Annotated in this window: 111 protein-coding genes (1 of these 111 cut by a window edge); 38 read left to right on the top strand and 73 right to left on the bottom strand. The window is 53.0% G+C overall.

Going from position 1 to position 115,343, the window contains the following annotated elements; all coding sequences use genetic code 11:
- Together MED297_RS15750 and MED297_RS15745 are read right to left on the bottom strand one after the other, a co-directional pair.
- A protein-coding gene (locus tag MED297_RS15750) for a TRAP transporter small permease subunit (RefSeq protein WP_154650973.1) crosses the window boundary here: on the bottom strand, positions 1-933 show its 5' portion. It extends 87 nt beyond the left edge of the window; 933 of the gene's 1,020 nt are visible here — the first part of the coding sequence; it begins with the start codon at positions 931-933; its stop codon lies beyond the left edge, outside the window.
- 114 nt (positions 934-1,047) lie between these two features.
- Positions 1,048-2,142 carry a TRAP transporter substrate-binding protein gene (locus MED297_RS15745; RefSeq protein ID WP_008046628.1) on the bottom strand — a complete coding sequence of 365 codons (1,095 nt, stop codon included), beginning with the start codon at positions 2,140-2,142 and terminating at the stop codon, positions 1,048-1,050.
- Between the two features lie 960 nt (positions 2,143-3,102).
- On the opposite strand from MED297_RS15745, the gene MED297_RS15740 reads away from it, so the two are divergent.
- The 6 genes from MED297_RS15740 (at position 3,103) to MED297_RS15715 (ending at position 8,133) form a co-directional block, all read left to right on the top strand.
- On the top strand, positions 3,103-4,668 hold the full coding sequence (locus tag MED297_RS15740) for a Re/Si-specific NAD(P)(+) transhydrogenase subunit alpha (RefSeq protein WP_040557531.1): 1,566 nt from the start codon (positions 3,103-3,105) through the stop codon (positions 4,666-4,668).
- A 3-nt stretch (positions 4,669-4,671) separates the two neighbouring features.
- Positions 4,672-6,060 carry a Re/Si-specific NAD(P)(+) transhydrogenase subunit beta gene (pntB, locus tag MED297_RS15735; protein ID WP_008046625.1) on the top strand — a complete coding sequence of 463 codons (1,389 nt, stop codon included), beginning with the start codon at positions 4,672-4,674 and terminating at the stop codon, positions 6,058-6,060.
- A gap of 189 nt (positions 6,061-6,249) precedes the next feature.
- Positions 6,250-6,591 (top strand): MazG nucleotide pyrophosphohydrolase domain-containing protein, encoded by a 342-nt coding sequence (locus tag MED297_RS15730; RefSeq protein WP_008046623.1) that lies wholly within the window; start codon positions 6,250-6,252, stop codon positions 6,589-6,591.
- The gene (locus MED297_RS15725) at positions 6,588-6,995 is read left to right on the top strand and encodes a GFA family protein (RefSeq protein WP_008046621.1); all 408 of its coding nucleotides are present in this window, start codon (positions 6,588-6,590) and stop codon (positions 6,993-6,995) included. Before MED297_RS15730 ends, MED297_RS15725 begins: the two co-directional genes overlap by 4 nt.
- 32 nt (positions 6,996-7,027) lie before the next feature.
- Positions 7,028-7,693 (top strand): HAD family hydrolase, encoded by a 666-nt coding sequence (locus MED297_RS21495; protein ID WP_008046618.1) that lies wholly within the window; start codon positions 7,028-7,030, stop codon positions 7,691-7,693.
- 14 nt (positions 7,694-7,707) lie between these two features.
- Positions 7,708-8,133, top strand: coding sequence for a hypothetical protein (locus tag MED297_RS15715; RefSeq protein WP_008046615.1), 426 nt, complete (start codon positions 7,708-7,710; stop codon positions 8,131-8,133).
- A gap of 78 nt (positions 8,134-8,211) precedes the next feature.
- On the opposite strand, the gene MED297_RS15710 is transcribed toward MED297_RS15715, so the two are convergent.
- On the bottom strand, positions 8,212-9,849 hold the full coding sequence (locus tag MED297_RS15710; protein ID WP_008046614.1) for a M28 family metallopeptidase: 1,638 nt from the start codon (positions 9,847-9,849) through the stop codon (positions 8,212-8,214).
- Positions 9,850-10,499: 650 nt separating this feature from the next.
- Here MED297_RS15710 and MED297_RS15705 point away from each other — a divergent pair.
- Positions 10,500-10,901, top strand: a complete 402-nt coding sequence (locus MED297_RS15705; RefSeq protein ID WP_008046612.1) for a hypothetical protein — start codon at positions 10,500-10,502, stop codon at positions 10,899-10,901.
- Positions 10,902-10,967: 66 nt separating this feature from the next.
- Here MED297_RS15705 and MED297_RS15700 read toward each other — a convergent pair whose 3' ends face one another.
- The 13 genes from MED297_RS15700 to urtA form a co-directional block, all read right to left on the bottom strand.
- Positions 10,968-11,549, bottom strand: a complete 582-nt coding sequence (locus MED297_RS15700; RefSeq protein ID WP_008046610.1) for a HupE/UreJ family protein — start codon at positions 11,547-11,549, stop codon at positions 10,968-10,970.
- 22 nt (positions 11,550-11,571) lie between these two features.
- Complete coding sequence (ureG, locus tag MED297_RS15695) at positions 11,572-12,213, bottom strand: urease accessory protein UreG (protein ID WP_008046607.1); 642 nt, start codon at positions 12,211-12,213, stop codon at positions 11,572-11,574.
- Positions 12,214-12,222: 9 nt separating this feature from the next.
- Positions 12,223-12,897, bottom strand: coding sequence for an urease accessory protein UreF (locus MED297_RS15690; protein WP_008046605.1), 675 nt, complete (start codon positions 12,895-12,897; stop codon positions 12,223-12,225).
- Positions 12,878-13,321 carry an urease accessory protein UreE gene (gene ureE, locus MED297_RS15685; protein WP_008046604.1) on the bottom strand — a complete coding sequence of 148 codons (444 nt, stop codon included), beginning with the start codon at positions 13,319-13,321 and terminating at the stop codon, positions 12,878-12,880. Before ureE ends, MED297_RS15690 begins: the two co-directional genes overlap by 20 nt.
- 18 nt (positions 13,322-13,339) lie before the next feature.
- Positions 13,340-15,049, bottom strand: a complete 1,710-nt coding sequence (ureC, locus tag MED297_RS15680; protein WP_008046603.1) for an urease subunit alpha — start codon at positions 15,047-15,049, stop codon at positions 13,340-13,342.
- Positions 15,046-15,366, bottom strand: coding sequence for an urease subunit beta (locus MED297_RS15675; RefSeq protein WP_008046602.1), 321 nt, complete (start codon positions 15,364-15,366; stop codon positions 15,046-15,048). The genes ureC and MED297_RS15675 overlap by 4 nt, the downstream gene beginning before the upstream one ends.
- Positions 15,367-15,471: 105 nt before the next feature.
- Positions 15,472-15,774: an urease subunit gamma gene (locus tag MED297_RS15670; RefSeq protein ID WP_008046601.1), complete on the bottom strand. Its 303-nt coding sequence runs from the start codon at positions 15,772-15,774 to the stop codon at positions 15,472-15,474.
- 29 nt (positions 15,775-15,803) lie between these two features.
- Positions 15,804-16,694: an urease accessory protein UreD gene (locus MED297_RS15665; protein WP_008046600.1), complete on the bottom strand. Its 891-nt coding sequence runs from the start codon at positions 16,692-16,694 to the stop codon at positions 15,804-15,806.
- A gap of 2 nt (positions 16,695-16,696) precedes the next feature.
- Complete coding sequence (gene urtE, locus MED297_RS15660) at positions 16,697-17,392, bottom strand: urea ABC transporter ATP-binding subunit UrtE (RefSeq protein ID WP_008046599.1); 696 nt, start codon at positions 17,390-17,392, stop codon at positions 16,697-16,699.
- The gene (gene urtD, locus MED297_RS15655) at positions 17,389-18,228 is read right to left on the bottom strand and encodes an urea ABC transporter ATP-binding protein UrtD (protein WP_040557528.1); all 840 of its coding nucleotides are present in this window, start codon (positions 18,226-18,228) and stop codon (positions 17,389-17,391) included. The genes urtE and urtD overlap by 4 nt, the downstream gene beginning before the upstream one ends.
- 5 nt (positions 18,229-18,233) lie before the next feature.
- Entirely contained in the window at positions 18,234-19,382 is a 1,149-nt protein-coding gene (gene urtC / locus MED297_RS15650) for an urea ABC transporter permease subunit UrtC (RefSeq protein ID WP_008046597.1), read from the bottom strand.
- The gene (urtB, locus tag MED297_RS15645; protein WP_008046596.1) at positions 19,379-20,992 is read right to left on the bottom strand and encodes an urea ABC transporter permease subunit UrtB; all 1,614 of its coding nucleotides are present in this window, start codon (positions 20,990-20,992) and stop codon (positions 19,379-19,381) included. The genes urtC and urtB overlap by 4 nt, the downstream gene beginning before the upstream one ends.
- 96 nt (positions 20,993-21,088) lie before the next feature.
- Positions 21,089-22,312 carry an urea ABC transporter substrate-binding protein gene (urtA, locus tag MED297_RS15640; RefSeq protein WP_419760891.1) on the bottom strand — a complete coding sequence of 408 codons (1,224 nt, stop codon included), beginning with the start codon at positions 22,310-22,312 and terminating at the stop codon, positions 21,089-21,091.
- A 336-nt stretch (positions 22,313-22,648) separates the two neighbouring features.
- Here urtA and MED297_RS15635 point away from each other — a divergent pair, with 336 nt between their 5' ends.
- On the top strand, positions 22,649-23,917 hold the full coding sequence (locus tag MED297_RS15635) for an MHYT domain-containing protein (RefSeq protein WP_008046594.1): 1,269 nt from the start codon (positions 22,649-22,651) through the stop codon (positions 23,915-23,917).
- A 52-nt stretch (positions 23,918-23,969) separates the two neighbouring features.
- Here MED297_RS15635 and MED297_RS15630 read toward each other — a convergent pair whose 3' ends face one another.
- Positions 23,970-24,740, bottom strand: a complete 771-nt coding sequence (locus MED297_RS15630; protein WP_008046593.1) for an MBL fold metallo-hydrolase — start codon at positions 24,738-24,740, stop codon at positions 23,970-23,972.
- Positions 24,741-24,968: 228 nt separating this feature from the next.
- Between MED297_RS15630 and MED297_RS15625 the strand changes: the two genes are divergently transcribed.
- Positions 24,969-26,006, top strand: coding sequence for a S66 family peptidase (locus tag MED297_RS15625; protein WP_008046592.1), 1,038 nt, complete (start codon positions 24,969-24,971; stop codon positions 26,004-26,006).
- A 159-nt stretch (positions 26,007-26,165) separates the two neighbouring features.
- The gene (locus tag MED297_RS15620) at positions 26,166-27,437 is read left to right on the top strand and encodes an O-acetylhomoserine aminocarboxypropyltransferase/cysteine synthase family protein (protein ID WP_008046591.1); all 1,272 of its coding nucleotides are present in this window, start codon (positions 26,166-26,168) and stop codon (positions 27,435-27,437) included.
- Between the two features lie 37 nt (positions 27,438-27,474).
- Here the strand turns inward: MED297_RS15620 and MED297_RS15615 are convergent, their stop codons facing one another.
- Together MED297_RS15615 and MED297_RS15610 are read right to left on the bottom strand one after the other, a co-directional pair.
- A complete protein-coding gene (locus MED297_RS15615; RefSeq protein ID WP_008046590.1) occupies positions 27,475-28,386 on the bottom strand; it encodes a response regulator transcription factor in 912 nt (303 codons plus the stop codon).
- A gap of 7 nt (positions 28,387-28,393) precedes the next feature.
- Positions 28,394-31,756: a hybrid sensor histidine kinase/response regulator gene (locus tag MED297_RS15610; RefSeq protein ID WP_008046589.1), complete on the bottom strand. Its 3,363-nt coding sequence runs from the start codon at positions 31,754-31,756 to the stop codon at positions 28,394-28,396.
- Positions 31,757-31,972: 216 nt separating this feature from the next.
- Here MED297_RS15610 and MED297_RS15605 point away from each other — a divergent pair, with 216 nt between their 5' ends.
- Positions 31,973-33,016: a DUF3080 family protein gene (locus MED297_RS15605; RefSeq protein ID WP_008046588.1), complete on the top strand. Its 1,044-nt coding sequence runs from the start codon at positions 31,973-31,975 to the stop codon at positions 33,014-33,016.
- A gap of 4 nt (positions 33,017-33,020) precedes the next feature.
- Here MED297_RS15605 and pyrC read toward each other — a convergent pair whose 3' ends face one another.
- From pyrC to tcdA, 8 genes are all read right to left on the bottom strand, one after another.
- The gene (gene pyrC / locus MED297_RS15600) at positions 33,021-34,058 is read right to left on the bottom strand and encodes a dihydroorotase (RefSeq protein WP_008046587.1); all 1,038 of its coding nucleotides are present in this window, start codon (positions 34,056-34,058) and stop codon (positions 33,021-33,023) included.
- Positions 34,059-34,091: 33 nt separating this feature from the next.
- Positions 34,092-36,116 carry an excinuclease ABC subunit UvrB gene (gene uvrB, locus MED297_RS15595; protein WP_008046585.1) on the bottom strand — a complete coding sequence of 675 codons (2,025 nt, stop codon included), beginning with the start codon at positions 36,114-36,116 and terminating at the stop codon, positions 34,092-34,094.
- A 134-nt stretch (positions 36,117-36,250) separates the two neighbouring features.
- Positions 36,251-37,180, bottom strand: coding sequence for an SRPBCC family protein (locus MED297_RS15590; protein ID WP_008046583.1), 930 nt, complete (start codon positions 37,178-37,180; stop codon positions 36,251-36,253).
- A 192-nt stretch (positions 37,181-37,372) separates the two neighbouring features.
- Entirely contained in the window at positions 37,373-38,563 is a 1,191-nt protein-coding gene (locus MED297_RS15585; protein WP_008046581.1) for an amino acid aminotransferase, read from the bottom strand.
- A gap of 114 nt (positions 38,564-38,677) precedes the next feature.
- On the bottom strand, positions 38,678-39,490 hold the full coding sequence (locus MED297_RS15580) for an RNA pseudouridine synthase (RefSeq protein ID WP_008046579.1): 813 nt from the start codon (positions 39,488-39,490) through the stop codon (positions 38,678-38,680).
- Positions 39,491-39,507: 17 nt separating this feature from the next.
- Positions 39,508-41,385, bottom strand: coding sequence for a TIGR03545 family protein (locus MED297_RS15575; RefSeq protein ID WP_008046578.1), 1,878 nt, complete (start codon positions 41,383-41,385; stop codon positions 39,508-39,510).
- A 12-nt stretch (positions 41,386-41,397) separates the two neighbouring features.
- Positions 41,398-41,901, bottom strand: a complete 504-nt coding sequence (locus tag MED297_RS15570) for a TIGR03546 family protein (protein WP_008046576.1) — start codon at positions 41,899-41,901, stop codon at positions 41,398-41,400.
- Positions 41,898-42,746, bottom strand: a complete 849-nt coding sequence (gene tcdA / locus MED297_RS15565) for a tRNA cyclic N6-threonylcarbamoyladenosine(37) synthase TcdA (RefSeq protein ID WP_008046575.1) — start codon at positions 42,744-42,746, stop codon at positions 41,898-41,900. The genes MED297_RS15570 and tcdA overlap by 4 nt, the downstream gene beginning before the upstream one ends.
- Positions 42,747-42,916: 170 nt before the next feature.
- Between tcdA and MED297_RS15560 the strand changes: the two genes are divergently transcribed.
- Complete coding sequence (locus MED297_RS15560) at positions 42,917-44,041, top strand: MalY/PatB family protein (protein WP_008046574.1); 1,125 nt, start codon at positions 42,917-42,919, stop codon at positions 44,039-44,041.
- On the opposite strand, the gene MED297_RS15555 is transcribed toward MED297_RS15560, so the two are convergent.
- A complete protein-coding gene (locus MED297_RS15555; RefSeq protein ID WP_008046573.1) occupies positions 44,020-44,361 on the bottom strand; it encodes a DUF3024 domain-containing protein in 342 nt (113 codons plus the stop codon). The genes MED297_RS15560 and MED297_RS15555 overlap by 22 nt on opposite strands.
- On the opposite strand from MED297_RS15555, the gene MED297_RS15550 reads away from it, so the two are divergent.
- Genes MED297_RS15550 through MED297_RS15540 form a run of 3 tightly spaced genes read left to right on the top strand, consistent with a single transcriptional unit; the run spans position 44,360 to position 45,721 of the window.
- Complete coding sequence (locus MED297_RS15550) at positions 44,360-44,608, top strand: DUF3820 family protein (RefSeq protein ID WP_008046572.1); 249 nt, start codon at positions 44,360-44,362, stop codon at positions 44,606-44,608. The two genes, MED297_RS15555 and MED297_RS15550, sit on opposite strands and share 2 nt — an antisense overlap.
- Positions 44,605-45,324, top strand: coding sequence for a M48 family metallopeptidase (locus MED297_RS21490; RefSeq protein WP_008046571.1), 720 nt, complete (start codon positions 44,605-44,607; stop codon positions 45,322-45,324). The genes MED297_RS15550 and MED297_RS21490 overlap by 4 nt, the downstream gene beginning before the upstream one ends.
- A gap of 31 nt (positions 45,325-45,355) precedes the next feature.
- Positions 45,356-45,721, top strand: coding sequence for a hypothetical protein (locus tag MED297_RS15540; protein WP_008046570.1), 366 nt, complete (start codon positions 45,356-45,358; stop codon positions 45,719-45,721).
- Here MED297_RS15540 and MED297_RS15535 read toward each other — a convergent pair whose 3' ends face one another.
- From MED297_RS15535 to prfB, 6 genes are all read right to left on the bottom strand, one after another.
- Positions 45,722-47,068: an ATP-binding protein gene (locus MED297_RS15535; RefSeq protein ID WP_008046569.1), complete on the bottom strand. Its 1,347-nt coding sequence runs from the start codon at positions 47,066-47,068 to the stop codon at positions 45,722-45,724.
- A gap of 9 nt (positions 47,069-47,077) precedes the next feature.
- On the bottom strand, positions 47,078-47,755 hold the full coding sequence (locus MED297_RS15530) for a response regulator transcription factor (RefSeq protein ID WP_008046568.1): 678 nt from the start codon (positions 47,753-47,755) through the stop codon (positions 47,078-47,080).
- Positions 47,736-48,065 (bottom strand): hypothetical protein, encoded by a 330-nt coding sequence (locus MED297_RS15525; RefSeq protein WP_154650972.1) that lies wholly within the window; start codon positions 48,063-48,065, stop codon positions 47,736-47,738. The genes MED297_RS15530 and MED297_RS15525 overlap by 20 nt, the downstream gene beginning before the upstream one ends.
- A 12-nt stretch (positions 48,066-48,077) precedes the next feature.
- On the bottom strand, positions 48,078-48,668 hold the full coding sequence (locus MED297_RS21485; protein ID WP_008046566.1) for a glycine zipper domain-containing protein: 591 nt from the start codon (positions 48,666-48,668) through the stop codon (positions 48,078-48,080).
- A 573-nt stretch (positions 48,669-49,241) separates the two neighbouring features.
- On the bottom strand, positions 49,242-50,762 hold the full coding sequence (gene lysS / locus MED297_RS15515) for a lysine--tRNA ligase (RefSeq protein ID WP_040557522.1): 1,521 nt from the start codon (positions 50,760-50,762) through the stop codon (positions 49,242-49,244).
- An 89-nt stretch (positions 50,763-50,851) separates the two neighbouring features.
- A protein-coding gene (gene prfB, locus MED297_RS15510) for a peptide chain release factor 2 (protein ID WP_154650971.1) occupies positions 50,852-51,947 on the bottom strand; the annotation gives its coding sequence in 2 pieces (ribosomal slippage) (positions 50,852-51,874 and positions 51,876-51,947; 1,095 coding nt in all).
- 216 nt (positions 51,948-52,163) lie between these two features.
- Between prfB and MED297_RS15505 the strand changes: the two genes are divergently transcribed.
- Positions 52,164-52,430: a hypothetical protein gene (locus MED297_RS15505; protein WP_008046563.1), complete on the top strand. Its 267-nt coding sequence runs from the start codon at positions 52,164-52,166 to the stop codon at positions 52,428-52,430.
- Positions 52,431-52,432: 2 nt separating this feature from the next.
- On the opposite strand, the gene recJ is transcribed toward MED297_RS15505, so the two are convergent.
- The 8 genes from recJ to ffh form a co-directional block, all read right to left on the bottom strand.
- A complete protein-coding gene (gene recJ, locus MED297_RS15500; protein WP_008046562.1) occupies positions 52,433-54,154 on the bottom strand; it encodes a single-stranded-DNA-specific exonuclease RecJ in 1,722 nt (573 codons plus the stop codon).
- A complete protein-coding gene (gene thrC / locus MED297_RS15495; protein WP_008046561.1) occupies positions 54,147-55,541 on the bottom strand; it encodes a threonine synthase in 1,395 nt (464 codons plus the stop codon). Before thrC ends, recJ begins: the two co-directional genes overlap by 8 nt.
- A gap of 36 nt (positions 55,542-55,577) precedes the next feature.
- The gene (locus MED297_RS15490) at positions 55,578-56,876 is read right to left on the bottom strand and encodes a homoserine dehydrogenase (RefSeq protein ID WP_008046560.1); all 1,299 of its coding nucleotides are present in this window, start codon (positions 56,874-56,876) and stop codon (positions 55,578-55,580) included.
- A gap of 204 nt (positions 56,877-57,080) precedes the next feature.
- Positions 57,081-57,446: a 50S ribosomal protein L19 gene (gene rplS / locus MED297_RS15485; protein ID WP_008046559.1), complete on the bottom strand. Its 366-nt coding sequence runs from the start codon at positions 57,444-57,446 to the stop codon at positions 57,081-57,083.
- A 14-nt stretch (positions 57,447-57,460) separates the two neighbouring features.
- Positions 57,461-58,207, bottom strand: coding sequence for a tRNA (guanosine(37)-N1)-methyltransferase TrmD (gene trmD, locus MED297_RS15480; RefSeq protein ID WP_086004891.1), 747 nt, complete (start codon positions 58,205-58,207; stop codon positions 57,461-57,463).
- 26 nt (positions 58,208-58,233) lie between these two features.
- Positions 58,234-58,767, bottom strand: a complete 534-nt coding sequence (gene rimM, locus MED297_RS15475; RefSeq protein ID WP_008046557.1) for a ribosome maturation factor RimM — start codon at positions 58,765-58,767, stop codon at positions 58,234-58,236.
- Positions 58,768-58,792: 25 nt separating this feature from the next.
- Positions 58,793-59,044, bottom strand: coding sequence for a 30S ribosomal protein S16 (gene rpsP / locus MED297_RS15470; protein ID WP_008046556.1), 252 nt, complete (start codon positions 59,042-59,044; stop codon positions 58,793-58,795).
- A 292-nt stretch (positions 59,045-59,336) separates the two neighbouring features.
- A complete protein-coding gene (gene ffh / locus MED297_RS15465) occupies positions 59,337-60,758 on the bottom strand; it encodes a signal recognition particle protein (protein ID WP_008046555.1) in 1,422 nt (473 codons plus the stop codon).
- Positions 60,759-60,926: 168 nt separating this feature from the next.
- On the opposite strand from ffh, the gene MED297_RS15460 reads away from it, so the two are divergent.
- The 4 genes from MED297_RS15460 to trmJ all read left to right on the top strand — a co-directional run bounded on the left by MED297_RS15460 (position 60,927) and on the right by trmJ (position 64,791).
- Entirely contained in the window at positions 60,927-61,718 is a 792-nt protein-coding gene (locus MED297_RS15460) for a cytochrome C assembly family protein (RefSeq protein WP_008046554.1), read from the top strand.
- 128 nt (positions 61,719-61,846) lie between these two features.
- Positions 61,847-63,142, top strand: a complete 1,296-nt coding sequence (locus MED297_RS15455) for an HlyC/CorC family transporter (RefSeq protein ID WP_008046553.1) — start codon at positions 61,847-61,849, stop codon at positions 63,140-63,142.
- A gap of 149 nt (positions 63,143-63,291) precedes the next feature.
- Positions 63,292-63,900 carry a Yip1 family protein gene (locus tag MED297_RS15450; protein ID WP_008046552.1) on the top strand — a complete coding sequence of 203 codons (609 nt, stop codon included), beginning with the start codon at positions 63,292-63,294 and terminating at the stop codon, positions 63,898-63,900.
- Positions 63,901-64,071: 171 nt separating this feature from the next.
- Positions 64,072-64,791 carry a tRNA (cytosine(32)/uridine(32)-2'-O)-methyltransferase TrmJ gene (gene trmJ, locus MED297_RS15445; protein WP_008046551.1) on the top strand — a complete coding sequence of 240 codons (720 nt, stop codon included), beginning with the start codon at positions 64,072-64,074 and terminating at the stop codon, positions 64,789-64,791.
- On the opposite strand, the gene MED297_RS15440 is transcribed toward trmJ, so the two are convergent.
- The 3 genes from MED297_RS15440 to MED297_RS15430 are packed head-to-tail and all read right to left on the bottom strand — an operon-like array spanning position 64,780 to position 66,997.
- Positions 64,780-65,238, bottom strand: coding sequence for an Mpo1 family 2-hydroxy fatty acid dioxygenase (locus MED297_RS15440; RefSeq protein ID WP_008046549.1), 459 nt, complete (start codon positions 65,236-65,238; stop codon positions 64,780-64,782). The two genes, trmJ and MED297_RS15440, sit on opposite strands and share 12 nt — an antisense overlap.
- A 46-nt stretch (positions 65,239-65,284) precedes the next feature.
- The gene (locus MED297_RS15435) at positions 65,285-66,508 is read right to left on the bottom strand and encodes a sterol desaturase family protein (protein ID WP_008046547.1); all 1,224 of its coding nucleotides are present in this window, start codon (positions 66,506-66,508) and stop codon (positions 65,285-65,287) included.
- A gap of 39 nt (positions 66,509-66,547) precedes the next feature.
- Positions 66,548-66,997: an MbcA/ParS/Xre antitoxin family protein gene (locus tag MED297_RS15430; RefSeq protein WP_008046546.1), complete on the bottom strand. Its 450-nt coding sequence runs from the start codon at positions 66,995-66,997 to the stop codon at positions 66,548-66,550.
- 148 nt (positions 66,998-67,145) lie between these two features.
- Between MED297_RS15430 and MED297_RS15425 the strand changes: the two genes are divergently transcribed.
- Positions 67,146-68,282, top strand: coding sequence for a beta-ketoacyl-ACP synthase III (locus tag MED297_RS15425; RefSeq protein ID WP_008046541.1), 1,137 nt, complete (start codon positions 67,146-67,148; stop codon positions 68,280-68,282).
- Positions 68,283-68,286: 4 nt separating this feature from the next.
- Here the strand turns inward: MED297_RS15425 and MED297_RS15420 are convergent, their stop codons facing one another.
- From MED297_RS15420 to cysM, 5 genes are read right to left on the bottom strand one after another with little or no spacing between them, the layout of a single operon-like run.
- Entirely contained in the window at positions 68,287-68,688 is a 402-nt protein-coding gene (locus MED297_RS15420) for a GNAT family N-acetyltransferase (protein ID WP_237613451.1), read from the bottom strand.
- A gap of 53 nt (positions 68,689-68,741) precedes the next feature.
- A complete protein-coding gene (gene mazG / locus MED297_RS15415) occupies positions 68,742-69,548 on the bottom strand; it encodes a nucleoside triphosphate pyrophosphohydrolase (protein WP_008046537.1) in 807 nt (268 codons plus the stop codon).
- Between the two features lie 8 nt (positions 69,549-69,556).
- Entirely contained in the window at positions 69,557-71,791 is a 2,235-nt protein-coding gene (relA, locus tag MED297_RS15410; protein ID WP_008046535.1) for a GTP diphosphokinase, read from the bottom strand.
- Positions 71,792-71,805: 14 nt separating this feature from the next.
- Entirely contained in the window at positions 71,806-73,050 is a 1,245-nt protein-coding gene (locus MED297_RS15405; protein WP_008046533.1) for a class I SAM-dependent RNA methyltransferase, read from the bottom strand.
- Positions 73,050-73,943, bottom strand: coding sequence for a cysteine synthase CysM (cysM, locus tag MED297_RS15400; protein ID WP_008046527.1), 894 nt, complete (start codon positions 73,941-73,943; stop codon positions 73,050-73,052). Before cysM ends, MED297_RS15405 begins: the two co-directional genes overlap by 1 nt.
- A 319-nt stretch (positions 73,944-74,262) precedes the next feature.
- Here cysM and MED297_RS15395 point away from each other — a divergent pair, with 319 nt between their 5' ends.
- Positions 74,263-77,118, top strand: coding sequence for a response regulator (locus tag MED297_RS15395; RefSeq protein ID WP_008046526.1), 2,856 nt, complete (start codon positions 74,263-74,265; stop codon positions 77,116-77,118).
- A 58-nt stretch (positions 77,119-77,176) separates the two neighbouring features.
- On the opposite strand, the gene acpS is transcribed toward MED297_RS15395, so the two are convergent.
- The 12 genes from acpS to rpoE all read right to left on the bottom strand — a co-directional run bounded on the left by acpS (position 77,177) and on the right by rpoE (position 87,464).
- Positions 77,177-77,548, bottom strand: a complete 372-nt coding sequence (acpS, locus tag MED297_RS15390; RefSeq protein WP_008046517.1) for a holo-ACP synthase — start codon at positions 77,546-77,548, stop codon at positions 77,177-77,179.
- Positions 77,545-78,228, bottom strand: coding sequence for a DNA repair protein RecO C-terminal domain-containing protein (locus tag MED297_RS15385; protein WP_008046516.1), 684 nt, complete (start codon positions 78,226-78,228; stop codon positions 77,545-77,547). The genes acpS and MED297_RS15385 overlap by 4 nt, the downstream gene beginning before the upstream one ends.
- A gap of 3 nt (positions 78,229-78,231) precedes the next feature.
- Positions 78,232-79,140 (bottom strand): GTPase Era, encoded by a 909-nt coding sequence (era, locus tag MED297_RS15380; RefSeq protein ID WP_008046515.1) that lies wholly within the window; start codon positions 79,138-79,140, stop codon positions 78,232-78,234.
- Positions 79,137-79,817 (bottom strand): ribonuclease III, encoded by a 681-nt coding sequence (rnc, locus tag MED297_RS15375; RefSeq protein WP_040557460.1) that lies wholly within the window; start codon positions 79,815-79,817, stop codon positions 79,137-79,139. The genes era and rnc overlap by 4 nt, the downstream gene beginning before the upstream one ends.
- Positions 79,818-79,819: 2 nt before the next feature.
- On the bottom strand, positions 79,820-80,185 hold the full coding sequence (locus MED297_RS15370) for a DUF4845 domain-containing protein (protein WP_008046513.1): 366 nt from the start codon (positions 80,183-80,185) through the stop codon (positions 79,820-79,822).
- An 18-nt stretch (positions 80,186-80,203) separates the two neighbouring features.
- A complete protein-coding gene (gene lepB, locus MED297_RS15365) occupies positions 80,204-81,307 on the bottom strand; it encodes a signal peptidase I (RefSeq protein ID WP_008046511.1) in 1,104 nt (367 codons plus the stop codon).
- Positions 81,308-81,455: 148 nt separating this feature from the next.
- Positions 81,456-83,258 (bottom strand): translation elongation factor 4, encoded by a 1,803-nt coding sequence (lepA, locus tag MED297_RS15360; protein WP_008046509.1) that lies wholly within the window; start codon positions 83,256-83,258, stop codon positions 81,456-81,458.
- 144 nt (positions 83,259-83,402) lie between these two features.
- Positions 83,403-84,779, bottom strand: a complete 1,377-nt coding sequence (locus MED297_RS15355; RefSeq protein WP_040557459.1) for a DegQ family serine endoprotease — start codon at positions 84,777-84,779, stop codon at positions 83,403-83,405.
- A 96-nt stretch (positions 84,780-84,875) separates the two neighbouring features.
- Complete coding sequence (locus tag MED297_RS15350; protein WP_008046503.1) at positions 84,876-85,364, bottom strand: SoxR reducing system RseC family protein; 489 nt, start codon at positions 85,362-85,364, stop codon at positions 84,876-84,878.
- 22 nt (positions 85,365-85,386) lie between these two features.
- Positions 85,387-86,340, bottom strand: coding sequence for a MucB/RseB C-terminal domain-containing protein (locus tag MED297_RS15345; RefSeq protein WP_008046501.1), 954 nt, complete (start codon positions 86,338-86,340; stop codon positions 85,387-85,389).
- Positions 86,340-86,840 carry a sigma-E factor negative regulatory protein gene (locus tag MED297_RS15340; RefSeq protein WP_008046500.1) on the bottom strand — a complete coding sequence of 167 codons (501 nt, stop codon included), beginning with the start codon at positions 86,838-86,840 and terminating at the stop codon, positions 86,340-86,342. Before MED297_RS15340 ends, MED297_RS15345 begins: the two co-directional genes overlap by 1 nt.
- A 12-nt stretch (positions 86,841-86,852) precedes the next feature.
- Positions 86,853-87,464, bottom strand: a complete 612-nt coding sequence (gene rpoE / locus MED297_RS15335; protein WP_008046499.1) for an RNA polymerase sigma factor RpoE — start codon at positions 87,462-87,464, stop codon at positions 86,853-86,855.
- A 368-nt stretch (positions 87,465-87,832) separates the two neighbouring features.
- Here rpoE and nadB point away from each other — a divergent pair, with 368 nt between their 5' ends.
- Positions 87,833-89,437 (top strand): L-aspartate oxidase, encoded by a 1,605-nt coding sequence (gene nadB / locus MED297_RS15325; protein ID WP_008046498.1) that lies wholly within the window; start codon positions 87,833-87,835, stop codon positions 89,435-89,437.
- An 8-nt stretch (positions 89,438-89,445) separates the two neighbouring features.
- Here the strand turns inward: nadB and MED297_RS15320 are convergent, their stop codons facing one another.
- Positions 89,446-89,871 (bottom strand): protein YgfX, encoded by a 426-nt coding sequence (locus MED297_RS15320; RefSeq protein ID WP_008046497.1) that lies wholly within the window; start codon positions 89,869-89,871, stop codon positions 89,446-89,448.
- Entirely contained in the window at positions 89,855-90,121 is a 267-nt protein-coding gene (locus tag MED297_RS15315) for an FAD assembly factor SdhE (RefSeq protein ID WP_040557457.1), read from the bottom strand. Before MED297_RS15315 ends, MED297_RS15320 begins: the two co-directional genes overlap by 17 nt.
- Positions 90,122-90,191: 70 nt before the next feature.
- On the opposite strand from MED297_RS15315, the gene ygfZ reads away from it, so the two are divergent.
- Positions 90,192-91,034, top strand: coding sequence for a CAF17-like 4Fe-4S cluster assembly/insertion protein YgfZ (gene ygfZ, locus MED297_RS21480; protein WP_008046495.1), 843 nt, complete (start codon positions 90,192-90,194; stop codon positions 91,032-91,034).
- A gap of 32 nt (positions 91,035-91,066) precedes the next feature.
- Positions 91,067-91,903 (top strand): HDOD domain-containing protein, encoded by an 837-nt coding sequence (locus MED297_RS15305; protein WP_008046494.1) that lies wholly within the window; start codon positions 91,067-91,069, stop codon positions 91,901-91,903.
- Here the strand turns inward: MED297_RS15305 and MED297_RS15300 are convergent.
- Positions 91,885-92,160: a YkgJ family cysteine cluster protein gene (locus MED297_RS15300; protein WP_008046492.1), complete on the bottom strand. Its 276-nt coding sequence runs from the start codon at positions 92,158-92,160 to the stop codon at positions 91,885-91,887. The two genes, MED297_RS15305 and MED297_RS15300, sit on opposite strands and share 19 nt — an antisense overlap.
- A gap of 105 nt (positions 92,161-92,265) precedes the next feature.
- Here MED297_RS15300 and MED297_RS15295 point away from each other — a divergent pair, with 105 nt between their 5' ends.
- Complete coding sequence (locus MED297_RS15295; RefSeq protein WP_008046491.1) at positions 92,266-93,030, top strand: alpha/beta fold hydrolase; 765 nt, start codon at positions 92,266-92,268, stop codon at positions 93,028-93,030.
- Between the two features lie 150 nt (positions 93,031-93,180).
- Here MED297_RS15295 and MED297_RS21475 read toward each other — a convergent pair whose 3' ends face one another.
- On the bottom strand, positions 93,181-95,262 hold the full coding sequence (locus tag MED297_RS21475) for a substrate-binding domain-containing protein (RefSeq protein ID WP_008046490.1): 2,082 nt from the start codon (positions 95,260-95,262) through the stop codon (positions 93,181-93,183).
- 306 nt (positions 95,263-95,568) lie between these two features.
- Positions 95,569-96,501 carry a tRNA modification radical SAM protein MnmL/YtqA gene (gene mnmL, locus MED297_RS15285; protein ID WP_008046489.1) on the bottom strand — a complete coding sequence of 311 codons (933 nt, stop codon included), beginning with the start codon at positions 96,499-96,501 and terminating at the stop codon, positions 95,569-95,571.
- A 416-nt stretch (positions 96,502-96,917) separates the two neighbouring features.
- Between mnmL and MED297_RS15280 the strand changes: the two genes are divergently transcribed.
- Positions 96,918-98,570 (top strand): glycosyl hydrolase family 18 protein, encoded by a 1,653-nt coding sequence (locus MED297_RS15280; RefSeq protein ID WP_154650970.1) that lies wholly within the window; start codon positions 96,918-96,920, stop codon positions 98,568-98,570.
- A gap of 104 nt (positions 98,571-98,674) precedes the next feature.
- On the opposite strand, the gene MED297_RS21470 is transcribed toward MED297_RS15280, so the two are convergent.
- The 4 genes from MED297_RS21470 to MED297_RS15265 all read right to left on the bottom strand — a co-directional run bounded on the left by MED297_RS21470 (position 98,675) and on the right by MED297_RS15265 (position 100,996).
- Positions 98,675-99,061, bottom strand: a complete 387-nt coding sequence (locus MED297_RS21470) for a phospholipase D-like domain-containing protein (protein ID WP_161599309.1) — start codon at positions 99,059-99,061, stop codon at positions 98,675-98,677.
- Between the two features lie 93 nt (positions 99,062-99,154).
- Positions 99,155-99,355, bottom strand: coding sequence for a hypothetical protein (locus MED297_RS21465; protein WP_008046486.1), 201 nt, complete (start codon positions 99,353-99,355; stop codon positions 99,155-99,157).
- 84 nt (positions 99,356-99,439) lie between these two features.
- Positions 99,440-99,874 (bottom strand): hypothetical protein, encoded by a 435-nt coding sequence (locus tag MED297_RS15270; protein WP_008046484.1) that lies wholly within the window; start codon positions 99,872-99,874, stop codon positions 99,440-99,442.
- 72 nt (positions 99,875-99,946) lie between these two features.
- Positions 99,947-100,996, bottom strand: a complete 1,050-nt coding sequence (locus MED297_RS15265) for a nucleotidyltransferase domain-containing protein (RefSeq protein WP_008046482.1) — start codon at positions 100,994-100,996, stop codon at positions 99,947-99,949.
- 235 nt (positions 100,997-101,231) lie between these two features.
- On the opposite strand from MED297_RS15265, the gene MED297_RS15260 reads away from it, so the two are divergent.
- Positions 101,232-102,578, top strand: a complete 1,347-nt coding sequence (locus tag MED297_RS15260) for a DEAD/DEAH box helicase (protein ID WP_008046480.1) — start codon at positions 101,232-101,234, stop codon at positions 102,576-102,578.
- 42 nt (positions 102,579-102,620) lie between these two features.
- Here MED297_RS15260 and folE read toward each other — a convergent pair whose 3' ends face one another.
- Entirely contained in the window at positions 102,621-103,256 is a 636-nt protein-coding gene (folE, locus tag MED297_RS15255; RefSeq protein WP_008046478.1) for a GTP cyclohydrolase I FolE, read from the bottom strand.
- Between the two features lie 134 nt (positions 103,257-103,390).
- Between folE and MED297_RS15250 the strand changes: the two genes are divergently transcribed.
- From MED297_RS15250 to MED297_RS15230, 5 genes are all read left to right on the top strand, one after another.
- Positions 103,391-105,064: a DUF342 domain-containing protein gene (locus MED297_RS15250; RefSeq protein WP_008046476.1), complete on the top strand. Its 1,674-nt coding sequence runs from the start codon at positions 103,391-103,393 to the stop codon at positions 105,062-105,064.
- A gap of 12 nt (positions 105,065-105,076) precedes the next feature.
- Positions 105,077-105,484 carry a CBS domain-containing protein gene (locus tag MED297_RS15245; protein ID WP_008046474.1) on the top strand — a complete coding sequence of 136 codons (408 nt, stop codon included), beginning with the start codon at positions 105,077-105,079 and terminating at the stop codon, positions 105,482-105,484.
- A gap of 22 nt (positions 105,485-105,506) precedes the next feature.
- Entirely contained in the window at positions 105,507-106,958 is a 1,452-nt protein-coding gene (locus tag MED297_RS15240; RefSeq protein WP_008046473.1) for an amidase family protein, read from the top strand.
- A complete protein-coding gene (locus MED297_RS15235; RefSeq protein ID WP_008046472.1) occupies positions 106,955-107,449 on the top strand; it encodes a cysteine hydrolase family protein in 495 nt (164 codons plus the stop codon). The genes MED297_RS15240 and MED297_RS15235 overlap by 4 nt, the downstream gene beginning before the upstream one ends.
- A gap of 217 nt (positions 107,450-107,666) precedes the next feature.
- A complete protein-coding gene (locus tag MED297_RS15230; protein WP_008046471.1) occupies positions 107,667-108,878 on the top strand; it encodes an amidohydrolase family protein in 1,212 nt (403 codons plus the stop codon).
- Here the strand turns inward: MED297_RS15230 and MED297_RS15225 are convergent.
- Positions 108,875-109,822 carry a LysR family transcriptional regulator gene (locus MED297_RS15225; RefSeq protein WP_202594560.1) on the bottom strand — a complete coding sequence of 316 codons (948 nt, stop codon included), beginning with the start codon at positions 109,820-109,822 and terminating at the stop codon, positions 108,875-108,877. The genes MED297_RS15230 and MED297_RS15225 overlap by 4 nt on opposite strands.
- A gap of 148 nt (positions 109,823-109,970) precedes the next feature.
- On the opposite strand from MED297_RS15225, the gene MED297_RS15220 reads away from it, so the two are divergent.
- Genes MED297_RS15220 through MED297_RS15200 form a run of 5 tightly spaced genes read left to right on the top strand, consistent with a single transcriptional unit; the run spans position 109,971 to position 115,085 of the window.
- Positions 109,971-111,311: an aminotransferase family protein gene (locus MED297_RS15220; RefSeq protein ID WP_008046469.1), complete on the top strand. Its 1,341-nt coding sequence runs from the start codon at positions 109,971-109,973 to the stop codon at positions 111,309-111,311.
- On the top strand, positions 111,308-112,003 hold the full coding sequence (locus tag MED297_RS15215; protein ID WP_008046468.1) for a CoA transferase subunit A: 696 nt from the start codon (positions 111,308-111,310) through the stop codon (positions 112,001-112,003). Before MED297_RS15220 ends, MED297_RS15215 begins: the two co-directional genes overlap by 4 nt.
- Positions 111,990-112,628 (top strand): 3-oxoacid CoA-transferase subunit B, encoded by a 639-nt coding sequence (locus tag MED297_RS15210; RefSeq protein ID WP_008046467.1) that lies wholly within the window; start codon positions 111,990-111,992, stop codon positions 112,626-112,628. Before MED297_RS15215 ends, MED297_RS15210 begins: the two co-directional genes overlap by 14 nt.
- 4 nt (positions 112,629-112,632) lie before the next feature.
- Entirely contained in the window at positions 112,633-113,907 is a 1,275-nt protein-coding gene (locus MED297_RS15205; protein ID WP_008046465.1) for an ArgE/DapE family deacylase, read from the top strand.
- A complete protein-coding gene (locus tag MED297_RS15200) occupies positions 113,904-115,085 on the top strand; it encodes an acetyl-CoA C-acyltransferase (RefSeq protein WP_008046463.1) in 1,182 nt (393 codons plus the stop codon). Before MED297_RS15205 ends, MED297_RS15200 begins: the two co-directional genes overlap by 4 nt.
- Positions 115,086-115,343 lie beyond the last annotated feature (258 nt).

The following is a 115,343-nucleotide window of genomic DNA, read 5'->3' as shown; positions in this document are numbered from 1 at the left end:
CTGAATCAGCATCGACACCGCAAATACGACAAGAAATGCCGCCATGATGTACTTAATAAACAGTCCATAAGCCGCCTGAGAAATTTCAAAGTTCAGTAACGGCGCATTCAGAATCGATGTGCGATCCCACATCCCAAACACCAAAACAACCCAGCACAGGGGCAAACCCAATAACAAAACACCTACGGTGTTCGCCCAGGCTTTGTAGCGCACCGTTCGACCGGAATACAGCACGTCAACACGCACATGCCCTTCCTCGCGAAGTGTGTAAGCACTGGCAAACAGGAAAAGCCCGGCGTACCAAAAACGGACCAGGTCCCCCATCAGGGTTTGTTCGTAGGAAAAAATAAAACGTGCAACCACAATCCACGCTTCAGCAAAGACCACCAACAGGGCAAGCCAGGCAACGGAGACGGTTTTAAAGCGATACGCCATAACGGCGCTTATAAGAATTAATGGATAGTGCACATGGGTTCCACGGTAATCGGAACGTCCAAGGTTATTGGCCATGTCCTCACTGAAAATGAGCGGCAGCAGGTTTTCAACACGCAACCAGGAAATTAATCCATCGATAAGCCCGATCAGAACAATGGACCAGAACGCGACCCGAATGAGATAACCAGACATCGCCGATAACCGATCGGAATCTTCGATCATCCGATGCGTTGCCGTTTTGGCACAATAAACACCCACTACCGGGATCACCAGCAGATAACTGAACAGTTGAATCCAGGCAAGAACGCTGACGCTGTCCGGTTCAGTGACAAAGAAGTAAGCCGCCACACCAGGCCAGTCATGCCAGACGTTAAGATAGTTGTTCAACAGATAGACCAGCATAAAAACAAACATGGCGTATGCGAAAGTGCGCATGAGCCAACTGGTACGCTGATAGCCTTTGGTCATGGGCTGAGCAAGTACTGAAGAAATTTCCACGAGATCACCAAAACCTGAGAAGTGAAATTCGGTTATAAAAAAGCGCCACAAGGCAAAGCCCGATAGCGCTTTCGTTACAGTTCGTCAAAAACGAGCCCGAAGGCTCATCTTCGATTACAGCCCCAGTACGCGGTTACGCTGAGTCACGTAAGCGATGTCGGAAATCTTATTCCAGCTACCGATTTCCTGACGAGCCGCGGCAAAACTTTGGTGAATACGTCGCGCCAGGTCAGAATGCTCCTGAACGTCCGCAAACACTTCATCAGACGCTTCACCGAAAGAATCGTAGGTGTCTTCAGAGAACTGACGCAGCTGCACGCCCTGCTCGTTGATCAGACGATTCAGCGCCGCACCATTTTTCGCGTTGTACTCAGAGAACATAACCTGGTTCTCGGTGGTTGCGGCCGCTTCAATGATGGTCTGATCCGACTTGGACAGGCTGTCCCACCATTTTTTGTTTGTCTGTACGCTCAGAGATGCGCCTGGCTCGTGGAAGCCTGGGTAGTAATAGAACTTAGCCGCTTCGTACAGTTTCATGATTTCGTCGTTCCATGGGCCAACCCACTCAGTCGCGTCAATCGCGCCGGAAATCAGGTTTTCATAAATCTGGCCGCCTGGCAGAGAGACCGGAGAAGCCCCCATCTTCGCCAATACAGAACCACCCAGACCTGGCATCCGCATTTTCAGACCACGGAAGTCGGCTGCGGAACGCATTTCTTTGCGGAAGAAGCCACCCATCTGAACCCCGGTGTTACCGCAGATCAGACCTTTCAGGCCGAAATCAGCGGACAGTTCATCGTACAGTTCCTGACCGCCGGCAAAGCGCATCCAGGCATTGAACTCAGAGGCTGTCAGGCCAAACGGTACCGTGGTGAAGTAGCCAAAGCCCGGGTGCTTACCGGTAAAGTAGTAGTCAGCCCCGTGAAACATCTGGGCATTGCCCGATGCCACTTCGTCGAAGACGTCGAATGCGCCGACACGCTCGCCCGCAGCAAAGTATTTAACGGTGATACGGCCATCGGTCATATCGGACAGGCGCTGTGCAAAACGCTGAGCACCGGTACCCAGACCCGGGAAATCACGAGGCCAGGTTGACACCATGGTAATTTCGATTCGTTCTGCGGCGATAGCTGGGGCCGAAATGGTCGTTGCTGCGGCGACGGAACCGGCTCCGATCAGACCTTTCTTAATGACGTCACGTCTTTTCATTGTGTTCTCCTGGTTGGTTTTCGACCTGTTGAGCCACTACAGCCGGAAGGTCTTTTCTGTCTTTCTTATTGTTGTAGCTACCAGAGGCAGCCAACCACTCGAGGAATAGATTCACTCTCTTGCGCAATAATTAGTTTTATTTGCTGCGCAGATTGCAATGTAAACAAGGAATGCATCGTTGTGTAGCAAAAAATGCAGAGTTACTACTATTGTACGACCAGTATTTTCGATGTCGTGAATGGTCAGCATTTACAGCTGATCGAGTAACGGGTTGGAAAACAACCAATTGATCAGAAAGCGATCAAAAATACTGTAATTTTCCTACATGGAATAACTGATTTTCTTATTTGCAACGCTCATGAAAGCCCATAAACCGGGGCGTTCAGCGGAGTGTTGCGAAATGTGATGCCGTCTTTCCAATCTGATATTGATCTGCAGCAACAAGCCGGTCAAACTGAGCTGGCTTACTGTGTCACTTTCCGCGGCAGAGGCCGTTGAACAGACCGGTTTCAGACGGATTGATATCAATGATATTGACTATGGTCGGCACGACAGTGTCAGTTGAACACCGACCCAATACCATTAGGGCCTGTTAACACTATTTCCGTCCATTCTGTTGGCGTTGTGCGCTTTCAGAGCAAGGCGTGAGGCGTGACCTGTGGTTGCTCCACACGAACAACGAACAACGATGCCTCTGGAAGGTCACATCCCAACCCTTTGGGCCGGATTAAAACCATTCATGCCATCGTTATCACTTGCTCAGGTGGAACAACCACGATTCGCGCGTTCTGCCTTGTCGTCAATGGTTTTAATCTCGGCAGAAAGGACGGAAACAGTGATAACAGGCCCTAGTCTCAATTCAAGAATGTTGTAAAAGTACAGACCGACCCAAGTAATGGTCAGTCTACCGGATAAAGACAGAACTAACTTCTCACACAAGGTTGGGAGATCACCATGCCACTGAATATCGCAGTGCCTATCGATACGACGCCGGGGGAAACACGGGTTCCCGTGAGTCCGGCAACCACAGAAAAACTGACCGCCCTTGGTTTTCAGGTCACCATTGAGACCGGTGCCGGAGACGCGTCACAGTTTTCTGATGATGACTATAAAGCAGCCGGTGCAAGCATCGAGACCGATATCGCCAAGCTGTACGCCGATGCCGACATCCTGATGAAAATCAACGGTCCGGAAGTGAAGCACCCGAAAACGGACCAGTCAGAGCTCGACATGCTGGGCGATGGTAAAACCTGGATCTCCTTTCTGGCCCCGGCACAGAATGATGAACTGCTGAAGACCTTTGAGTCCAAAGGCAGCAGCGCCATTGCACTGGAAGCCATTCCGCGGATTTCCCGCGCACAGAAGATGGACATTCTCAGCTCCATGGCCAACATTGCCGGTTACCGGGCCGTGATTGAAGCCGCGCATAATTTTGGTCGTTTCTTTACCGGTCAGGTCACTGCCGCCGGTAAGATTCCGCCCGCTAAAGTCATGGTGATTGGTGCCGGTGTTGCCGGTCTGGCGGCCATTGGCGCAGCCAAAAGCCTGGGCGCCATTGTCCGGGCGTTCGATACCCGCCTGGAAGTAAAAGAACAGGTGGAATCGATGGGGGGCGAGTTCCTCACCGTCGATCTGGAAGAAGACGGTGCCGGTGCCGGCGGTTACGCCAAAGAGATGTCCAAAGAGTTCATCGAAGCGGAAATGGCCCTGTTTATGGAACAGGCCAAAGACGTCGACATCATCATCACTACAGCGTTGATTCCAGGTAAACCGGCTCCGAAACTGATTACCGAAGATATGGTGAAAGCCATGAAACCGGGCTCGGTTATTGTCGACCTGGCTTCCCCGAATGGCGGCAACTGCGAATGCACGGTGAAAGATGAGGTTGTCAAAGCCCACGATGTCAGTGTGGTCGGATACACCAACCTGGCCGCTCGTGCGGCCAATCAGGCCTCCACGCTGTTGTCCAATAACATCCTGCGTTTAATTGAACACCTGTGCCCGGAAAAGAACGGTGAACTGACGTTCGATCTGGAAGATGAAATTACCCGGGGTTGCACGGTCGTCCACCAGAAAGAAATTCTCTGGCCGCCACCGCCACCAAAACTGTCAGCAGCGCCGAAGAAACCAGCGCCTAAGGCTGAGCCTCAGCCGGAAACCGAGCCTAAGGTTAAAAAAGCGCAACCGATTGCGCTGTACTGGCTGGTTGCCGGTGCTCTGCTGCTTGGTTTGGGTCAGGTGGCTCCGGCGGACTTCATGGGTCACTTTACTGTCTTTGTTCTGTCCGTCTTTGTCGGTTGGCAGGTGATCTGGAACGTCAGTCACTCATTGCACACGCCATTAATGGCCGTTACCAACGCGATTTCCGGCATTGTGATTGTGGGTAGCCTGTTGCAGATTTCCGGCACTGGCTCAACCTTGGTCACGGTACTCGCGGGTATCGGGGTTCTGGTCGCGACCATTAATATTGCCGGCGGGTTCTTTGTCACCCGTCGTATGCTCAACATGTTCCGTAAGGAGGGTTAAGACATGACAGGTTTACTCGCCATGGCGTATCTGATCGCCGGTGTGTTTTTCATTCTCGCCCTCAGCGGACTGAGCTCTCAGGAAACCGCACGTCGCGGCAACATGTACGGCATTGCCGGTATGTTGATCGCGATTATCGCGACCATTGCTTCACCGGATGTGGAGTCCTACACGATTCTGGCACCGGCGATGGCCATTGGTGCGGCCATCGGTCTGTGGTTGGCGGTTCGGGTTGAAATGACCGGCATGCCACAGTTGGTTGCTCTGCTGCACAGCTTTGTCGGCCTGGCCGCCGTACTGATTGGCTGGGGCGGTTATCTGGACCCAACCGTTCACCATACCGGTGCTGAAGCGGCCATTCATAACGTCGAAATCTATCTGGGCATTCTGATCGGTGCTATTACGCTGACCGGATCCTGGGTTGCCTGGGGCAAGCTTCAAGGCTCGATTTCCGGTAAGCCACTCATGCTGCCCTTCCGTCACGGCCTGAACCTGATCGCTCTGACTGCCTCTGTAATCATGCTGGTACTGTTTGTGATGAACCCACACAGCGGGGCTGCGGTACCGATGCTGATCGCCATGACTATCATTGCCGGTCTGCTGGGGATTCATCTGGTTGCCGCCATCGGTGGCGCGGATATGCCGGTTGTGGTCTCCATGCTGAACTCCTACTCCGGTTGGGCAGCCGCGGCCACAGGCTTCATGCTTGGCAACGATCTGCTGATCATCACCGGTGCACTGGTTGGCTCGTCGGGTGCGATTCTGTCCTACATCATGTGTAAAGCCATGAACCGTTCGTTCATCAGCGTCATTCTGGGCGGCTTCGGTGGCGGAGACGGTGCTGGCGCGGATGACGATGAAGAGTACGGCGAAGCGGTCAGTGTTCAGCACGAAGAAGCAGCTGAGTGGCTCAAAGATGCCGATAACATCATCATCACACCCGGATTCGGTATGGCTGTGGCGACCGCTCAGGGAGCTGTTGCTGAGCTGACCGAGAAGCTGCGCAAGCAAGGTAAGAATGTGCGCTTTGCGATTCACCCAGTGGCGGGTCGACTGCCGGGTCACATGAACGTACTGCTCGCAGAAGCCAATGTGCCATATGACATCGTACTGGAAATGGATGAGATCAATGATGACTTTCCAAGCACGGATGTTGTCATGGTCATCGGTGCCAATGACATTGTGAACCCGGATGCCGTTGAAAAACCCAACTCCCCAATTGCCGGCATGCCGGTTCTGGAAGTTTGGAAAGCCAAGAAGTGCATCGTGATGAAGCGGTCCATGGCAACCGGTTATGCTGGTGTTCAGAACCCACTGTTCTTCAAAGAAAACACGGCCATGCTGTTTGGCGATGCCAAAGAAAGCGTACAAAAACTGGTGGCCAACGTTTAAGTCACCGTCACGCGTTTGATTAAAGCCGGCTTCTGCCGGCTTTTTTGTGCCCGGTATCGCCTGCAGGCAGGCTCCTACAACATCCTCGCCACCCTGTAAGAGCGAGCCTACTCGCGACCCTTTTTTGTCTATAGCCGCCGATTCGAAAAACCGATACCCTCTTTTAAAACACAACCACGGAAGTTTGCAATGGCCGACCTGTCCAAATTGATCGATGTCGCGAAACGCAAACGCGAGTTCGACAAATCCAACCCCTGGTATGTAGGTCCGGAAAGCTACCTCAATGAGATCAGCAAAGAAGTTGACGAAGTTCTGGAAACATTACCGAAAGGCGACCTGCCCCATCTGGAAGAAGAACTCGGCGACGTCATCTGGGATACGCTCAACGCCATCCTTGCGCTTGAGCACAGTCATAACGTTGACATTCATTCGATTCTTCAGCGGACTACGGATAAATATACTTTCAGAATCGATGGTCTGGAACAGGGCCTGAGTTGGCAGGAAGTCAAACAACAAGAGAAATCCACATGACTATTAACCTCATGTCCGTCGATGGTGTCGCGATTCAAAAACAACACCCACTCACCTGCCATTGCGGCAGTGTAAAGCTGATATTGGATTTGCCCGACGGTCTGCAAGATTTGCGACGCTGTGACTGTTCATTGTGCCGTCGGCGAGGGGCAATTGCCGCCTCAGTTCCGCTCAGCGGCATTCATATTATTGAAGGTGAAGACAAACTCAGTCTGTATCAGTTCAATACCAAAACAGCGAAACATTTTTTCTGCTCCGTGTGTGGCATTTACACCCATCACCAACGACGCTCCAATCCTACGCAATACGGTTTCAATGTGGCGTGTTTGGAAGGTATCAATCCGTTAAAGATAGACGAACCAATCCCAACGCGCGATGGCGTCAACCATCCAGCTGATCGTTAACTTACTATAATCGCATAGAGATTCAGGCGGGCATGACTCGATTCAACACAATACTGTTCGATTATGGCAATACGCTGGTACATACGGTGTCTTTGGTCGACGCTGCCATGACTGTTTTTGGTTCAGTAAAAGGAAAAATGCTTGGGCAGTCTGTGGAAGCTCAAATCCAACAGCTCTATCACAAAGACCAGTGCCATCAACCGGACTGGAAAACGGTTTGGCAGCAGGCATGTAAGGATGCCGAACTGGTCTACAGCGACGATGTGGTCTTTCGTCATTTAACAGAGTTTGTGGAGCAATCCTCATTAGTTCCCAAAACCCATGACATGTTACGTCAGCTGAAGGGCGCTGGAGTCAAGATGGGTCTGCTTTCAAACGTCACCGGGCCGGCGGACGTTTTTCAGAACGATTTGATTAACAAAGGGATCGCTGGTTACTTCGACACCGTACTCTGGTCCAGTGCCGTTGGAACGCGCAAACCTGCGCCATCATTTTTCACCAAAGCTCTGCAAATGCTAAGTGCGGACACCCACCAGACTCTGATGGTCGGCGATTCGGAACTGGCTGATGTTTACGGAGCCAAACAAGTAGGGGTGACAACACTAAAAGTAAGCCATTCACGATCAGGCAACTCTCAAGCTGACCATCATTGTACCTACTCAAATCTTGCTGATTATGTTTTTGAACTGACTCGTTAAAAAGGACATAAACCATGTTTCAACAGAAGGACACAAAAACCTTTACCGGCTCTGGAATCAACCATGACCAGGAAGCCTTTACTGGCTATTTCAGGGTTCAACCTCTGCCCGGAAAATCGAGTTTCACTACCCATTATCGAGCCGTTCGAAACCTCGACGATCAGCCCGTTCATGAAGAGATCGGGTTGCTGACTTTGGAACCCAACGGTGATTGGGTTTTCCATCTGCATATGGAAGAACTGCCATGCACTACAACACACCGTCTGAAATCTTCGACAGATAACCGATGGATTTTTGAGTTTACCGGCACCGAGGCATTGGCGGGTTTTAGCAGTGAACTGGTCTTTGAGTTTTCAAATGACAATCAGTTTCGTTACACCCATCGATGGGCCATGAATGAAGCCCTGTCCGATAAGTCCTGGTGCGATTTGTCCGCTTAAAAAACTAAACAGAATGGGCACTCCCCAGTATAAAAAACGGCGACTCAAGGTCGCCGTTGTTGTTCGACAAATTATCCGTTACTTAATCCAGTATTTACCCCAATGAGTAATGTCATACTGGCTCGCCGCTGCCGAAGCTGAGAAAGCGCGTAAAGCTGGCTCCGTCTCTTCTTCCTCGGCGGCTGCGATTTCATCATCGATCACCTTCGTCGACCGCGCCAACAGGCTGGTTACAAAGGCAATGGCGTCCGAGTTGACTTCAACAGCGCGCTCAGAGACGTTAAAGACGTCATCACATTCGGCATGATAGCAAGGATCAAACGCATCGCCGGCGACGCCACCATAGATGGCAGCCTGCTCTTCCGTTTTGATCACTTCTGCACCCGTAAAGAGTCCACCAAAGGCAACATCCTGCAGGAAGAATTCCGCATAGTCGGAGCGGAACGAAATTTCAGAACCTTCCGACGGTTGACCACGTAAGGCAAAGTAATCTTCAAACAGGCTTTCGGTGGCTGCCGAACCGGCAGGACCGGCTAAATCAAAGTCCGAGCCGTCGCCATCGTAGATGCCGTAGTAGAAGTTCGGCGAACCGATCATATCGAAGTTCAGATAGACTTTTATTTTATCCAGTTCTTCGGGGGGTAAGTTTTGCACATAAAGAGTCGACCCTACCAGACCGGCCTCTTCAGCACCCCACCAGGCAAACCGGACTTTGTTATGAATCCGGGCTCGTTTCATGAGATCGGCCATTTCCAACAGAGCCGCACTGCCTGTACCGTTGTCGTTGATGCCGGCTCCTTCAAACACCGAATCCAAATGAGCACCCAGCATGACGACATTATCCGGATTCCCCCACCGGCTTTCGGCAATCACGTTGTCGACAGTCCGCACTTCACGAATAACATCGGCATCCATCGATAACATCAGTCCTTCGGTCTGTGACCACTCCACGCCACGATCGTAGGTTGCAAAAAATACCGGAATGCCACCGCTGTATTCAGATCCTAAGGTCGCATTGATCAGGCCGGTCCGATCCGGGCTGTTACCCTGGTTGAAGACGATAGCGCCAACTGCGCCAGCGGCCGCAGCATTCTCTGCCTTGGTTTGAAACGCACAGGCTCCACGTTGTACCAATGCGATGTTACCCGGGGTGAACCCTGCAAAATCGTCAGCTTCACAACCACTGGTGGAGGCATTCCCCTCGCCTAAGTCCAGATCAACGGCCTCAACCAACGCGGAGACTGTCCCCGGCTCTGTCTGCGAGAGATAGTTGAAATCGACGTTCCACTCATAGGCGGTTGGCACCGGCGCCAAGGCGCTCAACAGACCGTCGGCATTTTCATAGAATGCATTAAAATCAAACGGATCACGGGTAACCCGATAACCCATACGACGCAACTCGTCTTCAACATAATCAACGGACGCATCGTAACCTTCCAGTCCGGCCGCCCGATTGCCTTGGTTATCATCCGCAATCGCCTGAAAGTCATCCAGACGCGCCATGACATTTTCAGCGGTCATGCATCGTGGCATCAGGAATGGCGCTGCCGTAAACCCGAAGCCACATTCCCAACGATGGGAAGGCGCATCAGACCAGTATTGGTCAATTAAATAGGACAGCTCAGGTGGGATCTCTCTCGCTTGGGTCGCTCCGGATAACAGGCTCGCCCCCAGTATGACGGTCGCGCACAGCGACACTTTATTATTAATACGCATAACTTTTCCTACAGTGAGTTAAGGGCACCTCTAATAAGTCTGATGAGGCACTGCGGTGCCTGAACAGTTCAGTGGCGAGGTTCAATTGCCGGATCATAGTTGTTCTATCTCCGGCTGTTGATAACGATGTCCACTGGGCTGTTCAGACCCGCCCTTCGGGGCCTTCAGAAAAAGCGGCTGTCGCTGTTCCGGTTTTTGCAAAGGTCTCGACATTCGCTGCAAACCGCGCCTAGACAGCCACTCTTTCTGAAGGCCAGAGTCCTATCAGACTTATTAGAGGTGCCCTTTAAAGGTTATGCCTATAACAGCGCACTGAACTACAGAAGCGCGGCGCTTCTTCAGCGTACAGGCCTGTCGATACAGAATGCAAAGACAGGCGCTAACAATTAATCGGTATCGAACTGAGAATCAATTGCCATTTGATAACTGCGTCTAAAAACCATGTACAGAATACCGTACACTAGCAAACGCTCATAGATCGGCTACATTTAAACGTCAGCACATCGGCGATTCGATACATCAGTATCGAAAAAAGATCACTCAAACTCGTTACGTTGGAGGTTATTATCCGAGTCTCAATTCTACTTGCCCTGCTCGTCACCACCTTATCCGCATGCACGACTTTACCTAAACAACCCGATGGTACCGGCATGTTACTGGTAGCGGTCAACGATGAAAAAGAGACCGCTGGTGACTATTTTGTTAAATACCGTGTCGTCACCAATAAAGACAAGGTCTTTTACCTGTATGCCGACAAACCTTATCTGCTGGTTCAAGGGCTTGAGCCAGGTGTGCATTACGTGGATTACTTTGAGTCCAAGTACATTCGCAGTGGGCGACAAATGACCGACCGTGATGAGTACATTCAGTTTGAAATTGAAGCCGATAAAATCACGATACTGGAAGATTGGTTGCGTGTTCGACTGTACAAAAAAGACGGGACTCGCTATCAGCAAAGTAAGTTTGAATACATTCCCGCCGTTGAGAAACAAAAACTGAAAGAACAGTTCGAGAACGACAATGACATGGGGTATTGGCAGTTCGCAGATTGAACCGAGAGCAAGCTTAAAAAAGCGACTCAATCGAGTCGCTTTTTATTATGCGATAGAACCTTAGGCTTAGCCCAAACCGAGCATCGCACCACCCAGTAAAGTGACGATCAACCCAAGCCACAGATGAATATGTTTGGCTTTCAACAACACCGCCCCACGTGCAACGAGCATCCCGCTCATCATGATGAGGAATGCCGCGACAGCAAACCCGGCAAAAAAGCCAACCGTACTGGCTCCGGCAGGCACCTCCATACCGTGAGCAAGACCATGACAAAGCGCAAAGCCGATCATGGGCAATAAGGCAGCCAAATGCGTCACTGGCAAACGTAACGTTACCGCCAGCCCTGAAAGTATAACGGAAGCGGCGATGCCCCATTCAACACCGGCAAAACTAAACCCGAGAACCCCTAACGAAGCGCCGACGAGCATGGCGATAACCACCAACATTGGTGCTGCCAGCCGGACAGCGCGCTGTGACAGCGCGACCCAAAACCCCAATGCCAACAGGGCCAGCAAGTGGTCCAATCCAAACATCGGATGAACGAATCCAGAGACAAACCCATTGGTATCGCCATGTCCGGCATGAGCGTTTGCCAACACCGGAACCATCAGGACCAGAGCGGCTATCAATTTTTTATGAAATTTCATTGTCAGTATCTCCCTGTATCGCTTAAACAACCGCCTGAGCCGGCGGCATGGATCGTTCCGGCAACATGCCTTCGCGGATAATGGTATTGATGATGTCGTCCAGCCCTTCGGCTTTTTTCAGGTTGGAGAACACGTACGGTTTGTCTTTGCGCATCATTTTTGTATCCCGATCCATGACCTCCAGCGATGCGCCGACCAACGGGGCAAGATCGGTTTTATTTATGATGAACAGATCGGAACGGGTAATGCCCGGACCGCCTTTTCGCGGAATTTTGTCGCCTGCCGAGACATCGATGACATAGATGGTAAAGTCGGACAGTTCCGGGCTGAACGTCGCGCTCAGGTTGTCACCACCGGACTCAACAAACACCACATCGAGTTCACCATGACGTGCCATCAGTGTATCGATGGCCGCCAGGTTCATACTGGCGTCTTCGCGAATGGCCGTATGCGGACAACCGCCGGTTTCGACGCCCAAGATCCGATCAGCTTCGAGCGCTTCATGACGCGTCAGAAACTGCGCATCTTCCTTGGTATAAATGTCGTTCGTGACCACGGCAATGTTGTAGTGGTCTTTCATCGCGGCGCACAATGACCGCAGTAATGCCGTTTTGCCGGATCCGACCGGGCCACCGACACCGACACGTAATGTCTGTTTTTTCATCACTCTCTCCTAGGATCGGAATAACCGACTGTATTGGGTTTCATGCCAGCAACTGGCCAGCGAAAGGGCCGGTAATGCACCGCCCATGGAAAACTCATCGAGCGTTTCCGCCTGAGTAATGGCGATCGCCACATCCGGTTGCAGTTCACCGAGCAGTAACTGAGCCTGGCTTTGGCCCAGCGGTACCAGTTTGGTCGCCGCGGCTACCTGATTTTCCAACCACGACCAGACAAAACCCTGTGCCGTCAATGCCGGCGATAACGACCAGTGCTGCGCCGCCACCGCAAACAATGCGACAAAACTAACCTCGCCTTGCGGATCAGGATGTGGAATGTCCAGTGTTTTCAATAACCGCTGTAAGGCTTCACCCATGGCCGTCTCAGTCAATCGCAACTCGGCTGTTTCCCGGTTGGCTAAGGAACGATCGTTCCAGTTGCGCCATCCGTCTTCATGGCCTTCGGACATCGCCGACATCGCGCCAAACAACACCGGTAGGTCGATACGGGCGACTGACTCGGTTAACTGCCAGCGCAACCATTCCGCGGTTTGTTTTGAGTTCCGAATCCACCCTTGTTCGATGGCACTCTCAAGCCCCTGCGAAAACGAAAAGCCGCCAACCGGCAGACTCACACTCGACAACTGCAGTAGACGTAACAGCGCCGAACTAGTGGTGGTGATGGCCATGTGCGTAGGCTCCGCTTTCCGGGTTAAAGACCGCGTTTTCGTGAGTGACGACCAGGCCCAGCAAATGCAGCATGTCCTCCAGCACATGGTCAGGTTTAATCCGCAACCAGCGCTCTCCAACTTCGATTTTGGTATGGCGATTGCCAAGGTGATAACAGGCCCGCGCAAAGGTGTGCCAGTCTTCACAACTGGCATGAGCAACCGATTCAACGGCGCCGGCAACCTTAACGATTTGTCCACTGTCGGCTTTCAGAAACTCACCGACCTGCAGTGGTTTACCGCGCTCCAGAAACAGACGTACTTCCTGACCATCGGTACTGATCAACTTCAGTCGACCGCGTTCACGTTGTTCGTGCGTCAGCTCAACCGTTGCACTGACGGAGTCATGGCAATGGGTGCCGAGTCGTTCAAATACTTCCAACATAGTTCGCCTCCTGCGGCATTAAAACAAACAATAGCGTTGTGCCAACGGCAGCTCCGTGGCCGGCTCACAAGAGAGCAACTCGCCATCAGCCCGCACTTCATAAGTTTGCGGATCCACCTGCACATCGGGCATCCAATTGTTATGAATCATGTCGGCTTTGGAGATGTTCCGTGTGTTGCGGCACGGTACCAACGTTCGGGACAAGCCCAGCGCATCGCCAACCTGATTGGTCAGTGCAGCTTCACTGACAAAGGTGACCGAGGTTTTTGAGACGGCTTTTCCCATGGCGCCAAACATTTCACGATAATGCACAGGCTGCGGCGTAGGGATGGAGGCGTTCGGATCACCCATGGGCGCGGCAGCGATCATGCCGCCTTTCAAAATCAGCGAAGGTTTAATGCCAAAAAAAGCGGGTTTCCAGAGCACCAGATCAGCCAGTTTACCGGCTTCAATCGAACCGACTTCATGCGATACACCATGCGTAATGGCCGGGTTAATGGTGTATTTGGCGACATAGCGTTTGGCCCGAAAATTGTCGCTGCCCAACTCAAGGTCTTCTTTCAACAAACCCATTTGAACTTTCATCTTATGAGCCGTTTGCCAGGTTCGGGTGACGACTTCGCCGACCCGACCCATCGCTTGTGAGTCCGACGCAATCATGCTGAACGCACCGAGGTCGTGAAACAGATCTTCCGCGGCAATGGTTTCTTTGCGGATGCGCGAATCAGCAAACGCCACGTCTTCGGGTATATTGGCATCCAGATGGTGACACACCATCAGCATGTCCAGATGTTCATCAATGGTGTTTTGGGTATAAGGCCGTGTTGGGTTCGTCGACGATGGCAACACATTCGGCTGCGCACAGGCACGGATGATGTCCGGTGCATGACCACCGCCGGCGCCTTCAGTGTGATAGGTATGGATGACTCGGTCTTTAAAGGCACCGATGGTGTCATCGACAAATCCCGATTCATTCAGGGTATCGGTGTGAATGGCCACCTGCACATCGTATTGTTCGGCCACACTCAGGCAGGTATCAATCGCGGCAGGCGTGGTGCCCCAATCTTCATGGAGTTTCAGGCCACAAGCCCCAGCTTCCAGTTGTTCGGCAAGCGCTTCCGGTTGACTGCCATTCCCCTTGCCGAGAAAACCAAAGTTCATCGGCAGGTCATCGGTGGCCTGCAGCATTTTACCGATGTACCAAGGGCCTGGCGTACAGGTTGTTGCGTTGGTACCGGTTGCGGGTCCGGTGCCGCCGCCGATCATCGTCGTCACGCCGGACATCAATGCTTCTTCAACCTGTTGCGGACAGATAAAGTGGATGTGTGCATCAATACCGCCCGCCGTCAGAATCGAACCTTCGCCGGCAATCACTTCGGTACCCGGGCCGATGATCAGATCAACATTGTCCTGCACATCGGGGTTACCGGCTTTACCGATACCAACAATACGGCCGGCTTTGACACCGACATCGCCTTTAACAATGCCCCAGTGATCGAGAATCAACGCATTGGTGATCACCAGGTCAACGGTCTCTTGACTGGCACGTTGCGACTGCCCCATGCCATCCCGAATCACTTTACCACCGCCGAACTTCACTTCATCGCCGTAGGTCGTATAGTCCTGCTCCACCTGAATGAACAATTCCGTGTCACCCAGCCGAACCCGATCTCCGACAGTAGGGCCGAACATCTGTGCATAGCTTTGCCGATCTATGGTTTTGCTCATTGGTTGTCACCTTCCAACGCACCCATGACGTCACCGCGAAACCCATACACATGTCGATCGCCGGCGTAGGCGACCAGTTCGACGGTTCGTGCCTGCCCTGGCTCAAAACGAACGGCCGTGCCAGAGGCAATGTTCAAACGGAAACCGCGTGTTTGTTCGCGTGCAAAACTCAACGCTGGGTTGGTCTCATAAAAGTGATAATGAGAACCGACCTGTACCGGTCGGTCTCCTGTGTTTTCAACGCGAACGGTTACAGTCTCTCGTCCACTGTTGATTTCAATATCGCCGTCAGCGACCTGCACCTCTCCCGGTATCATAGGGACCCCTCTTCGGTTCCGATGACTGACAAGGGTTTATAAAATTGTCAGCCGTTTTGTTCTGTCTTCAGTTTGGTGGCAATTGATTAGCCAAACCGTGTAGGTTCAGCAAATCGGTTCATGCACGGTGACCAGTTTGGTCCCGTCCGGAAAGGTGGCTTCCACCTGAACTTCATGGATCAGTTCAGGAACACCCTCCATCACCTGATCGGCATTCAACAGCGTCTTTCCAAACGCCATCAACTCCGCCACGGTTTTCCCATCTCGTGCACCTTCAATGATTTCCATGGTGATGTAGGCCATAGCTTCGGGGTAATTCAATGTCAGGCCCCGATTCAGGCGTCGCTCTGCCAGTAACGCAGCGGTAAACACCAGTAACTTATCTTTCTCTCTTGGCAGCAATTCCATACGATGCGCTCTCCAATGCGGTTAAGAATTCACGTATTCCAAATGCGGGGTACACAAGCCTCTCGACCGAGCAACGCCGGTCGCAGCAGAGCCCAGCATTGTTCAAAAAGCTGTCGGGCTCGTTCGCTGCAGTCGTTCAACAAACGAATCACAACGAACCCGGCAATGAGGGTCACGCCCACGGCAAAACCGGCGGCTTTAGTACGCTCCTGCAATGCTTCCAATGTCGCTTCGGGTATCTCGGTAAACGGCCCGGCCACCATCACGCCCTGAATCGGCAAAGCGCGCAGCCCGATCTCAGCGTCGAGTAACGCCCGGTTAGAATCATTCAGAACCAATCGCTCTTGCAGCACCAAACGACCGTCCCGGACAATCTGCAGGTTCTGGTTTAAACGGCCCTGTTCAAAGGTCTGATGCATGGCGGGTAAGCCGAGGCTGAGCACATCCCAGTAAATCACTTTCGCGGAACCGGTCAGATCGATTCGGTTTGACATCTCAACCTGTGCATCGGGAAACACAATGGCTTCCATCGGCAACCATTCGAGGCTGGCATCATTGGCAACGGTCATCTCATTGATTTGTCGCTGCCGTGCCTGCTGCTCACGCGCGCGATACATTCGCCCGGCCCCCGGCGTGGTGATCAGTACCTGTGCCTTTTCTCTAACGTTAACCGAAACACTTAACGTATCGCCGGACACCAAGCCGCCGGGCGGATGCAACAGATACGCATGCGGGCAGGACAGTCCCTCTGGGTAAAAAGGCTTCTGAATGTACAGCGGTCCCCGATGTGCTTTTTCAACCAGACGAGTTCCGCGTGCGGTGGGTGCAAAGGTCAACGATAAAAAAGCTTGCCATTGCCCCTGCTTGACACTGTCAAGATGCTCAGTCGTGGTGCCGGGTAAGTGCTCAACGTGACCCATGACTAAACCGCCAGGTACTGACGAATCAGTTCATCATTGAGGTTATCCATCTTATCCGCGGCAACAATCCGTCCCTTTTCCATGAGCCGAAACTCTTTACCGACGCGTCGTGCAAAACCGAGTTTCTGTTCAATGAGGATAACCGTCAGGCCGTCTTCTTCGTTCAGTTTAAGAATGACATCTCCGATTTGACGGACAATGTTGGGTTGAATGCCTTCATTGGGTTCATCAAGAATGAGTACCTTAGGGTTAATCACCAATGCCCGCCCAATGGCCAGTTGCTGTTGCTGACCACCGGATAAGTCGCCACCGCGTCGATGCAGCATATCGGCCAGCACCGGGAACAGTTCAAAGATGCGCTCCGGTATTTTTTTGGACTTATCGCCGCGAGCCGGCAGCCCGAGCTTCAGGTTTTCTTCAACCGTCAACAACGGAAAAATATCGCGGCCTTGCGGTACGTACCCGATACCCGCTGGTGCTCGATATTCGGCCGTGCGTTTATGCAGAGCCTCACCGTTAAACTGAATCTCACCGCTGGAGATTGGTAACAAACCCATGAGCGTTTTCAATAAGGTGGTTTTACCGACACCGTTGCGACCCATAATGCAGGTACAGGAACCGGCGTCGATGTCGAGATTCAGATCCCAAAGAATCTGTGTGCCGCCGTAATGTTGATTCAAGTCGTTCAGATGGATCATGCCGCTTCTCCTTCCGGGTCTTCCCCGAGGTACACTTCGATCACATCCGGGTTAGCCTGAATTTCATCCATCGTGCCTTCAGCGAGCACTGACCCCTGATGCAGAACGGTCACAGTGCGGGCAATAGAACGCACAAACGCCATGTCGTGCTCCACCACCACGACGGTGTGTTTGCCCGCCAACGACGTCAGCAGCTCTGCCGTCCGTTCGGTTTCTTCAGCGGTCATGCCGGCGACCGGTTCGTCGACCAGCAACAATCGTGAATCAGACGCCAGCAACATGCCGATTTCCAACCATTGTTTCTGCCCGTGCGACAGCGAACCGGCCATCTGATCCTGCTGTTCACTCAAGCCAATGGTGTCCAGTACTTCCTGTATGCGTGCCTTCTGCTGGGTGCTGAGTCGCGCAAACAAAGTCGGTAAAACGGCTTTGTTGGTTTTCAACGACAGTTCCAGGTTGGTAAACACCGTATGCTCTTCAAACACAGTCGGTTTCTGAAACTTACGACCGATCCCAAGGTGCGCAATGGCCGCTTCGTCCTGTTCCAACAGGTTATGCGTCTGCCCAAACCAGACCGACCCTGAATCGGGTTCGGTTTTACCGGTGATGATGTCCATCAGCGTGGTCTTACCGGCACCATTGGCACCGATCAAACAACGCAGTTCACCATCGTTGATGTACAGGTTCAGGTTATTGATGGCTTTAAAGCCATCGAAACTGACGTTCAGGTCTTCGACATACAACAGGATATCTTTCGACACATCCACACTGGCCTGAGCCGGTTGCAGAAACGACCAGACCTGATCACGGCGGAACGTTTCTCGTATCTGAGTCATCGCGCTCATGACTGCCCCTCCACAGATTGGTTTTGATGTTGGCCCGATTGACGCCGCGCTCGCCATTGCCCGGCCATGCCGATTAACCCTTTCGGTAAAAATAAGGTGACCAGAACAAAGAGCGCGCCTAAAGCAAAGAGCCAGGCGTCCGGGAAAATGGCCGTCAACCGCGTTTTGGCATAATTGACCAACAACGCGCCGAGCACGGCACCCACCAAGGTTCCGCGTCCACCGATGGCGACCCAGATGACTACTTCAATGGAGTTCAGCGGTGCAAATTCGCCCGGGTTAATGATGCCGATCTGCGGCACATAGAGCGCGCCGGCTAACGCTGCAACCACGGCCGAATAGACAAACAGCCAGACTTTATAGCGTTCGGTGCGGTAGCCTAAAAAGCGCGACCGGCTTTCGGTGTCGCGCAGTGCAATAATCACCTTTCCAAAACGCGAGGTCATGATGGCGTGCGACGCCAGTAACGTCAGCGACAGACAGAATGCGGTGATCGCAAACAGGGCAACTCGTGTGGTATCGCTTTGCAGATCGAAACCGAGTATGTCTTTAAAGTCGGTCAGGCCGTTGTTGCCGCCAAAGCCCATCTCGTTACGGAAGAATGCCAACATCAACGCATAGGTCAGAGCCTGCGTCATAATTGAAAGATAGACACCGGTCACCCGTGAACGAAACGCCAGCCAACCGAACACAAAAGCCAGTAACCCCGGCACCAACAACGCCATTAACAGGGCAAAACCAAAATGATCAAAACCGAACCAATACCAGGGCAACTGTTCCCAGTTCAGGAACACCATAAAGTCCGGCAGTATTGGGTTACCATAAACACCCCGATCGCCGATCTGGCGCATCAGATACATGCCCATGCCATAGCCACCGAGCGCAAAGAAGGCCGCGTGTCCCAGACTGAGAATACCGCAGTAGCCCCATACCACATCGACGGCCAACGCCAACATGGCATAACAGAGGTACTTACCCAGTAACGTGATGGTGTAGGTAGACACATGGAATACCGAGCCTTCGGTAAACAGCAGGTTACCGACACTGGCGAACAAGGTGACCAACAACAGCAATCCAACAAAAGGGGCCACAACGGCGCCCGGCTCACCGGAACGTTTAAACCATGAAGACGGTGACAGCCTCATTCCGCCGCCCTCCCTTTTTGAGGAAACAACCCTTTCGGACGTTTCTGAATGAACAGGATAATGAAAACCAACACCAGAATGCTGGCGAGGACGGCACCGGTCACCGGTTCAAAAACCTTGTTGGCAATACCCAGAGTAAAGGCCGCCACCAATGTACCAAACAGATTACCGACGCCACCGAACACCACGACCATGAACGAGTCAATGATGTAGCTCTGCCCAAGGTTCGGACCGACATTGGTCAACTGGCTGAGCGCAACCCCGGCGATACCAGCGATGCCCGAGCCAAGCCCGAACGTCAGTGCATCAACACGGGCCGTTCGAATACCCATCGCTTTGGCCATCTGCCGATTCTGCGACACGGCCCGCACATGCAGACCCAGATTGGTTTTACTGAGCACCAGCACCAACGCGGCAAACACCAGCAGCGCGAACACAAAAATGTAAAAACGATTCAGCGTGACAAAGAGCACCGGATTGATTTCGAACTGACCACTCATCCAGCTCGGTGTGTCTACCTGTCGATTCAACGGAGAGAAAATCGTTCGTACCAGCTGTTGCAGAATCAAGCTGATACCAAAGGTGGCCAGAAGCGTTTCCAATGGCCGACCATGAAGAAACTGAATCACGCCGCGTTCGATTAACACACCGAAGGCACCGGACACCAAAAACGCGGCCGGAATCGCCACCCACAACGACGCATCAATATGGTTCGGCATGAGCAGCTGCACCACATAGGTGGTGTACGCCCCGAGCATGATCATTTCGCCGTGCGCCATGTTGATGACACCCATCACGCCAAACGTAATCGCCAGACCAATGGAGGCCAGCAGCAATACCGAGCCCAAGCTCAATCCGAAAAACAGCGTATCAACGTGACCGAAGAAGTTGACGCGCCCTTCGATCCGTTCAAGCGCCCGTTGCGCTTCGGCCGCAACCACCGGGGCATCGGTCTCATAACTGAGTTCAACCAACAGGTTTCGCACATCCGGTTCGAGGCTGTCGGACAACCGTTCGATCGATGCCACTCGTGCACCGGTATCGGCACTGTTTTCGGCGGTGTTCATCGCCAGCACCGTATCCATGGCTGAACGAACCTTGGTATTGGGCTCGTCAGCTCGCAGTGACAGCAACAGTTCGATGGAGTCGTCATCGTATCGTTCAAGCAGTGAGCGCACTGCGGCTAAACGTGCAGAGGCATCGTCTGCGGTCAGTTGGATCTGTGCGATCGCACCACGTAACCAGACACGCAGTCGGTTGTTCACGCGGATTTTGGTGGTGATGTCCCGATCAATGGGCAGAACCTCACCGGAGAGAAGATTTTTGATCACGTATTCACCGTCGATTCGTTCGACGCTGAGCAGTTCTAAGGTTTCATCGTGATAATACAGATCGCCTTCCACCATGGTCTGAAACAGCTGTAACAGCACCGGGTGTTCCGTTTCGGCGATTTTTTCCAGAACCGGTTGCGTTTGCGCGAGCTTAACGGTGGTCAGCTCCAGCGCCAGTGCCTGAAAACGCTCATCATCAGCACTGACAAACGACAGTCCCAGGCACAGGATGAGCAGGCAGTTTCGCAGGGCTCTGGACAAGGTTGTGATTGGAATCATGAGTTTGCCTTTCAGCAGGATAACTGGATTAGGTATCGAAGGTGGCCGCAACCATGGGCAGGAGGTCCATGATTGCGGCCCTTGGTCAGGCCTTACTTAATAGTTCTGACCTGAACAAGTACCGGTTTCGGTGTTGTAGTTGCCGCACTTAACCGGATCCGTCCAGTCGGCAATCAGCGGCTTAGATTCCGGCAGGAAGTCAGACCAGGCATCGCCGGCCACTTCGCCATCGGTTTCCCAGACCACTTCAAACTGACCGTCGTCCTGAATCTCACCAATCAGCACAGGTTTGGTCAGGTGGTGGTTGGCACCCATGGTGGCGGTGCCGCCAGTCAGGTTCGGCGTCGACATGCCAATGATGGTTTGCTCGACGGTATCAACATCGGTAGTGCCGGCCGCTTCAACCGCTTTCGCCCACAGGTTGAATCCAATGTAGGTCGCTTCCATCGGATCGTTAGTTACGCGGTCTTCACCGGCAAAGGCTTTCCATTGCGCGATAAAGTCTTCGTTAGCGGAGGATTCAACCGACTGAAAATAGTTCCATGCGGCCAGGTGACCCACCAATGGCTCGGTATCAAAACCGGACAGTTCTTCTTCGCCGACTGAGAAGGCGACGACCGGAATGTCTTCTGCCGAAATGCCCTGATTACCCAGCTCTTTGTAGAACGGAACGTTGGCGTCACCGTTGATGGTAGAAACCACGGCCGTCTTCTTGCCTTCGGAACCGAATTTTTTAATGTCGGCAATAATTGACTGCCAATCGGAATGACCAAACGGTGTGTAGTTGATCATGATGTCATCCGACGCGACACCTTTGTCCATCAGGTATGCTTCGAGAATCTTATTGGTGGTACGCGGATACACATAGTCGGTACCGGCCAGCACCCAACGCTCTACTTCCAGATCGTTCATCAGGTAATCGACAGCCGGTATCGCCTGCTGGTTTGGCGCGGCGCCGGTATAGAATACGTTTTTCGATGACTCTTCACCTTCGTACTGAACCGGATAGAACAGCAGACCGTTCAGTTCTTCGATGACCGGAAGTACTGATTTACGAGACACAGATGTCCAGCAGCCAAAGATGACATCGACCTCTTCCTGCGTCAGCAGTTCACGGGTCTTTTCGGCAAACAGGGGCCAGTTCGACGCCGGGTCAACGACCACCGGTTCCAACTGCTTACCCAGCAAGCCACCCTTCTTATTCTGCTCTTCAATCATCATAAGAACGGTGTCTTTCAATGTCGTTTCAGAGATGGCCATGGTGCCGGAAAGCGAATGCAGCACACCCACCTTAATGGTATCTGCCGCCCAGGCAGACATGGCAACACTGGCGGATACCGCCAGCGCTGCGCCTTTTACAATCGTTTTAAGTTTCATGTGGTTTCCTCGTAGCGGTGCAGTGAATAACCAGTTCTCATCTGGTTCACCTGCAGTGTTAAGGAAACCTGCCAGGACGCCTATGGGCTGAATGACGCAACCGACTACGTCATCTGACGTATGGACAAACGCTCCGCCGCTCAAGATGCGCGCATTCGGTGATTGACTCAGTTCACTGATCTGTTTCATTCAACAGATCGTAAGGCCTTACTTGATTCAACCGAGCCCTCCGCGGACGTCTCGGAGTCGACTCACCTTCAGATACTGCAAGGACTATACATGATTGCCTCTTATGACCTCAGTCTGGTACTGGCGTCCTATCTCGTCGCTGTAATTGCCTCATTTTCAGCCATCTATTTCAGTACCCGCGTACGCAGCCTCAAGTCCGGCAGTAAACCATTCTGGTTTGCCGCAGGCGTTATCTGCCTGGGAGGCGGAATCTGGTCGATGCATTTTGTTGGTATGAGCGCTTACAACACGGGGTTCAATATGACCTTTGACCTCACCTGGACTCTGCTGTCGCTCGTGGTGGTCCTTGTTGCGTCTGGTCTGGGGTTATGGGTGATCACTCTGGCGACCATCAGTAAGCTGCAACTGGCCGGCAGCGCTGTGATCATTGGCGCGGGTATCTTTAGCATGCACTACAGCGGTATGTATGCCATGCAGATGAGCCCATCGATTCAGTACGATCTGGCCCTAGTCGCGCTGTCCGGGCTCATTGCCATTGGTGCTTCCGGTGCTGCGTTGATCATCTGCCGCAACATTGAGCGGGTGCCAAGACAATACAGTCTGGTGACGCGTCTCGGTGCCGCATTGATTATGGGTATCGCGATCTGCGGCATGCATTACACCGGCATGGCTGCAGTCACTTTCATGCCAGATGCCATGGCCTCCGCCGACAATACACTTCGCGGTAACTGGATGGGCATACCCACCGCGGTGGCCGCGTCGATCTTTTTGTTATCGCTGGTTTACATTGCTTATGAAGACTATCGGGAAATGGAACGCGTCAAACGCGAAAAAGCCGAAGCAGACGCGGCGGTGATGCGAGCCGCGTTTTCGGACGCAAGCTCAGGGTTACCAAACCGGACATCGCTGGAAAACCACCTTGATCAGCTGATCACCGATAACCAGAAAAAGGCTGACCCTTTCGATTTGATTTATGTTGAGCTGAGCGATTACCGACAGATCATCGCCAGCCACGGCGACGATGTTGCGCAAAGCTACGTCTCTCAGTTTGCCAAAGCCATACAGAAAGCAACGCCAGGTGGTGCTTATGTTGCTCGTTATAACACCAATGGTTTTGTCGTCGTCATGCCAGATGCGGGGTTGGCGACATTAAAACAATCGGCAAGAGCTCTGACGGAAGCCCTGTCTAAAACACAGCTTGAGGATGTGCAGGATCTGCCATTACGGTTCGGGCTCGGTTACAGTCAGTACCCTCAGTCCGGAACGGTGACACGAATGCTGATTCGACAGGCGCAGGTGATTAAACTGCGCTATCAACCAGAAACATCGCGTTCTGCCAGCGCTGATGCACTGGGCTAGACATGAATCGAATAAACCGCCGGTCAAGGCTGGCGGTTGTATTTTCGTATTGTTACTTGTGAACCGAATGCACGAAAGATTCCTGCAGCAATTCAAGATGAGGATCGTGTAACAGCCGATGGGCGATGGCCTCCCGCTGATCGGAGGCCACGTGGTACAGAAACCAGCGGCTGGACGGTTTCTTTTCCAATATAAAGACTTCCTCAAGTGAGTTATGTGATCGACAGGGTCTTACCTGCTCACATTCAATGAAGACCACATCGCTTTGGGCAGCCAAGGCTGCGCCCTCGGCCGTCAGCTTGCCATCTCCGGAATAGAAAACAGACCGGTTCTCGTCGAGTGTTAAATGAAGCGAGCGATTGTCCACCGAATGCTTAGTCGCCGCCGTTTCGTAATCGTAGCCAGCCAGTTCACCGAAGGGCTCTATATCGCGCCACTCGATGTTGAATGTATGTTCACGTTCGGGCCAACAGCCAAAATTCACCAGGGTTTGCAGTAGCGGTTTCTGCTCGGCAATACAATGAATCAGCAGCGGTTGTTGACGTCGGTTCGATGACATCCAATTGGTCAATGTCGTCAAACCAAGGCAATGATCCGGATGTGCATGCGTGAAATACACCTCATTGATTTCTTCTGGGCCGATCAAAGCCAACAGACGTTTAGTAACCCACGGTCCGCAATCAATCAACACCGACTGATTCGCTTTCCGTAACAACAAACTGGCATTGTGACGATCGGTGTCGTAAGCATTCCCTGCCCCTAAGACCACAGCAACCAACTCGTCTGACAGTGAAATAGTCGTAAAGTCATCAATCTGTTTCACGATGGTACCCTTACCTAAAACGACGCACCTTACCCGAACAATATGAAATTCTTACGTCAGATTTTTCCGCTACCTTTGCTCAAGCAACCATCGGGTCGATAACTGCAGACATGTCATTAATAATCCGATTGGCAACAAAAGACCTGTATTTTCTGATGGTACTTGCGTTACTCCACGACCATTTTTTCGTATATTGGCGAGCTAACGGCCGCAAATGGATTCCTGCTCATGCTCATGCTCATAAAGCCCAAACCACTTTTCCCCGGTGCACGTGTTGCTGCGGTAACCTTATCCTGGGGCGGCCCGGCGGCCTTTCCGCATCGTTATCAAGCTGGCAAGCAACAGTTTCAGGACGCCTTTGATGTCGAAGTGGTCGAGATGCCGCACACCCTGGCCGATGACGGCTGGCTGGCCCGCAACCCCAAAGCCCGGGCCGAGGATTTAATGGCCGCGTTTGCCGACGATCGCATCGACGGCATCATCTCCACCATTGGCGGTGACGATTCGATGCGCCTGATTCCGCATGTCGATTTAACGGTCATCCGCAACAACCCAAAGGTGTTCTGCGGCTACTCCGATACCACCGTCAGTCATCTGCTGTGTCATAAAGCCGGACTGGTCTCTTTTTATGGCCCGGCGTTTATGTCGGGCTTTGCGGAAAACGGCGGCATTCCGCCCTATCTTGAAAACAGTTTTCGTCAGCAGGTTTTCGCTGAAAATAACCTCATTGAATTAACGCCGAACACAGAGGGGTGGACCGTTGAGCATCTCGGCTGGGATGACCCCGCCAGACAGTCTCAACGACGGCAACTGACGCCCTGCACGGGTTGGCAATACCTTCAGGGCAAAGGCATTCATCGCGGGCATCTGTTAGGTGGTTGTCTCGAGGTGCTGGAAATGCTTCGCGGCACGCCCGCCTGGCCCACACCAGAACAGTGGCAAGGCGCCGTGCTGTTTCTGGAGACCTCGGAAGAGGGCGCGCCGCCAACAGCACTTATTCGTTCATTACGCAGCTTTGCCGCCGAAGGGGTGCTAAAAGGTCTTGCGGGGGTTTTATTCGGTCGTCCTGGTGGCCAGCTTAACCCCGCTGATTTTCGCAAATACGATGAAGCCTTAATACAGGTCATCCGTGATGAGGAAGGCTTGACTGAACTGCCCATCGTGACGCACATGGACTTCGGACACACGGACCCGATGATGACGTTTGCCATAGGCGCAGCCATTCGTATCAACTGCGACAGCCAAACTCTCCATCAGGCGTTTTAACCCGGTTCAGGAACCATCTGATCACCAGATTACTGCAACGTACTGTCGCGAAAATGCCGATGATCCACCCTTAGGGGCATGCTAAAGTCATCACCCTGCTCATACTCATACGCAATCACCTCGGCGACATCACGCCGTGCCTAACCATGGAGAGTGTTCATGAAACCTGAATCTATCGCACTGCACGAAGGTTATAAGTCCGAAGAAACCACCAAAGCGGCGGCCGTGCCCATTTATCAGACGACGTCCTATACGTTTGACGATACTCAGCACGGGGCTGACCTGTTTGACCTGAAAGTTCAGGGCAATATTTACACCCGCATCATGAACCCGACCACCGGTGTTTTGGAGCAACGTATGACGGCCCTGGAAGGCGGAGTTGGCGCTCTGGCCGTCGCGTCTGGTATGGCGGCCATTACCTATGCAATTCAGGCCATTTGCGAGGCTGGAGACAACATCGTCAGTACCAGTCAACTGTACGGCGGTACTTACAACCTGTTTGCCCACACGTTGCCGCGTCAGGGCATTGAAGCGCGCTTAATTTCTCACGACGATTACGAAGGCTTTGAAAAGGCCATCGATGACAAGACCAAGTTGCTGTTCTGTGAATCCATCGGTAACCCAGCAGGTAATGTGGTTAATATTGCCAAGTTGGCTGAGATTGCTCATAAGTATGGCGTGCCGGTGATTGTCGACAATACCGTTGCCACACCGGTGTTGTGTCGTCCATTCGAACACGGCGCCGACATTGTCATTCACTCATTAACGAAGTACATCGGCGGTCATGGGACGTCTGTCGGAGGCGTGATTGTCGACTCCGGAAAGTTTGACTGGGTCGCGAACAAAGCTCGCTTTCCGGTCATGAACGAGCCGGACCCGTCTTATCATGGTGTGGTCTACACCGAAGCACTCGGTGAAGCCGCCTACATTGGTCGTTGCCGGGTCGTGCCGTTACGGAATACCGGCGCGGCAATCTCCCCGATGAACGCTTTCCAGATCATGCAGGGCCTGGAGACTCTTTGCCTGCGGATGGAACGTCACTGCGAAAATGCTGAAAAACTGGCCAACTACCTGCAACAGCATGAAAAAGTCAGTTGGGTGAATTACGCGGCATTGGAAGACAGTCCGTACAAGGCCACGTGTGAAAAAATCTGTGGTGGCAAGGCATCGGGCATTCTGAGCTTTGGCATCAAGGGCGGTCGTGACGCCGGGGCTCGCTTTATTGATGCCCTGCAGATGGTTTTACGGCTGGTGAACATTGGTGATGCCAAATCACTGGCATGCCACCCGGCGACCACGACTCACCGTCAGTTGAACGCTGAAGAACTGGCATCCGCCGGCGTGTCGGAAGACCTGGTGCGTATTTCGGTCGGTATTGAACACATTGACGACATCATTGCCGATGTCGAGCAGGCGCTGGCTAACGCCTGATCTGAACGCCTGAGGCATCGCCAACCTCGGTGATGTCTCAGGCCAGCGCCTGCGCCTTGGCAAACAGTTTGAGTGCGACCCCGGCAGCACTGGTCCGGTTGTCCACGCCAAGCTTTGAGAAGATCTGTTCCAGATGTTTGTTCACGGTTCGCGGGCTCATCGCCAGTATTTCCGCCGTCTCTCGATTCGTTTTACCATTGGCGATCCAGTACAACACTTCCGATTCCCGCCCGGTCAAGTCCAGTTCAATGCGCAACAGGTCCGCACCCTGAGGCAAATCCCCGTCCAGTAAACGCAGCACCCATTCCCCTTCACGTCGTGACACCAGTTTCACCGCCAAAGGGTACTCTAAAAACGGAACGGTCATCTGGTAACCTGGTTCCGGTGCATTCTGAAACCATTGAGATAATGCACGGCTGAACAAGCCGATCACCTTGTCGCCTTGTAAGCCGGCCTTACCCATTAAGGTGTAAGATTGTGGTGTCGCCCAAAGCTGATGACCCTGATCGTTGACCGCAAAAATCACCTGCCCGGATTCATCCAACAAATGATAAGCCGCTCGGGTCACCGACGCATTCGACAGATGCACTTTCAGCCGCGCAATCAGCTCGTCCGGTTTCACGGGCTTGGTCAGATAATCGACGCCACCAGCTTCGAGCCCGCGCACGATGTCTTCGGATGCACTCAGCCCCGTCATAAAAATCACCGGTGTGTCAGCCAGCCCGGCCAACTTTTTTAGCGCACGACAGGTTTCAAAACCATCCATCACCGGCATCATGGCATCGAGTAAAATCACATCTGGTTTCATTTTCTGCGCGATACTCAACGCCTGCTTACCTTCCAGCGCAACTAGCACTTCCATCCCGGCCGTTTCCAGGGCATCGTGAATAAAACCAAGCGCTTCGGGTGAATCGTCAACAACCAGCGCCAGGCACTCGTTCAACTCCATTCCCATTTCAGGTTGCCTCAATAGACTGTTTCAATTGCGTAAACTGCATGCTGTGCGCCTGATCAACCAGGAACTTAAACTCAGACTCAGACAAATGACCGTTTTGATTCAGACGGTCGAGCGAGTCGAGAATTCCCCGCTTAAAGCCGATGTCCGCCGCACTGATCAGTTCCATCAACTCCGGACAGGACGGCACCCGGATTCGGTAAGACAGCTCATCGCTCTGCGCTACCGGTGCGACGGTGTCAGCACGTCGCCATTTCAGGTTCAGCTGCACACCTATCGCATCCACCAAACGATCGTTATCAATTGGTTTCACCAGATAATCACTGTATCCCACCTCGCGTTGCTGTGACTCTGGCGCGGCCTGTGCGTTGGCCGATAACATCAGGATCGGTTGACGAAAGCCGTCACTGATCAACTGTCGCGTCAGCGCCAGGCCGTCCATGCCTGGCATGGCGATGTCCATGATGATCAGGTCCGGAGAGTTGTCAGCCATCATGGTCAGACATTGCTGCGCGTGGCGCGCGATGATCACATGAAAATCGAGGGAGCGCAGTAAGTCACCGACCATAGCCCGGACACCGGCATCATCATCGACCAGCATAATTATCCGGCGAGGGCCAAGATAACGGCGAATCTGTTGTTGCCTTGCCGGCTCATCCACGACACGATCTAACCACGGCAACATCAGAGACACGGTAAAGCGACTGCCCTGTCCAATGGATGAAGACAGTTGAATATCGCCCCCCATAATCTCAACCAGCAGCTTCACGATGGTCAATCCCAAACCGGTGCCCGGTATGCGACTCGACGCTTCATTTTCGACCCGTTCAAACGGTGAAAATACCCGTTGGTGTTGATCTTCTGCGATGCCATGCCCGGTATCTTCCACGGTAAACTCCGCCACCTGACTGCGATAACGCAACGTTAAGCGGACATAGCCGTCATCAGTGTACTTGACCGCGTTGGACAGAAGGTTAATCAGAATCTGCCGGAGCCGTTTTTCATCGGTTTTAACCCAGGCCGGTAAAGTGCCCTGAATATCCGTCCGGAACTCAATCCCTTTTGCTTTGGCCTGCATTCGGAACATGTCAGCAATCTGTTGCACTAGCTCGGGAAAAGCCACAGACGTCAGGTGCAAGTCCAGCTTTCCGGCTTCGATTTTTGATACATCCAGTAAGCCTTCAATTAAATCCGCCAGATACTGTCCACTGCGGTGGATCGCATTCAACCGGGTTCGTGAGGACGGCGTCGTATCAGGTTGATCGTTCAGCAGTTGGGTGTAACCCAAAATAGATTGTAACGGTGTGCGTAACTCATGGCTGATACCTGACAGATACCGGCTTTTGGCGGCATTGGCATTTTCGGCCAACTCTTTGGCGGTTTGTAAGGCTGCATCAGTGACCTGGTGCGCTTCGATTTCCTGCAACAAGCGTTTGGTTTGTACATTGGACTCTCGCTGGGCATTCATTCGGGACTCATGCGCGAGCAAAAACAGCCAGATCACCACCCCGGTCACAATAATCAGAATAAAAAACAGCGACCACAGACCACTGGCTAACAACGGCACTGACGTACCCGCCTGCAATACGATGTGTCGATAAACGAGCACAAGCAATGCGCCCAACATCAGGTTTACAACCAAAAACCAGGCCACAAACTGACCGGAGCGTCCCAGCACCTGTGAACGTAATCTTGCCGGCACCCGGTTCAACAACTGCTGACTGAATGACGGCTGCGTTTTGCATTGGTCCATGCAGCGCGAGTCCAGAGAACAGCACAGTGAACATATCGATGAGTGATACGCCGGACAGTACAGCATGTCTTCTGATTCGAAATGATTCTGACAAATGGCACAAACCGATTCCGTGTGGTGCCTGGCTTCGGGTTGGCGAGCCAGATAGTAACGCCCCCCAGTCAACCAGGCCATGAATGGCATCATGACAAAACAGACGGCGATGGTGGCAAAGTGCCCAAGCGTCTGCACTCCCTCACCAAACAATCCGATGTAAAAACAAAAACCTACCAGGGTCGCCACGACCATTGACACACAACCGACCGGGTTGATGTCGTAGAGGTGTCCGCGCTTAAACTCGATGACATCCGGGCTTAATCCCAGTGGCTTGTTAATCAACAAGTCCGCAGATAAACAACACAACCAACTGACGGCCACAAAAGCAAACACACTGAGAATGGACTCAAGCACCCGATGAATGCCGAGCTCCATCAGTAACAGCGCCAGCGCGACGTTAAAGACCAACCAAACAACCCGGCCCGGATGCGTGTGTGTCAGCCGCGAAAAAAAGTTGGACCAGGCAATGGACCCGGCGTAGGCATTGGTGACATTAATTTTCATCTGCGAAATGATGACCATCAAGGCTGCCAGAATCAGTGCGATCCGATCAGACTGCACTAAATAGCCAAAGGCTCTTTGATACATCAGCGTTGGGTCGGCGGCGTCGATTGCGTTCAGGCCCTGCTGTATCGCCACGTAAGCCAGAAAGGAACCCAACAGCATTTTAACGGTGCCAATCAGCACCCAGCCGGGACCGGACAGGATTACCCAGAACCACCAGCGACCTTGGTTATCGGCCGTACGTTCCGGCATGAACCGAAGGTAGTCGACCTGCTCACCGATCTGCGCAATCAAGGCAAAAAAAATGGACGCCGCCGCACCAAAGTATACCCAGCTGAACTGGTTACCACCGGTCAGCGTTCCCGGTGCGTAACCGGTCCAGGCCTGGAACTGCTGCCATTCAAAAAACACCACCACACCCAGCGCTGCTATTTGCAGCAATAACCAGGTGGTTTGCGTTCCGACCTGAAACTTACTGATGGCTGTGATACCGCGTAAGACAATCGGGATAACAACGACCGCACAGATCACATAGGCGAGCGCCAACGGAATCCCGAACAACAGATGCAACGCCGAACTGAGAATGGATGCTTCGATGGCAAAAAAGATAAAGGTGAACGTGGCGTAGATCAGCGACGTGATGGTTGAACCCAGATAGCCGAAACCGGCGCCTCGTGTCAACAGGTCGATATCCAAACCATGGCGGGCGGAGTAAACGCTGATGGGCAGCCCGGTGATAAAAAACAACAAGGCCACCACCAAAATGGCAATGGTGGTGTTCACAAACCCATAACTGAGTGTGACAGTGGCGGCAATGCCTTCCAGTGCCAGGAACGCCGTCGCTCCCAGGGCGGTTCGACCGACGACACTGATGCTCATGTGTCGACCCGCTCTTGCGGTAAAGCGTAAGGCAAAATCTTCCAGCGTCTGGTCGGCGACCCATTGATTGTAATGACGACGCACGCGCAAGATGCTTTTCGTCGACGATGAATTCGGATCGGCTGTGGTCATGGCGGCTCAACGTGCGATAACGGTGCACTGCAACCTGTACATGCACCCTAACCTCTCACTTAGTGGTCTTTCGACCCGAGAGGATGACAAACAACGGACCACGTTGCAGACTTTGTGCCATTCGATAGTGCACACCAGTCCGACAGCAGCACCGTTACGTACTAAGCTTGGTCGGACAGATCAGGTGACACAGTATGAAACTCACCGGGAGTTAACATGGGTCAACGAAAGCTTAATCGACAGAGCGTGCGACGATGGCGATTCACCATCGTCTGCGGTCTGTGCGCTTTCCTGATCAGTTGTAACAACGCCAACAGCCTGCTTGACGATTACCTTTCGCGTCTGCAACGTACCCTCGACGTAGACATCCCCAGCCCCGAAACCCTGACATTGCCCGCTTTCCCGCCCAGACGGGACTTGCTCATCGATATTCCGGACAGTCGCATCAACCTCATCGAAGCCTGGGAGCTGAATCATTGTCAGGTGTTCAGTCTGATCGGCGAACGCAACAGCATTCTTGGCAAGCTCAGTGAGGCCGATGTCCGTTTTGATTACGAACGACGCCTGTTAAATGCGTTACCGGACTGCATTGAAGATGATGCAACGTCAGACGATACACGCGAACTGCTGACCACTGTGCTCATCACGAAACGCCGTCAGTTGAAAGATGCCTTGTGGAACGCGACCTTTGCTCAAGCGGACTTCGCCCATCTTTTTTCACTCAGTGAACGGGAACTGAAACCGGATGAACCACTCAATATCGCGCTTTATGAGCAAGTCTTATCTCAACTTGTTCATTGGCCAAAGGGTGAGTCGGCCGTCTCATCAGAGCACGTCAGCCATGGCGTGAAACTTGGCAGTGAATTTTCTTTGGCCGGCGCCACTTTACAATCGCAGCGTCTTGCCATCATCCGTCTGACACAGGCGAACCAAATGCTGTTACAGGCTACCGATGCGTCGAGCCTCTGCCCTAAGGGATTAACGCTGCCCGAACTGGAGTTTGCCCGGAACGTCATGATGAAGAGTTTCATCGGAAAGGTGCAGCCCTGGTTAGTGACCGTGGCCGACGCTGAACGGGCATCGCTGGCGCAAACCTATGCGTTTGCACAGACTTTCCCGACGACAGAGCAAGGAAAGCTGGTCTCTTATTTTGAAGACACCCGTGCGATCAATCATCGCTTCCGCGAGATCATTCGGTTGCATACCGAGCGTTGGCAAGCCCTGTTTGAGACCTGCCAACAGTCGGCGACGCCCTCCTGAGATATCAGTCGCTGACCTTCCAACTCACCGTTTGACCGGCATAGAAAGGAACAATCGGGTCACCGGAAGGCAAGGTGATTTCCTCGGGGATCGACCAGTCCTCTTTGATCAGAGTAATGGTATCGCTGTTTCTGGGTAGCCCATAAAAGTCAGGGCCGTGATGCGCGGCGAAGGCTTCAAACTTATCCAGCGCATCCAATTCTTCAAACACCTGTGCGTACAACTCAATGGCACTCCAGGCGCTGTAACAACCGGCACAGCCGCAGGCATTTTCTTTTTTGGATTTTTCATGCGGCGCGGAATCGGTCCCTAAAAATATTTTAGGCGTTCCGGTGGCAACGGCTGCACGAAGCGCTTGCTGATGGGTATTTCGCTTCAGCACCGGTAAACAGAAATTATGTGGACGGACCCCGCCCACCAGCAGATCGTTCCGGTTTAACATCAGGTGCTGTGGGGTTACGGTCGCTGCGACCTTATCCGACACGTTCATGACAAACTCTACGGCGTCTTGGGTGGTGATATGCTCCAAGACCACTTTGAGCTCCGGATTGTCACGGGTAATGCGGTGCAGATGGGTTTCAATGAAGACTTTTTCGCGATCGAAAATATCGATGTGCGAGTCGGTCACTTCGCCGTGCACTAACAGTAACATACCGACTTCCGCCATAGTTGCCAGAACCGGCGCAAGATTGGCAACATCGGTGACCGCCTTTGATGAGTTCGTCGTCGCCCCAGCGGGGTAGAGTTTTGCCGCAACGACACCGGCTTCTTTAGCCCGTCGAATGATGTCGGGTGTGGTTTCATCGGTCAGATACAATGTCATTAATGGTTCGAAATCGCTGCCTTCCGGGCGAGCCGCGATAATACGATCGCGATAGTCCAGCGCCATCTGTGTATCTATGACCGGAGGCACCAGATTCGGCATCACAATCGCCCGATGGAAACAGCGTGCCGTTGCCGGAACGGTTTCCTGCAGCAGTTCGCCGTCTCGGAAATGCAGGTGCCAGTCATCCGGGCGGGTGATGGTCATTCGTTGGGTCATGTTATTTTTCCTTTTAAATACTTGGCGCCACCGTTAACGATTCTTCAGTAGCTCTTTCAGTTCCAGTAACTGATCGCGAAGCCCAGCGGCTTCTTCGAACTTCAGATCCCTGGCCAGCTTATGCATGCGATCTTCGGTTCGGGTGATTTCTTTAGACAACTCCGCCGCGCTCATCTGCATAAAGCTTTTCGCTTCTTCGCCGGTAATGTGCTCAACTTTCTTCTTGTTGCGAGCCAGCTTGCCTTTACGGCCTGGTGCCTGCGGGGTGCCGTCGATAATATCCGTCACGGCTTTGTTCAGTGCTTGCGGCGTAATGTTGTTGGCCGTGTTATGGGCAATCTGCTTTTCGCGTCGACGCTCGGTTTCCTCAATGGCACGTTCCATAGAGCCCGTCATCCGGTCGGCATATAAGATCGCTTTACCGTTCAGGTTACGGGCCGCTCGACCAATGGTCTGAATGAGCGATCGATCACTGCGCAGGAAGCCTTCTTTGTCAGCATCCAGGATCGCGACCAGTGACACCTCGGGCATATCCAACCCCTCACGCAGCAGGTTAATCCCGACTAAGACATCAAACTCGCCCAGTCGCAAATCGCGAATAATCTCGACCCGTTCAACGGTGTCAATATCCGAGTGCAGATAGCGCACCCGTATCCCATTATCGTGCAGGTAATCGGTCAGGTCTTCGGCCATGCGTTTTGTCAACGTAGTGATCAGTACCCGCTCGTTGACCTCGACACGAAGCCGGATCTCTTCCAGTACATCGTCGACCTGCGTCGTCGCAGGGCGCACTTCGATAATCGGGTCGACTAATCCCGTTGGTCGTACCACCTGATCAACAGTCTGTTGCGAATGCTCTGCTTCATATTTACCCGGCGTTGCGGAAACGTAAACCGATTGCGGCGCCATTCGCTCCCACTCTTCAAACTTCAATGGCCGGTTATCCAGCGCCGATGGCAGGCGGAAACCATACTCCACCAGCGTTTCTTTACGCGACCGGTCACCTTTGTACATCGCACCGATCTGGGGGATGGACACGTGCGACTCATCAATAAACATCAACGTATCAGCCGGCAGGTAGCTGTACAAAGTCGGCGGTGCTTCACCGGGCTTTGCGCCGGACAGAAAGCGCGAATAGTTTTCGACACCGGTACAAAAACCCAACTCCCTCATCATCTCCAGATCATAACGTGTGCGCTGTTCCAGTCGCTGTGCTTCGACCAGTCGATTATCGCTTTCAAAGACCTTCAACCGGTCCTTTAACTCGACCTCGATCTGTTCACAGGCATTGAGAATGGTCTCCCGTGGAGTCACGTAGTGCGTCTTCGGGTAGATGGTGTAGCGGTTCAGCTTTTGCAGTACTTCGCCAGTTAACGGATCGAACAGACTGAGTTTTTCAATTTCATCATCGAACAGTTCAACTCGGATGGCTTCCAACTCCGATTCCGCCGGGAAGATGTCCAGAATATCACCGCGGACCCGATAGGTCCCCCGACCAAAATCCGTATCGTTACGCTGGTACTGCAAGTCAGCCAGTTGCCGCAAGATTCCTCGCTGGTCGATCATGTCACCTTTGCGCAGATGCAGAACCATTTTCAGATAACTGTCTGGTGAGCCCAAGCCATAGATCGCAGAGACCGTCGCTACAATCAGCGTATCACGTCGTTCAAGCAGTGCTTTGGTTGCGGACAGTCGCATCTGCTCAATGTGCTCGTTAACGGAGGAGTCTTTATCGATAAAGGTATCGGAAGAGGGTACGTAAGCTTCCGGCTGATAATAATCGTAGTAAGAGACAAAATACTCGACAGCGTTGTTCGGAAAAAACTCACGAAACTCGGAATACAGCTGAGCGGCCAGGGTTTTGTTATGAACCATCACAATCGTCGGACGCTGTACGGCTTCAACCACTTTGGCCATGGTGTAGGTTTTACCGGAACCAGTCACCCCCAACAACGTCTGAGCTGCCAAACCGGCATTCAATCCATCGACCAGCTTGGTGATGGCGGCAGGCTGGTCTCCGGCGGGTTCGTATTTTGAAACGACTTTGAACGGTTTCATGGTCGCACCTGTCACTGAGTTAATCGCACAGTATAACGGAAGCGACCATGCTTGCTGAAGGCTTGCGAACACTGGATTGTCAGAAACTGTCAGTAGGCTGTCAGTCGTCCTTTACCGCCTTGACGATCAGGTGCTTAACGCGCGATCAGCACGATTTCGGTTTCCAGTTGCTCCGCAGGGACGGTCTGTGGATCGCTGAGATAATGCTCAAAACCCACCGGTTGTTTTGCCAGCTTGACTTTAAAATGCCGTGCCGCAAAAAAGGCCATGGCCCAGGCATTCCCAACAAAGGGATAGGCGCCTCGATGACTGACGACATAGGTTTCACAGGCATCCAGTTCTGAACAGATAAAGGGCTCAGTCACCGCCACTCGCTCGGCAATCGGGAAGGCATTCCGAACGGAGTTAACTGACGTCTTCATGTCCATGTACTCATAGAGCGTAAAGGGGGCACCGGTCACCTGAATATCATGCTGCTGGCAGTACTCATGAAGCTGCTCAAACTGGGCCGGGATCAAACTGCTGAGTTCCGCAGCAGGCGCCTCACCCCTTAACGCCAGATACACCATCGAAGGTTGAGAACGTCGACCGATCAACGTCATTTGACTGGGAATGGATCCCGTTTCAAGCTGACTTTTCAGCATACGGAGCCCACGTTCGTAGTCCATGCCAAGGCTCTGCTCCATCGTCGCTTTTAGGAAAAACAAAAAGAAGGGCAGCTTGGCGCTCAGCGTCCACGTCACCTGAGTGCGCCCGTTCAGTGGAAGAATATGGAAATCCGCCTGGGCGTTGGAACGGAACGGACGAATGAACTCCAGAGGAATGCGAAGTTCTGAATCGGATCGGGATGCCAAGGTCATCCGCCCTTCTCCGACCAGCTTACCCGACCAATGGTAACCAGCCCCGACCTCGCCAGGCGTTCCCTGATAAGTAACTTCACAGTCTGGCTCCATGATGAGCCAGGGCGACCAGATCGGCCAATGGCGAAAGTCGCTGAGGTAATCGATAACCTCCTGTGCCGGTCGTTCGATCTCGATACTGCGTTCCACATTATAAGCCGGCATAACCGTTCCTCCCTGTTGAACCGTTGTCAGGTCGTAACAAAGTTATAGCCCAACGGGCGTCGTCAAACCAGTTTAGCAGCACAATAGCGCGTGCGGTTACCACTCGATCGTTATCAACGACACAAGAAGAATCAAACGGCCACAAAAAAGCCGACCTTGGGTCGGCTTTCTGAATTTTAATAACCGTTCCGATTACAGAACTGACGCGATCGCTTCACACACCGTGCGCATGTTTTTACTCGACAAACCAGCCACGTTAATACGACCACTGCCGACGATGTATATGCCGTGTTCTTCTTTCAGTCGAGCGACCTGCTCCGGCGTTAACCCGGAGAATGAGAACATGCCGTTTTGTGCCTGAATAAAGGAAAAGTCTTTCTCGACACCCAGGTCTTTCAGCGTTTCGACCATCAACTTACGCAAACCATGGATATGCTGACGCATATCGGCCACTTCCTGAATCCATTTCGCCTTTAACTCGGCGTCGGCCAGAATCGTGGTAACCACCTTGGCACCGTGTGCTGGCGGGTTTGAGTAGTTGGCTCGGATGATGGTTTTCACCTGGCTGTATGCGTCATCGGCAACACTACGATCGGATGCCACCAGCGTGAAAGCACCGACTCGCTCATTATAAAGGCCGAAGTTTTTTGAAAATGAACTGGCGACCAGCAACTCCGGGACTTTCTTCGCAAAGGTGCGAAGCCCCTCGGCATCGTCATCGACTCCGGTGGCAAAACCCTGATACGCAAAATCGAACAGTACAACGAAACCGCGACGCTCAGCCAGATCGGCCAATTGCTGCCATTGATCGGCTGTTGGATCGATACCGGTTGGGTTATGACAGCAACCGTGCAACAGGACCGCTTCGTTAGAACCTGCCGTCTCAAGGTCTTCCAGCATGCCAGCAAAATCAAGACATTGATTGTCAGCATCATAGTACCGGTATGGTTTTACCGTCAGTCCTGCGCTGCGGAACACGGCACCATGGTTCGCCCAGGTCGGATCGCTCACCCAGATGTTTTCGACATCAAGTTGACGCACGATGAACTCGGCCGCAATACGCAACGCGCCGGTCCCGCCGGGTGTCTGTGCCGTGCGTGCGAGCTGATTTGAAATGATATTGTGATCTGAACCGAACAGCAGTCCCTGGACCTGACGGCCGTATTCTGCGTCGCCACCAATGGCAAGATAGCTTTTCGTTGTTTCACCCTGCAATAAACGGCGCTCCGCCTCTTTTACAGTGTCCAGAATCGGAGTCACGCCGTCTTCATTTTTAAAGACACCGACACCCAGATTCACTTTTTCTGTACGGGAATCGGCATTAAACGCTTCATTCAACCCGAGAATCGGGTCATCGGGCGCTCTGTTGACTCGTTCAAACATTCATATCACCTTAAAGTTGAGTGAATTTTCATTATGCGCTGAGAGTATAACGAGATTAGTGCGCCATTTGTTGACTATTCTTCGGATGACGCACCACTTTTTTTGACCGTAAAGTCAGTTAAAAACCAATGTTTCGTGCGTCATCGGACAGGTAAACCGAACCTCCACACACTTAAGCCTCAGCAAACCCTGTTCTTCCGCGTTCTGACCATAGTCTTCATCGCCGACCACCGGGTATCTCAATGCTGAAAGCTGACGCCGAATCTGGTCGTCACGACCGGTGATAAGCTCAGCTTCAAGCACACTTCGGTTAGGTCGGGCATCGAAGCGAACTTTGCTAAAACGCGTGCTTACTGCACCGTCTTCAAGGTCGGTTGTGCATTCGCCTTCATCATTGAAATCGCCTTCCACGTCGCATCGGTACTTCAGCGTCGCGCCTTTTAACCCTTCCGGATCAAACTGTTCTGTTAATTGCGAGGCCGCTTTGCGTGAATGCGCGAGCACCTGCACGCCGGCGGCCTGATAGTCGAATGGCGTTAACCAATAACACTCCCGTTCACCATGCGTCGCCAGTTCAACCGCGCGTTCAAAACTGTTGAAGTCGCCCCAGTCCGTTCCGGATAACGGCATGCCATTGGGTTTGTTCCAGACACTGTATTGCCCGGCATCGTGCAGTAGTTCAGCTTTCAATGGCTTCAGTGACAACAGTTCCTCGTCATAGAAAATCTCAATACGCTCACCGACGAAGATGTCGGTCATGGCCCTTCGCAACCGTTCTCGTCGATCCTGCAGATCGACCCGCCAAACGCCCCCCTTGTTCATCAGATCTTTCAGCCGAGTTTTCGACAGATTGATGTTGTCGACCAGAAAGTCGATGGCAATCTGTGGATCGCCGGCTTCTACTTCTAACACTGCATCGATCTGCATCTTATTTCTGTTAACCCTCAGAATGAAAATTGATCTTTCAGCTTTTCAGCTTCTTCTTTCAGTTTTTCTTCCGCTTCTTTACGCGCAGCGGCTTCGGCTTTTTCACGTTCAGCTTTTAAGCGATCGGCCGCGGCCTGTTCAAGGCGTTTGCGTTCCGACTCGATTTTTGATTCCAGACTGCGGATTTCGGCTTCCACTTCGGACTCAAACTGATTGATCCGTACTATCACCTCATCGCGCTGCTGACGAACCTGCGCCGCGGCATCATCGACCGGCGCACGCAGTTCAGCGACTCGCGCATCCAGTTCCTGGCGTGCGTCGGCAAGCCAGGCATCGTATTCGGCTTTTGCCACATCGGCCAGCGCATCACCAAGCTGGTTATCCAGATTCGAGCGCACGCTTAACTGCGGTCGGGTTACCCGTCCGGCCAGATCGATATCGATGGTAAAGGCATCAATCGCAGACAGCGCCTGACGCAAATACCGGGTCGTCAGCCCATCGCCCGTCACATCAAAGTTACTCTGAGGAAACGCGAGTTGTACCTGACCGTCCAGTTCACCGTCAGTGATGACCAGATTCCCGGTAATGTTCGCCGGCTCGGGTGTCCAGGTGAGGTTCACATCGGCCAGGGCCACCGAACGCTGGGCAAAGGCAACGCCCTGTCCAAGCATGTCCCAGGTATCAACGCTGGTACCGTCGATGCGATCCAACAGGCCGTTGATCCGCAAGCCGATTCGATCGTCGGTGCCCCGCTGTAGGGCGAGCTTGGTTGGGATGTAAAGCTCCCCGCGGTGAGAACTGAGATCCTCAATCGTCATTTCCCAAGGCCAATCATCGGCACGAAATGACACCAATGCCTGATCCAGTTGAAACCGAGCCGTTGGGTCCGGATGTGGAAACCGCACAAAGGTGCCGTCCAGTCGCTGCGCTGCAGGTTCCACTTCTTCGCGCGCCGGAGCCAAACGACGAATCCAGGGTTTGGCTTTTTCATACCAGTAGCTGGCCTGATCGTAGGTATCGAACAGCTTGTCACCGATCAGTAATCGGGCGACTTTCATGGCGGACTCTTGATTCAACGGATAGTCTTCGCGTAATTGAGCCCAATCTTCTGCCGGCGCTTGGCCGACCTGCGCAACGGCGCTACGGGTTTGTTCTGCTGCACTTTCAATCTCGCGTTTCAGCGATTCAATGGCAAGCTTGTCCTGAGCGGCTTCCGATGCGACTTCGGACAACTGCTGCTGTGTCGCTCGAATGGCTTCAATTGAGTTCAGTTCTCGAGCTTTGATTTCGGCAATCCGCTGTCGATAAGCCGCCAACTCATCCTCATCTGGAACCTCAGACGCGGCTGCGGATATTTCCGACCGCGCATCGGCAATCACCTGCTGCGCGTCACTCACCGCCTCACGTGTATTTTGTGTCTGTTGATTAACCACCTCCGTTGGCGATGGCAGTTCACCAGCGATACGCTCGACCTGCTGCTCGGCGACAGAAGGTTCGGCACCGGCGCTGTCTGAATCATTCTCGGCTGACTCGGCTAACCGTGCCGGTGCTTCACGCTCGGTTCGGGTTTGCACATCAGCAACGGTCACATCTTCCAGGCGTACATTTCCCAAAAACAACTGAGCAAAGTTAATGGCCAAACGCATCTGACCGATCTCGACGGCGTTGCGCATCGGGTCGTCTGCGTCTGCAACAGCAACTTGCTCAAAGCGGAAGCCCAGTGGACTGAGTGTCAGGTCAACATCGGCAACAGTGACTTCTGCACCGTTCACCTGAAAGCCTGCGGCTTCAACGGCTTTTTTGGTCCAACCGTCGAGAAACAGCAAACCGATGATCATCAGGACGGCCGTAAACAGAACGAAGCCTATCAAGCCACTCCAGCGAAATAGTTTCATGAACTCAATCCTTTATCCGATACGTTCATAGAGTTGGTAAAAACGGCTGCCTTTTAACAGCTGGACGACTTTCAGCTTGTCGATGTAAGGCAACATGTAGGCTCGGTACTGCACAACCCCAAGACGAAAAATGACCGCCGCGGGTAAAAACGCCAGCACACTCACCAGCAAACTGCCCAACGTGATTGAATGGTTGAATCGCGTCGCCTGCCAGAAATCGCTTTGATACAAGCCGGTCCAAAATCCCTGCAGACTGTCCTGATTGAGCAACGATAAGCCAATGGCATGAAACCAGGGGTCCAAAAGCCAAGCCAACGCAGAAAACACACCCCAGAACACAAAGAACGTCGCCAGGTGCACCCGAAACACAAACGCGAACAACAGAATCAGCAGGTTATGCGGCGACCACAGCGGGGTAAAACCAATGATCAACGCCAACGCGCCAGCGAATGAAATCTGCCAGGGACCGACGTCTGAGTTCAGCGCCTTCAGCAGTTTTAACAGTGAATCGATCATACAGTCTCCATTTCAAGTCGGTTCCGTCGTTCCTTTCGTTGCAGCCAACGCTCAACCAGACGCGCGGCCGCGGTCATACCAAAACTGGCCGTAACCATAACCGAGGCACCAAAGCCGGAGGCGCAATCCAATCGAGTAGAGTTGCCGGCACCGGGTTTAGCAGCACACACACTGCCGTCGGCCTGTGGGTAGACCAGCTGTTCGGTCGAGTACACACAGTCTATGCCAAATTTGCCCTTTTCCGCAGCGGGAAAGCCATGGAACTTGCGTAATCGTTGACGGGTCTTAGCCGCCAGCGGATCGTGTTTGGTTCGCGACAGATCCGCGACCGTGATCTGCGTCGGGTCCGTTTGACCACCGGCTCCGCCCGTGGTCACCATCGGTATTTTTTGCCGACGGCAATAGGCAATTAAAGCGGCTTTCGGTTTCAGGCTGTCGATCGCATCAATGACGCCGTCCACGTCCGGATCGATCAGTTCAGAGAGATTGTCCGGTGTGACAAAGGCGTGATGCACGTCGACCACGCAATCCGGATTAATACTACGGATGCGCTCCGCCATGACATCGACTTTCATCTGCCCTACGGTTCCCGTCATTGCATGAATCTGTCGATTGGTGTTTGTCACACAGACATCGTCCAGATCAATCAACGTCAGGCGTCCCACTGCGGTGCGAGCCAGCGCTTCTGCAGCCCAACTGCCAACCCCGCCAATACCGATGACGACAAAATGCGCTTGACTCAGCCACTCGGTCGGCTGCACGCCGTACAATCGCTGAGTTCCACCGAACCGTTCTGATACTGCCAACTGTGAGACCTCTTGCATAAGATTGAATCGGACGTTCATCCCCGTCACCCGATACCCTGTTGATTGGTTCTATGCGAAGAATTTCAACACTGACCGAATTACGGTAGGATGCCGAGCAAACCAAGCTCTGTCCGGAATTGCGCCACAGTATACCAGTTCATTCCCCCGAACAGAGCGCTCTTACATACTTTGACAACCCGGGACACCCCATGTTTGAGACCATCAATCGCGATCACACACATGCCATTAAATGGGAACGCTACCGAGCCAAAAACTTACTGCCCATGTGGGTCGCCGACATGGACCTGGCCGCACCTGAGGCCATTACCCGCGCACTGACTGAACGTGTTGCCCATCCGGTTTATGGCTACAGCCATCCCTGGACCTCATTGAATGAGTCCGTGGTGAACTGGTGTCAACAGCGCTATGGCTGGTCGATCGATTCACAGTGGCTGGTGTGGATGCCCGGCGTGGTACCGAGCTTTAACCTGGCGGTCGACCTGTTTGGTCGACACGGCCGCGTGATAGTTCAAACGCCCAATTACCCGCCGATGTTGGATGCCCCGGGGAAACAGGGCTGTGAAATCGTACCACTGCCGGTTACCTGGCAGGACGACCATTGGCAATGGGACTGGCAATTATTGGCGCAGGAACTGTCGCATCCGGACTGCCATCTGTTTATTTTGTGCAACCCAATGAACCCTCAGGGCGCCGTATTAGAGCGTTCTGAACTGGAAAAACTGGGCGAACTATGTCAACAGCACGATGTTTTGTTGTGCAGTGACGAAATTCACTGCGACCTCATTCTGGATGGCACCAAACATACGCCCTCTGCCTCCCTCGACAGTCTGGCCGATCGCTGTGTGACCCTGATGGCGGCCAGTAAAACCTTCAATGTTGCCGGGCTGGGATGTTCGTTTGCCATCATTCCGGACGCCAAACTTCGACAACGTTGGCAACGGAGGATGAGCGACCTGATTCCTTACCCGAATTTCCTCGGAATGAAAGCAACCGAAACGGCCTTTGCTGAGTGTGCCGACTGGCATCAGGCGTTGCTGACGCATTTGAAAACCAACCGGGACTACCTGGCAGACTCGTTACAGTCCTTCCCGGGCATGGTGTATCGTCCGCAACCGGCAACCTTTCTGGCCTGGATTGACAGTACCGTCCCCGGCCAGCCGCTCGATCAGTTGTTTATCGAAGCGGGCATCATGCCCAGCGAAGGTAAGTATTTTGGCTCACCGGACAGTGTTCGTTTGAATTTCGGTACCGGCTTCGATTTGATTCAGCAAGCTGTGGAACAGCTCAGAACTCATGCGCGCCAGAACAGGTGATCCGGATCATCAATGATGATCTGAACTTTTGCACTCAGGTTCAGATCCGGTGCCTGTTCAGGCACCGGCTGCCAATGTCCCTGAGTGGTTCGGAACAGCAGGTGCCAGGCCTGATCGTAAAAATCCAACAGCGCAAAGGGTGACCGCAATACCTCACCCTCGCGAGCCGGATGAGGCAACAGTTCGACGCACAACAGTCGATGTCCGTAGAGCTCTGCCACGATCTGTGCCGGCTTGAGCGCGTCAACCAAGCGTTGCGATTCCAGCGCCACCTGTTTTCTGACAAAATGCGGCAACTCTTTGCTTGTATTGGAAACCATGACCGACCTCGACCCTACCGCCCTGCTCGAACTTGCTCACACTAGCATGCCTTTCGGGAAATATGCAGGCCGCCCGCTGATGCAACTGCCTGAACCTTATTTGCTCTGGTTTGCAAAAAAAGGGTTTCCGGAAAACCGGCTAGGAACATTAATGGCGCTGGCGCTGCTGATTAAAAGCGAAGGTCTGGAACATCTGATCGACCCGTTAACCCGACCGGCCGGGCCCAACTCTAAGACGGTACAATGACCGATTCTCTGACCTGGCAGGAACACACTGTCCGTGTTCGCTACAGCAAACGCAAAACGATCGCCCTGCATGTGCAGGCCGGACAGATCGAACTTCGTGCCCCCTACCGAACCGATCCGGCGTTCATGCAGGCGTTTTTGCGCAGCCGTGATGGCTGGCTGAACAAAGCGATACATGAGCAGGCCATTAAGGCACAGGATCGCATCGATTACAGCCTGGCAAACCGCATTCCCTTCATGGGTTTTGACGTCGCCGTCACGCGTCAAGCGCAACAAAAGCGGCCGACTTGGTCGCTGACTCCGGAAGGCCTGAGCCTGACACTGCCCGACCCGGATGATGCCGAGACCAACCTACACTTGCTGGCCGATTTTTATCAGAGTCAGGCCCGTTTCTGGCTGCCCAAAAAAACCCGCGAACGCGCCGAGACAGGCAACCTGCTGTCTCAACTGAAAGACGTTCGATTACGCAAAACCAAAACCAAATGGGGCCACTGTACGCACGACGGGCGCATTCAGTATAACTGGCTGATTATGATGGCACCTGAACGCGTTATTGATTACCTTGTCAGTCATGAGGTCAGTCACCTTAAGCATCTGAACCATTCGTCCGCTTTCTGGCAACAGGTCGAAGCGCTGCATCCCAACTACCAGGCCGACCGCCGATGGTTAAGACGCCATGAACATCGGCTGACTTTGGATCATCGAGCTGAATCCTGACTGCCCGATTCCCCATAAAACAGGAGCACCCGTGGAAGATCGCCGACACAAAAATAATGATGCCTGGTTGTTGATGTTACGCATCTGCGCCAGCCTTGGCTGGCTTGCGATTATCGCGGTATCGGTCATTGGCTGGCTGGGCGCTCCTGAACTGGATACGGGTATCGCCCGATACCATGAGCTGGATATCCGCGACCATTGGCAAAACAGATGGGTGAGCTTGCTGCCTTTTGCACTCGGAGCCTGTACGCTGCTCAGCCTGCTCGCGTTAGGCGTCACCCCACTGCGCTCGCGTCGTAAAAACGATCCCAAGCGCATCCACCTGCTGATATTGCTGGCTCTGGCGCTGGCAGGCTATGCCTTTTACTGGCTGCAGATTCTCGGCAACACTGGCTGATTAAGCCAGCGGCAACGACAATGAAAAACGAGCCCCGCCTAATGGAGAGGTTGCGATGGTAAGCACCAGGCCGTAACTGTCCAGGATGTCATTCACCATGGCCAAACCGATGCCCTGACCGGGTTGGATACTGTCCAATCGCTTTCCGCGAGTGAGTATTTGCTTACTGGCCTCACCCGATATTCCAGGCCCGTCATCGTCGATATGAACCATCACCTGCTGTTCGGTGCGTTCATAGCTGACCATGATGACAGAGCGACCGTATTTAAAGCCGTTTTCAATCAGGTTGCCCATCACTTCCAGCACGTCATTACTGTCCATGGCGACAAACAAGGACTCGTCGGTTTCTGGTATGTCCAGAACCTTATCTTCATGCATGAACGCCTTTTCCAGCGCCTTACCTAAACGACTGACGGCGCCGGTCAGATCGCAACGCTGGCCGAGAACCGGCCCATTGCGCGCATCCGTAACGGCCCGTTGCAGTTGATAACGCACTATCTGGTCCATGCGGGCTACCTGCTCACTGATTTCTTCAGCGTCCGGGCCGGTGATGGTGCGCATCACCGCCAGTGGCGTTTTCAGACTATGTGCGAGATCCCCCATGGCCTTGCGATACCGTTCACGCTGGCCCTGCTCCGCCACTAGCAACTGATTGAGGCTGTCGGTTAAAGGGGTCAGTTCAACCGGATAGTCACCGGTGAGTTTTGCCGCGTCACCGGAGCGGATCTGATTGAGGTTTGCTGCCATGACGCGCAGCGGCCGTAAGCCCCAACGGGCCACCAGAGTGAGGGCGATCAGCAGGATGACGGTCACGGCGATAAGGCTGCCCCACAGCTGGCTGCGGAACGTCTGCACCGCCTGTTTCAAAGGTTCCGCGCTTTCCAGCACCCAGAACTCAAAAAACAGTTCGCGGCCATCAGGCCCTTCCCAGATAAAACCGTTACGCTGGTACACCCAGTCTTTGTGCTGTCCAAATTCTTCTTCACCCGGCGCCAGGTTCGGCAACGACCGAACCCAGCCACCTTCGGTAAACCACTCACTCGACAACGACTCCCAAACCGAGGACCGGGTTCGATCCAGGACCAAGCCAACCAACCCGCTTTCCGGCGAGTTCAACCGATCGTTCGGCAACACTCGCGGTAAGGAGAGCGACTCGCCGTCGACTTCAGCCACAGACAATAAATTAAAAACGGTCAGGAAAAGCCGTTCACTTTGGGCCGCCATCTGGCTGTTCACAAAGGCGCGATCCAAAGCCAAGCCAGCCAAACCCAGCGAGACGACCAATACGGCAGCGGCTGACAACGTCAGCCGGCGGGTCAGGGACCCCTGAGCGCGCGACTCAACCATAAACAGAAATCAGTTCACATCGGCGTTGAAGCGGTAACCCAGGCCACGCTGAGTCAGTATTGGGTTACGCTCGCCATCCGGGTCAAGCTTTTTACGCAAGCGACGGATAAAAACCTCGATGACATTGCTGTCACGGTCATAATCCTGTTCGTAAAGATGTTCGGTCAGCTCGGTCTTGGAGACCACTTTATTTTTATGGGTCATCAGGTATTCCAGCGTGTTGTACTCGTAGCTGGTTAACTCAACCGACCGACCATCCACGCGAACACTTTTTGCTGAAGTATCCAGCTCATAAAGACCAATGGTTAAGGTGGAAGATGCCATGCCCACGCTGCGCCTTAGCAGCGCTTTCACGCGCGCCAGCAGTTCATCAAAAATAAAGGGTTTGGCCAGATAGTCATCGGCTCCGCTTTCCAGTCCATCGACCTTATCGCGCCAATGTCCGCGAGCGGTCAACACAATGATCGGATAGTCCTGCCCGGCAGCGCGAAGTTCCCGGATCACATCAAGACCATCAAGCTCGGGCAAACCAAGATCAATGATGGCGGCGTCGTAATCAGCTTCCTTCCCCAGAAACAGCCCTTCCTTGCCACTGGTTGACGTGTCTACGGCAAATCCTTCTTTTTTAAACCCCGCCTGCAGATGTTCGAGCAGACTCTGTTCATCTTCAATTATTAAAAGACGCATTAATCGCCTCCAGTTCCTGCGGGTCCAGGGGCAACCCGGTTTGGGGATGGACATCCAGCGTTTTGACCCGGCCACCGGAAATCAGTATCCGCAGCTGATAGTACCAATCGTCCCGGCCCGTATTCTGTCGGGTCACTTTCGCCACCCGCCCGTCATACAGACACTCAATGGCCTGGACTACGGCTTTTTCCGTCGTCAGCGGTATCGAGGCACCGGTGCAGGGGTGAACGTCCGGCCAAGGCGGATCGTCGGCAAACACGAAGACGCTGAAAATCGCCGTAAACAACAAGCCCCCGATCATTCTATACATTCAAGCCCTCCGTTAGCGCACAGTGGGCTCAACCTCCACTCTGAGTTGAACGTATCGGCCCGGGTGCTCATCGGTTAATATTCGGAATTCGCGGCCATTGTATCGGTAGCGAACCTCGTAGCCAATGAGTGTTCGACGCTCGTATCGGTATTCCCGATCGCACTCACGTTCCTGACGATAATGAATGGTGGTGTTATCGCGATCGATTTCGTTGCCAATAAGGCCACCGATGACACCGCCGGCAATGGCACCGGCAATGGCCGATTCAGAAGAGCGTCCGGCATTAGAGCCAACATGAGCCCCAATGGCGCCACCGATAATAGCGCCAGCCGGTCCGGCAGAAGAGGACGAACGGTAAACTTCGACATCCCGCACGCGGCAGCGCTCCTCGTAGCGTCCATCGTAGGAATCACCGCGAGAGCGATAATACCAATGTGTCTCATACAACGGCTCGGCACTGATGACTCGGGCCTCGACATAAAAGGTTTCGCGAACGTCTGACCAGCGACCACGACTGTGATCATTATAACGATTATCGGCCGCGGCAAAGGCGGTGCAGGAAGCGAGCAGTACAACCCCAATGGTTTGAGTCAAGCGATTCATTTGGAACTCCTGAGATATCCCTTTATTTGCACCCAGTTTAGCCCCACTGGATGAACCAAACCTGAACCGGTTACAGGCACAACAGACCCTCGTTAAAACGGGCTCGTTGACCCTGTCGCTTTTTTGACTTTCGAGCATTGATCAGGGCAACCCGGACTGGGTCGGCGTTTGCGGGGTCTGTCCACAAATTCTGTGGATAACTTTGTGCAAAAGCACCTCAATATGTCATTAAAGGCGCATATTTACAGTCAAACGACAGATTGATCATTTTTTAATCAACCCCATAAATTCCTTTAAAATCAATAGGTTACAGGTTTACATCAGGTTCAGTCAGGGTGGTGTTACGACTGGCATGTCATTTATGGGCTTTTAAAACAGCGTTAGCTCAATTGGGGATAATCGTTTACCGTGTTTCCAAAAAACGGGCAATATTCTGCAAACTTTTTTTTGTTACTCTTTGTAATATCCTGACCATTTCACCCGTCGCCATGCACAAAAAAAGCGCAAAAAGCGCTTTTTAGTGCAAAGAGTCTGACGCTGGTCAAACTCTTTCATAAATGAACGGTGCAAGCCTTACGATTCTTCCTGCTTTGGCTTCATGTGCGGAAACAGAATAACGTCTTTGATCGATGGTGAATCGGTTAAGAACATCACCAACCGGTCAATACCAATCCCTTCACCCGCCGTGGGTGGCAATCCGTATTCCAGAGCATTGATATAGTCGGCATCGTAAAACATCGCCTCGTCATCACCTGCGTCTTTTTCCGCAACCTGAGCCTGGAAACGTTCGGCCTGATCAATCGGGTCGTTCAGCTCTGAGAAACCGTTAGCGATTTCACGGCCACCGAGGAAAAACTCAAATCGGTCGGTGACGTCCGGGTTGGCATCATTGCGTCGGGCCAGAGGCGAAACTTCCGCCGGATACTCAGTGATGAACACCGGGCCGAAAAGCTGCTCTTCGACGGTTTCTTCAAAGATTTCCGTCTGCAGTTTACCCAGACCCCAACCGTCCTGAACGTTAATGCCCAGCGCTTTAGCGATCGCTGCCGCCGCGTCACGATCCTTCAACTGCTCAGCAGTCACCTCTGGGTTGTGCTTGAGGATGGCGTCAAACATGGTGACCCGCTCAAACGGCTGAGCAAAATCGTAATCCCGCCCTTGATAGTGGATCTCTGTGGTGCCCAGCGCGTCTTTTGCCACCGTGCGCAGCATATCCTCGGTCATGTCCATCAGGTCGTTATAGTCAGCATAAGCCTGATACCATTCCAGCATCGTGAACTCCGGGTTGTGCCGAGTTGACACCCCTTCATTACGATAAGAACGGTTAATTTCAAACACACGCTCCAGGCCACCAACGACCAGCCGCTTCAGGTAGAGCTCAGGAGCGATACGCAGGTACAGGTCGCGGTCCATAGCATTGTGATGCGTGATAAACGGACGCGCCGTCGCACCACCGGGAATGACCTGCAGCATGGGGGTTTCGACTTCCATGAAGTCACGCGACGACAGGTAGTTACGAATACCGCTCACCACCTTTGACCGCACTTCAAAAACGCTGCGGGTTTGATCATTGATAATCAGATCTACATAGCGCTGTCGGTACTTGGCTTCCTGATCGGCCAGGCCATGGTACTTATCCGGCAATGGACGCAACGACTTGGTCAGGATACGCATGTCTTCGATGGCTTCAACACTGACGTAAAGTTCACCTTTGCCGGATTTGGACAGCGTACCGGTCACACCCACCAGGTCACCAATGTCGAGCAGTTTCCAGTCATCGCTTTCTTTCTGTAACGGCTTAGGCATGTAGAACTGAATGCTGCCGGTGACATCACGGACACCCACGAACGGGCCACCGCGGCGCATTACCCGACCAGCGACGGCAACGCGGACGTTTTGCTCAACAATGGCCTCTTTTTCCAGATCCCCATACTGAGACTGCAGATCACCGGCTTTGTGTTCGCGACGGAAATCATTCGGAAAGGCAATCCCCCGTTTATCCTGCAACTCAGCCAACTTCTGTTTTCGTTCCGCAATGATGTGGTTTTCTTCGGTTGGAGTGGTTGAGTTAGCGTCTTTAGACTGATTGCTCATGATGTTTTCCAAATGGTTCGTCTGTTAATGGTTTTTAAAGAATCGCCTGCAGTCTGGCAAGGCAGACTGCAGGTTGGTTTCAGCCGGGGTTAAAGCCCCTGCTTAAGAGAAGCCTCAATGAACGGGTCCAGCGCCCCGTCCAGCACGGCTTGAGTGTTGCGGTTTTCAACCCCTGTGCGCAGGTCTTTAATGCGCGCATCGTCCAGAACATAGGATCGGATCTGACTGCCCCAGCCAATGTCCGACTTGTTATCCTCGACCAGCTGCGCTGCTTCCTGACGCTGCAGCATCTCACGCTCATACAGTTTGGCTTTCAACTGTTTCATGGCCTGATCTTTGTTCTTATGCTGCGAACGATCGTTTTGACACTGCGTAACGATACCCGTCGGTTCGTGGGTAATACGAACAGCGGATTCGGTTCGGTTTACGTGCTGACCACCGGCACCGGAGGCGCGATAGACGTCAATACGCAAGTCTGCCGGATTGATTTCAATTTCTACATTGTCGTCGATTTCCGGTGACACGAAGACCGATGAAAACGAAGTATGCCGACGGTTACCGGAATCGAACGGTGATTTCCGAACCAAGCGATGCACACCGGTTTCGGTGCGCAACCAACCAAAGGCATACTCACCTTCAAAACGCACAGTCGCAGATTTAATACCCGCGACGTCGCCGGCGGACGCTTCCATCAGTTCCGTTTTAAAACCTTTTTCTTCACCCCAGCGCAAGTACATACGCAACAGCATTTCAGCCCAGTCCTGCGCTTCGGTACCACCAGAACCTGCCTGAATGTCGAGATAGGCGTTACTTGGGTCCATTTCACCGCTGAACATGCGCCTGAACTCAAGTTCTTCCAGTTGCCGCTGCAATCCGGCCAGCTCTTCGCTGACGTCGGCGACGGAGCCTTCATCGTCTTCTTCGACAGCCATTTCCAGCAAATCGGTGGAATCGGACAGGCCGCTATCGAGGTTTTCGATGGTTTGAACGACCTTTTCCAGTGATGACCGTTCTTGTCCTAAAGCCTGGGCCCGTTCCGGCTCATTCCAAACTTCAGGTTGGGCTAACTCGCGCTCAACCTCGGCTAAACGCTCTTTCTTGTTAGCGAAGTCAAAGATACCCCCTAAGCACGTCGGTGCGCGCTTTCAGGTCTTTAATCTGTTCTCGTATCGGATTAATTTCCACACTGGACTCCTAGGGTTGCGATACTGCTGGGCACGTCGGCCCGACTGCATAAAGGGCCGGGATTTTACTAGAAAAGCGCTACAGAAGGTAGAGACCAGACGCCAACTGTCATGAAAAGGTCACGCAGGATCGGCACGCTGTTTTTTTGATGCACGTCAACAGAATTGGGGTGACCAGGCGTAAGCTGGCAATCGAAATGGCATGACGGGAGGTCTTATGGAAGCGACACTGAGAGAAATATGGCACTTACTGCCTTCACCCGTGACCGATGAACTGTCTCTGCTGGCCAAACAGTCCGGCCAACCTTTGGATCGGCTCCTGATGCAGCTCCTGGATGCCAGCAGCCACAGTGCCGGCAGCGTTTGCCGGATGTCACCGCAGCGACGTCATGACTGGTTACGCTCACCTGAAACTCAGTTGGAACTGACACGCCTGTGCTGGCGTGCGCACTGGGTTGAACCCGGGTTTGATATCCCCGCCTGAGATCAACCCAGTTCCAGTTTATTAAAAATAAGCTGCACAGAGACCTGTCCGCGGAAGCGATTGACGCTGAGTTGGTAAAGACCGTGTACTCGTGTTGCGGAAGCGTTCAGGATTGATGGCTCGACATTGAAGGCAATGGCAGGCCATTCTCCTGCGCCTTGCTGCAGGGTCATTTTAAGGTGCCGATCGGCAAGCACACGTCGATCGCTGATCTGGAACTCGCCATAGAACAACGGCTCGGGAAAGGCCTGCCCCCATGGACCGGCCTGTTCCAGAGCCAGCGCATTATCTAAAGTCAGTTCAGAATCCGACAGAGCACCGTCACACCACAGATGTGGCGTCAGTGCTTCCGATTCGGCAAGCGCCTGAACCGCTTGGTCAAACAAGTCCGCAAACTCATCTGAACGATCAGCTGCAATCGTCAATCCGGCCGCCATCGCATGGCCACCGAACTTCAATACGACCCCTTCAGATTTTTTAGCCACCCAATCCAACGCATCACGCATGTGCACACCCGGAACGGACCGTGCAGATCCTTTCCATTGGCCATTGTCGCCGGCGGCAAAAGCCACCACTGGTTTGTGAATCCGGTCTTTCACCCGGGACGCCACGATGCCAATCACACCTTCATGCCAATCATTGCCCGTTACAACGATACCGCAACGCTTATCGGTCCTGGACAGATCCGGAAGTGACTTCGACACATCGGCCACCATCGATTGCTCAATCTGCCGGCGTTCTGTATTCAACGCATGCAGCTCCGACGCCAGGGACCGGGCTTCGTCGTCACTTTCCGCTAACAGCAGCTGCACGCCAATGGTCATGTCATCCAACCGGCCTGCCGCATTTAAACGCGGACCGATGACAAAGCCAAAGTCCGACGCTTTAGCTTCCTGCCATTGACGACCGGCGACTTCGAAAAGCGCGCGGATGCCGGGCCGGCATTGCCCAGCTCTCACCCGGTTCAAACCATGGGTCACCAATCGACGATTGTTTTCATCCAGTGGAACCACATCCGCCACCGTCGCTAACGCGACCAGGTCCAGCCATTGCCCAAGGTTTGGTAAATCAGGCTGCCCCTGTGCCCGCAACTCGGCTCGCAGAGCGATCAGAACATAATAAAGGACCGTACATCCGCAGGCGGCTTTACTTGGAAATGCACAATCCGGCTGATTAGGATTCACAATAGCAGCGGCCTGGGGCAGTTCCGCTCCGGCCAGGTGATGGTCGGTTACCAATACCTTCACGCCAGCGGCATTGGCCCGTTCAACCCCCTCGATACTGGCGATGCCATTATCAACCGTCACGATCAGATCCGGCTGCCGGGTCAATGCCAAGTCGACGATCTCAGCCGACAGTCCATAGCCGTACTCGAAACGATTCGGTAACAGGTAATCGACATCCAGCCCGAAGCTCTGCAGACCCAACACCGCCAAGGCTGTGGAAGTTGCGCCATCGGTATCGTAGTCACCAACCACCAACACTCGCCAGCGCTCGGAGCGCGCCCGATTCAACAGCGAGACAGCTTCGGTTAGCCCTTTCAACAACCGATAATCGACCAAATGACGCAGGGACGGCTCAAGCTCTTGCGGATCGGTTACCTGCCGGGCTCGATACAGTCGATCGACCAGCGGATTCGGATGCAGCGATTTGGAAAGAGAGTGCGCCGGCCGGGTTCGGATGTCGAACCCGGCTACGGAGATCGGCGTCTGAGGATCAGCCAAAGACTTTCTCAGAGACATATGTCTGTAAAGCATTCAGATCGTTTTGCAGCACGTCAAAGCGCTCTTCGCGATCCATCAGGTCTGTCAGGTGGTGCGGCAAATCCGGTGTCTTCAAACCCGCTTTTTCAACCGCATCGGAGAACTTCACCGGGTGCGCTGTACCCAGCGTAATCATCGGACATTGCATGCTGCGACGGGTTTCACGGGCCGCTTTAACACCAATGGCGGTATGCGGATCCAACAGATAACCGGTGTCGTCATAGATCGCCCGAATCGTCTGACAGGTGGTGTCATCATCGACCGCATAGCTGTCAAACAGTTCGCGAACGGACGCCATACGCTGAGGATCCAGTTCGACGGTCTCAGTGGACATTTTATTCATCAGGTCTGCCAAGACGGCCCCATCCCGATCGTGAGCATCAAACAATAGACGTTCAAAGTTCGAAGACACCACAATGTCCATCGAAGGTGACAACGTATGCGCCAATGGATGCTTCTCGTATCGGTTCTGACTGATCGTACGATGAAGAATATCGTTCTGGTTGGTTGCCACAACGAGCTGAGACACGGGCAATCCCATTTTCCGGGCCAGATAGCCCGCAAAAATATCGCCAAAGTTTCCGGTCGGAACAGAAAACGCCATCTCGCGTTGTGGTGCACCGAGGTTCAGGGCCGCATAGAAGTAATAAACAATCTGCGCCATGATGCGCGCCCAGTTAATGGAGTTTACGGCGACCAGGCGACGCTCTCCGCGCAAAAAGGACTGATCGGCAAAACATTGCTTGAGCATGCTCTGACAATCATCGAAGTTCCCTTCTACGGCCAGATTGTAGACATTATCTTCGAGTACCGTGGTCATCTGACGGCGTTGCACTTCGGAAACGCGGTTATGCGGATGCATGATGAAAATATCGATGTGATTGCTGTGCCGGCAACCTTCGATAGCGGCCGATCCGGTATCACCGGAAGTTGCGCCGATGATCACTGCGCGTTCATTACGTTTGGTGAGCACATGATCGAGCAGGCGACCCAACAACTGCAGCGCAAAATCTTTAAAGGCCAACGTCGGGCCCTGAAACAGCTCCAGGACATATTCGTTGTGATCAAGCTGCGCCAACGGAGCGACAGCTCGGTGCCCAAAGCCGGCATAGGTTTCATCCAGCATTCGAGCCAGGGCGTCATCATCAATGGCACCGCCAACAAAGGGCTTAATAATATGAAAAGCGAGCTTGGAGTATGGCAGTTCACGCCAACTCTCGATTTCTTCTGCACTGAACGACGGCAGCTCTGCCGGCACATATAACCCGCCGTCTCTGGCCAAGCCGGCTAACAGGACATCTTCAAATTCAAGTTCCGGGGCAGCTCCCCGGGTGCTGATGTATTTCACGATTCTGACTCTCAGTTTGAAATAGGCAAATCGGTTTTAGCTGTCCAGACGCTCCAGGCGAATTCGGACAACCCGTTCAGTGACGCTCGGCAATGACTCAATTGCGGTAATGGCGGAGTTCATCGCTTTTTCGCTGACCGGTTGCGTCAACAGGATCAATGGCACTAAAGGTGTGTCGTCTGGCGCTTCTTTCTGAATGATCGCTTCCATATTAATGCCGAACTGACTCAGGGTGTCGGCAATGCGCGCCATTTGGCCGACTTCATCTTTAACCGAGATGCGCAAATAGTAAGCCGTTGTAATCTCTTCGGAGGTCAGGACGTTCAGGTCTTTGGTCTCGACCGAGAAACCCAGGTGCGGCACCAGTCCCGGACTGTCGATGTCCCGGGCAATATCGACGATGTCGGCAATCACCGCGGACGCGGTTGCTTCGGCACCGGCACCCTGACCGTAGTACATGGTCGGGCCGACGGCATCACCAAAGACCAGGACGGCATTCATAACGCCGTCGACATTCGCGATCAGTCGTTTATTTGGAATCAGAGTCGGATGCACTCGCATTTCCACGCCGTGGTCGGTACGGCGTGCGATGCCCAAATGTTTAATGCGATAGCCCAACTCATCGGCGTATTGCACGTCTTCCTGAGTCATCTCCGCGATGCCTTCGGTGTAGACCTTATCGAACTGCAATGGGATACCGAAGGCATTCGCCGCCAGAATGGTCAGCTTATGAGCCGCATCCGTTCCGGCAACATCAAACGTCGGGTCCGCCTCGGCATAGCCCAGCGCTTGAGCCTCTGCCAGCACATCATCAAACGCGCGGCCCTTTTCACGCATTTCAGACAGGATATAGTTGCCGGTACCGTTAATGATCCCGGCCAAACCGCTGATCTGATTGGCCACCAATCCTTCCCGGATAGCCTTAATGATCGGAATCCCCCCGGCAACAGCGGCCTCATAGGCCACGACGACCCCTTTTTGTTCGGCCGCTGCAAAAATTTCATTCCCAAACTCAGCAATCAATGCCTTGTTGGCTGTCACCACGTCTTTACCGGCTTTAATGGCGGCCAGCACCAGCTCTTTGGAGACGGTCGTGCCACCAATCAGTTCAACGATGATATGCACATCGGGATCTTTGACGACCTCAAAAATATCTCTTGAAACCTGAATACCCTCGAGATCGCAATCTGGGTTATCACGTCGGGCACCGACATGCGTAATTCTGACCGGGCGCCCTGCTCGGCGATCAATATCATCGATATTTCGCTTCAGAACATTAAATGTCCCGGCACCAACTGTACCCAGACCACAGATTCCGACGTTAACTGGTTTCAAAATAAGCCTCTTTTGCTTAGTTTCAGGAGGGAATAACGGACTGCAAACAGTACTCAAGGGGCCGGGTATCGTCAATGCAAAGCGGCCCTGCGATGGGCCTTTCCGGCGGGAAAGCTGGTGATCTTTATGCAACGAGCCGTTTCACCGGCTAAAAACAAAAAAGGCAGTCCGAAGACTGCCTTTTTAACGAGAAGGTAAGCAAGCTTACTTCTTGATGTTAACCTTTTCTTTAATACGTGCCGATTTACCGGAACGCTCACGCAAGTAGTACAGTTTCGCCTGTCGAACGTCACCACGACGCTTGACTTCGATGCTGTCAACCAGCGGAGAATAGGTTTGGAAGGTACGCTCAACACCAACGCCGCTGGAAATCTTGCGAACGGTGAATGCAGAGTTCAAACCACGGTTACGCTTACCAAGAACCACACCTTCGTAGGCCTGGAGACGCTCACGGTCACCTTCTTTTACTTTAACCTGAACAACCACAGTGTCACCTGGGCCAAATTCAGGGATTTCTTTACTCATCTGTTCAGCTTCTAACTGCTGAATAATCAGATTCTTGTTGCTCATGATTCAGCTCCTGATCAGTCGCGTGAGTTTAACTCACTTTTAAATTCATCCAAAAGAGTACGCTGTTCTTTCGAAAGCACACGACCTTCCAGTAAGTCAGGTCGCCTTAACCAAGTCCGGCCCAGTGCCTGCTTTGCCCGCCATCGACGAATGTTATCGTGATGACCGCTCAGCAGAACCTCCGGAACCGTTAAATCCTCAAGGACCTCGGGGCGCGTGTAATGCGGACAATCCAAAAGCCCGTCGTAAAAAGAATCCTCAACCGATGACTGCTCATGCCCAAGTACACCCGGGATCAGCCGACAGAGCGTGTCCATAAAGGTCATCGCGGCCATCTCGCCGCCGCTGAGCACAAAGTCACCCAGCGACCACTCTTCATCAATTTCTGTTTCGATCAAACGTTCGTCGATCCCTTCGTAACGCCCGCAGACAAAAATCAGCCGTTCGTTACGCACCAGCTCACCGGCACCCTGCTGATCCAGTTTTCGCCCCTGGGGTGACATATAAATCACCTTCGAAGGTCGTTCACTGGCGGCTTTCGCCGCATGAATGGCATCCCGCAAGGGTTGCACTTTCATCAGCATGCCCGGTCCGCCCCCGAAAGGACGATCATCCACAGTTCGGTGACGATCGTGGGTAAAGTCCCGGGGGTTCCAGCAATCCACTGAAATCAGCCCGTTTTTTACCGCTCGCCCGCTGACGCCATAGTCCGTAAACGCATTAAACATTTCCGGAAACAACGTCACCAGCCCAAACTGCAATGCCGGTGTTTGCGATTCTTTTTCGCTCAAAACTCCGGATCCCAATCTACCAGTATCCGACCTGCTTCCAGGCTGACATCCAGTACAAATTGGTCGACGTACGGAATTAAACGTTCACGTCGATCAGCGCAGTGCTGATCTCCCTTCACGACCAGCACATCATTGCTGGATCCCGCACTCATCAAATAATCCACAACGCCGAGTCGGACGTCTTTCGTCGTCACTACGGCCAAGCCTTCCAGTTCATACCAGTAGTAATCCCCTTCCGGCAGCTCAGGGAGTCGGTCCTGCGGCACACAGATTTCATAACCTGAATACTGCTTTGCGACTTCTCGGTCATCCACGCCTTTCAGGTGTGCAACCATCCCCTTGCCATGACTTCGCCCTTTGTCGACTTCAACCAGAATCAGATCCTGACCTTTCCGAAGAGTCCAGCTCCCGTACTCGAGAATCCGATCCATTGGCTCGGTGTAGGAATAAACCTTCACCCAGCCCTTAATGCCGTACACTGAGGAGATATTCCCCAGGACCACATAGTCTTCTGGCTTCAAAGGGGTCATCGCGCTCCCATGCCTCTCAAATCAATCAGGCCTGGGCTTTCTTGTACTCTTTAAGCAATTGGGCGACACGATCAGAAGTCTGTGCACCCTTGCTTACCCAATAGTCAACGCGATCCAGGCTAACGCGCAAGCGTTCTTCCTGACCACGTGCAATTGGGTTAAAGAAACCAACACGCTCAATGAAACGTCCGTCACGGGCATTTCGGCTGTCAGCTACGGTGAGATGATAAAACGGGCGTTTCTTAGAACCGCCACGTGAGAGTCGAATGACTACCATCGCGTTCTCCTGTATGGGCAAGCTTTAAAATCACCTGCCGTTTTGGAATGCTGAAGTGGTTAGCTTCAGACAAAACCAACGTTTGAATTACCTGGGTTACCCCAGAAATTAAGGCCGCGAAATTATAGTGATCTGGCGGCCAGTTGCAAGCCTTCATTCACCTAAGCTGCGGTACTACGACTAAACTGCTCAGCTCAGGCACGCCCTGCTCGGGGCCCTGGAACAACGACTCCGAAAACGAGAAAAGGCGCCTACGCGCCTTTTCTACCGGTTTTAACAGTTAGTGGCTTGATTAAAACGGGAACTTCCCGCCTCCACCCATGCCCGGAGGAAGACCGCCACCCGGTGGCATTCCACCGCCAGGGCCACCCATCATGCCGCCCATGCCACGCATCATTTTCTGCATGCCACCCTTCTTACCGACCTTCTTCATCATTTTCGCCATCTGCTTGTGTTGCTTCAGCAAACGGTTCACATCTTGAATCTGAGTTCCCGAGCCCATGGCGATGCGGCGTTTCCGAGAGCCATTGATTTTATCCGGGAAGCGGCGCTCCAGCGGTGTCATGGAGTCAATGATGGCACCCATCTGAGAAAACTGCTTCTCCGCACCCTGCATCTGTGCGGCGGCCTGCCCCAGTTGGCCCATGCCCGGCAGCTTATCCATCATGCCGCTCAGACCACCCATGTTGTTCATCTGAGCAAGCTGCTCTCTGAAATCCTCAAGGTCAAAGCCCTTACCCTTTTTAAGTTTCGACGCCAGCTTTTCAGCTTTTTGCTTATCAACCTTACGTTCGACTTCCTCGATCAGCGACAGTACATCGCCCATGTCGAGAATCCGGGAAGCAATTCGATCCGGGTAGAACGGCTCAAGCGCATCAACCTTTTCACCCATACCCATAAACTTGATGGGCTTACCGGTGATGTGACGAACGGACAAGGCCGCACCGCCGCGGGAATCACCGTCGGCTTTCGATAAGACCACCCCAGTGAGCGGCAAGGCGTCACTGAACGCTTTCGCGGTGTTTGCCGCGTCCTGACCGGTCATTGCATCAACAACAAACAGCGTCTCAATCGGATTCACCGCTTTATGCAGCGTCTGAATTTCCGCCATCATGGCTTCATCAACAGCCAAACGACCGGCAGTATCGACAATCAGTACATCGACGGCCTGCTTGCGTGCCGCATCGATGGCACCTTTAACAATAGCTTCGGGTTTTTGAGCAACATCCGAGGGATGAAACAGCGCTCCGACTTCACCGGCTAACGTCTCCAACTGTTTAATCGCGGCGGGACGGTAAACGTCTGCCGACACCACCATGACCTTTTTCTTTTCCCGCTCACTAAGAAAGCGCGACAGCTTGGCTGTTGTCGTGGTTTTACCCGCCCCTTGAAGACCAGCCATCAAAATCACGGCCGGAGGCTGAGTTTTCAGATCGAGAGCTTCATTCTGCTCGCCCATCACATGGACCAGCTCACTCTGAACAATCTTCAGGAACTGTTGCCCAGGGTTCAGCGCTTGGGAAACTTCCTGACCAACGGCTCGCGTTTTCACCGCATCGATAAAGGCTTTAACGACCGGCAATGCCACGTCCGCCTCGAGCAGTGCCATCCGCACTTCCCGCAGTGAACTCTTGATATTGTCCTCGGTCAGTTTGGCCTGACCGGTAATTTGTTTTAATGTCTGACCCAGACGTTCTGATAAACTGTTAAACATTCTTGATTCACACGACTATTTTATCGGGCAAGTATATCAGTGCGTGATCGGCATTGGCTAATACCTGTGCAAGTGATAGTAATTATCATTTATGATAGACTCCGCCGACTTCCTGGATACAGGTTGTAACTTTGAACACTCGGTACACCAACGGCTAACGGACGCCTTATGCTTTTGTGGATTGCAGTTTTTACGTATTTTACCAGCGGCTTGTCGGCGATCATTACCCTGATGCGCGGACGCAAGCTGAATCTCTGGCTGGTTTATGGCTCTGCTTGTATCGGAGTATTGGCTCACACCATCGCGCTGACATCCGACCTGCTTCTGAACGATCAGTTACGCATGTCCTTGCTGAACTCCATTTCCATCTGCGTCTGGATGACGATCACCGTCATCGTGTTGTCCGCATTGTCTAAACCTTTGCATAACCTGTTCACCTTCTTTATGCCCGCAGGCGCCCTGCTCCTGCTTATCGCCCTGTTGGCACCGCAGCCAGTCACGGCCAAGGCCTATTCTGCCGGCATGTTGATTCACATATTCGTATCGTTACTGGCCTACAGCGTCATCCTGATCACAACGATTCAGGCGGTACTGGTCAACGTTCAGGCTCACCATCTACACAAACATCAGCTCAACAGTCGTATTATGAATATTTTGCCGCCGCTGCAATCGATGGAGCGCCTGATGTTTGAATGGTTGATCATTGGTTTCGTTTTGCTGACGGCCGCCATCATCACCGGTGGCCTTTATGTGGAAAACATGCTGGCTCAGCAGATCAGCCATAAAACCATTCTGACCCTGATCGGCTGGGGCTTCTTTGCCACACTGATTTTCGGTCACTTCTATCTTGGCTGGCGCGGTGCCCGGGCCAGTCGGATGATTTATCTGGGCGCAGGGTTTCTGATGGTGGCGTTTGTGGGTTCTAAATTTGTTCTTGAATACCTGCTGATTCCCTCCTGATTCTGTCCTCACAGAGTGCCAACCTAGTCACAAAGTCATAACAATGGCGGTTTTTCAGGGCAATGCTTGACACTGACCTGACATATCGATACAAAATCGCCTGATTTCATCATTGAGGCTACCTCCTTTTGAACGATATTCCTGTAGGCCTGCTCTTTGCCGTGTTAGGTCTCCTACTGCTGTTTTCAGCGTTTTTCTCCAGTTCTGAAACCGGCATTCTGTCACTGAATCGTTATCGTCTAAAACATCTGGCCAATGAGGGACACCGTTCCGCTCGCTTGGCACTGCGTCTTCTGGAAACACCAGAGCGACTGTTCAGCGTTATTCTCATTGGTAACAACCTGGTCAACATTGCGGCGGCCACCATTGCCACGCTGATCGCCCAGCGGCTGCTGCCGGACAATGAAGAGCTGGCCGTCACGCTGTCGACCTTTTTACTGACACTGGTACTGCTGATTTTTGCTGAGGTCACCCCGAAAACCCTGGCTCAGCGTCATCCCGAACAGATTTCCTTCCCGGCGTCCTATGTGCTTCGGGTCTTGTCGACCGCATTCGCACCGGCCGTTTGGCTGGTGAATGCGTTTGTCAAAGCCATCTTCTGGTTATTGCGAGTGGGAACCCGGCACAGCCCGGACGAAGCGCTGTCGTCGGAAGAGCTGAAAACCATTGTGAATGAATCCGCCAGTACTTTGCCGGAACAACGCCAGTCCATGCTGCTGGGTATTCTTGAACTCGATAATGTTACGGTTGACGACATTATGGTGCCCCGAAACGAAGTGGTGGGGATTGACCTTGAAAACGATCTGGACAGCCTCGCTGAAGCCATTCGCAGCACTGAATACACGCGTTTCCCATTGTTTAAAGGCGAGCTGGACAAAGTCATCGGCATCCTGCACATCCGTGATGCCGCTGAGTTCCTCTACTCAGACAACCCCTCCAAAGTGATGCTGACCAAAGCGGCAAAAGACCCGTATTTCGTCCCCGAAGGTACGCCGTTACACACCCAGCTGATTAACTTTCAGTCGCAGCAGCTGCGCATGGCGTTCGTCGTAGATGAGTACGGTGACATTCAGGGACTGGTGACACTGGAAGACCTGCTGGAAGAGATCGTTGGGGAATTTACGACAGACCTGACCAACAGTACCAAGGAAATTCACCCACAACGAGACGGCACCTTTGTTATCGACGGTTCCGCGACCATCCGTGATATCAACCGATCGCTGGATTGGTCTTTGCCCACCGACGGTCCGAAAACGTTGAATGGTCTGATTCTGGAACACGTTGAAGACATTCCTGACGCTAACCTCAGCCTGAAAATCGGTCAGTACCTGATCGAAATTCTGCAGATAAAAGACAACGCCGTCACGGCCACGCGTATTCGCAATCTGGAAGAACCGGTTGCAGAGCCCGACCAGCCAAACTGATCAGTACCGATCAAACCTCCCTTGTCCATATCGCACCTCGGGCCTTAACGGCCCGAGTTGTCATTTTTTGAACAGCCTGACTATACTGATCTCAGTCCTCAGCGTCAGACTGAGGATGGCAAACAATAACAATAACGGGAGAGTAATTTATGATTTTGGACCATGTCTGGGGCATCTTCACCCACCCCGATGATGAGTGGGAAACCATCCGTTCTGAACCTAATACCATTGGGCGTCACTACCTCACACACGCACTTATTCTTGCTGCCATTCCGGCCGTCTGCGCCTATATCGGCGCAACTCAGGTGGGTTGGTCGATCGGCTCCGATGATACCGTGCATCGGCTGACGTCCGAGAGCGCACTGATGCTCTGCCTGCTGTTTTACGGGGCAATGATTACCGGTGTTGTGATACTCGGCAAATTTATCGACTTCTTGTCGGCAACCTATCAGGAAGATGATCACACACCGCGTGGCGTTGCGCTGGCAACCTATACCACGGCACCACTTTTTATCTGCGGCATCATCGCACTCTACCCTGTGTTATGGCTGGATATGATCATTGGTCTGATTGCCGTCGCTTACTCGGTATACTTACTGTACGAAGGCGTCCCCATTCTGATGAGCATCCCAAAAGATAAGGGCTTTATTTTTGCCAGCGCGATCGTGACGGTCGGCTTGGTCATGTTCGTCGGTCTGTTAGCCATTACCGTCATTGTCTGGGCGGTTGGTGTCGGGCCCGTTTATATTCCTGTTTAGTTTGACTGATTCTGGAGGCCGGTTACTGACGTACCGGCCTTTTTTTACGCCCATCCCAACGTTGAACCGCCCGAAACCTCTGCGCGTTTGACCCGTTTCTGTCCAAAACCTGTTGGTGAAAATTTTCTTTGAGCCCATTACACTGGCCGATCGAACTTTCAGAGAGTCCACATGCTGTCCAATATCCGAATCGTATTAATCCGTACCTGGCATGCCGGAAACATCGGCGCAACAGCCCGAGCCATGAAAAACATGGGGTTGTCGAATCTGGTCCTTGTCGATCCTGTGGATTTTCCCAGCGATGAGGCAACCAGTCGTGCCGGGCAGGCCGTCGACCTGCTGGAACAGGCAAACGTTGTCGCCACTTTGGAAGAGGCCATTGCCGATTGCAATCTGGTGATCGGTACTTCTGCGCGTGACCGCTCTATTCGCTTGCCCGCCTTAACGGCTGAAGCTTGCGCCGAAAAAGCCTGCCGTGAAAGCGACCAGGGAACCGTCGCCATCGTCTTTGGACGCGAACGAATGGGCTTGTCGAATGAAGAGATTCAGCAATGCCACTTTCAGTTAAACATCGCCACCAACCCGGAATACCCGGTACTCAATCTCAGCCAGGCCGTGCAATTGGTCGCCTGGGAAGTATTTAAAGTGGCATCGTCGGAAACGCCACCAGAAAGTGACGTGGAACCGTACCCTCGTCAACGAGAACTCGAACAGTTTTATCAGCATCTCGCAAAAACATCCGAAGCGACCGGCTTTCTCAATCCGGCCCATCCAGGTCAGGTTATGGACCACTTACGGGCGCTGTTCCGACGCGCTCGACCAACTCGTAAAGAACTCAGTATTTTGCGTGGTTTTCTAAGCTCAATCGACCAGCACACCTCAGACCGGTAACCCCAAACGACGATACACAAAGCTGAGCAACCAGGCCGGACCGATCAGCAAAAACTGGAGGTCCTGAAAAAAGCTCGGCTTTTTTCCTTCAATGCGGTGACCGATAAACTGCCCTATCCAGGCCAGTACAAACAAGGCCAAGGCGGTTTGCCAAAGAGCAATGTCTAAGGCTTGCTCATGCCAGAGAATCAGTCCAATACAGGACGCCGAAAAGGCGGCCATTCCCAGCATCAGCGGTACAGATAAGCGAAAGTAAAAAACCAGCGCAAAAAGGATGAAAGCCATTGCCAGGTTCATCCAGCTGCCCGGTGCTAAAGACACTTCCCACAGCAGCGCCAGTACCGTCCAGGTAATAATGGGGACGCAAATCCAGTGAATCAGTTTGTTCGTCCGATTCTGATGCGAGACCCCATACGCGTCGAGCCATTGGTCTATTGATTTCGCCATCTTTCTCTCTCCTGTTTTTATTGTTGTCATTCGAATAAGAACCTAATTAATCACTCACAACCGGCCTGAAACGTCGCATGGCCATCGCCAGCGCCCCAAGCAATAGGAGAATACTGACGGCGAGATAGATCGAAGCTGGTGCGACAGGCCAGTTAACCGGCAACACAGTCAATGCCGCTCCGATGTAGGCTAGGCGAACCCCTTCGAGCCACCAGCCCAGTGTACGCCCCTCCAAAAGCATCCCCATACTGAACAGGGCCAGCCCCAACGGTAAAAAATGCGCCAAGGCAGAAACAAACCCCGTCTGATCAATGCTCAACAAAAACCAGACGGTGTAAATCAACGAAAAGATCAACTGAGACCAGACCACCAGCAAACTGCCTCGTGCTCTGGTCGGGTTGAAGGGTTGGAAACTGGCCAGATCTAATCGTTCAATGGGAGCCTTTTGTGCGATGGCTTCGGGTCGCTGGCCGGTACGACTGGTCAGTACCTGCCATGCCAGATGGACACTTTTCCCAACCCAGATATCTCTGAGCATCTGCGCATATATTTGTACATTGGCATAAAAAGGGTTAAAGCTGTTCAAGGGTTTGCGAACTCCGAAAACCACCGGATCAGTCTCAAGCTCGTCCTGAAAGGTTCCGAATAACCGATCCCATAGAATAAAGACACCGCCGAAATTCCGGTCGATGTAGCGATCATTCATGCCGTGATGGACCCGATGATTCGAAGGCGTGACAAAAACAGCCTCCAAGTACCCGAGCTTCGGAACAAACCGGGTATGAACCCAGAACTGATAGATCAGGTTTAACGACCCGACCACCGCCACCATAGCCGGACTGAAACCCATTAATGTCATCGGTAAGTAGACCAGAGAGCCCTGGACAACACCGGTGAAAGGTTGTCGCAAAGCCGTTGTCAGATTGAACTCTTCACTTTGATGATGAACGGCGTGGGCGTTCCAGAACAGAGAATAGGTATGAGCTAACCGGTGAGACCAGTAATAGAAAAAGTCGTAAATCACAAAGGCCGCAAGCCAGGTAATGGCATTTACGGGCAGTTCAAAATAGCCGAAATAGCCAAAGAGCGCGCTGTACGCCGCCCAGTTCACATAAAGCGTCAAGAAGTTCATGGTTCGGTTCAGCATGCCCGTGGCCAGGCTGCCCAGAGCATCATTGAACCGGTAATAACCACGTTTAGATAAACGATCGGAAATGGCTTCCACGGCAATCATCAGCATGAATACCGGAATGGCGTACAGAATGATCATTGTTGGCCTTTCTTTTTATTGTTGTTTTCTGGCCACAGACTAAGACTGCTGTTGAAGCCGGGTCAAGACCCGGGATACCACTGTCCTCCCTTCGGCATCAATCATCATCACTTTGGGGACATTACCCCCGAGTTCGCTTTGAGGTTGACTTAACCAGGTATGTGCCAGTTCCGGGTCGCCAAACACCTGGCAGGCCTGAATGACCAGTTTCGTAATGTCATCGACCGCGCCCATCATCGGCGGCTCTTCGGTCATATCCATCTCAATCAGTTCAGCCCCCGGGACGGCTGACGTCACCTGATCGCGAGCATACTCAAGCAGTTCCATGGCATTCGAACCTTCTCGTTCAAAGTGCACACTGAACTCAGTGCCGTTCAGCGGTGCTGACTCGATGTGAAAATCACTGCCGGACATCTGCCTGGCCACCTGTCCGACATCAACGCGTTGGCGCGCATTCACACGAAAGGTCAACGTAAAATGGTGTTTCATAACAACTCACTGTGGCCCGTACATAAAGTCAGAATAACGAATGGCCCTCATTTTCGCCAGTTGAACGCTGTTATCTTTTCCTGAATCGACATCGTCGTCGAAGCCCCTATACTGTGTCGAACGCAAATCAATAAATAAGAGAGAACCCATGACGTCGTTTCCTTCCGTCGTGATCAGCGGCTCAGGACTGTGGACACCGCCTTACAGCATCACCAATGAAGAGTTGGTTAACGTTTTGAACGAAAACGCTGATCGATTCAATCACGCCAACGCTGACGCCATTGAACGCGGCGAAGTAGCCCCAATGGCCAAATCCGATGCCGCCTTCATCGAAAAAGCCAGCGGAATCCGGGAACGCTATGTCTATGAAAAAGACGGCATCCTCGATATCAACCGAATGCGGCCGAACATCCCGGCCCGAGCCGAAAACGAAATGTCACAACAGGCCGAAATGGCGGTTGCCGCCGCCAGGGCCGCACTGGACGACGCCAACCGAAATGCAACCGATATCGATGCTGTGATTGTCAGCTGTGCCTATACCCAACGCGCCTACCCAGCTATAGCCATCGAAGTTCAGGAAGCATTAGGCATTGAAGGATTTGGCTTTGACATGCTGGTTGCTTGCTCGGCAGCAACGTTTGCGTTGCAACGCGCTTATGAAATGGTTCGTTCTGGCACCGCACGTTCGGTGTTGGTCATCAACCCTGAATTGGTCACACCTCAGCTGAACTATGCAGACCGGGATTCACATTTCATCTTCGGTGACGTGGCCACCGCGATGGTGGTTGAAAACGAAGATCAGGTTGCGGCTAAGCAATATTTCCGGGTTCTCGACACCAAGGCCGTCACCAAGTACTCAAACAACATTCGCTCCAACTTTGGTCATCTGTCCCGGGCGGCTGACATCGACGCATTCGCACCGGCCAACCTGTTTCATCAGGAAGGGCGGAAAGTCTTTAAAGAAGTGTGCCCAATGGCGGCCGAACATATGTCCAGCCAGCTGGCGGCACTCGACATAGACAATCAAACCGTTAAACGCTGGTGGCTGCATCAGGCCAACATCAACATGAACATCCTGATTGCGAAAAAGCTGCTCGGACGGACCGCAACCGAGGAAGAAGCGCCGATTGTTCTGGATCGCTTCGGGAACACCGCCTCAGCCGGCTCGATCATCGCCTTTACGCTGTATCACAAAGACTTTGCCAATGGTGACATCGGCGTTATCTGTTCCTTTGGAGCCGGCTACTCCATTGGCAGCCTGGTGATCGAATGCGTTCAGGGCTAAGCCCTTAACGTTTCAGCCGGGCCAGGACTTTATCCAGGCCCGGCCCATAACCATCAGGCTCTTGCTGATATGCATCAAACCCAAATCGCCGGTAAAAACCAAAAGACGCCGGCGTCGTGTCTATCTCTACAGAATGTATCGACGGCGGCATATGCCAGAGCCGATAACGCAACAGTTCACGACCCAAACCCTGACCATGTTCTGACGAGTCAACCATGCCCCAGACCAGCGTAGCGGTACCGTCTTTAATCTGCGCGTAGCCACCACATCCCCGGACCTGTTGGTTGGTCACTAATACAAAATAGGGCCAGCGCCGGTTTTCGGGCAGACGTGAACGATGCTGCAAATCCTCAGTAAACTCCGCGTACTCATCAGGCGCAAAAAAACGGGGGGTATTTGAGGACATAACGCACTGACAACCATCGAGATCAGCCATATCGAAGGGCCGGATGACCCAGCTCACAAGCCATCCTCTTTGGCCTGCTGCCAAAACGCGTCTAAAGCTTCCAGTGAAAAGTCCGACCAGTCACGTTGCGATCGCGTAACTTCGGCCTCTACAAAGCCAAATCGACGCTCAAACTTGGCGTTTGTCGAGCGGATCGCCTGTTCCGGGTCCACATCACTGTGCCGTGCCAGATTGGCAAGGACGAAAAGAAGATCCCCAAGCTCGCTTTCGATATTACGGGAGTTACCCTGCTGAAGCGCCTCTTTTAGTTCATCGAGTTCTTCGTGAGCTTTATCGATAACACCCTGAATGTCCGGCCAGTCAAAACCGACTTTGGCGGCTCTTGATTGCAGCTTGCGCGCCCGCAAAAGTCCGGGCAATGCCATCGGCACATCCGATAAAACAGACGTGCGTTCCGGTTTCTCTTTGGTTTTCAGAGCATCCCACTGGCCTTCAACGCCACTGGCTGTCATCGATTGATCACCAACTCGGCTCTCAAGGGTGCCTGCCGGGAAAACATGCGGATGGCGAAAGATCAGTTTAGTGACGAGATCATGGACGACGTCATCCAGATTAAACCGATCCTCATCACTGGCAATCTGCGCGTAAAAAACAATCTGAAACAGCAGGTCGCCCAACTCTTCTCGCAGATGCTGATAATCTTCCCGCTCGATGGTGTCGATGACTTCATACACTTCTTCAAGGGTATGCGGCACGATGGTGCGATAAGACTGATCAAGGTCCCAGGGACACCCATCCTGAGGATCGCGAAGCCGCGACATCAGTGTCTTTAAATCATCGAAGGTATAACGTTCAGTCATCACTCAGCCTAACTTTTGGTATAAATCCGATGCACGTCTGCGACATTGGGTACCTTCGATAATTGCGTCATGATTCGACCCAGCGACCGTAAATCTTCAACTTCCACGGTAATCGTCATCTTGGCCGAGTTGTCGTTCTTATTAGACAACGTGTTCATGGAGATCACATTGATGCCGATATTAGCCAGCACCACCATCAGATCTTTAAGCAACCCGGTACGGTCATAGGCGGACACCAACAGCTCAACGGGGTACGTGGTTTTGACCTCGTTACCCCAGGAGACGTCAATAATGCGCTCGGGTTCAGTTGACTTCAGTTGCAGCAGGTTGACGCAGTCATCACGGTGGATAGACACACCCCGGCCCTGAGTAATAAAGCCGACGACCGGATCGCCCGGCACCGGCTTACAGCAGTTGGCGATGGTGGTCAGCATGTTGCCGACGCCCTGTATGATGAGATCGCCGCTGTGATTCTGCTTTTTAGGCGTTTTAAAGGCAGGTGCTTTCGCCTTTTTCGGATGCGTCAGCTCTTCTGCATGATGCACCACATGCATCAGACGAATATCACCAGCCCCCAGGGCTGCAAAGAGACTGTCCTCATCCGTGAAATTAACATCCTGAGCCAGAGCCTGCATGTCGACATCGGTGAGGTTAAACCGTCGCAGCTCCCGCAGCAGCATGTCACGACCATCGCGGACATTGATGTCCCGATCCTGCGATTTAAACCAGTGCTTGATTTTTGCTCTGGCTCTGGAAGAGGTGACATAGCCCAGGTCGGAGTTCAACCAATCCCGGCTTGGGCTGGCTTCGCTTCCGGTTAAAATCTCCACTTGGTCACCGATTTTCAACTGGGTGTTCAAGGAAACAATTCGGCCGTTCACCTTCGCACCCCGGCAACGATGGCCGATATCCGTATGCACTTTATAGGCAAAGTCGATGGGAGTCGCATTGGAGGCCAGGTCAACCACATGACCATCCGGCGTCAGCACGTAGATCCGGTCGATGGTGACGTCAACACCGAGCTCTTCGACCATTTCATCAATCCCGCCCAGCTCGTCATGCCATTCAAGCACCTGACGCAACCAAGAGACTTTTTCCTCGTAACCGCGGGACTGACCGCCCTTTTTCGCATCCGTCCCTTTGTACAGCCAATGCGCGCAGACACCCAGTTCGGCATCGTCGTGCATTTCCTGCGTACGGATCTGAATTTCGACGACCTTTCCTTCAGGCCCGATTACGGCCGTATGTAATGATCGATAACCGTTTTGTTTGGGTGAGGCAATGTAGTCATCAAACTCACGGGGAATGTGACGCCACATGGAATGCACAATCCCAAGCACGGTGTAGCAATCCCGCACTTCCGGTACCAGAATCCGAAAAGCCCGGATGTCATAGACCTGGCTGAAGGTGATGTTTTTACGTTTCATCTTCCGCCAGATGGAATAAATATGCTTCGCACGGCCTTGAATCTCGGCCTGAACGTTCGCCTTTTCGATTTCTTCGGTGATTAACGTCTGTACTTTCTGAATGTACTCCTGGCGATCCAGACGTTTTTCATCCAACAGCTTGGCGATTTTTTTGTAATCCTGCGGCTCGATATAGCGAAAAGCTAAATCTTCAAGCTCCCATTTAAGATGACCGACGCCGAGGCGATGGGCCAGTGGCGCATAGATATCGAACACCTCTCGTGCCACCCGATAGCGGCGAGCGGCCGGGGAATGCTTAATCGCGCGAATCGCGCAGGTGCGTTCGGCCAACTTGATCAGAGCAACGCGGACGTCGTCTATCATCGCCACGAGCATTTTCCGGACAGCTTCACCCTGGGTTTCATTCTGCCCGAAAACACTGTCCCGGGTGGACTTTCGGTTGGAGATGGCGGCCATGCGCATGACGCCCTGAATCAGGTTAGCGATTTTCGGGCCGAACTGGTCCCGCACGGTTTCCAGTGCCAGTTCCTCTTCCCGTACCGTTCGATATAAAACCGCCGCGACCAGCGCATCCTGATCAAGACCCAGGTCTGCCAGAATCTCCACCATTTCCAGCCCGGTCTTGAAGGCACTCGCGCCCTCGCCCCAGGTGTTGGCGGGGTGATCGGACTCCTGCTCGGCGGTCCTGGCAATACGGCAGGCACGGATCAGTTCCTCGGGGTCAACGATGGCCGTTTTGGCTTCGATACGTTCCAGCCAGGCTTCGAGGTCTACGGTGCCGTCACTGAATACCGGTTGGTCTTCGCGTACTTTCACTGATGTCTATCTCTTTACTTATTTTTTTTCAGAAGCACCATGGTTTCAATATGACGCGTCTGAGGAAACATATCGATCAATCCGGCTTTTCTCAAGTGCCAGTGGTCAGCCGTCAGTTGAGCCAGATCACGTGCAAGTGTCGCCGGATCACAGGAGACGTAAACCAACCGGGTAAGGCTTGGCAGCTCGGATAACCATTGAACCACCTGCTCTGCACCCGCTCTGGGTGGATCCAAGACCGCGATGGTCGGAGCAAACTCAGCGACCTGCGGTCGAACCTGTAAACAGGAGGTAAACAGGTCAGCTTCCAGGAACTGAGCCTTCGGATGATGCTTCACCGCCGCTTTGGCGGCCTCAATCGCCGGCCCGGAGGATTCCAGTCCCAATATCGCAGCCACCTCATCCAACATCGCCAAACTGATGTTGCCGTTTCCACAGAACAAATCCAGCAGCCGATCGTCTTCTCGCGGTTGCAACCATTGGCGAATCTGTTTGAGCATCTGCTGGTTAATTTCGCGGTTTACCTGAGTAAAATCCCCGGGTCTGGCCGTTACGACCTGCGTTCCAGCCTGGTAGGTTAACTCTTCCGTCAGCCAATCCTGCGCATTCTGCCATTGTTCAAAAGCCTGACGAGCACTGTCAGACGCCTTGACGGCGCGAGCGCCGGCTTTGCCTGCATCGTCCACCGTCAGCTCTAGTTGCTGCAACCCCTTCAAAGGGGCTTCACGACGGACCCGATCCAACAACGCCTGCAACTCCGTTGTTATCACCGGGCACTGTTCCACGGGAATCACCTGGCGGCCGCGTGCACCATGAAAGCCTAAAGTCCCCGACTTAGAAAGGTGAAATCGCGCCCGGTGACGGTAGCCAACCGGCGCAGACACAAGAGGATCAGTAAAGCCTATCGCCGGCAAACGGTTCCGATGAAAATGATCCTGCACGGCCTGTTGTTTCAGCGCCAGTTGGTCCGTGGCAGACAGGTGCTGAAGCTGACAACCTCCGCATTGCCCATAGAGGTGGCAAACGGGCTCCTGCCGTTGCTCACTGACCGACAGATAACGTCGAACGTGCCCCTGCCAAAGCCGGGTGTTACCCTGATCTATGCCTGCTTCGATGACTTCACCCGGCAGCGCATTATCGACCATGACTACCCGTCCGTCGACGTGCCCGATACCGCGCCCGTCATGACTTAAACGCTCAATGGTCAACTCGACCGTCGACGGTATCCGGCTTTTAGGTTTCGATTGAAAACGTCGCATCAGCCGGGGAACACACCGGTCGAGAGGTAGCGATCACCCCGATCGCAGACAATGGCCACAATTACCGCATCATTCACCTGCTCAGACAATTTCATTGCACCGGCCACAGAGCCTCCTGAGCTGACGCCCGCAAAGATACCCTCTTCGGCCGCCAGTCGGCGCATGGTTTTCTCGGCGGTGTCCTGATCCATATCGATCACCCGGTCAACCCGGGTGTTGTCATAAATGGCCGGCAAATAGGCTTCTGGCCAGCGCCGGATGCCGGGAATCTGAGAACCTTCCGTCGGTTGCAAGCCAATGATTTCAATGTCGGGGTTCATCTCTTTTAAATACTGAGAACACCCCATAATGGTACCGGTTGTACCCATGGATGAGACAAAATGAGTCACCCTTCCCCGACTGTCCTGCCAGATTTCCGGTCCGGTCGAGAGGTAGTGCGCATTGGGATTATCCGGGTTACTGAACTGATCCAGCACATTGCCTTTACCTTCTGCCTGTAGTGACAAGGCCAGATCTCTTGCATACTCCATGCCTTGTTCTTGTGTCACCGAAATGATCTCCGCACCGTAGGCTCGCATACTGGCCCGTCGCTCTTCCGACAGGTTTGCCGGCATGATTAAAGTCATCCGATAGCCTTTGATGGCGGCCGCCATCGCCAGAGCAATACCGGTATTGCCACTGGTGGCTTCAATCAGGGTGTCACCTGGAACAATGTCCCCTCTTCGCTCCGCCTGAAGGATCATATTGACCGCCGGTCGATCCTTGACCGATCCGGCAGGATTGTTTCCTTCAAGCTTAAGCAAAATGGTGTTACGCGGGTTCGGGTTCATCCGCTGCATCCGCACCAGAGGCGTTTTCCCGATGTAATCTTCGATGGTCGGAAAATCCTGCATCTCTACTCCGATATCAGGCGCGAGTCCGCCCGTGTCATAATTTGTGTCAGGCACTCTAGCGCAACCTGCCCGTTTATCCTCATTATAACGATATAAAACGCTCAAAAATAATAACAATGCATTATAACTGCATGGGTTTAGGCCATGATGAACGTTATGGGAAGATGTAAACGCCATGATAGCCGTTAGTCGTCGTCTAAAAATAGCTGACTCAAGACCTCCGGCGGGTTTTAGGCCATAATGCACTAAGACGGTATTACCGGTTCAGAATTACAATGTCACGATGGCGTTGTTCGTGATGGCTTGAAATAGGATGACTATGAACCCGTTAGGATTACAAAACCGACTGCTGTACATTTCGCTGATCCCAGCCCTCATTCTGGGCTTGTTAGCGGTCGGTTGGTTTACGCACATTGACATCAGCCAGCAGAAAAAAGCGTTTGCCGAACGCACCGAAACGGTAGCGAACCGCCTCGCCGACACCCTATCAGCCCCGGTCGCCGATGCCGATGATGAACTGCTTGAAACCCTGATCCGACGTTCGCTCAACGAACGGGATGCCCGTTCAATCCGATTGTTTAATGCCTCTGCCGCAGAATGGGCTATGCACGGCCCTTCGCCCTTGGGTCCGGCCTATCCGATCTCTATCAGCGACACCCGACAGTTAAGACTGTACGAAGGAGACCGGACGTTTCGTTACCTGGTCCCGGTATTTTCACCGGAAGATCTGCGCACGGCCTTGCCGTCTCCCCGCCCACTCGGCTGGGTTGAGTTGGAGTTTGATTATGCCAGCACTCAGGTAGGCCACTACCAAACCATTCTGCGTAACTTAAGCCTTTTACTGGTCGCGCTGTTCATCATCTCCGGAATTGCCTTTTACTTGAACCGGGAAATCACCCGCCCGGTACAAAGCATGATTAAGACAGTGGTAGATATTCGTGAAGGCAACCTCGAATCCCGGGTCCCGGAAACGTCGAAAGGCGAGTTACGGGAGCTGGAAGAAGGTATCAATGCCATGGCAATGACCATCAAAGATGCTTACAACGACATGCAGAACAGTGTCGAACAGGCCACGCTGGACCTACGCGAAACTCTGGAGACGATCGAAATCCAGAACATCGAACTGGACATGGCCCGCCGGGAAGCGCAACAGGCGAACCAGGTCAAAACCGAGTTTCTGGCCAACATGAGCCACGAGATCCGTACGCCACTGAATGGCATCATCGGGTTTGCGCGCTTGTTGGCACGATCCAACCTGACCAAAAAGCAGGAAGACTATATTTCCACCATCATGTCGTCGTCACAGGTACTGCTGACCATCATTAACGACGTCCTTGATTTCTGCAAAATCGAAGCGGGCAAACTGATGCTGGACAACCGCAGCACCAACCTGCGCGAGTCCATTGAGGAAGTCCTGACCATGCTCGACCCGGCCTCATCGGCCAAAAACCTGGAAGTTGTGTCTCTCTTTTTTGCGGACGTTCCTGAACAACTGGTGTTCGACCCGCTCCGCCTGAAACAAGTCCTGACCAACCTGATCAGTAATGCCATCAAGTTTACCAATGAAGGCAGTGTCGTGATCCGCACCATGATTGAACAACAACAGGGCAATAAGGTGACGGTGCGTGTCAGCGTGACAGACACCGGAATCGGGCTATCAAAAACGCAACAGAAAGCGTTATTTCAAGCCTTTGCGCAAGCCGACTCGTCCACCGCCCGGGAGTTTGGTGGCACCGGTCTCGGACTGGTCATTTCAAAACGACTGGTGGAACAGATGGGCGGCGATATTGGTCTGGAAAGCAAAAAAGACGAGGGTTCGACGTTCTGGTTTAATATCAAAGCGGATGTGGCACCGGCGGCTCAACAACCGCCCAAACTCAAAGGCCTCGAACAACAATCCGTTGCTGTAGTAGAGCCCAGAGAGATGACCCGACTGGCGTATCAACATCAGATTGAAGGCTGGGGCGCGGTAGCTCGCGAGTTTGAAAGCGCCGCCGCATTGGCCGAATCTCTTCAGAGCGGCAACCAATACGGAGTCACTCTGGCCATTCTGGATGTCAGCAGCCAGGAACATAACGACGAACTCTACCGTACAATTCTGACAATTGATCGAGAACTGTCGTGTCCGACACTGGTCATCGCAAATGCTAACGACGAAAACATTAACGCACACTTATTGGAACAGGGGGCCCACTATTATCTGACCCGCCCTTTCCGCTCAGGTGAACTGTACCAGGCTTTGCTGAAACTCATCGAACCGGAGCATGAAGGCCGTGAGCACCATAAAGAGCTCAGTCTCGGCCATGTCCGCAGTGTCGTTTCCGTGCTGGCGGTTGACGACAACCCAGCCAACCTGAAGTTGATCGTGACGCTTCTGGAATCTCTGGGTGTCGAAGTCACTTCCGCCAGCAGCGGTGAAGAAGCGGTAAAACTGGCGACTGATACTGTCTTCGATTTGGTCTTCATGGACATTCAAATGCCATCGATGGATGGCATGGCCGCCACCCGTCAGATTCGTCGGGCTGAGCCGAGCAATCGCCATGTACCGATCATTGCGCTGACCGCTCACGCCCTGGCCGAGGAGCGCGAAGCCATGCTCGAGGCCGGTATGGATGATTATCTGGCAAAACCCATCGATGAAGACCAGCTGCAACGCACCCTGTTCAAATGGACCGGCGCAACGCTTCAGCGCCAGGCAGAAACGCCGAGAGTCATTGAAAACAGCCAGGACCCGGCACCGGAAATTGACAATCAAACGTTGGCCGATCTCCCCGTTGTGGATTTGGTCATGGGGCTTGAAAAAGCCAATGGCAAACTGAGCCTGGCAAAAGATATGTTCAGTATGCTGCTCGACACCCTGACCAAAGATCAGCAACAGATTAATCAGTTGTATCAGCAAGGGGATTACAAAGCGTTATTGGAGTTGGTGCATCGACTGCACGGTGCAACTCACTACTGTGGTGTACCACGCTTAAGAATGACGGCGATGCATACCGAGTCTCTGCTTAAGCAGGGGTTTTACTCAATGCTGGAAGATGCTTTGTTCATGCTCAATGATGAAATCAACAACGTGGGGCACTGGCACGCGGAACAAAACGTCGATCGCAGCTTCGAGCAGGCGGTGAAGGTATACGCTTATCAGATGAAAAACCGGAAAAAGCCGGTCAAAGTCTGAAAGCTGAACGAACTCTTGGACTGAACCTCGAGTTCGTGGCGTTTGTTTGACGGGGCCATCAAACCACGACGGCAAACGCCACCGCATAGTCTTCCTCATCGCTGAGGCTGATTCGCACTTCTGTGGCACCAATATCGGTTAGACGCGCCAAAGCCTGGCCGTGAAGAAAAACCTGAGGCTCCCCGGAGGACATTGGTAAAATCTCAATATCGGTAAAGCGGATACCGCCAGCAATGCCCGTCCCCAATGCTTTTGAGACGGCTTCTTTTGCGGCAAAACGATTCGCCAGAAAGTTCATGGACTCGCCCCGCTCACAAAAGACAACCTGTTCTTTATCCGTCAGGATTCGGGCTATGAAGCGCGTTGATTGCTGTTCATAAACACCGATGATGCGACTGATCTGAACAATATCAGTACCAATGCCTTTCACCCTATAGGCTCCTTATTTAACCGTTTTGGCCAATGCCGGCTATAGATCGGTTGCGTAGTCAATAAAGACGTCAACTGTTGGGCATGGCATTGACGCAGCAAACTGAGCACGCCTTCCAGAGCTGTCTCAGCTCTGCCGGCCGCCAACACCTGCTGGCCGGTATACAACCCCTGGCCTGACTGATCAAACCCTTGTTGGGCGTGAAACTCATACCTTTGGTCAAACTGAATCGGCCTCTGTTGTACATCGAACCGATAATCAATCCCCTGACCTAAAGCCCGTAATAACTCAGCTTCAAACGTTCGCAATGCCAAGACTTGACGATCAGGGTAGTTCAGATGCACCAGACAAGCTGAAAAGGACTGAAACAACGTCGTTTCGCCGATCCCAACGGGTGCCAGTCGAAAGAGAAGCTCATGAACATAGAGCGTCAGGAAACAAGCAGCCTGCGTTTGAACAAGCCGCGGCGCAGTAAAGCGGAAATCGCGCAGGCGACTCTCCTGCTCACGGGTTCGAAGCGACCACTCGGCCAATCGTGCCTTTTCCGGTACCTGCCCGGTTGCCAGCGTTCTGACCAACCCCTGTTCCGCGGTAAACAACCAAGCCAGGTAGCGATGCTCTCCGACCGGTCGATGATGAATCAGATACCCGTGGACAGTCTCGTTTCGAGTAATGGCCATAGCTTATTCATCGAAATAGCCCAGACTTTTCAGGGCCCGTTCGTCGTCTGCCCAGCCGCCTTTCACTTTCACCCAAAGATTTAACATAACCTTGGTTTCGAACAGGTTTTCCATATCCTGGCGGGCTTCCTGGCCAACTTTTTTAATGCGCGCGCCCTTGTCTCCAATCACAATCCGCTTTTGCCCGGAGCGCTCAACGAGAATCAGACCATGGATGTGCAACACCCGGTCTTCAAACTTGAACTGTTCGATTTCCACCGCCGTTGAATAAGGCAACTCAGCGCCGAGCTGGCGCATAATCTTTTCACGAATGATCTCAGCAGCCATGAAGCGCTGCGTTTTATCGGTAATCTGATCTTCAGGAAAATGAAACAAACCTGCAGGCATGGATGCACTCAACGATTCCGTCAGCCGATCCAGATTGTGCCCTTGCAAAGCCGATACGGGGATCACTTCTTTAAACGCAAACTTTTCAGACATCGCTTCAATATGAGGCAGTAATGACTGTTTATCGTCCAGCTGATCCACCTTATTGATGACCAGTATGACCGGTGCGCGACTGCGTTTCAGTTTTTCCAGCACCCACGCGTCTTCATCGGTAAAAACCGTCCGGTCGACAACAAAAATCACGGCATCGATATCGGTAAGCGCCGTATCTGCAGCCTTGTTCATGGCCCGATTAATGGCTTTTTCCTGTCCGCGGTGCATTCCTGGTGTATCGACAAACACCATCTGTGTTTTGTCTTCGGTCCAGATACCAAGAATCTGATGACGAGTCGTTTGCGGCTTGCGTGAGGTAATCGAGATTTTCTGCCCAAGCAGGTGATTCATGAGCGTCGATTTGCCCACGTTCGGGCGACCGACGATGGCGACAAACCCGCAAGAGGTATCTAATTGAAACTGGTCGGTCATTTTTTCTCACCCAATGCTTTTAAGGCTGCATTTGCAGCTTCCTGTTCGGCCATTCGTCGACTGCTGCCAACACCAACCATCGGCGTTTCAAGCGATTCCACCTGACAATGCACCGTAAACTCCTGCTGATGGGCTTCGCCCGTTATGGTTTTCACCTGATACTCGGGTAACGGCAGACGTCGGGCCTGAAGAAACTCCTGTAACCGGGTTTTCGAATCTTTGATATTTTCTTTCAGATCGAGATTACTCAGACGCTCCTCATACCAGGAGAGTAACACCTGCTGGGCCTTGCCCAGGTCCGCATCCAAGCTGATGGCGCCAATAATGGCTTCAACAGCATCGGCCAGGATGCTGTCCCGGCGAAAGCCACCACTTTTCAACTCTCCACTGCCTAATCGCAAAAACTCACCAAGCTCAAACTCCCGGCCGATTTCAGCCAGAGTATCACCCTTGACCAGGTGAGCCCTCAAGCGGGACATCTGCCCCTCTTTGGCATTGGGAAACTGATGATAGAGCGCTTGCGCGATAGTGCAGTTCAGGATGGCATCGCCAAGGAACTCCAGCCGTTCGTTGTTTTTGCGGGCGTAACTTCGGTGAGTCAGAGCCTGCTCGAGCAGGCTTTCACTTTCAAACTGGTAGCCAATGGCTTTCGTCAATCGATGATATGTAGATGACAAGACTATAACTCATACTCTTCGTGAAACATCATAACGACATCAACGTTAGCAAACAGATGCACGCGGTGCTCGTAATCCAGCACGATCTGCATAGGGTCGGTACGTCGATTGACCGTCAATGCGTCATCCAGATCCAGTTGGATCTGATTAATGTCCATGTTTTTTCTCAACCGGTCTTCAAACTCGGACGCCGAAAACCGCGATGCGGTTTGCCCCTCCAGAGAGGTTTTAATCATCTGGTCGAGAGTGTAGTGATCGTAATAGGTTCCCGACATTTTAATGATCAGAAGACCAAAAAATATCACCAGAAATGCAAGCAGACCCACGCCAATCAGCGACAAGCCTTTCTGTCGGTGCAAACTTTTCATGCCATCTCTCTTTTCTAATTACTGAATCTTGCCAGCGCGCGAGAAGCTTGGATAGAACCCTTCCCAGTGCATCCAGATCACAAAAGCTTCGCCCAGAATGGCATCTTCGTCAACAAAACCCCAGGCATTGGTATCCTGGTTGGCAAAATCACCGGTCTGCAAACGACGAGCGCCTTCCCAATAGCGGGCATCCTGACTGTTGTCCCTGTTGTCTCCCATGACGAAGTATTTGCCTTCGGGGACAACGACACCGTTTAATGGAATCCACTCATCCGGACGTCGGCTGGTCTGACGACGATTGTTGTAAATCAGGTGTTCACGACCACCAAGATCCTCTTCGTACAGGTTATAGTTGCCGGCATCATCCGAGGTCTGACCGAGCAGTTCTTTATCGACGATTTCGCCGTTTATCCGTAATATTTTCCGGGCATAGTCATATTGGATACGATCACCCGGCACGCCGACGACGCGTTTAATAAAGTTCTTTTCAGGTTCATGGGGCGGCTTAAAGACAATCACATCGCCGGCCTCTGGTGTTGATACCGGAATCATGACCTGATTGGTAATCGGCATCCGGATACCGTAAACGAATCGATTGACCAAAATGAAATCACGGATTTCCAGCGTCGGCTTCATTGATCCGGATGGAATCTGAAAGGGTTCGATCAGAAAACTGCGCAACAGAAACACAAATACCAGGATGGGGAAGAAAGCGCGACTGTTCTCAATTAACCCCGGTTCTAACGTCGATTTATCCGTCTGGGCATCGAGGTCTTCAATTTTGTCTTCCGCGCGAGCCAGTATTTCCTGTCGTGAAGGCCGCGTCAGTTTGCGGTCTAAAGCCCAGATAACACCGGTGAACAGCGTTGCCCCCATCATTAACAGAGCAAAATCAAACCCCTGTTGAATGGTTTGCCAGATCAGGTAGGCAATGGCCGCAATCAGGCCGTAACTCAGCCCGCGCTCAATGGGTGTAGAATGAAACACTGACTTCAGCAGCGGCACGCTCAGTTCCGTTGCGCTGTCGATGGTACTCAACCGCTGACGATAACTGCGGAACACCAGTACCGCTAACACCGCCCCCAAAACCAGCACGAGGGCTGACAACACATACAGATTCATTCTTTCTCCCTATCAATACCATCTCTGAGCTCTGAACAACGGTCATCGTTTCAGAGCCATTGGCACCATCGCAGTGCCGATGGTCACCGGATCCGCTTTTGCGGCCTATTATTTACACATGATACGTTCGATTTCCCTGACGGGGTTATCAGGAATCGACTTTCAGTACTGCAAGGAATGCATCCTGAGGAATTGAAACCGAACCAACCTGTTTCATTCGCTTCTTACCCTCTTTTTGCTTTTGCAGCAGCTTTTTCTTACGTGAGACGTCACCACCATAACACTTAGCCGTCACATTCTTGCGCAAGGCCTTTACAGTGGTACGCGCAACCACGTTGTTACCGACAGCCGCCTGAATAGCGACATCGAACATCTGGCGGGGAATCAACTCTTTCATCTTTTCACACAAACTGCGGCCCCGTCGCTGAACGGAGTCGGTGTGCATGATAATGGCCAGAGCGTCGACCCGATCTCCGTTTACCAACACATCCAGGCGAGTCAAACGCGCCGCTTCGAATCGGTCAAATGAAAAGTCCAGAGACGCAAAACCACGGCTGACCGATTTCAGGCGATCAAAGAAATCCAGGACCACTTCGGCCATCGGTAAATCGTAGGTCAGTGATACCTGACCGCCGACGTATTGCATGTCTTTTTGGATGCCGCGTTTCTCGATACAGAGTGTAATCACGTTACCGACATATTCCTGAGGTACCAGAATATTGGCCTGAACGATCGGTTCACGGAACTCTTCAATATTATTAACGGCCGGCAGCTTTGATGGGTTGTCGACGTGAATAACTTCACCATCGGTTTTGAGAATTTCGTAGACCACCGTCGGCGCCGTGGTAATCAGATCAAGGTCGTACTCACGCTCGAGCCGCTCCTGAATGATTTCCATGTGCAGCATACCCAGGAAACCACAACGGAAGCCGAACCCAAGTGCATCCGAGGTTTCCGGCTCGTAAAACAACGAGGCATCATTCAGAGACAGCTTTTCGAGCGCTTCGCGAAAGGCTTCGTAATCGTCGGAGCTAACCGGAAACAGGCCTGCATAAACCTGAGGCTTCACCTTTTGAAACCCCGGAAGCTGGGCGACGTCCGGTGTTTTAGCGCTGGTGATGGTATCACCAACCGGCGCCCCGGTAATGTCTTTAATCGACGCGCAGATGAAACCCACTTCACCCGCTTTCAGTTCTTTGGTATCGGTCATCTTCGGTGTAAAAATACCCAGACGATCAACGATGTGGTTTCGCCCGGTACTTTTAACGAGAATTTTTTCACCCTTACGCAGAACACCGTTTTTCACCCGAACCAAAGACACGATGCCTAAATAGTTGTCAAACCAAGAGTCAATGATCAGGGCCTGCAAGTCACCATCCAGGTCACCCTCTGGCGGCGGAACCATCTTAACCAGGCGCTCTAAGGTTTCTTCAATGCCGATTCCGCTTTTTGCGGAAGCCCGGACAGCATCCTGAGCCTCGATACCGATAATCTCTTCGATTTCTTCGGCCACGCGCTCCGGTTCGGCTTGAGGCAGGTCCATTTTGTTCAGGATCGGGACCACTTCCAGACCCTGCTCGATGGCGGTATAACAGTTAGCGACCGATTGGGCTTCCACACCTTGTGCCGCATCGACCACCAGCAACGCGCCTTCACAAGCTGACAGAGAGCGGGATACTTCGTAGGAGAAGTCCACATGCCCTGGTGTATCAATGAAGTTCAGCTGATAGGTTTTACCGTCTTTGGCCTGATAATCCAGTGTGACACTCTGAGCCTTGATGGTAATCCCACGCTCACGCTCAAGGTCCATCGAATCCAGTACCTGCTCGGCCATTTCACGATCGGTCAGGCCACCGCAGAACTGAATAAAACGATCAGCCAGCGTGGATTTCCCATGGTCAATATGGGCGATGATGGAAAAGTTGCGGATATGAGATAAATCGCTGCTCACGTAAAGATTTCACTTGATCAAAATGGGGCCGGGAGTTTAAACCATTTACCGGTCGAACTCTATCCATAAACCGGGTGATTCCGCGAGCGCAGCACCCCGAGAAAGGATCGGCCACCAGGGCGTACCCTGATGGCCGTTTTCGTTTTAGCGAATTGGAATGGCTAAATAAACGATACTTGAACCGCGTAGAATCCGGACAGCGACGGCGCCATTTTCAGGCAGTTCAGACACGATTCGGTCAAAGTCGCCCTTATCCCGGACAAACTCATTGCGCATCATGGTAATCACATCGCCTTCACGCATACCCGCTTGCTGAGCTGGTCCGTCCAAGACCTGTTCAACCTGAACACCGTTACGATCTCCGGCATCGGTGACAATGATGTTCAGTGGGTTGTCCGACGTTGGGGTTGCCGGCTCAGAAGAAGCCACCGAACGCTCGTCTAACACGCCAATCGTCACGTCGAGATCCACTGTTTCGCCATTGCGAATCACCGAGACATCGACCTCGTCACCCGGTGTCACCAAGCCCACCAAAGGTGGCAAATCGGTGTAACGACGAACCTTCTTGCCATTAAACTCAACCAGGACGTCATCAGCCTGAATCCCTGCTTCTTCAGCTGGACTGCCTTCAAATACCCGGGCAATTAACGCGCCTTCGGCCCGTTCGAGCCCTAATGAGCGGGCAAGCTCAATGTCATCGTTGAATGGAGGGTACATTTCAACACCCAGCCAACCACGCTGGACGGTTCCGGTTTCCTTAAGCTGATCCACCACGTTCAGAGCCAGGTTGATCGGAATCGCAAAAGAGACGCCCATGAAACCACCGGAACGGGTATAGATCTGTGAGTTAATACCGACGACCTCACCGCTCATGTTGAACAAAGGCCCACCAGAGTTACCCGGGTTAATTGGCACATCTGTCTGCAGAAACGGCACATACCGATCAGTACCGCCTAGCGCACGGCCCTTAGCACTGACAATGCCTTTGGTCACACTGTATTCAAAATTGAACGGTGAGCCGATGGCCAGTACCCATTCTCCGACCTTAACCGCATCACTGTCGCCGAACTCCACATAAGGCAACCCGCTGGCTTCGATTTTAATCAGTGCGACGTCGGTTGCCGGATCGGTACCGATGACTTCGGCATCGTACTCATCACCATTTGTCATACGGACCCGCACTTCGCTTGCGCCATCGACAACGTGGTTATTCGTCAGGATGTAACCATCCTCGGAGATAATGAACCCCGATCCCAGGCCTTCACGCGGACGCGGATTGTTATATTGAAAGTCCTCAGGTAGCTGATCACCGAAGAAATACCGGAAAATCTCAGGCACCTCTTCTGAGTTGCGACCTGAGGTATTCACCGGTTCTGACACCGTACTGATCTTCACGACCGAGGGGGCCTGCTCCTCAACCAGCTCGGTAAAATCAGGCAGGTTCACTTGCGCGGCGTGTGCAACGGCGCTGGTCAGTAAAACCAACAACATCGCAGAAAAGAAATGGGTGTATTGCCTCATGTTTCTCACTCCATACATACGACAAGAAATTCGTCTGTCTGTAGAGTAAGGTGCGACCGGGCGCTTCACACCCGGTTTACATCGGTTTTACACCGATCAGAGGCGGCTTGACGCAATGGTTTCAGAGGCTTGACCTGATGAATACGAACGCAGTATTTGCGGCGTCAAAGCACTGACCTTTTGCTGACTTGCGCGCCTTGCTATCGCTACCCCGACGCCGAAGCCCAACACCAAACCAACCAGCTGCCAAAGCTCACTCAATCCCATTGCCGAACTGATCAACAAGACAACAAAAGCCACGACTAATGGCAACAAATACACCAGCATTGCCACTCTGGAAACGGTGTCTTCCGGCATTCCGAGCTCGACGAGGTCTCCGGGTTTCAACGACCGGTCCAAGGGAATACGAAAATGGTTTTTACTTTGCTGGTGCTCCGCGGAGCCCCATTCAGCCAGAACAGCCTGACCACACCCCTGACGAGCTTTGCAAGATTGGCAGGCCGAAGTACGAACGACGGCAACAATGACCTCATCGCCGTCGACTCGAACCACCTGACCGGTTTCCTGAATGAGATGCGTGTTCATATCGGTTGGACTGCTTTGATGTTCAGAGCGCAGATGATGCCAGTGAAATCTCTTTGGCGATAGCCTTGACGGTTTGGTTGGGTACTTCACCCACGACCGTAATGCTGACACCTTGCCGGAATGTCATCCAAGCCGTGGTCGCACCCATTTTTGCCAAGCCAGACGATGCATCGTCGGACTCACCTTGCTCCACAAAGATGGAAACCGTCGCTAATCCGTCGCTGTAGGTTCGCTGTTCTAACCAACCGCTGTTCCCAACAGTGCGCTGAGAAAAGGTTCGTTCAAAGCCGGCTGGCAGCCAATCGACCTGACTGGAAAAGCCATCATCCGGTAGCGAGTCAGGTATCACTCTTTGTACCCGCTGTCGGATCACATCCGACTCTCCGCGCAGCGTCGGCACCAGTTCTCGATCAAGTACTTCAACGCCCAACTCCAAACGGGTAAAGCGAAACTGTTCCAACACAACACCCTCGGGACCAATCAGTTCCGATTGCAACAACAAGCCAGTTTGTTTCTCCAGCCACAAGCGCTGACGGTAGCGCCAATCATCGCCTTTCAGCTCGATGATCGACGCCTGATATCCGGCCACCCGTTCGCTGCCCACCGATGAAGCCTGATAATGATCGGCAATGGTCTGCAGATTCAGCACCTCAACCTGAGAAAAAGGAGCCGCTGGCAACGCATTGTTCAAAGCCCCACGCGCATCTGGCGGCAGATAGCAGATGCGTTCATCGCCCTGACGAAGCACTTCGATCATGTCACCATCGAGCTGTCGCAGTAACTCCTGACTAACTCCGTCTTCAAAGCGGTGGACCACACTGTACACACTGGAGTGATCGCCCCGACGGTGCAGGTACTCACCTCGATAACTTTGCTGCTGAACCGCTTGGCGCATGTCCTCCAGCATCTGCCACTCCATTGCCTGGCCTGCCGAAATACTGAGACAAAGCCCAATCAGCAAAAGCAGTCTGCGCATTACTGCTCCTCCTCAATCCAGTTGGGTTCCGCAGGAACCACCACATGACCGGAGGTGAATGACGCCTGTTCGGCATGATTTTTCAGATACTCAGTTAAGCGTTGCTGAGCCGCAACCTGCTGTTGAACCTGCTCCACGGTGAGCGGCACGTCATCGTCAACACCCACCGTGGCGACTTCTGGCGACACTGACTGCGTTTGGTTCAATCCAATCACCGCTACCGTGGCTGCTGCCACCGTGGCCGCAATGCCACCCTGTACCAGTCGCAACCAAAAGGGCGATCTCGCTTCAGCGGGCGTGGTTTCAACCTTGCCGGGCTGCCGATTCAACGCCGTATCCACCACAGTGTCACCCTGCAAACTGGCTTTAACTTTCGAAAGATCGTGCCACTGCTGAATCGACTGCGGGTCCTCATCCATCGCCTTCAACAGACGCTGAATATCAAGTTCGGAGGCTTCGCCGTCCAGAAACGCGGAAAATGATTCGTTTGCTTTACTCATACTCTGACACCCTCAGACTTCTTGTGCCCTGTCATGTCGGCCCAAGCCAGACATAACCGAATGTAATTCTCGTTCAATGATTTCACGAGCCCGGAAGATCCGTGAACGCACGGTTCCGATCGGCGTTTCCATAATCGTTGAGATTTCCTGATAACTCATGCCCTCAAACTCACGTAGCGTCAAGGCAACCCGGAGGTCTTCTGGCAGCTCACTGAGCGTCGATTGTAACCGCTGCTCCAACTGCCCCCGAGCCAGCAGCCCATCCGGCGTATCAAACTCCCGCAAACTCGCCGGTGAGTCGACCAGGGTCACCTCATCAATGTCCTGGCCACGATAACTCGGTCGCCGGCTCAGGGTTTCCAGATGGTTTTTAGCCGTGTTGGTTGCAATCCGATACAGCCATGTAAAAAAAGCACTGTCGCCACGAAACCCAGGCAATGCGCGGTAAGCTTTTACAAATGCTTCCTGAACAATATCTTCAATGGTATCGGGTTCATTCACCAGGCGGGAGACCACAGACGCCACCTTGTGTTGATATTTGAGTACCAGTAAATCAAACGCCCGAGAGTCGCCTTTTTGGGCTTTCTGTACCAGGAGTTGATCCACATCGACGGATTCTGTCATCCGAAGTTCCTTGTTTATTGGGCCAGATAATAGGTTCAGACCGCGCCTGGCCACGAAAGTTCCCCGCGATTGATCCAGATACAGGAAAATTGCGCCCGACACTGGCTATAATGGCATGCGGTTATCAAACTGCCACTCACCCCGGTGAGATTTGGCTTTTTTATACGACGAAACGCAGTAAAATCCGTCGTTCAACCCTGATAACCAGCCCGATCAGAGTGGCAACACAGGCAACTGAGTCCCAGAAGGATCCAATTTCGGACGATCTGAAAGCAACTCAGATAGACGGCTTTTTGCACTGAGATCCGGCCTGACACCAGTTAACTGAACTCCTGGCGACACCGCGCGCCCCGACACAGGAACCCTTTATGTCCATCCGCTTATCTACCGACGTTCTGATCATCGGCTCGGGCGCTGCCGGCCTTACCGCGGCATTAAGCTTGCCGGCGACGACCAATGTACTGGTGATGTGCAAGGGCCGTTTAGGCACCGGGTCGACCGCCTGGGCTCAGGGTGGCGTGGCTGGCGTGCTGGATGAAGTCGATTCGGTTGAGCAGCATGTTGCCGATACCCTGAAAGCCGGTGCCGGGCTGTGCGATCCAGCCGCCGTCCGCTACACCATCGAGCGCTCCACCAGCGCCATCCACTGGATGATCGAACAAGGGGTTCCATTTACCCGCGTTGACGGCTCTGAAGTTAAGTACCACCTGACCCGGGAAGGTGGCCACAGCCAGCGACGGGTCATCCATGCCGCAGACGCGACCGGTTTGGCCATCTCTGAAACGTTGATTAAAAAGGTTCGCCAGGCGCCAAACATTCATATCCTTGAGAACCATGTCGCGATCGACCTGATTACGACTGAAAAGCTTGGCCACGATAGTTCACAAACCAACCGGGTCGTCGGGGCTTACGTACTGGACTCTCAGACGGAACAGACCGTGACCATCGGTGCCCGCAGCACCATTCTGACCAGCGGCGGAGCCAGTAAGGTGTACCTTTACACCTCGAACCCCGATGGAGCGACCGGCGACGGTATTGCCATGGCCTGGCGCGCAGGTTGTCGGGTTGTCAACATGGAGTTCAACCAGTTCCACCCGACCTGCCTGTTTCATCCGAAAGCCAAATCCTTTCTGATCAGCGAAGCGGTACGCGGTGAAGGAGGGCTGTTAAAATTGCCGAACGGAGAGCGTTTCGCGCACAAGTTTGATGATCGCGGTGAGTTGGCACCACGGGACATTGTAGCCCGCGCTATTGACCATGAGATGAAGCGACTCGGTGTCGATAATCTGTATCTGGACATCTCCCATAAGTCGCCGGATTTTATCAAATCGCATTTCCCCACCATCTACAAGCGGTGTCTGGAATACGGTTTTGACATGACCCGGGAGCCATTACCCATCGTACCGGCCGCGCACTACACCTGCGGCGGGGTCAGAATCAACGAACATGGGCAAACAGACCTAGAAGGACTCTATGCGGCCGGCGAATGCACCTATACCGGCTTGCATGGGGCGAACCGTCTGGCCTCCAACTCCCTTCTGGAGTGCATTGTCTACGCGCAGGCTGCGGCCAAACACATCGCCGAAACGGAACCTGAGCAGTTCGATGCTCAGCAACTGCCATTGTGGGATGATTCGAAAGTTTCTGACTCCGATGAAAAAGTCGTCATCAGCCATAACTGGGACGAAATCCGCCGTTTCATGTGGGACTATGTCGGCATTGTCCGCACAGACAAACGGCTTCAGCGCGCAAAACGCCGAATCCACCTGCTGAAGCAGGAAATCACCGAATATTATTCCAATTTCCGTATTACGGCGGACCTGCTGGAGCTGCGCAATCTGGTGGTAGTGGCTGAACTGATCATTGAGTCGGCCCTGTCCAGAAAGGAAAGCCGCGGCCTGCATTTCACCCGAAATTACCCGGAACTGCGCGAACACCCGGAAATCACGGTGCTCTTACCCAAACGCGACTGAGTTCAGACTCAGTCGGTTTTGCCGGCTTGGCGGGCTGAAGGCAGAGCCACGCGGAATGCCATGTTCAATGCCCGCCAACTGGCATCTGACACAGAGTCCCGCCAGATACGTAAGGTCAGTGTTTGGCCCTGCGTGTCGAGCAAGCGCCATTGAATGAACGCATGGGATCGGCGGCCATGACCCTGCCACTGCAAGACGATGGGGGCATTGTTTTGCCAGATGGTAAGATCTTCACCATAGAACCGCAGGTACTCCGGCTCAAAGTAGCTGCGTGAATGCGCCCAGAGCAGGTAACCTAAGATGAGCCACAGAAGCGCTGTCCAGACAGGCAGCGCCAACACCAGCCCAAGCAGAACGCCCGCTATTAACGGGACAGAGGCATAGACAAACCGCAGCCGGGAAGGTCGAATCGTACACTCAACCCTGACGGGCATGCTCCAGTACCAGATTGACCATGCGTCGGATACTCGGATCAGGGCAGACCGCCTTCTCCATAAACCAGTTGAACAAATCCTGATCTTCGCAGTTAATCAGAGCGTGATAATCACGCTGATCTTCCGGTGAAAGATCTCGGTAGCGCTTTTCAGTAAAAGGCAGCAAAATGACATCGAGCTCAAGCATACCCCGACGGCTGTGCCAGAGCAGGCGACGAAACTCCCGTTCAGTTTTTTCAGTGTTTTCCACTTTTAATTATCCAACTCAGACCTATCATGGTCGGAAAGTTTAACAGGATACGAGGAGCAAACCGAGCACCATGAATGATTTACAGCATTGTCAGCTCAGCCATCTTTCGGCAATCCAGCTCAGTGGCTCCGACACGCTCAACTTCCTGCAGGGGCAAAGCACACAGGACATCAAACGACTGGCTCTGAACACGCCAGTTGCCGGCGGTTTCTGCAACGTCAAAGGTCGATTGATCAGTACGGTGCAGATGGTTTTGGTGTCTCAGGAACCCACACAGGTGCTGTTGATTGGTGAGCGAACAGGTCTGGAAGCGCTATCGGCTCATCTGAAAAAATACGCTCCGTTGTTTCGGAAAATGACGTTCGACGACCAACTCGATCGCCTTCAGTTTTTTGGTGGATACCAACAGGACAAACAGACATCCGGCGAGACTGTAACTGTCGTACCCTGGGGGCAAAATCGCGTGCTTTACATCACTGAGCAACCTGATGCGACCGATTTCCCACCGACGGAAACGCTGATCCCTTCATCAGAATGGGCTTATCAGGATGTTCTCGATCAGATATTGTGGCTGGATGGGACTCAGTCGGCGGCCTGGATTCCACAGAATGTCAGCCTCGATGCATTGGATGGTGTATCCTTTAAAAAAGGCTGTTACACCGGACAGGAAGTGGTTGCCCGACTCCACTACAAAGGGCAATCCAAAAAGCGTCTGTTCCGGCTGACCTTTACCGCCGATCAGAGCCCGGATGAAACCGATGTTTTCGCGGGTACGACGCGAGTTGGTGAGGTCATACAAACCGCCGTGCATAACGGTCAAGGGGCGGCACTGGCGGTCCTGAAGACGGATAAAACCGGAGAGGCAATGACCCTTGGTGAGAACCGGCAAGTCCCGGTCGAGCTGCTACACTGAACTGCAACAGAATCAAAGGACCCCCAAGCGAGATGAGCAACCTTGTAGAAACGGTGTCTAACGACATCATCGAGTCACTGCAAAATGATCAACTGACCCTGCCCAGCCTGCCGGAAGTCGCCTTAAAAGTCCGGGATGTTGCTGAAAAGGATGACTCAACGATCAACGATCTGACCGAAATCATCGCACGAGACGCGGCCTTGTCCGCACGCATCATCCGAGTGGTTAACAGTCCTTTATTGCGTGCACCGCAGGAAGTTAAAGACCTGCCGATGGCCATCAGCCGACTGGGCATGAACTACACCTCCAACCTGGCCATTGGTCTGGCAATGGAGCAGATGTTCCAGGCCACCAGCGACATGATCGAAAAACGCATGCGGGCGCTCTGGCAACTGACCGGACACATCGCCAGCTGGTGTTCCGTGTTGGCGGCACATACCAAGGTGCTGCCACCCGACGAAGCGATGTTGGCCGGCTTGATTCATCGATTAGGCGCCCTGCCGATTTTGACCTATGCCGAAGAACGTGACGATCTGATTCAAGACAACATCACGCTGGGGAAAGTGATTGATCGACTGCACGGACCACTGGGCACCGCGATTCTTGAAAAGTGGGAGTTCCCGGTCACCCTGTCGAGCATTCCAAAAACCTACCGTAAGTTGGATCGCTCACCGGATTCCGTCGATTACGCCGGTCTGGTGACGCTGGCAAACCTCATACACAACCGCAAACTGGATGCCGGTTGGGGGTTAAAAGATTGGGAAACCATAGAGCTGTTTGGCTTGTTCAACTTACCGACCGATCGCGAGGACGAACTGTATGCAGACCTCGCCGAGCGTGCTGAAGCAAACTACTCAGCGTTGGTCTGACGGTCTGATGCAATCAACCCTTCCAGCCTGAGCATAATGGTCAGAGCCTCGTCCCGGCTCTGGCCACAAAATTCAGGCTCAGGGGTAAACTGCCCACAAACGGCAGGCCGACGACTGTCGCCAAACAACACACATCGAAAATGCCGATCCAAATGCACGCAAGCCACCCCTGCTGGCTTGCCCTGCGGCATGCCATAAAACGGCTGATTAATAGCCGGTGCAATACAACAGGCTCCACACCCATCGCGACATTCCATGCGTCAGTCCTCTTCCGCTGGCAGGATGGCGGACTTGCCCCCTGCGTAGATTTTGAAAACAACGATCACTAAACTACGGCCATCAACACACGAGGAAACCACTCAATGCTTCACTCAGAATCCTTTGGACAAGGTCCGGATATCATCTTTCTACACGGTCTGTTTGGCGCTGGCGATAACTGGCGCAGCATAGGTCGCGCGCTGAGTGAACAGTTCCGAATTCATTTACTCGACCTGCCCAATCACGGTCGCTCCCCCTGGACCGATAATCCTGACCTGCCATCGCTGGCGGAGTCCGTCGCAGACTGGGCTGACCAACAGGGGCTGACCCGATACCATCTGCTGGGTCATTCCATGGGCGGAAAAGTTGCCATGCAAATGGCCCTGAACGAATATGCGAACCAGATCGACCGCTTAATTATCGTTGATATCGCTCCGAAAGCCTATGCCCCTCACCATCAGGATGTCTTCGCCGGGTTACACGCCATCGATTTTGATTCAGTAAAAGATCGCAAGGCTGTCGACGCTCAGCTGACGCCATACGTTCAGGACGCAGGCATCCGTCAGTTTCTGCTCAAAAGTCTATATAAAAAGGATAATCGGCTGGCATGGCGTTTCAATGTTGACGTGCTCGAAAATAAGTACGATGCGGTTGCCTGTGCACCTGAAGTCACTCAGCCTTTCAATGGGCCAACCCTGTTCATCAAAGGCATGAACAGCAAATACATTGAAGCCCAGGATCAGGACACCATCCAAACTCTGTTTCCTGAAGCCAGAGCAAAACTGATAGAAGGGGCCGGACACTGGCCTCATGCTGAAAAGCCGGCCGCGTTTAAACAAATTCTGGAAGGGTTCCTAGGGCCGAATTAAAACCATTTACATCGTCGTTATCACTTGCTCTGGTGGAACAACCACGATTCGCGCGTTCTGCCTTGCCGTCAATGGTTTTAATCTCGGCAGAATAGACAGAAATAGTGTTAACAGGCCCTGACACCCTGACCGGCTCCGTGCTGGTCAGTATCAGCGCTCACTTCGGTTGGGCTCAAGTATAATCTTCATTCCCTCACCGGGCGCGGACTGTACATCAATCGACCAATTGAGTTTCTGAGACAACAGGTTAAAGACGATGTGCATACCTAATCCGCTGCCCCCTTTGCCACGGGTCGTGGTGAAAAACGGATCAAAAATATGGTTAAGGACCGATTCACTGGCACCAACGCCATCATCGGCAATAATCAGACGAAAACACTGATTGGTTTTCATCAGTTCGATACGCAGGGTTCCCTCTAAAGAGCCATGATCGAAGCCGTGTTTCAGCGAGTTCATAAACAGATTGGTGATAACTTGCGCTACAGCACCGGGAAAAGTGTCCACGATCACCCCTTCAGTAAGCACGGCCTCCAGTTTAACGGATGTCCCTTTCAACTGATGACGCAAACTGAGTAAAACCGAGTCAACATACTCACCCAGGTCAAAGCGCCGCTTTTCTTCAGCGGTTTGATCCACCGACACCATCTTAAAGTTAGAAATGATCTTCGCGGCCCGATCCAAACTCTGAAAAATAATCTCCGCATACTCTTCTGTTTCGTTTATAAACTGTTCAAAACGAGCTTTGGTTAATCGGCTATTGTCGACATCATTTTTAACCTGACTAATCAGATCCAACATGGAAGAAGCAGCCAACTTTCCGTTGCCAATCGGCGTGTTGGCTTCATGCGCGACACCACTCACCAAGCTACCCAGGGACGCCATGCGTTCATTCAGTTCGTTTTGTAATCGATAATGTTCATTCTTGGCTTCTAACGCATCGGTGTGCAGCAGCTCCGCAAGTTGTGGCGCTAAGAAGTCGATAAACTCGGCACTTTGGGGTGCGCAGCAGGCCACCGCAAAGCCGTAATCAACCTGCTCGGCATGTAACGGACACAGAACCCAATAGTTTTCGGCGCTGACCGGTTTAACCGGTAGTATTTTCTGTCCCGGGGAGAGGTGTCGCTGCGCACCTTGCGAGGTGTATTCGGTATAGCCGGATGTACCATCGTCGGACAACTCATTCAAAAAGACCGATAGATGACTAACGCCTAAATTGCCAAGCGCAGGCTCCAGGCTAATCAGAAGATCCTTAAGCGACTGCTTTCGATTTACATTTCGAAGAATTTTAATTTTCCGGGAGTTATTGTCGCGCTGTTGCAACAACTCCCACTGCGCCAACAACCGCTCCTGATGCTGTCCAATGCCCGGATGAACATCGCCTGTAGACCCCCGATATACAGGAAACCCCTGCACCGTTCTGACGGATCCAATGACGTCGCCTGCCAGTTGCCGCAATCCTGCTTCTGCCACACAGGCACCCAAGCGTTCAGCCGGATAATGCACAGTGGTTAATCCGGGCATAACAAAGGCTGCGTACTCAAAGTCATCATAACCGGTCACCCAAACATCCTCTGGACAGGACCAGGGTGATGCAGCGAGCGCATCTAACACGCCTTTTGCAGACAGATCATTGGCACAAACAATCAGCCCGGGAGGCTGATCGACCTTAGCCAGATAACGGCTGACCAAGCGCTCGGCCGTTGCAGCAGTAAAATCACCTTGCAGAATCTGGTCGCTGGTCAAGGTCTGTCCTTGCTCGGCCAGAGCCGCCTCCAGTGCCCTTTGCCGATGCAGGCTGTCTTCATTTAACGCCGGGCCTGAAAGAAACAACAGGCTCGATCCCGAGCGCCGTCGCAGGATGTCTCGCATTAAGGTCAACATGGCGCCATAGTTGTCGACCTCAATTGTGGGATACCCCGCCAGCGGACTGCCCATGTTAATCACCGGAATATCGGTGTAGCGCGCCAACACCTTTTGCAAAGCTTCATGACCGGATATATAGGAAAGCCCTCCGCCATAAACCAACAGCAAGTCTGGCTGCAAACTTTTCAGCAAATCATGGATCCAAAACAGATCGGTCAGTGCATCCGCATCTTCCGGAAGATAATCCAAAGGCACAAACACCAGCTTGATGTTTTCACCCAACAATCGTTCGTGAATCCCGGTACAGATTCGCTGTTCAATTGTCTGCGAAAAGGTTGGTGTCAAGACCAGGACAAAAGGCGTGTTCAAAAGAATTCAAACTCAACCGAAATGTAAGGCTAAGCATAGACCACATTTCAGCACTACAAACGCTCAGCTTTGTGACTGAATGCTGACTTATGGTGCACGACAATGGCATTTACATCGAGTAAACTGAGGGTCGTCCCTCGCAACACCGCATTTTCTGCGAAATTAAAAAACTGGCACGGTACTCGCTATATAGAAAACATCGAAAACGTTTTGTGGTTTACACAAAGGGTTTTCGATAAACACTGTGATTTGCGTATCGAGCATTTGCGCTCTCAGGCTTTCCTGAGAGCGCTTTTTTTTGTGTGTTTAGCGTGCGTCAAGTCGCTCAGAAACTGGGTGCGGTTTTGCTGTTGCAGCCAACTGCTGCAGCAATGCCTTCATTACCTCACCACGATTTTCTGTCCAATGAGGCCCCAACAATAACGCTTTGCGACTGACGGCCGACATCACCCGATGTACGATGACATGGTCGGGAGTACGACGCAGCACTTCGGCCAGCGTGTCGACGTATTCACCCTGACCGATGCAGATGTAGTCACCCTGTGTTAACTGCCGAGCTAACTGAGTACCTTTCACGACATGCAAAGGATGCCATTTCACACCATCGACACCGGCATCCAACACCTGTTGCCAACTGTCGAGCACATGGATTTTAGACTCCCCAGGCAAACCGACGATCAGATGCGTACAAACTTTCAGCCCCAGTTGTCGGGCTCGGGTGACGGCATCCCGGTAATCGGCCATGGTGTGCCCACGGTTAATCAACGCGAGGGTCTCATCGTGTGCACTCTGCAGACCCAACTCCAACCAGACTTCATACCCTTGCTGTTGAATATCGACAAGGACGGCTAACAAAACATCCGGTATACAGTCAGGTCGGGTACCGATGCACAAGCCGACGACGGCATCATGCTGTATCGCGTCCAGGTACATTTGTTTCAGACGCTCAAGGTCGCCATAGGTATTGGAGTACGCCTGGAAATACGCGAGGAACTTGCCCGCACCGGTTTTAGCTTTCAGCCGGGGAATATTCTCAGCCAACTGGGTCGCAACCGACGCGGGCGAAAAATCATTGGGGAAAAAACTCTTATTATTGCAAAAGGTACAACCACCAATCCCTTTGCTGCCATCCCGGTTCGGACAGGTAACATCGGCGAACACAGAGACCTTCTGAACCCGTTCCCCAAAGCGTTGCTTCAGGTAAGGACCCAGCGTATTTACATAATGATCAAGAGACATAGGTCCCCCTTTTTTCTGGTCGCCCGATTATGCATCGTCTGTCCTCGGGCACATTGAGCCGGGTCAGCCATCACAAAGAGCAACCGAGTGAACCCGTGGTTTGAGTCGCATTCCCGGACTTTTGCTGCCAATGAGGCGCCCCGCTGACCCGAATTTTTGACAGAGATCTCAGAATATTTGTCAACATTGGGTATAAATAGGATCTATTGGTATTTAAAAGAGCATAGCGAGTTTCGCATTAGCTCACTGATCGAAACGAAAAAAGCAACAAAAACTGCTTTCGAAAAAATGCCAAAGAGATACCAATACTCTAAGGTAGGCAGTTAAATTGTGGATCCACAATTTATTTACCTTTAATCCATACATCGCTCTGAGATGTACTCGAGAGCACTGAATACTCAATTGAAGGTAAGATTATGAACACAAACCCAATGATCGGACTCAGGCATATCCTGACCGGCGCTGCGGTCGCGCTGACGATGTCATCATCGCTGTTTGCCGCCGACTGCAATGGCGTTGCTGAATGGCAACCGACCACCGTTTATCTGGGTGGCGATCAGGCCACTCAAAACAACCAACTCTACACCGCCGCCTGGTGGACACAGAATCAAAGCCCGGAAACCCACTCCGGCCCCTGGCAGGAATGGAAACATCAGGGTGAATGTGAAGGCACTAACCCGCCGGGAAATGAACCCCCAACAGCAATCATTAATGGCCCGTTCTCTGCCAAAGTCGGCGACACCATTGCCATGAACGCCACGGCTTCTTCGGATGCTGATGGCTTTATCGAGTCTTACTCCTGGACATTCGGCGATGGCGCCAGCAGTAACGAAATGAACCCGGCCCATCAGTACAATGCTGAAGGCACATACGATGTGACGCTGGAAGTCACCGACGATGACGGTGCGAAAGCCGTTGCCAAGACCACCGCGACGATTTCCAATGACACACCACCGCCGACAACCGATGCCAAAGTCATTGGCTACTTTGCCGAATGGGGCGTTTATGGTCGTGACTATCACGTCAAAGACATCGCCACCAGCGGCTCTGCGGATCGTCTGACTCACATCCTGTACGCCTTTGGTAACGTTAAGAACGGCAAATGTACCGTCGGTGATTCCTATGCGGCCTACGACAAAGCCTATTCGGCGGCAGACAGCGTCGATGGCGTGGCCGATACCTGGGATACGGGCGCACTGCGCGGCAACATCGGTCAGTTTAAGCGTCTGAAAGAGATGTACCCGCACCTGAAGATCATCTGGTCCTTTGGTGGCTGGACCTGGTCTGGTGGTTTCGGTGAAGCCGCTCAGAACCCGGATGCCTTTGCTGAATCCTGTTATCAGTTGATCAATGATCCTCGTTGGGCCGGCGTCTTTGACGGCATTGATATCGATTGGGAATACCCGAACGAATGCGGCTTGACCTGTGATAACAGCGGGTTTGACGGCTATCGCAATCTGATGGCGGCCCTGCGCGCCCGTTTCGGCACTCAGCTGGTCACGTCCGCCATCGGCGCAGCTGAAGCCAAGCTGCGTGCAGCCGATTACGGCGGTGCCGCACCTTATGTCGATTTCTACATGCTGATGACCTACGACTATTTCGGTGCATTCAATCCGCAAGGACCAACAGCACCGCATTCTCCGCTGTACAGCTACAACGGCATCCCAACAGACGGTTTCTATTCAGACAAGGGCATTCAGGTGCTGAAAAGCCTGGGCGTGCCATCTGATAAGATTCTGCTCGGCATCGGCTTCTATGGCCGCGGCTGGACCGGTGTCACCCAGAGTGCGCCAGGCGGTAGCGCATCCGGTGCGGCACAGGGCGAGTACGAAGCGGGCATCAACGACTATAAGATCCTGAAACAAAGCTGCCCGGCGACGGGTCTGATTGCCGGCACCGCTTACGCGCATTGTGGCAACAACTGGTGGAGCTACGACACCCCACAGACCATCCAGAGCAAAATGGATTATGTAAAACAGCAGGGCCTGGACGGTGCGTTTTTCTGGGAACTGAGTGGTGACACAGCGGACGGTGAACTGATCCGCGCCATCGATAACGGCCTGAAATAACCGAGATCGTTATTGGCTTCAGACATCCCCGATTGTCGGGGATGTCTTTTCTGAACGGGGCAAATCTACGATGCCCCTGCTACGCCCAGCCCAACACAATGAAACTAGGCAAACTCCCGCCAAAGGCTTTCAAACTCGGCCGCAAAATCCCGAATAACCGATTCATCGTTTAATAGAAGAATATTTTCATGATTGTAGCGAGTCGCACTGACGGTCCAGTTAAAACTGCCGGTCGCGATCTGGCGGGCATCGGCAATAACAAACTTATGGTGCATGTGATGTCGGGTACGGTCGACTCGCACGGGAACGCCCTGCTCGGCCAGCCAGTCGATATCGCTGCCTTTGTCTTCCGTTTTATCGTTATCCGTAATAATACGAACCTCGACACCCCGCTGATGCGCTTTCAGCAGCGCCTCACGAATGCGATTATCCGATATTGTAAACACACAAATCTGCAGCGACTGATGCGCACCATTGATCAATCCTAACAAGGCGTTAAGACAGTCCTCACCCGGACTAAAAACCACACGACTGATAATAGAATCAGGCTGGGAGTTATCGAGGCTTTTAATGACTTTTTCTAACTACTTATAGGGCGGATAAACATCCGGATGGTCACGACTGTAATCCGCCGCCAGTTCAAATGCGCGGTTACGCACGTAAGCCCGCTGTTCACGATTCAGCGGTTGAAATACCTCATAAAGTTCGGCCGCTTCAGACGTGTCTACTTTTTGATCTTCAAAGGTTTGCTGCAGCATCGATTTCAGCTGTTGATAATCTGACATGAAGGTTCTCTTTCGTCCTTGGAAAAACGGCTACCTTACCGTTGACCTTCACGGAAGTCATCTCACCAACAGCCGCTGTCGATGTCAGTTGTGTCGATACAGCGAGTCGTACATCTGCTTACCGATCATGATCAGCTGCGTCGTATCTTTATAACCGTTATTCTGAGTTTCATAGACCACGACGTTATCCAGTGTCGAGAAGATGGCGGCGGTGTGATACGCCGAAACCGGGGAAAAGTGCGCGTACCCGAACCGAATATGATACACCGTCGGTGATTCCGGCAATCCCGGAGCGTAAGCGGGGAGCGACGACAATAACGCCTCCGTATCGGCAACGCGCGTCATCCGAAACCCTGAGGTTTCGCCCTGAAACGTCAGGCTGACCTCGCCATCCGCGTCCGTGGGTCGCGGATCGTCCGCAAACAACAGACCCAGTTCAAGATTGTTGGATTGACGGTTCAGAAAATCAACATCCGGCTCTGTACCGGGCGTCATAATGATGTAGATATCCATGGCCATACTCAGGGCTCCGAAAACAGTGATGGTCAATGTCAGAGGGCATTCTAACGGCCAATCAGTGTAATTCGGATGTCAGAGATCAAGCAACTCGGAAGGCTCTGCAATGCGACAAAGCGGGACATTGTGACTCTGAAGCCATTGCAGTAGCTGTCGTTGGATCTGTTCAGCCATGGACGCCAGTTGAGGCAGTGAGTTGGTATGAACCGTCAACACAGGAATAGACTGGTCCCGGCAAAAGGCACCGAATATCTCACTCAGGTCACGATCGATTTGTTTTGCAGCGTAAAAGGCTGCCACCGCATCTTCGATACTGACGGCATACGACAGCTTATTGAAAACCGACAGCATCTCCTCATACGCTCCACATAAACCACTCGCCGGCTCAACCCCTTGCGGTTCAGCCTGATGATCCTGAAGCCAATGTTGCAGTTGCCGGAAGGCGGCGACAGTCACCCGGATGATGTCATCGGCATTGCCACTGTCAAACACCCGCAGGTAGTGTTCTTTGAGTGCTGGCGGAACCTCCGCGCAGCGCGCCAGGTCCACCAACCAATGCGCACCACCGCGGCAGTAGCGTTGATTCCAGTAACAGACGACCCGCAGACATTCATCAAAAACATCCAGTGCCAGCGGTTTAATGGCCATCAGTTCATCCAGTTGAATGAGCTGATAGAGCAACCCATTGATGTCGTTCATGACAGCGTGTAAACGCCAACGCAGATGGCCGTTGTCCGGCTGGGTAAGAATGCAATCAAGACGCCGCTTCAGATCCTGAAATCGATGCGTGCAATCCGGATGCCGGCTGTACACCAGTTGAGCATCCGCCAGAATAGCTACCCGCGCGTCTTCAAACTCCGACATTGCGATCAGCTGATGCCAGTTAATCGGCCAGAAATCGTGTCCAATGCCCTGATGAATAAAGGCCAGCATCGGTTCGGTATCCCCCGTATTAGTCGGCACAAAGAACACATCCAGGTCGGACAGATGGTGGGCGCCGCCGGTCACTCGGGACCCGTATACAGCGATCAGATCAACGGTGTCTTCGAATCGTTGTTCAACACGCGTGATCAAGGCATTCAGAAGCGACTGCTCGCGCTCGGGCAAAGACAATGAAAACCGCATAGCCAGGTCTCCTTTCCGGGACCATTTCCCGGACACTGTAAGGCAGTGTAAAAAGCCCGCTACCGAAAACCAATCATCGAGTCACTCTAGTCTGCCGATCATTGATCCAGCGCAGTCTATCCAGTTGAGCAGACAGCGCCGGTGACCGCATTCAGACAAAGGAAAATCGGGTTTCACCGAACGAGATCTGCTAAACTGCCGCCTTTACTCATCACTCTGCCAGAGGAACCAAGGCTTGTTCGCATCATTCGATTTACACCCCAAACTGACCGCCGCCATTGAACAACACGGCTGGACAGAACCGACCGACGTTCAAACGGCCAGCATCCCCCAGGCATTGGATGGCAAGGACCTGCTGATCAGCGCCGAAACCGGCAGCGGAAAGACAGCCGCCTATCTGCTTCCGGCTCTGCATCGGGTGTTGAGTGAACGCAAGCCCAAAGCCGGCATCCGCGTACTGGTCATGGTTCCGACACGGGAACTGGCGCAGCAGGTGATGAAAGACTGCGAAGCGCTGACCCAACAGACTGGTTTAAAAACGGTCATCATCCGCGGTGGTCAAGAGTTCCAATATCAGGCTTCGTTGCTGCGACGCAATCCGGAAATCGTCATCGCCACGCCCGGCCGAATGACTGAACATCTCAACAAAAACAGTACCGATCTGCTCGATGTTGAGTGCCTGGTGCTGGATGAATGCGACCGGATGCTCGACATGGGGTTTCGTGATGAAGTGCTGGCCATCGCCGGTCAGATCCGGAACGACCATCAGACCTTGCTGCTGTCGGCCACGCTGAAGCACCGCGGAGTCAGTTCGGTGGCGAAAGACATTCTGAATGATGCGGAATTTATTCAGATCAAACCGGAAATGCTTCAGGAAAACATTCGCCAGCAACGCATTTTCTCAGACGGTCCTGCGCACAAAACAAAACTGGTCGACTGGTTGCTGAGCCATGAAACCTTCCAGAAAGCCATCGTGTTCACCAAAACCCGCGTGCAGGCTGAAGAACTCGCCAACAATCTGCGCTTGCATCAGAAGCGCGTGGCGACCCTGCATGGAGAAATCGAACAGGATGAACGTAATCGCATCATGACGCGGTTTCGCGATGGCGTCGTCGATGTCATTGTCGCCACGGATCTGGCGGCGCGTGGATTGGACGTTGAAGGCGTCGACCTTGTCGTCAATTTTGACATTGCCCAAAGCGGCGACGAACACGTACACCGGGTCGGACGCACCGGACGCGCTGGCCAAAGTGGCCTGGCGGTTTCATTGGTGGCCGCTCACGATTACAACCTGATGTCGTCAATCGAGCGCTATCTGGGTATCCGTTTTGAGCCGCGTGAAATTGACAGCCTTAAAGCTAAATACAAAGGGCCGGCCAAGGTTAAGTCGAGCGGCAAGGCTGTGGGTCATAAGAAGAAAAAAGCCGACACCACAACATCTCGCAAAAAGGCGTCGAAAGTTCGCAAGCGTCAGACCAAAAACATTGGTAAACGCCGCGCGCCGGCAGCGACCAGTCAACCGATTGAAGACGGCGGATTTAAGCCGTTGAAAAAGAAGAAAAACCTGGCGCCGGACGAATAAATCGCACGGCTTATCACCGGCCCCTTCCGGGCCGGCGTCCCCTTAACGCAAGAACTCAGCCCGGGTTCGATCATTACTTTTAAACAGACCACCTAACGCGGTGGTTTGTGTCGTCGAATTAGCATCTCTGACCCCTCTGGCTTTTACACAGTAATGCGTCGCCGTCATGGTTACCGCCACGTTTTCGGTCTCCAACAACCCTTGCAACGCCACTAAAATCTGTTGCGTCAAGCGCTCCTGTACTTGCGGTCGCTGAGCGAAAAAGCGCACGATCCGATTGATTTTCGACAATCCGATAATTTTTTGATCTGGAATGTAAGCCACGGTGGCGACGCCATCAATCACAACAAAATGGTGCTCACACGTGCTGGTCAGTGAAATGTCTGCCACCTTCACCATCTCATCGACCTGCATTTTGTTTTCGATCACCGCCACCTTGGGAAAGTTCTCGTAATCCAGGCCACCAAACACCTCATCGACATACATCTTTGCAATCCGGTGCGGCGTTTCCTGCAAGCTGTCATCGGTCAGATCGAGTCCCAGCGTTGCAACGACTTCCGTCATCAACCCTTGAATCCGCTCGTACTTTTCATCACGACTCAGGGCGTTCGGGGCGAGCGGAGTTTCCAAACCTCGCTCAATGAGTAAATCTCGGACCAATGTGGCTTCAGGTGTCATCGTTTTGTTCCCGTTTTCACTATGTTACCTATTACGAAAGACTGAAAACTTTGGATGCCAGCCGCTCGTCTTTTGCTGGAAAAACAGGGAAATACCGGCTTTACTGTTCAGGAAGCGTCTTACACTTGTAAAACATGACAGAACCTCAGACTTCCGAAACCATATCAACCACCATCCAGCTGACTCTGGACGTGGATGACATAACTGGCATCGCCACCGCTGTAACGGTGAAAACGGAACAGACGGGTGAGATCAGTGTCGCCGATATTCTGGAAACTCTGAGTGCTCAAGGTGCCAAGGACTGGAAAGTTGATCACAACGCCATCAATGATGTTCTGAAAAAAGCCAAAAAACATCTCGAAACCCGCATTGTTATTGCGCGCAGACTCGACGCGAGTTTCAGTCTCAAACTTGCCTCCGATAACATGAGCGCCACCATCCATGTTGAACCGGCCTATGGTGGCGATCCGCTAACCCGCGAAGACCTGCTTGCCGAACTCACCGAAAACGGGGTCGATTCAAAACGTGTTCTGGGCGATGCTTTGCAGTTTCTGATTTCCGCGACCAGTGCAACCGATGCCATCGTCGCGGAAGGCAAACCTGCCGTCGCCGGCGCTGACAGTGAGTTCATCCCCCTGGTGCAGGACGACAACGCACCGCAGGAGCTCGAAGAAGACGAACATGGCCGGGTGGACTTTTACGCCGGTAAAACCTACAGCACCGTTGAAGCCGGAACACCGATCCTCGAACGCCGCCCGCCCCAGGCCGGTCAGGTTGGGATGGATATTTACGGTCAGATCATCCCCGCCGAGCCCGGAAAAGAACGGCCCTTCGCCAGCAAAATGGAAGGGACCGAGTTCGCCAGCAATGATCCAAACCTGGTGGTGGCAAAAATGAGCGGGCACCCGGTGTTTTTTGATCAGGGGGTTCGGGTCGATAACAGCCTGTCCTTCGAAACCATCGGCTTATCTACAGGGCACGTCACCTTTGATGGCTCGATCGAAGTCAAGGGTGACATCATGGCGGACATGCGAGTAGAAGCCACTGGCGACATATTTGTTAAAGGGGCGGTGGAACGAGCAAAAGTCATTGCCGGTCACAACCTGCACATTGGCGGCGGTATCATTGGGGATACCAGTGTCACCGTAGAGGACGGTGATGACTTACCGGTGTTGGAATGTCGGCTTGAAGCGACGGGCGACATCAGTGTTCGCTATGTCAATCTCGCCAGCCTCAAAGCCAAGGGAAACATCGAGATCCGCGAATACGCGTTCCACTCCAGCCTCAGTGCCGGCGGCACTATCTCACTGGGACAGAATGGCGGCAAAGGCAATCTGGTCGGGGGCGACACGGTGGCCGGGCATTCGGTAACGGCCAAACTCTTGGGCAACCGGGCTTATAATGTCACGCGTATTCGAGTCGGTCTGTCTCATGACGCTTGGATCGACATGCAGAAACTCCGGTTTCTGCGTGAACAACGTCTGCAGCAGGCCAGGACGTTACGCAACAATCTTGATCGGCTGAAAGCCAAAGGTCAGGAGGAACCGTTGGCACCAAAAGACATTCAACGTGCCCGTAAAATTCACGACACTCTGTTGAAACTGCAAAGCACAATCAAAGAAATCGACGCACGGATGAACAGTCTGCAGGATTCCGGCACGAACCAGAACGAGCCTTTCGTCTCCGCCACACAAGCCTGCTATCCGAACTGCGACATCACCATCAACGGTGTACACCTAATCACCAAGCAAGAACACCGAGCCATCACCTTTGTGAAAAGGGGAAGCGCGGTGACTGCCAAATCCTGAGGACGATATGTTATGACCGTCAGCACAATAATGACGCGAAAAGTACAGACTCTCACACCTGAAAATTCCTTTGAAACCGTGCGAGAAATCTTCCGGAAGGTGTCATTTCATCACTTAGTGGTGGTCAACGATCACAATGAGTTGAAGGGTATCCTTTCCGATCGTGACATGATGGCGCAAATCGCCCTGTGGCTCGATCGAAACAATGGCGAGTCATTCACCGACTTTCTGCCTCGTTTAACGGTCGGCGACGTCATGACCCGGGACGTCATTACCGTCGATGCCGAAACGCCTATTGATACCGCTTCCGTGCTGTTATTGGAAAATCGAATCAGCAGCCTGCCGGTGATCGACGTCGATCAGAAAGTCATTGGTATCGTGACCTGGAAGGATCTGCTGAAGTACTATGTGTACGAATAATCCATAGGCACCGCTCATCCCAATGACAAACTGGACTATTGAATCACTCGCGGCTGCGTTACGCGCCGGTGAAGTCACCGTGCCGGAAGTTGCACAGTACTATGTTGATCGCATCATGGCCGAGGATGCCGAAGGACCCAACGCCGTTTTGACGCTGAATCCATTCTGGATGGAAGACGCCCAACGGTTGCAGGCCACACTGCAGAACGAGGCTCCACTGCTCCACGGCATCCCGATTCTGGTCAAAGACAACATCGACACCTACACCATGGGCAACTCAGCCGGCAGCGTCGCGCTTAAACAAGTCCCCGTTGAATCGGACGCACCCATCGTCCACCGGCTGCACGAACAGGGAGCCCTCATCCTCGGAAAAACCAACCTCTCTGAGTGGGCCAACTTTCGTTGTATGGCGTCGGTCAGCGGCTGGTCCAGCCTGGGTGGTCAGACACGCAATGCGCTGAACACTCGCTGGAGTCCATCGGGCAGCTCTTCTGGCTCGGCAGCGGCCGTCGCCGCAGGCTTTGCCGTTGCCGCGATTGGTACCGAAACCGATGGCAGCATTGTCAGTCCCAGTGCGCATCACGGCCTGATCGGCCTCAAGCCGCAGGTCGGCCGGGTTTCGCGCACCGGTATTATTCCAATTGCCTGGAGCCAGGACACCGCCGGGCCAATGACCAGAACAGTCCGTGACAGCGCCATTATACTTGATGCGATCAGTGGTCCGGATCCGGATGACCCGGTGACCCTGTCTGCAGAAAACATCCTCGAAAAGAATCTGCTTAATGAATGCAACGCATCGTCGTTGTCCGGTCGACGCCTTGGTTTTTTGAAACCTGATGAACAGTTTGGGACGGAAGTTCACGAAGCCTTCCCGCGGGTGATTGAACAATTACGCCAAGCGGGTGCCGAATGCATCGAGCTGTCGCCACTCCCCAGCCTGGCCACCCTACAGGATCATGAAATCACCATCATGACCAGTGAGTTCCCAGAAGCACTGGCCAATTATTTTATTAACCGACGCCCGGAGTCGCCGCTGAAAACCTTGGCCGATGTGCACCGGTTTAACCTGGATCATGCGGATACCGTCTTGTCGGTTTTTGGGCAAACCTGGTTCGATCGATGCCTGAGTGCGCCCTCAACTCAAACACAGATGTACGCTGAGGCGCTCGCGAGCATCGACGCGTTTCGACAGGAAATGTCAGAAGACTGGTTTCTAAAGCATAACCTGGAAGCCATCGTCACCCCCAGCAATGGACCTGCCTGGTTGATTGATCACCAACATGGCGATCGATATACCGGCGGCAACAGCCATCTTGCCGCGGTATCGGGTTGGCCGTCGATCACGGTCCCTTATACCGAATCCGACGGTCGACCATTGGGTGCGTTGTTTGTCGCTCCGGCCTGGCAGGAAGCCCGATTGCTGAATATTGCGTTTGCATTTGAAACTTACATTCAAAGGACCGACGAAACATGAACAGTGCCTTATTGATCATCGATATGCAGAATGGTTTTCTGAACGAGTACCCCGATAAAAGCGACATCCCCGGCGCGATTGAGGTCATTAACTATGTTGCGGACCTGATGCGCAAAGGCGGTCAGACCGTGATTCATATCCGAGACGTCGGGGAAGCGGACTTTATGTCAGAGGAAGACCTCGACATTCACCCGGATATCCAACAGGATCCGGCCGATCTGCATTTAGAAAAAACGTACTCGAACGCTTTTCACAATACCAAACTTGCACAACGCTTAGCTGAACGAAACATCAAATTCTTGATACTGGCCGGACAAGCCGCCGAGCATTGCGTTGTCTTTACCTACAATGGCGCAAGCGAAAATCAATTGACCGCTACGGTATTGCAAGACGGTGTGATCAGTGCGAAAACCGGTCGTTCTCAGATGTTAATGGAAGATCGGAACATCATTTCTCATGCGGCCATCCGCGCATTAATCCCTAACGCCTGAAAATCAATAGCTTCCGCCGCCATGACAACAAGGGACATAAAGTCTGCCAAGGATGGTGTCCCTGCAAACTCCCCTGCCTTAAACATCAAACGGCTTCGAACGGTGAAACTTGCTTTTCACAAGCAACACGTTTAAAGATGACCGCTAACCAATTATCGTTCAACGAAACAAACCGACCCGTCGTTTGTTCGAATCAACCCGTCTTACGAGCTTTTTTATGATTGAACAGTATCAAATTCCGTTGCTAAAAGATCATCACACTCACCCGTCCATCAGCGCTGCTTTTTCCGGTGCCATCAAACTTCGGAACGTCCCTGAAAAAGCCGATGCGCTCGCGTTGATCCGCAACAGTAAAGAAGAGATGACGGTGGTGCTGGGCTGGAACACCAGTTACTACCAGTTCAGCGATGAAGAACTCGAATCGTTTCCTCCCGTGGTCATCTGCAACACGTCGCTTCATGGGTTTCTGATCAACCCGTCAGCCAAAGCGATGCTGAGCAACAAGCACCCGGACGTCATCGCGAACATCGATGATGAAGAATGGGTTGAAGCCAACATCTATACGATCCTGAAATTCCTGACCAACTTAAGGCCGCTGGAGACGGCGCGACTGAAAGCATTTTACGATGACGAGTTACTGCCGCTGGGTGTTTGGTATGCCGAAGACATGCTGCTGCCAAACCGGGAACTGATCGCACAGTTTAATGAACTTGGTTATCGCGATCGAACTCGTCTGTGGGCTGATGAAGATGTACTGACAAGCCTTACCGAAGAAGATCGCCAACAGATCGACGGCATCAAACTTTTTACCGATGGTGCATTGGGCGCCCGCACGGCCGCTGTTTCCATTCCGTTTCTGTCAGGAGAGACCGGGCTGCTGAACTACAGCGATGAACATCTGCGCGACAAGATGGCGCAACTGCGGCACTACAACCTGCCCTTTGCGATTCATGCGATTGGTGATCGGGCCACCGCCCAGGTGGTAAACACCACACATTCGTTGAGACAGGAGTTCCCGGACTTTCCTCCGGTGCGCATTGAACACTGCCAGTTCATCAGCCGGGAAACCGCTACGCTGGCAAAGTCACTGGACATTGCGCTCTGCCCCCAACCCAATTTCAGCTCAGACTCAGGCGTCTACACCGATCGCCTGCCGCCTGAACTCTGTCGTGCAAACAATCCGTTCCGGATGTTAATTGATGAGATTGGCTACGTGCCCGGTGAAGATTTACTCTTTGGCTCCGATGGTATGCCGCATGGTGCCGAATATGCACTGCAGCAAAGTCTGTTTCCGTTGTATGACGAGCAACGCCTGACGATGGACGAGTTTATTCAGGGATACTGCATGCCCGACATGACCCACGGATCCCTGAACGTCACCGTGAATACCCAGGAGAAAACCGTTAAGGTCGAGGTCTGTCCCGCCTAATCAGCAGGATGCGCAACCGACGTCACCAAATGATCCGGCAGCTCCGGCGATACTCGTTTGAGCAACGAGATAAGTCGGTTATCTGACCATTTTTGCTTGTACACCAAGCCAAAATTAAAATGGATGGCCGGCTTAAAGGGTTTAATAAGCAGCCGGTCGCGGGTCATCTGATGATCGTAAGCAGTGATCGGATTAATCACCGCGATTCCCACCCCGTTCGCGACCAGCGCGTAAATCGCCGCGATGTTCGATTCCGTTTTACCGGCGATCCGGATGTTTTTCTGCGACAGTTGCAGCAACAGTTCATCGGCCGCTAAGTTCGGCTGGTTGGGCACCACCAGATGCTGACCTTCAAAATCTTCAATGGTAATCACTTCCGCCTTCGCCAACGCATGATGCTCGGGCATCAGGCAAACCGCTTCCGTTGAAAACAACTCATCAACCACGAGCGCTTGGCTGGCAATCGGCAATGAAACAAAGCCGACGTCAAACGAGTCGGCTTCCACGGCGCGCACCACCTCCGGGCTCGGCATAATATCGAGATAGGTACTGTACTTAGGGCTGTCATTGAGCATACGCGCGATAGTCTTGGGGACATAGGCAAACCCCAGCGCTGGTGCTGACGCAATGCGCAAGCGGGACGCGCCAAACTCACGCAGCGCCGCAATGCTGTGCTTCATGTTTTCCAGATGCCCCATCAACCGCAGCGCTTCCTGATACAGCTCATCGGCTTCCGGCAGCGTCACCAGTCGTTTTTTATGACGCATGAACAGCGGGAATCCAATGTTGTCTTCCAACTGGGCCAGGGACCGGCTGACACCAGACTGGGTAATGCCCAGGTCTTTGGCCGTGCGCGTCGCATTTCCGGTTTCGTAGAGTGTTTTAAAGATCAGCAACGATTTTATCGAGCTGATGTTGATGTCGTTATCGTTCATCTCGGCCATCGCCATCTCTCCGATCGGAAAATTCAAAAGTTAATGACTTAAAATCATCAAATAATGATAAAACATCATACATTGAAATTAAGTTTTCGCTATACCTATAATAATTCCAAGCGATGTCGCTCTGAGTCTCTCTAACGCGGTATTTATCATGTCCAACAATGCACTGTTTTATCTGACAAGCGAGACCATGCCGGTGGTCAGTCACGCCGATGGAATCCATATCTGGGATACCGACGGTAAGCACTATATCGATGCCTGCTCTGGCGCCATCACCTGCAACATCGGCCACAATCATCCGGCGGTTAAAAACGCCATGGTTGAACAGCTCGATAAGATCGCCTTCAGTTACCGCACCCAATTTGAAAGCCAGGTTGCACTGGATTTAGCCGAGCAACTGGTAGAGCTGACGGCCGGCGAACTGGACAAAGTCTATTTTGTCGGCAGCGGCTCCGAAGCGGTGGAGAGCGCCATCAAGCTGGCCATTCAATATTTTGTATGCCAAGGGCAACCCGAACGACATCGGTTTGTTTCGTTACGGCCCTCTTATCATGGCAGCACGCTCGGTGCACTGGGGCTGACCGGTTACGAACCACTCGAAGCGCCATTTCGTTCGGTAACCCAAGGCTCGATCAAGGTGCCATCGCCCGACTTGTATCGCTATCAGGAAAGCAGTGTTGAAGAACACATTACATCCCTGTTAGAGCAGACAGAACAGGCCATTCAAGCCGCAGGAGCCGAGACCATTGCCGCCATTGTCCTTGAACCGGTGGGTGGTGCGAGTACCGGTGGCCGCATGGTCACTCAAGCCTACATGGAGGGTTTGCGAACACTCTGTGACCGTTACGGGTGCCTGTTCATCATGGACGAAGTACTCAGCGGTATGGGCCGAACCGGCCAATGGTTTGCCTACCAACACTTTGGCGTCGCACCGGACATTCTGGCATTGGCTAAAGGTCTCGGTTCCGGTTACTACCCGATTGCTGCCATGCTGGCACGAGGCAGCATTGTCGAACAGGTCAGCCAGGGTGGCGGGTTCATGCATGGTCATACCTATGCGGGCAATCCCCTGGCCTGCGCAACGGGTCAGGCGGTCATTGAGGTCATGAAGTCTGAACACCTGCTGGATAACTGCACCCAACGTGGCAACGAGCTGCGTGAGAAACTTGAACAACTGGCGCTGAAACACCCCAGCATTGGCAACATCCGAGGCATTGGCCTGCTGCAGGGTGTCGAACTGGTTCAGGACCGAAATGCCAAAAAGCCGTTTCCGGCGTCGTTCAATGCGTACGCCAAATTAACAGAACTGGCCAAAGCGCGCGGCCTGCTGATTTACCCAAGGCGCAGCCTGGACGGCTTAGCCGGTGATCACTTTTTGGTGACGCCGCCATTGACCGTATCGCAAACCGATATTGACGACATCATCGACTTGCTGGATGGCAGCCTGTCCGACTTTGAACACCTTGTCGCCACTGCAGAGACCTTTCTATGAAAAAAAATCGCACCCTGGAGGACGCGATTGCGGCCATTCCGTCTGGCGCCACCGTCATGGTGGGCGGGTTTGGTAATCCGGGTACTCCTTTCAGCCTGATCAACGAACTGGTGCGTCAGGGTCAGACCCAGCTGACCCTGATTAAAAACGACGCCAATGAACCACACCACGGCATCAGCCGTCTGATCGAAAATGGCCAGGTCGATCGGCTGGTGACCACACACATTGGTTTAAACAAAACCGTCATTGAACTGATGAATCAAGGCAAAATTGACGTGCAGTTTCATCCTCAGGGCATGCTGGCCGAAAAAATCCGCACCGCCGGCTCCGGCAGTTACGGTTTCCTGACCGACATCGGTCTGGAGTCGGAAATCACTCAGCAAAAAGATGTACTCGAATGGCAAGGGCAAACCTACAAAGTTGAGATGGCACTGACGGCCGATTATGCACTGATCCATGCAGCGCAAGCCGACTGGTTGGGCAACCTGTTGTACCAGGGTTCGGCGATCAACTTCAGTCCGCTGATGGCGATGGCGGCCGACCATGTCATTGTCGAAACCATCGATCTCAAACAGCCCGGGCACTTCAAACCGGAGCACATTCACACACCAGGTGCGTTCGTGGACAGCGTTGTTGAGCTGAAAGCACTCACCGATGATTACGGAATTTTAGACCACCATGTCCGTCGTTGAACGCATCCTGACCCGCGCGGTGCTGGAAATTACCCAAGGCAGCATCGTCAACCTGGGGATTGGCTTGCCCACTCAGGTGTTGCATTACCTCCCTGATGATTTCGATGCTCAGATTCATTCGGAAAACGGCATACTGGGCGCCTGGAAACAAAGTGCCCCCGAAAACATGGACCCGTTTTTAATTGACTCCGCCGGGGCTTATGTTTCGCTGCGGGAAGGGGCCAGTCTGTTCGACAGTGCGGTCTCGTTTGCCATCATCCGCCGGGCCCGACTCGACCTGACCATGATCGGCGCCTTCGAAGTGGATGCTCAGGGCAATCTCGCCAATTGGAAAATCCCGGGCAAGTTTTCACCCGGCATCGGCGGCGCGATGGAACTCGCGCAAAAAACCAAACGTCTGGTAGTGCTGACCACGCACACCGACAAACAGGGTCGCCCGAAAATTCTTGAGCACTGTCGATTGCCGCTGACGGCAAAAGCCTGTACCGATCGCATCATTTCCGATCTGGCCGTCATCGATGTCACGCCTGAAGGCCTGATGGTCCGCGAAAAGCTCGTTGACATCAGCAACGACGAACTGCAGGACAAAACCGAAGCCAAACTCATGTTTACCGCCGAGGAATAAACTCATGACCATGACAGAGCAAGAATCCACACTGCTGGCCAGCGCCGACGATGTTTTTCCGGAAACCCTGTCCTTCATCGAAGACATGGTAAAAACCTATTCGGTCCTGGGTGAAGAACAGGCCGTGTTGCACTGCGTGGAAGAACGCATGAGTTCACTGGGTTTACCGGTGACCCGGGTCGGTATGCATAAAGCCCATCTGAGTCAGCACGAGCTGTATGTGCCGGTGCCCTGGGATCACGAAAACAAATACAACCTGGTGTCCCAACTCAACCCGGAAGCGCCCGGGAAAACCCTGGTATTCAATGGTCATCTGGATGTTGTGCCCGCGGACCCGTTCGAGATGTGGACTCGCCCACCCAATGAGCCATGGCAACAAGACGGCTGGCTCTATGGTCGCGGCGCCGGCGACATGCAAGGCGGTGTCGCGGCTATGATCTATGCCGTACATGCGATTCGAAAAGCCGGCTATCGCATCACGACGCCACTGACGCTGCAAGCCGTGGTTGAAGAAGAGTGCTCAGGTAATGGTGCACTGGCTTGTTTGCATCAGGGCTTTGGTGGTGACTTTGTCCTCATTCCGGAACCGTTCGGGCCTTCAATTTATTCCGGACAAATCGGCACGCTGTGGTTCAAAATCAGTTTGCGTGGTAAACCTGTGCACGTTCAAGCCGCCGGCACCGGCAGCAATGCCATCGAAAAAATCCAACGATTAATACCCGGACTGCATCGCCTGGAAGATGAACTCAATGAGCGTTATCGGGCAGGACCTTATCTGGCGTTCGACCATCCGTTTAACTTGAACATCGGCGCGATTAACGGTGGCAACTGGCCGTCGAGTGTTCCGTCTTTTGCTGAAATGGAATGCCGTATCGGGTTCCCTCCCGGTATGACCGCGAATGAGATTATGCAGAAAGTCAGTGATTGTATTGAGCAAACCTGCGCAAACGATCCGGCCTTTGCCGACGAGCGACCCAAGCTGAGATTTCATGGCTTTCGTTCCGAAGGTCATCTGGTCGATTTAGATAATCCCGGCATTGAACTGCTGTCGCAATGCCACCGCAGCCTGATCGGAGCAGACCCTGAACCCTATTGGTCAACCTGCACCACCGACTTACGCGCCTTCCACTTCTACAACCGCACCGGCGGCACCTGTTACGGACCGGTCGCCAAGAATATTCATGGCGTCGACGAGTGCGTGAACATCGAATCGGTTCGCCATGTCCTCAGAGCCTATGTCCTCTTTATCAGTCGCTGGTGTCGTTTGGAGAAACTATGAACCCCGTTTACCTGACCCACTATCAACGCACGGCTTTCAGCCGGGCGCATCCAAAAAAAACGGACGTCGATGCGCTGGCCGATTGGCCGGCTGACAAACTGCTGGCGACATTGATTGATCACAGTCTGGAGACCTCCGGTGTCAACCCAGAGCAGATTGACGATCTCAGTCTCGGTTGTGCATTGGCAGTGAAAGAGCAATGGAGCTTTGGCGGTCGATACCCACTGATGCAAAGCCGACTGGGCGACCAGGCCGCCACCCGCATGATCGATCAACAATGCGGTTCCAGCCTCGCGGCATTAAGGTTTGCCATGATGACCATTGCCTGCGGCGCCAATACTGTTGCGTTGGCTGGCGGTTACGAACAGATGTCGCGTGTGCCAATGGGCCCCGCGCTGTTTAAAGACGGCACCCTGGGCGTACCCACTCTGGACTCCGCCACCGGAAAAACCTATGACATGACCGTCGCGCTGAACATGGGGCTGACAGCCGAACGATTAGCCGCACACGCTGGCATCACACGCGATGAAATGGATCGCTTTGCCTGCCGCTCGCATGAGCGAGCCTATCGCAGTCAGCAATCCGGCTTTTTAGCTGATGAGATTCTCGCCATCCCATTGGATCATGAAAAAACCTTTGCCCACGATGCCGCCATCCGACCGGAAACGACTGAGGAAAAACTGGCCACCCTGTCGCCGGCGTTCAGTGAACAGGGCGACATTACTGCCGGTAACAGCTCGCCGTTAACCAGTGGCGCATCGTTGGCGATGCTGATGTCGGAACAGGCGATGTCTGACCATGGTCTCACTCCCATGGCGCGCATCGTCGGCTGCGTCGATCGCGGTACGCAACCGGAACTGATGGGACAGGGCGTGGTGCCGGCGGTCAAACGCCTGTTGCATCAGCACGGTCTGACAGTCTCCGACATCGACCTTTGGGAAATCAACGAAGCCTTCAGTGTGGTGCCGCTGTATGCGCAACAACAGTTGCACATCGACAGTGAGCGGTTAAATGTTCATGGCGGCGCTTTGGCGATCGGACACCCACTGGGTGCCACCGGTATTCGTCTGGTGGGAACATTGGCATGTTCACTTACACAAACCGGCGGTCGCTATGGCATCGCGGCGGCGTGCATCGGTGGCGGTCAGGGCATCGCCATGTTGATTGAACGCGTGTAAGCACAACACGTAGGTTGGATTCATGATGACCTTAGCGTGCCAGAGTTCCGCCTGCCTGATTACAGGCCCTAGCAGCCTGTTGAAAAAGTCTTTGCATGCTCAGCGAGATCTGAAATGTGCAGCGGGTGTGTTTTGTCTCGACGGACAGGGTGGCTCCCTTTCCTAGAGGCAAAGCGCAGCCGATGTGCGTTTCAGGCCCCGCCCGAAGGGGAACTCGGACGGGCCCGGACTCTGCGTTGTCCTTTTTCGATGGGTGGA

Origin of the sequence: Reinekea blandensis MED297 (assembly GCF_000153185.1) — a bacterium.
GTDB classification, from domain to species: domain Bacteria; phylum Pseudomonadota; class Gammaproteobacteria; order Pseudomonadales; family Natronospirillaceae; genus Reinekea; species Reinekea blandensis.
The sequence above is the reverse complement of the archived record's forward strand: the minus strand, read 5'-3'. Positions and strand labels throughout refer to the sequence as shown.

Excerpts from the sequence above, each read along its gene's own strand:
- MED297_RS15745 (WP_008046628.1), bottom strand. The coding sequence starts at position 2,142 with ATGAAAAGACGTGACGTCATTAAGAAAGGTCTGATCGGAGCCGGTTCC.
- pntB (WP_008046625.1), top strand. The coding sequence starts at position 4,672 with ATGACAGGTTTACTCGCCATGGCGTATCTGATCGCCGGTGTGTTTTTC.
- MED297_RS15730 (WP_008046623.1), top strand. The coding sequence starts at position 6,250 with ATGGCCGACCTGTCCAAATTGATCGATGTCGCGAAACGCAAACGCGAG.
- MED297_RS15725 (WP_008046621.1), top strand. The coding sequence starts at position 6,588 with ATGACTATTAACCTCATGTCCGTCGATGGTGTCGCGATTCAAAAACAA.
- MED297_RS21495 (WP_008046618.1), top strand. The coding sequence starts at position 7,028 with ATGACTCGATTCAACACAATACTGTTCGATTATGGCAATACGCTGGTA.
- MED297_RS15715 (WP_008046615.1), top strand. The coding sequence starts at position 7,708 with ATGTTTCAACAGAAGGACACAAAAACCTTTACCGGCTCTGGAATCAAC.
- MED297_RS15710 (WP_008046614.1), bottom strand. The coding sequence starts at position 9,849 with ATGCGTATTAATAATAAAGTGTCGCTGTGCGCGACCGTCATACTGGGG.
- MED297_RS15705 (WP_008046612.1), top strand. The coding sequence starts at position 10,500 with ATGTTACTGGTAGCGGTCAACGATGAAAAAGAGACCGCTGGTGACTAT.
- MED297_RS15700 (WP_008046610.1), bottom strand. The coding sequence starts at position 11,549 with ATGAAATTTCATAAAAAATTGATAGCCGCTCTGGTCCTGATGGTTCCG.
- ureG (WP_008046607.1), bottom strand. The coding sequence starts at position 12,213 with ATGAAAAAACAGACATTACGTGTCGGTGTCGGTGGCCCGGTCGGATCC.
- MED297_RS15690 (WP_008046605.1), bottom strand. The coding sequence starts at position 12,897 with ATGGCCATCACCACCACTAGTTCGGCGCTGTTACGTCTACTGCAGTTG.
- ureE (WP_008046604.1), bottom strand. The coding sequence starts at position 13,321 with ATGTTGGAAGTATTTGAACGACTCGGCACCCATTGCCATGACTCCGTC.
- ureC (WP_008046603.1), bottom strand. The coding sequence starts at position 15,049 with ATGAGCAAAACCATAGATCGGCAAAGCTATGCACAGATGTTCGGCCCT.
- MED297_RS15675 (WP_008046602.1), bottom strand. The coding sequence starts at position 15,366 with ATGATACCGGGAGAGGTGCAGGTCGCTGACGGCGATATTGAAATCAAC.
- MED297_RS15670 (WP_008046601.1), bottom strand. The coding sequence starts at position 15,774 with ATGGAATTGCTGCCAAGAGAGAAAGATAAGTTACTGGTGTTTACCGCT.
- MED297_RS15665 (WP_008046600.1), bottom strand. The coding sequence starts at position 16,694 with ATGGGTCACGTTGAGCACTTACCCGGCACCACGACTGAGCATCTTGAC.
- urtE (WP_008046599.1), bottom strand. The coding sequence starts at position 17,392 with ATGATCCATCTGAACGACTTGAATCAACATTACGGCGGCACACAGATT.
- urtD (WP_040557528.1), bottom strand. The coding sequence starts at position 18,228 with ATGACTCAGATACGAGAAACGTTCCGCCGTGATCAGGTCTGGTCGTTT.
- urtC (WP_008046597.1), bottom strand. The coding sequence starts at position 19,382 with ATGAGGCTGTCACCGTCTTCATGGTTTAAACGTTCCGGTGAGCCGGGC.
- urtB (WP_008046596.1), bottom strand. The coding sequence starts at position 20,992 with ATGATTCCAATCACAACCTTGTCCAGAGCCCTGCGAAACTGCCTGCTC.
- urtA (WP_419760891.1), bottom strand. The coding sequence starts at position 22,312 with ATGTCTGCCTGGGCGGCAGATACCATTAAGGTGGGTGTGCTGCATTCG.
- MED297_RS15635 (WP_008046594.1), top strand. The coding sequence starts at position 22,649 with ATGATTGCCTCTTATGACCTCAGTCTGGTACTGGCGTCCTATCTCGTC.
- MED297_RS15625 (WP_008046592.1), top strand. The coding sequence starts at position 24,969 with ATGCTCATGCTCATAAAGCCCAAACCACTTTTCCCCGGTGCACGTGTT.
- MED297_RS15620 (WP_008046591.1), top strand. The coding sequence starts at position 26,166 with ATGAAACCTGAATCTATCGCACTGCACGAAGGTTATAAGTCCGAAGAA.
- MED297_RS15615 (WP_008046590.1), bottom strand. The coding sequence starts at position 28,386 with ATGGAGTTGAACGAGTGCCTGGCGCTGGTTGTTGACGATTCACCCGAA.
- MED297_RS15610 (WP_008046589.1), bottom strand. The coding sequence starts at position 31,756 with ATGACCACAGCCGATCCGAATTCATCGTCGACGAAAAGCATCTTGCGC.
- MED297_RS15605 (WP_008046588.1), top strand. The coding sequence starts at position 31,973 with ATGGGTCAACGAAAGCTTAATCGACAGAGCGTGCGACGATGGCGATTC.
- pyrC (WP_008046587.1), bottom strand. The coding sequence starts at position 34,058 with ATGACCCAACGAATGACCATCACCCGCCCGGATGACTGGCACCTGCAT.
- uvrB (WP_008046585.1), bottom strand. The coding sequence starts at position 36,116 with ATGAAACCGTTCAAAGTCGTTTCAAAATACGAACCCGCCGGAGACCAG.
- MED297_RS15590 (WP_008046583.1), bottom strand. The coding sequence starts at position 37,180 with ATGCCGGCTTATAATGTGGAACGCAGTATCGAGATCGAACGACCGGCA.
- MED297_RS15585 (WP_008046581.1), bottom strand. The coding sequence starts at position 38,563 with ATGTTTGAACGAGTCAACAGAGCGCCCGATGACCCGATTCTCGGGTTG.
- MED297_RS15580 (WP_008046579.1), bottom strand. The coding sequence starts at position 39,490 with ATGCAGATCGATGCAGTGTTAGAAGTAGAAGCCGGCGATCCACAGATT.
- MED297_RS15575 (WP_008046578.1), bottom strand. The coding sequence starts at position 41,385 with ATGAAACTATTTCGCTGGAGTGGCTTGATAGGCTTCGTTCTGTTTACG.
- MED297_RS15570 (WP_008046576.1), bottom strand. The coding sequence starts at position 41,901 with ATGATCGATTCACTGTTAAAACTGCTGAAGGCGCTGAACTCAGACGTC.
- tcdA (WP_008046575.1), bottom strand. The coding sequence starts at position 42,746 with ATGAACGTCCGATTCAATCTTATGCAAGAGGTCTCACAGTTGGCAGTA.
- MED297_RS15560 (WP_008046574.1), top strand. The coding sequence starts at position 42,917 with ATGTTTGAGACCATCAATCGCGATCACACACATGCCATTAAATGGGAA.
- MED297_RS15550 (WP_008046572.1), top strand. The coding sequence starts at position 44,360 with ATGACCGACCTCGACCCTACCGCCCTGCTCGAACTTGCTCACACTAGC.
- MED297_RS15555 (WP_008046573.1), bottom strand. The coding sequence starts at position 44,361 with ATGGTTTCCAATACAAGCAAAGAGTTGCCGCATTTTGTCAGAAAACAG.
- MED297_RS21490 (WP_008046571.1), top strand. The coding sequence starts at position 44,605 with ATGACCGATTCTCTGACCTGGCAGGAACACACTGTCCGTGTTCGCTAC.
- MED297_RS15535 (WP_008046569.1), bottom strand. The coding sequence starts at position 47,068 with ATGGTTGAGTCGCGCGCTCAGGGGTCCCTGACCCGCCGGCTGACGTTG.
- MED297_RS15530 (WP_008046568.1), bottom strand. The coding sequence starts at position 47,755 with ATGCGTCTTTTAATAATTGAAGATGAACAGAGTCTGCTCGAACATCTG.
- MED297_RS15525 (WP_154650972.1), bottom strand. The coding sequence starts at position 48,065 with ATGTATAGAATGATCGGGGGCTTGTTGTTTACGGCGATTTTCAGCGTC.
- MED297_RS21485 (WP_008046566.1), bottom strand. The coding sequence starts at position 48,668 with ATGAATCGCTTGACTCAAACCATTGGGGTTGTACTGCTCGCTTCCTGC.
- lysS (WP_040557522.1), bottom strand. The coding sequence starts at position 50,762 with ATGAGCAATCAGTCTAAAGACGCTAACTCAACCACTCCAACCGAAGAA.
- MED297_RS15505 (WP_008046563.1), top strand. The coding sequence starts at position 52,164 with ATGGAAGCGACACTGAGAGAAATATGGCACTTACTGCCTTCACCCGTG.
- rplS (WP_008046559.1), bottom strand. The coding sequence starts at position 57,446 with ATGAGCAACAAGAATCTGATTATTCAGCAGTTAGAAGCTGAACAGATG.
- rimM (WP_008046557.1), bottom strand. The coding sequence starts at position 58,767 with ATGACCCCTTTGAAGCCAGAAGACTATGTGGTCCTGGGGAATATCTCC.
- rpsP (WP_008046556.1), bottom strand. The coding sequence starts at position 59,044 with ATGGTAGTCATTCGACTCTCACGTGGCGGTTCTAAGAAACGCCCGTTT.
- ffh (WP_008046555.1), bottom strand. The coding sequence starts at position 60,758 with ATGTTTAACAGTTTATCAGAACGTCTGGGTCAGACATTAAAACAAATT.
- MED297_RS15460 (WP_008046554.1), top strand. The coding sequence starts at position 60,927 with ATGCTTTTGTGGATTGCAGTTTTTACGTATTTTACCAGCGGCTTGTCG.
- MED297_RS15450 (WP_008046552.1), top strand. The coding sequence starts at position 63,292 with ATGATTTTGGACCATGTCTGGGGCATCTTCACCCACCCCGATGATGAG.
- trmJ (WP_008046551.1), top strand. The coding sequence starts at position 64,072 with ATGCTGTCCAATATCCGAATCGTATTAATCCGTACCTGGCATGCCGGA.
- MED297_RS15440 (WP_008046549.1), bottom strand. The coding sequence starts at position 65,238 with ATGGCGAAATCAATAGACCAATGGCTCGACGCGTATGGGGTCTCGCAT.
- MED297_RS15435 (WP_008046547.1), bottom strand. The coding sequence starts at position 66,508 with ATGATCATTCTGTACGCCATTCCGGTATTCATGCTGATGATTGCCGTG.
- MED297_RS15430 (WP_008046546.1), bottom strand. The coding sequence starts at position 66,997 with ATGAAACACCATTTTACGTTGACCTTTCGTGTGAATGCGCGCCAACGC.
- MED297_RS15425 (WP_008046541.1), top strand. The coding sequence starts at position 67,146 with ATGACGTCGTTTCCTTCCGTCGTGATCAGCGGCTCAGGACTGTGGACA.
- MED297_RS15420 (WP_237613451.1), bottom strand. The coding sequence starts at position 68,688 with ATGTCCTCAAATACCCCCCGTTTTTTTGCGCCTGATGAGTACGCGGAG.
- mazG (WP_008046537.1), bottom strand. The coding sequence starts at position 69,548 with ATGACTGAACGTTATACCTTCGATGATTTAAAGACACTGATGTCGCGG.
- MED297_RS15405 (WP_008046533.1), bottom strand. The coding sequence starts at position 73,050 with ATGCGACGTTTTCAATCGAAACCTAAAAGCCGGATACCGTCGACGGTC.
- cysM (WP_008046527.1), bottom strand. The coding sequence starts at position 73,943 with ATGCAGGATTTTCCGACCATCGAAGATTACATCGGGAAAACGCCTCTG.
- MED297_RS15395 (WP_008046526.1), top strand. The coding sequence starts at position 74,263 with ATGAACCCGTTAGGATTACAAAACCGACTGCTGTACATTTCGCTGATC.
- MED297_RS15385 (WP_008046516.1), bottom strand. The coding sequence starts at position 78,228 with ATGGCCATTACTCGAAACGAGACTGTCCACGGGTATCTGATTCATCAT.
- era (WP_008046515.1), bottom strand. The coding sequence starts at position 79,140 with ATGACCGACCAGTTTCAATTAGATACCTCTTGCGGGTTTGTCGCCATC.
- MED297_RS15370 (WP_008046513.1), bottom strand. The coding sequence starts at position 80,185 with ATGAAAAGTTTGCACCGACAGAAAGGCTTGTCGCTGATTGGCGTGGGT.
- lepB (WP_008046511.1), bottom strand. The coding sequence starts at position 81,307 with ATGAATCTGTATGTGTTGTCAGCCCTCGTGCTGGTTTTGGGGGCGGTG.
- MED297_RS15355 (WP_040557459.1), bottom strand. The coding sequence starts at position 84,779 with ATGAGGCAATACACCCATTTCTTTTCTGCGATGTTGTTGGTTTTACTG.
- MED297_RS15350 (WP_008046503.1), bottom strand. The coding sequence starts at position 85,364 with ATGAACACGCATCTCATTCAGGAAACCGGTCAGGTGGTTCGAGTCGAC.
- MED297_RS15345 (WP_008046501.1), bottom strand. The coding sequence starts at position 86,340 with ATGCGCAGACTGCTTTTGCTGATTGGGCTTTGTCTCAGTATTTCGGCA.
- MED297_RS15340 (WP_008046500.1), bottom strand. The coding sequence starts at position 86,840 with ATGAGTAAAGCAAACGAATCATTTTCCGCGTTTCTGGACGGCGAAGCC.
- rpoE (WP_008046499.1), bottom strand. The coding sequence starts at position 87,464 with ATGACAGAATCCGTCGATGTGGATCAACTCCTGGTACAGAAAGCCCAA.
- nadB (WP_008046498.1), top strand. The coding sequence starts at position 87,833 with ATGTCCATCCGCTTATCTACCGACGTTCTGATCATCGGCTCGGGCGCT.
- MED297_RS15320 (WP_008046497.1), bottom strand. The coding sequence starts at position 89,871 with ATGCCCGTCAGGGTTGAGTGTACGATTCGACCTTCCCGGCTGCGGTTT.
- ygfZ (WP_008046495.1), top strand. The coding sequence starts at position 90,192 with ATGAATGATTTACAGCATTGTCAGCTCAGCCATCTTTCGGCAATCCAG.
- MED297_RS15305 (WP_008046494.1), top strand. The coding sequence starts at position 91,067 with ATGAGCAACCTTGTAGAAACGGTGTCTAACGACATCATCGAGTCACTG.
- MED297_RS15300 (WP_008046492.1), bottom strand. The coding sequence starts at position 92,160 with ATGGAATGTCGCGATGGGTGTGGAGCCTGTTGTATTGCACCGGCTATT.
- MED297_RS15295 (WP_008046491.1), top strand. The coding sequence starts at position 92,266 with ATGCTTCACTCAGAATCCTTTGGACAAGGTCCGGATATCATCTTTCTA.
- mnmL (WP_008046489.1), bottom strand. The coding sequence starts at position 96,501 with ATGTCTCTTGATCATTATGTAAATACGCTGGGTCCTTACCTGAAGCAA.
- MED297_RS15280 (WP_154650970.1), top strand. The coding sequence starts at position 96,918 with ATGAACACAAACCCAATGATCGGACTCAGGCATATCCTGACCGGCGCT.
- MED297_RS21465 (WP_008046486.1), bottom strand. The coding sequence starts at position 99,355 with ATGTCAGATTATCAACAGCTGAAATCGATGCTGCAGCAAACCTTTGAA.
- MED297_RS15270 (WP_008046484.1), bottom strand. The coding sequence starts at position 99,874 with ATGGCCATGGATATCTACATCATTATGACGCCCGGTACAGAGCCGGAT.
- MED297_RS15265 (WP_008046482.1), bottom strand. The coding sequence starts at position 100,996 with ATGCGGTTTTCATTGTCTTTGCCCGAGCGCGAGCAGTCGCTTCTGAAT.
- folE (WP_008046478.1), bottom strand. The coding sequence starts at position 103,256 with ATGACACCTGAAGCCACATTGGTCCGAGATTTACTCATTGAGCGAGGT.
- MED297_RS15250 (WP_008046476.1), top strand. The coding sequence starts at position 103,391 with ATGACAGAACCTCAGACTTCCGAAACCATATCAACCACCATCCAGCTG.
- MED297_RS15245 (WP_008046474.1), top strand. The coding sequence starts at position 105,077 with ATGACCGTCAGCACAATAATGACGCGAAAAGTACAGACTCTCACACCT.
- MED297_RS15240 (WP_008046473.1), top strand. The coding sequence starts at position 105,507 with ATGACAAACTGGACTATTGAATCACTCGCGGCTGCGTTACGCGCCGGT.
- MED297_RS15235 (WP_008046472.1), top strand. The coding sequence starts at position 106,955 with ATGAACAGTGCCTTATTGATCATCGATATGCAGAATGGTTTTCTGAAC.
- MED297_RS15230 (WP_008046471.1), top strand. The coding sequence starts at position 107,667 with ATGATTGAACAGTATCAAATTCCGTTGCTAAAAGATCATCACACTCAC.
- MED297_RS15225 (WP_202594560.1), bottom strand. The coding sequence starts at position 109,822 with ATGGCCGAGATGAACGATAACGACATCAACATCAGCTCGATAAAATCG.
- MED297_RS15220 (WP_008046469.1), top strand. The coding sequence starts at position 109,971 with ATGTCCAACAATGCACTGTTTTATCTGACAAGCGAGACCATGCCGGTG.
- MED297_RS15215 (WP_008046468.1), top strand. The coding sequence starts at position 111,308 with ATGAAAAAAAATCGCACCCTGGAGGACGCGATTGCGGCCATTCCGTCT.
- MED297_RS15210 (WP_008046467.1), top strand. The coding sequence starts at position 111,990 with ATGTCCGTCGTTGAACGCATCCTGACCCGCGCGGTGCTGGAAATTACC.
- MED297_RS15205 (WP_008046465.1), top strand. The coding sequence starts at position 112,633 with ATGACCATGACAGAGCAAGAATCCACACTGCTGGCCAGCGCCGACGAT.
- MED297_RS15200 (WP_008046463.1), top strand. The coding sequence starts at position 113,904 with ATGAACCCCGTTTACCTGACCCACTATCAACGCACGGCTTTCAGCCGG.